The following is a 113547-nucleotide window of genomic DNA, read 5'->3' as shown; positions in this document are numbered from 1 at the left end:
GGCCGGGCCCGATGCGGGACCGGGCGTTCCCGCCGGCCGGGAGACCAGAACTTCGCGCTTGCGCATGGTCATCACCAGCGTCACCGTCTTTTCGTTGAGCGGCGTTTCCGCCTCGACCGCAACCGGGATCGCGCCCGGCGCTCCGGCCTTTGTAAAGACTATCGCCTCCGGCCTCAGCCCGATGACGCAAGATTTGCCGACCACCGCTCCCGGCATGCCGGGCAAGGCAATCCGCACATCCGAAAGCTCGACATAAATGCCGTCGGGGCCTTCCTTCGGCACGACGTCAAGCAGATTGATCGTCGGATCTCCGAACAGGCGGGCGATCTCGATATCGGCCGGCGCGAGGTAGATTTCAGCCGGCGTGCCGATCTGGCGAATGCGGCCCTGCGACATCACGGCGATGCGATCGCCCAGCGCCATCGCCTCCTTGTAGTCCTGCGTCACATAAACCACCGTCGCGCCCTGGGCGGCCAGCAGACGCGGCAGTTCCAGGCGCATCTCGAAGCGCAGCTTGGCATCGACATTGCGCAGGGGGTCGTCGAGCAGGAGCAGCGGCGGTGAGCCGGCAAGTGCGCGGGCAAGCGCCGTCCTCTGCTTCTGGCCGTTGGAAAGCGCCTTGGGATGATGCGACAGCACATGGTCGATCTTCAGGAGCTTTGCCACTTTCTGGACGCCGGCCGCAATCGCGTCCTTCGACGAACGGGTCGCCGTCAGCGGGCTGGCGATGTTGTCGAAGGCGCTCATATGGGGAAACAGGGCGAAGTTCTGGAAGGCCATGCCAATGCCGCGATGTTCGGCATCGACTTCGGCCATGTCCTCGCCGCCGATCAGGATCTGCCCTTCGTCCGGCTCGATGACGCCGGCCACCATGCGCAGCAGGACCGTCTTGCCGGCACCGGACGGCCCGAACAGAACCAGCGTTTCACCATCGGCCACGCTGAGCGAAAGATCGTCCAGGACCGTCTGGCTCTTGTAGCGCTTGACGATGTTTTTCAGTTGAAGCGTTGTCATTGGAAATTATCCCTTCACCGCGCCGAGCGACAGGCCTTCGACCAGATAGCGCTGCGCGTAGAGTGCGATGGCAAGCGTCGGCGTGATCGACAAAACGATGGCGGCGGCGATCTGGCCGTACTGGATGCCGGAGGCAGTCACGAAGGCAAGCGCACCCACCGTCACCGGCTGTTTGTCAGCGGATGCCAGCACCAGCGCGAAGACGAAATTGTTCCAGGCAAAGATGAAGGCCAGCAGGCCGGCTGCCGCAATCCCAGGCCCCGCCAGCGGCAGCGCGATCTTGCGGAAGGTGGCAAACCAGGAATGGCCGGCGATCCGGTAGGCATATTCGACGTCGGCGGAAATATCCTCGAAATAACCGCGCACGATCCACAGGATGAGCGGCAGGCAGATCAGCTGATAGACCCAGATCAGCCCGAAATAGGTATCCGCAAGGCCGAGCCACTGGAAATACTGCGTGAGCGGCAGAAGCACCAGAAGCGGCGGCGCAAAGCGGAAGGACAAGAGCGTGAAGGCGATGTCTTCCGAACCGCGAAACTTGTGGCGGGCAAAGGCGTAGGCTGCGGGAACGCCGAGCACCAGCGCCACGGCCACCGAAGCGACCGACAGGAAGACCGAGTTTCCGAGATTGCGCATGAAGGCGATATCGAGCGTGCCGGCAGCCGAGGTCAGCTTGCCGGTGATCAGCGCCTGATAATTCTCGAAGGTCGGCGTGAAGACGACGGACGGCGGAATGCGCAGGATCGTCTCGTTCGTCTGGAAGGACATCAGGAAGATCCAGAGGATCGGGAACATGAAGAACAGGACGATCAGCAGCAGCGCCGTGCCGCGAAAGATCTTCTCGAAGGTGGATGTGGTTTCCATGGTTCTCCCCTCCCTCTCAGGATTCGCCACGGGCGCGTTCGCGCAGCCGCAACCAGTGTTTGATGAAGACGTTCGACAGGAAGTAGGTGATCGCCCAGAGGATGACCATCAGCGCGGCGGAGCGCCCGACATTGGTCGACTGGAAGAAGTTGAGATAGGCCTCGACCTGGAAGACAGTCAGCGTATCGCCCGGCCCCCCTTGCGTCATCGCGTAGATGATGTCGAACTGCTGGATACTGTCGAGCAGGCGGAACAGCGTCGCCGTCAGGATGTAGGGCGTCAGCATCGGCAGGGTAATGCGGAAGAACACGAAGGTGCGCGGCACCCCGTCCAGCGCGGCCGCTTCGAACGGCTGCGTCGGCAAGGAGCGCAGGCCGGCGAGCAGCAGGATCATGATGAACGGCGTGTAGACCCAGATATCGACGAGCACGACCGTGAACAGCGCCGAACTCGGCGACGAGGCCCAACGGAAATCCTCCAGCCCGATCAGGCTGGCAAAATAGCTGAGAATGCCGAAGCCGGGATTGGTCATCAGCTTCCACATCAGCGCAGCCAGGGCCGGAGCGGTCATCAGCGGCATCAGCAGCATGATCGAGACGAAATTATTGACCGTCGAGCGGCGCTGCAAAAGCAGGGCAATACCGAGACCGAGGATAAGCTCGAGCGTCACCGTCGTCCCGGCATAGATCAGCGAGACTTTCAGCGTGTTCCAGAAACCGGGATCGGTCATGAAGTTGATATAGTTGTCGCCCCAGTTGAACTGGCGCGCCCAGGGCTGGCTCAGCCTGTAGCGCTGGAACGAATAGACCACGGCCGACAGGAACGGCACGAGGATACCGATGCAGACGAGAAGGGCCGGAAGGCTCAGCACATAGGGCAAGGCCTTCCTGCTGATCCTGAAACCGGAGGCGGCTTTGCGCTCCCTTGCTGTTGAAGCCATGGTCAGCTCCGATCCATTTTGTTGAAGAAGCCGCAGGTTGCTGGCGCGACGCCCGCGCAACTGTCCTCGGCATTCAAATTTTGTTCAAGCCTGGAACGGGAAACTCCGAAGGCCATGCGGTAGGGACCCGGCGCCCGTGGCGCCGGGTCCTTTTGTCAGTTTGATCAGCCGAGACCGGCTTCCTTGAGCTGGGTGTCGATGCTCTGGACGAGCATGTCGAGACCTTCATCAACCGGCACTTCCTTGGCGACCATCTTCTGCAGCGTTGAAGCCCATTCGGTGGTGACGTCAAAGAACAGCGGCTGCGGCGTGAACTTGATCGAGGCGCCCGGTGCCGACTTGTCGAACATGTCGACATAGCCCGCATAGCTCTTGTTCAGGCGTTCGCGGAAGATCTCGTCCTTCCAGACCGACTGACGGACCGGATTGACAAAGTCCATCTTGGTGGCGCCGAAGATGGCGTGCTCGGCACCGGAAGCCCACTGCATGAAGTACCAGGTGGCGTCCTTGTCCTTGGAGAAGTTGGACATGGCCAGCGACCAGATCCAGATGTTCGGCGTCGCTGACGTGGCAGCCGGATTGGCGGCAAACGAGGCGAAGGCGAGATTGCCGGCTTCCTTGTTGGTGCCGCCGTTCATGAAGTAGCCGAGAATATCGGCATCAAACATCATGGCGGATGCGCCGGCACCGAGGTCCGTGCCGACCTGATACCAGGTGTAGGTCGACCAGTCCTTCGGGCCGCTTTCCTGGATCATCTGCACCCACTTGGAGTGGAAGGCGCGGGATTCAGCCGTGTTCATCGCGGCCGAAAGCTTTCCGTCGGCCGAAACATTGAGGTCCTTCTGGCCGAAGTTGGCATAGCCGGAGAGGAAGCCCGGATGGATCGTCGCCCAGGAGCGCGAGCCGCGAACGCCGATGCCGTATGGTCCGCCCAGATCCTTGGAGGCCTTGCCGGCTGTCTCGATGAGTTCATCGAGGTTTCCGGGGACCTTGCCGCCGATCTTGTCGAGCATCGTCTTGTTGTAGGTGAGGTCGTTCTGCTCGTAGCCCCACGGAATGCACCACTGCTTGGCATCATCAGAACCCAGCTCGCCGCCAGGCGTTCCGTTCCATGCGCAGGAATTCCGAACCCCCGGCAGGAAGTCATCCCAGGCATAGTTCGGGTTGGTCTTGGCCGGATCCTTGATCCATTCGTTCAGATCGGTAATCCAGCCGGCCGGGCCATAGGTCCAGGTCATGTAGGCACCGGTCATGAAGGCATCATATTCCGTCGAGCCCGACGACAGCGCCGCCGTCACCTTGTCGAAATAGACGTCTTCGGGGAACACGTCATAGCTGACCTCGATACCGGTCAGATCCTTGAACGTCTGCAGGTTGGCGATCATCGCGTCCGCATAGGGATGCTTGTTCAAGAGCAGCTTCAGCGACTTGCCGGAATGCGCCTTCCAGTCGAAATCGGCAGCATGCGCGTTGGTCGCCATCATGTTGAACAGCGTGCCGGCAGCGCCGGCGGTAATCCCCATTGCGCCAAGGCCTTTCAACATGCCACGGCGGTCCACCTCTCCGCGCAGAAACGCACCGATGAGGTCTTTTTCCTTTTCGTACATTGGTTTTCTCCTCCTTCACGGGCAAAACAAGCTCGATTGAGCCGTACCGGCTACCCGACCGGTATTTCCTCCGAAAATGAAACAGGCGGCCACTCCCATGGCCTGCTGCCTGTCCCGCCTCCAATTCCTCCCACAACCGTCAGGCCGCGTCGTTCATCAGCGTCCGCGCGGTGCGCTCGTCGGTGATCAGGCCGCTCAGGAAGCGGCTTTCCAGCACCGAGCGGATCGCCCGCGCCTTCACCTTGCCGCCCGCAACGGCGACAACCCGGCGATTCCTGAGTTCTTCCCGTTTCATCGTAAAGGTCCTGTCCGATAGCGTCGTCTCGATCGGCTGGCCCTTCTCGTCGAAGAAGTGGCCGAGCAGTTCGCCGACACCACCACCATTCTTGATCTCCTCGATCTCGCTCTTTTCGATCATGCCGGTGGCGACAAGCGAGGCTTCGCGCTCCACCGTGCCGATGCCGACGAGAAGCAGATCGGCAGTGCTGGCGAGATCGAACACCTCGCGCACGCCGCGCTGGCTGAACAGCACGTCACGGTCCTCGATCGTGTTGGCAAAGAACGGAACGGGCATGACATAGGCTTCCGCGCCGGTGCGCTCCGCCAACCGATGGATAACGTCGTGCGGATTGGCCGAGAATTTGCGCGTCAGGCCGCCGAGCAGCGAAACGAAGCGCACGTCGTTATTGGTGGTGCGCGGCAGATATTCGACGCAGGCGGCGAGCGTCCGGCCATGCCCCATGCCGATCAGCACGTGGCCTTCCCGCTCGATCTCGCGTTTCAGAAACTGTGCGCCGGAAATGCCGAGCGCCTTCAGAGGAAGGTCCTCCGGATCGAAATCCGGCACGACTTCGCAATAGTCCAAGCCATAGCGCGTCGACAGCTTCTGCTCGAGCTCGACGCATTCGGATACTTCACCGTCGATATAGACCTTCACCAGGCCATCCTGGTTGGCCTTCATGATCAGCCGGTGGGCCTTGAGCGACGAGAGCCCCAGGCGCTTGGCAACCTCGGCCTGCGTCAGTCCGCCGGCATAATGCAGCCACGCCGCACGGGTCGCCATGCTCGACTCGTCGTCCCGCAAGGAGCCTCCACCCGTGATCGCCATATTCTCCACCCAATGGTTTGATATTTTTTTCTCGTTGTGAAAATATTTTCATTCCCTGAAAAATTTGTCAAGCGACGTCGGCGCGAAGGACGTCCGCAAATACCACCGAGCAAACCTGAAAGCCGGGGCTGGCTTTGCGGGGTAGCGTCGATTAGGGAAGGAATTCAGGCTGTTCTTGCAGTGCAAAACGGAACCGCGAAAACCGCGAAAAAAATTCGATTTCTGCCGAAAAATCCGGATACAGGCGCGCAAAAGGCAAAATACATTCCCATTTCAGCCTTCATGCTGTAGCCCAGTGATCAAAGCGCCGAACAGGACGGGACCGGAAATGCTGACTGCCAAAGCGTTGAAACGCCGCATCCGGAAAATCAGAAACAGGCTTGCGAGCCAGTTTTTCGAAAGCCGGTACGGACGCGAACTGCTGGTCAGCGCCCTGCCGTCCCGTCTCCAGACGATGACAACCGACTGCGGCGATCACGTCATGACCTTTTCGCCCCACGACTATATCGGCCGGAAAATCTTCCGGAAGGGCCATTTCGAGCGCGAGCATGTCGACCGGCTGCTGGACATTTTGAAAACGCGTAGCCTCTGGCGCGAAGGGACGGCCCTCGTCGAGCTTGGTGGCAATATCGGCACGCAGACGGTGTATTTCGCATTGAGCGGCGCCTATGAGCGGATCGTCAGCATCGAACCCGATCCGCGCAATTTCGAGCTGTTGCGTATCAACATCGCGCAGAACCGGCTCGAAACAATGGTCACCCTTGTCAATTGCGCGGCGGGGGAGAGCGAGGGCCAGATCGCCTTTTTCCAGCACCAGGCCAATCATGGAAAAAGCAGCGCCTTGCGACAAAGCCCGTCCGACCGGGAAATCTCTGTGCCGGTGCGTCCGGTCAGTGCCATTCTGGCGGATACCGGCATTACGCCGCCATCCGTCGGGCTCATCTGGATGGATATAGAAGGGTATGAGCCGGTCGCCTGCCGCTCCATGGAAGCGCTGATGACGCTGCGCGTGCCGCTCTATATGGAATTCTCACCGGCCTTCTACGGCGCGGAGGCATCGGCTGAATTCGTCCGCTACCTCGCGCGCTTCTACACCGATTGCCTCGTCTTTTCCGAGGACGACGACCCCGTCGCCCTCAAGGTCGCCAAGATGCCGATCGACCGCGTGCAATACGACGTGCTGTTGCTGCCCGTCTGATGATTAGCGCTTGCGATAGATGAAATAGCGCCCTTCGCGCACTGTCGCCGGCAAAGGTTGCGGCTCGAGGTCGGGATGCTCGAGCGGCAGGCCGCTGATGGCAATGCCACCGGGGCGCAAGCTGCCCGCCGCCAGTTGCGGCAGCCAGGTCAGCGTCACCGCATCCTTGTCGGGATAGCCTGTCCCGATATCGGCATGCACCAGTGCAGCGCCCGTTCCGAGATAGGCCTGCGCCGTCTCGCGGATTTCACCGATCACCAGATCCTGTGGCTCCGGCGTCGAGCTGGCATGCGAACCAATTGCCCGATCGAAGGCGATGATCCGGCGGCCGGGAAAATGCTCGCGCAAATGGCTGTAGGTGCGCCCGTTGCCAAGGCCGATTTCGAGCACGGCACCCTCCTGACCGTCCAGCATTGTCGCGCTGATATGGTTGAGAATGTCGCGCTGGGCGGTCAGGCGGCGAATGAAACTGTCAAGGCGGCTCATGGGCGGCGGCAATCCATTTTTGCTTCGTGGTCACGGGGCATAGCACGCGCCCCTCCTTGCGGTCGACCACATCGCGTTCGTGCAGAGGATCAAGATTTTGTCAGCGGAGTTGCGTTGCGCTTGATCGCGTCGCGCCTGCGACTGTGCTAGGTTTCGTCCATGGCAGAGATTTCCAGCGATACATTCTTCAGCACGCTTCCCGTCTTCGTCGAGTTCGAGGGCGTCGCGGACGGCGGCAACTATCAGCCCCTGCCAGACAACTGGGCGCTGGCGACCGCCGATATCGTCGATTCCACCGGCGCAATCGAAGCCGGAAACTACAAGTCCGTGAACATGGCGGGTGCGAGCGTCATCTCGGCCATCCTCAATGCCCTTGGCCAGCACGACCTTCCCTTCGTCTTCGGTGGCGACGGCGCGCTTGTTGCCATTCCGCCATCGGCGCGCGGCAAGGCACAGGAAGCGCTGGCAGCCGTGCAGAGCTGGGTGGCGGAAGAACTGCAGATGACGATGCGTGCCGCCCTTGTTACCGTATCCGATATCAGGGCCGCCGGCGTCGATGTCCGCGTGGCCCGGTTCCAGGTGAGCGAAGGCGTTTCCTACGCCATGTTTGCGGGCGGCGGCGCAAGCTGGGCCGAAGCGCGCATGAAGGAAGGCCTCTACGCCGTCGCCCCTGCCGCGCCCGGGACGCGGCCCGACCTCAGCGGCCTTTCCTGTCGCTGGAACCCGATCAAGTCGCGCCATGGAGAGATCGTTTCGATCATCGCCGTGCCCAGCACGGCCGGCAGCGGCCTTGCATTCCAGAACCTGATCACCGAGGTCGTCACGCTTGCCGCATCGGGCGAACGCGACGGGCATCCGGTCGCCGCCGAAGGCCCGCAACTGGGCCTCTCTCGCACTGGGCTCGACACCGAAGCGCGGGCCGCAGCCCCAAAGGGCCGCAGGCTGCGCCAGAAGATCTTCATCATCGCGCAATATATTCTGACCGTCACGCTGTTCCGCTTCGGGATGACGCTCGGGCGTTTCGATCCCAAGGTCTATCGCAGCGATGTCGCGCAGAACACCGACTTCCGCAAATTCGATGACGGACTGAAGATGACCATCGATGTCAGCGAGATACAGTTGAAGCGCATCGCGGCACGGCTTGAGGAGGCTGCAGTGGCAGGGATCTGTCGCTACGGGCTGCACAGGCAGGATTCAGCGCTGATGACCTGCATCGTGCCAACACCGCTCAGCCGCACGCACATGCACTTCATCGATGGCGCTTCCGGCGGCTACGCGGTGGCCGCCAGCCACCTGAAGGGGCGCCCGGCCGCATTACCGAACGCCTCCGCGGCAAGCGCCTAAGTCCCCCAACCGGCACTCTTATGCCTTGAAGATGCTGTCGCTGTGCAACTGACGGCGGGCAAAGGCATTGCGCGTATCGATGATCAATGGCGCCCAACGGGCGAGCGCTGCGTAATCGACGGCATCGTGATCGGTGGCGATCAGCACCGCGTCGAAGCCCTTGATCGTCTCCTCATCGAGCGACACCGAAGATCGGCCCTTCAACATCATGTATTCGCGCGTCGGCGGAATCTGCGCAATATGCGGATCGTGATAGGCGGTCGTGCCGCCCCGCTCCTCGATCAGTTCGATCAGTTTCAGCGACGGACTCTCCCGAGTATCGGGCACGTTCTTCTTGTAAGCAAGGCCGATGACGAGAACGCGTGACCGGCTCAGCGCCTTGCCGCTGTGGCGATCGAGCGCCTCGGCAAGTTTCCCCACCACATGGCGCGGCATGGCGGAATTGATCTCTCCGGCAAGCTCGATGAACCGGGTCGGCAGCTCGAACTCGCGGGATTTCCAGGTCAGGTAGAACGGATCGATCGGAATGCAGTGTCCACCCAGACCCGGTCCCGGATAAAAAGGCATATAGCCGAACGGCTTGGTCTTCGCAGCGTCGATGACCTCCCAGATATCCACGCCCATGGCGTCGTAGACGACCTTCAACTCGTTCACCAGGGCGATATTGACCGCGCGAAAAATGTTCTCGGTCAGTTTCACGGCTTCCGCTGTTGCATTCGAGGAAACCGGCACCACGGTCTTCACCGCAGCCGAATAGAAGCGCACCATCAGTTCGGCAGCGGCAGGCCCGTCACCGGCAACCACCTTTGGAATGCTCGATGTCTCGAAATCGCGGTTGCCCGGATCCTCGCGCTCCGGCGAGAAGCCGAGGAAGAAATCCTGTCCGGACACCAGCCCGGCCTTCTCCAGGATCGGCTTTACGACTTCATCGGTCGTTCCCGGATAGGTCGTCGATTCGAGCACGACCAACTGGCCGGGCCGCAGCGTCTCTGCAATGTGCGCGCAGGTTTTGACAATGAAGGAGAGATCCGGATCCCGGTGTTTGGTCAGCGGCGTCGGCACGCAGATGATGATGACGTCGCATTCGGCCAGGCGCGAAAAATCGGCCGTTGCCTGGAAGCGGCCAGAGCGCGCGTGTTCGCGCAGAACTGTATCGGAGACCGCCTCGATGTAGGACCTGCCTGCCTCGATCGCGACCATCTTTGACGGATCGATATCGAACCCGGTCACCGGAAAACCGCTGCGCGCGATGGTCATGGCCAAAGGCAGGCCGACATAACCAAGGCCGATGACCCCGGCACGCGCGGTGCGCGCATCGATGCCGGCAAGGAGGTTTTCATGCGGGGAGGAAAAATGGCTCAATATCGTCTTCTCATCTTGTCTGCGGGCGCAAATGGGCGACACTGGAGGTGGGGGTAAATGATACGGCTGTCAAGCGTCGGCCGGTCCGACAGGTTGCGCTTCAAAATGGGTCCAACTTTTGTTACCGGCGAATCTGGTTTTGCAAACACTGCCTCATTATATGGGACCTCGGTGATATCATCCAATGCACCGGTAAAAGAGATTGGATGGGCCGTGCCGGCGGGGCGCAGGGTTGCGGAAGAAAGATCAAGTAAAAGCGATGAACACACACCGGGCGCATGTCTCGACCACTCTCCTCGATCGCGTTTCCCATTGGCTGCAGCAGGCGGCACTGAGCGGCGAGAGCCTCGAAAACCTTGTCCAGGGATTTTGCGAGCGATTGGCCGCATCGGGCCTGCCGCTGAACCGCGTGCATCTGAGCTTTTCCATGCTGCATCCGCTTTATGACGCGCTCGGTTTCACCTGGATGCGCGGCAAGGGCGTGACCGTCGAGGGATACCGCGCCAGCAACAGCCCCAATGACACCAACCGCTTTCTGCATAGCCCCTATTATTATCTCTTGAGCAACAATCTCGATCACATGCGCCGGCAAATCGACCCAGCGACACCGTCGGAATTCCCGGTCTTCGAGGACTTCAAGACCCTGGGTGTCACCGACTACATCGCCTTCGTGCAATCCTTCGGCGAATCGGCCGGCCAGGGCATGATGGGATCCTGGGCCACCGATGCGCCCGATGGGTTCAGCGACAATGTCATCGAAGCCTTGCTGCGCATCCAGAACAGCCTGGCCGTTGCGGCAAAGATGGCGGTTCTCGGCAAGCTCGCCGACAATATGCTGACCACCTATCTCGGCGGCAATGCGGGCAAGCGGGTGTTGTCCGGCCAGATCCGCCGCGGCGATGGCGATACCATCCGCGCAGCCCTTGTCATGGCGGATATGCGCCAGTCGACGATGCTGGCCGAAAAGGAAGGCCGCCAGGTCTATATCGATACGCTGAACCAGTTCTTCGATGCGATCGCCACGCCCTTCAACAAGCAGGGCGGCGAGATCCTGAGTTTCGTCGGCGATGGTTTCCTCGCCGTCTATCCTTGCGGCCGGCACCGGGAGCCGTCGCAGGTGGCAGCACTTGCGGCCATGGGCGCCGTGCGCCAGGCCACCGCCCGCATGGCAGAACTGAACATCGACCGGAAGCGCAAGGGGCTCGGCGAAATCCGCTATGGCATCGGCCTGCATATGGGCAATGTGATGTTCGGCAATGTCGGCTTGAAGGACCGGCTGACCTTCTCCGCCTTCGGCGCCGCGGTCAACGAGGTGGAGAGACTGCAGCGTCTGACCAAGAAATATTCTCAGCCGATCGTGGCGAGCCAGTCCTTTGCAACCTATTGCGGCGGCGACTGGACGTCGCTGGGCGAGGAAAAACTGCGCGGCGTTCGCCAGAAGGTCACCGTGCTTCTGCCGGGCGAGAGCAATATGAAGCTCGACTATGCCGAAGTGGCGCAGAACCAGTCGCAGGACAGCCGCTCGGAAGCCGAGCAGGTCATGCTGCTCTATCGCAACAGCCGCAAGCCGACCGGTTCGGACGCTTGGAACAAACTGCTGCAATAGCACGTTTGGTTTCAGGCTTTTGACGGTGGCAAACTCCAGGACATCAGGCATCCGACATCGGCTCTGGGCACAAAATCGCGGCTGAAAGCATACTGAAGTTTCCCCTTTGCGGGTCATGGACAGGGCAAATCCCGTGGGATAGTCTCGAAATCTAGAGCCGAGCGTTGATCCGGGCGCGGCATGGGCCATCCGGCGACCACATTGCGACAAGGAAGACTGCTGGCATGACCTCAGGCGCAGACCTGCTGCGGATCGAGAGCCTGAATATCTCATTCGCAATGCTGGGCGGGCAGATCGACGCCGTACGCAATGTCAGCCTGCGCGTCAGCCCGGGCAAGGTCACGGCGCTGGTCGGCGAATCCGGTTCCGGCAAGTCGGTCATCAGCCAGGCCGTGATGGGCATCCTGCCGCAGACAGCGTCGGCCAGCGGCCGCATCCTGTTCTGTGATCCCGCCCTGTCGGAGACCCCGTCGGACCTGTTGCAGATGCCGCGCGACGGACGCGAAATCCGCGCAATCCGCGGCAACCGCATGGGCAAGATCTTCCAGGAGCCGATGACATCGCTGTCGCCGCTGCATACGATCGGCAACCAGATCAGCGAAGTCCTGCGCATCCACACAACGGCATCGAAAACGGAATGTCGCGAGCGCAGCGAGGAGATGCTGGGGCTCGTCGGTTTCGCCAAGCCATCCCGCGCCTTCGACATGTATCCGTTCGAGCTTTCAGGCGGCATGCGCCAGCGTGCGATGATCGCCATGGCGCTGATCTGTCGGCCGGCACTGCTGATCGCCGACGAGCCGACGACGGCGCTCGACGTGACCATCCAGGCCCAGATCCTGCAATTGCTGCGCGACCTGCAGACGAAGATGGGCATGGCCATGCTTCTGATCACCCATGATCTCGGCGTGGTCGCCAACGTGGCCGACGAGGTCGTGGTCATCTACCATGGTGAAATCATGGAGGCCGGTCCGGTTGAGACCATCTTCCGCAATCCCTCGCACCCCTACTTGAAGGGGCTGATGGCGGCGGTTCCGCATTTCGACATGAAGCCCGGCGAACGCCTGAAGGCGCTTCGCGAGATACCGGTCAATGCCGGCAACCTGCTTGGCAAGAAGGCAGACGTCGCCACAGGTCCTGACGTCATTCTGTCTGTCCGCAATATCGGCAAGACCTTCACCACACGCAAGTCCGGCTGGTTTGGCAAGGGCGATACCTCTGCCACGCTGGCGGTCGATGATGTCAGCTTCGATATCCGCCGCGGCGAGTGCCTCGGTCTCGTCGGCGAAAGCGGATGCGGCAAGACCACACTCAGCAAAATCCTGATGCGGGCGGTCAAGCCCGATACGGGTTCGATAACCCTGCATGGAGCCGATGGCGATCTCGATGTTCTCGCCGCGGAAGGGGCACGGCTGAAGGCGCTGCGCACGCGCGTCCAGATGGTCTTCCAGGACCCGGTATCTTCGCTGTCACCGCGCATGACCGTCCAGAACATCCTTGCGGAACCGCTGGAAATCCACGATCGCGGCAATGCACAGGCGCGGCAGGAAAAAGTCAGGACACTGATCGATGCGATCGGCCTCGACCAGCGCTTCCTCAACCGTTACCCCCACAGTTTTTCCGGCGGCCAGCGGCAGCGCATCGGCATTGCCCGCGCGCTTGCGCTCGGACCGGACCTTCTGATCTGCGACGAGCCGGTGTCCGCGCTCGACGTGTCGGTTCAGGCGCAGATCCTCAATCTTCTGAAGGACCTGCAAAAAGAACTCGGCCTCACCTATCTGTTCATCTCGCACAACCTTGCCGTGGTCGACTACATGGCCGACCGGATCGCAGTCATGTGCGGCGGGCGCATCGTCGAGATTGCACCGCGCGAAACACTGATGCGGGCGCCAGTGCATCCCTATACGAAATCGCTGCTTGCCGCCGTGCCCTTCCCAGACCTCGACAGGCCGCTGGATTTCGCCGCGCTCAACCCGAGCGGCGCCTCCGACAAGCGCAGCTGGGGCCGCCAGTTTTCCGGCGACGATGGCAACACGCTTTTCCCGGCCGATCTCGGCAATGGCCATTTCGTGCTTGCCAGCCGCAATGCCGATGCAAGGGAGCTCGTTTCGTGATCAAGCGCCGCACCACCCTCGGACTGCTCGCCTCCGCCTTCCTGCCCGGCTTTGCCCGTGCCGGTTTCGTCGAGCCGGATTTCCTGAAGCCGCTCCTGCGCGCCGCCGCCCTGCCGGACCTGGTCGACCGATTGCCAACGACCCCGCGCGTCATCAATCTGGCCGCCATGGGCCGCAAGCCCGGGCGCTATGGTGGCGTCGTGCGCACGCTGATCGGCAGCCAGAAAGACATTCGCATGATGACGATCAACGGCTATGCCCGTCTCGTCGGCTATGACGAAAAGCTCAATCTGCACGCCGACATTCTCGAAAGCTTCGAGCATATCAATGAGAGCGTCTTCACCTTCAAGATCCGCGAAAAGCATCGCTGGTCCGACGGCAGCTATCTGACATCGGAAGACTTTCGCTACACCTGGGAAGACGTGATCCTCAACGAGGATCTGCGGCCGGGCGGGGTCCAGCGCGAACTGCTGGTCGACGGCAAGCCGCCGCGTTTCGAGATTATCGACAAATACACCGTGCGCTACACATGGGATGGCCCGAACCCCGATTTCCTGCCGGGCCTGGCAGCGCCATCGCCGATCACCCTGCTCCTGCCGCATGCCTATATGCGCAGGTTCCACCGCAAATATCAGGACGACATCCGGCTTTCGGCGTTGATGCGCGAATATCGCGTCAAGAAATGGGCCGACCTGCACATTAAGATGTCGCGCCAGTACCGCCCCGAAAACCCGGAGCTCCCGACGCTCGATCCCTGGCGCAACCGCACCACGCCCCCTGCCGAGCAATTCGTCTTCGAACGCAATCCGTTCTTTCACCGCGTTGACGAAAACGGCCTGCAATTGCCCTATGTCGATCAGTTCGTGCTGAATGTCAGCTCGTCGGAAATCATCGCCGCCAAGACCGGCGCCGGTGAAACCGATCTGCAGTTCACAGGCGTCGATTTTACCGACTACGCCTTCCTCAAGGATTCTGAGAAGCGGTACCCGGTCAAGGTCAGTCTCTGGAAGCGCACGCAAGGCTCCCGCGTCACCCTTTTGCCCAACCTCAACTGCAAGGACGAGGTCTGGCGCAAGCTGTTCTGGGATGTCCGCGTGCGCCGGGCGCTTTCGCTGGCCATCGACCGGCACGAAATCAACATGGTCTCCTTCTTCGGCCTCGGCCGGGAAAGCGCCGACACGATTCTCCCGGAAAGCCCGCTCTACAAACCCGAATACGGGGCAGCGTGGAGCATGCATGACCCCGATCAGGCCAATGCCCTTCTGGACGAAGTCGGTCTTGTCGATCGGGACGATGACGGGATCCGTCTTCTCCCCGATGGCCGCACAGCCAAGATCGTCGTCGAAACCGCCGGCGAAAGCACGCTGGAGACGGACATTCTTGAGCTGGTGACCGATCACTGGCGCAAGATCGGAATAGCGCTGTTCATCCGGACCTCGCAGCGCGATGTCTTCCGCTCGCGCACGATGGGTGGCGAGATCATGATGTCGATGTGGTCCGGTCTCGACAATGGCGTGCCGACCGCCGATATGAATCCCGGTCAGCTGGCACCGAGCGCCGATGAACAGATGCAATGGCCCGTCTGGGGCATGCATTATCTTTCGCTCGGCCAATATGGCCATGCACCGGAACTGCCGGAAGCAACACGTCTCGTCGATCTCCTGAAGGCCTGGAAACGGACGACGGAAACTGCGGAGCGCACGCAGATCTGGGGCGAGATGCTCACACTTTTCACAGATCAGGTATTTTCGATCGGCATGGTCAACAGTGTGCATCAGCCTGTCCTGTCATCCTCGCGGCTGAACAATGTGCCGGCCGAAGGTCTTTACGGATTTGAGCCAACCAGCTTTCTCGGCGTCTACATGCCCGATACCTTCTGGTACGGCGACAGCGAGGCGAGCTGACAATGCTGCGTTACATCCTGTGGCGCTGCGCTGCCATGATCCCTACCCTTCTGATCATTTCCGCCCTCGTCTTCACCATCATCGAACTGCCGCCGGGCGACTACTTCGAAAGCTATGTTGCCGAACTGCGCGCCCAGGGCGAAAATATCGACATGGCCGAAATCGAGGAATTGCGCCGTCAATACGGCTTCGATCAGCCACCGGTCCTGCGTTACGTCTACTGGGTCGCCGGCATGCTGCAGGGCGATTTCGGCTATTCCTTCGAGTATCAGCTACCGGTCAACGAGGTTGTCGGAGACCGGCTATGGCTGACGGTGCTTGTGTCGTTTTTCACGATCATCTTTACCTGGATTGTCGCCTTTCCGATCGGCATCTATTCCGCCACGCACCAATACAGCTGGGGTGATTACGGCCTGACGTTTGTCGGCCTGATCGGCATCGCCATCCCGAACTTCATGTTCGCGCTGATCCTGATGTATTTTGCCAATATCTGGTTCGGCACTTCGATCGGCCATCTGATGGACCAGCAATACATGTCGCAATCGATGAGCTGGGCCAAGGCAAAGTCGATCATGGAGCATCTCTGGATCCCCGTGCTGATCATCGGCACGGCCGGCACGGCCGGGATGATCCGCCGCTTGCGCGCCAACCTCCTGGACGAACTGCAGAAGCAATATGTCGTCACCGCCCGGGCCAAGGGACTGCACCCCTTTCGGGCGCTGATCAAATATCCGCTGCGCATGTCGCTCAACTTCTTCATTTCCGACATCGGCTCGATCCTGCCGGCGATCATTTCTGGCGCCGAGATCACCGCCATCGTCCTGTCGCTGGAAACGACGGGCCCGATGCTGATCAAGGCCTTGCAAAGCCAGGACATGTATCTGGCAGGCTCGTTCCTGATGTTTCTTGCCTTCCTCACCGTCATCGGCGTTCTGGTCTCGGATATCGCGCTTGCGTTCCTTGATCCGCGCATCAGGCTGCAAGGCGGGAGCACAAAGTGACATCATCGATCCCGTCGACCGGCACCCCGTTGCCACACTATGTTTCGACCGCGCCGTTCGATCCGCATTCCGTCGAGGTGATGTCGGAAGACCAGGCGCGTGTCTATCAGGCCTCGCAACTCCGGCTGATGTGGTGGAAATTCAAGCGCCACAAGCTGGCGCTTGTGTCCGGCATTTTCCTGATCGTTCTCTACGTGATGATCGCGATCGCCGAGTTCCTGGCGCCGTACAATCTGCACACACGCAATGTCGACTTCATCCATGCGCCGCCGCAGGCCGTGCATCTGTTCAACGACGGAAACTTCGTCGGCCCCTTCGTCTACGGCCGCGACATGCGTCTCGACATGGATACGCTGCGCCGCGTCTACACGGAGGACCGGACGGACATCCAGCCGCTGCGCTTCTTCTGCAGCGGGGACGGGTATCGGTTCTGGGGTCTCTTCGATGCAAGTACCCATCTCGTCTGCCCGGCCGAAGGCGGACAGTTTTTCCTGCTCGGCAGCGACCGGCTCGGCCGTGACGTGCTCTCGCGCATCCTGTACGGCGCCCGTATCTCGCTGACCATCGGCCTGCTCGGCATCACCATGAGTTTCGTTCTCGGCATCGTCATCGGCGGCCTCGCCGGCTATCACGGCGGCGTCTTCGACCTGATCGTCCAGCGCATCATCGAAGTGCTGCAGTCGATCCCCAGCATTCCCCTGTGGATGGCGCTGGCGGCGATCATGCCGGTGACCTGGAGCCCGATCGTCATCTATCTCGGTATTACCGCAATCCTCGGCCTTCTCGACTGGACCGGTCTTGCGCGCGCGGTGCGCTCGAAGCTGCTGGCGCTGCGTGAAGAGGACTATGTCCTGGCGGCACAGCTGATGGGGGCCAAAAGCGGCCGCATCATCGGGCGCCATCTGGTGCCGGGCTTCATGTCGCACCTGATCGCCACCGCAACCCTGTCGATCCCCGGCATGATCCTTGGCGAAACGGCACTGAGTTTCCTCGGGCTTGGCCTGCGTCCGCCGATCACCAGCTGGGGCATCCTCCTGACCGAGGCGCGCAGCGTCAGCGTCATTGCCTTCTATCCCTGGCTGCTGTTTCCGACTATCCCCGTCATTCTCGTGATTCTGGCCTTCAACTTTCTCGGTGATGGCCTGCGCGATGCTGCCGATCCCTATAAGTGAAGTGGAGTAGACCATGTCGAAGAAACGCCATTGGGAAATGGACTTCACGGGGGGAAATGAGGAGCTTGGCTCGTGATGCGCAGGATCGAAGACGCCCGCATTCTGATGTACAGCCACGACACGTTCGGCCTTGGCCATTTGCGTCGCTGCCGGACGATCGCCCATTCTCTGGTCGAGGATTATCGCGGCCTGAACATTCTGATCATATCAGGCGCGACCATTGCCGGTGCCTTCGACTACCGCGCCCGCGTCGATTTCGTGAAGATCCCGAGCGTCATCAAGCTACGCAATGGCGAATACACCTCGATGGACCGGCATATCGACCTGCACGAGACGCTGAAAATGCGCCAGTCGATCATCCGGCACACGGCCGAAACCTTCCAGCCGGACATCTTCATCGTCGACAAGGAGCCTATGGGGCTGGGCGGAGAGGTCGAGGAAACGCTGGCCTTCCTGAAGAAGCAGGGAACAACGCTGGTTCTGGGCCTGCGCGAGGTCATGGACGCACCGCATCTGCTTGATGCCGAATGGAAGCGCAACGATGTCATGCGCAAGATCGGCCAGTTCTACGACAGCGTCTGGGTCTACGGGCCACCGGACTTCTACGATCCGCTGGTCGGGCTGGACGTTCCGTCATCGGTCCGCTCGAAGATGGACTTCGTCGGTTTCCTCCAGCGCAGCACCTCGCCGGACGGCGAACCCGACCACAAGCCCAAGGGCGACTACATCCTGGTGACGACCGGCGGCGGCGGGGATGGCTCCGACCTCATCCACGACGTCATCGACGCCTATCAGGAGGATCCGACCCTCACCCATCGCGCGCTGATCGTTCTCGGCCCCTACATGCCTGCCAAGCAGCGCCACAAGCTCGTGCGCAAGGGGGCAAAGGTCCCCTATGTGGAGGTTATCGAGTTCGACAACCGCATGGAGGAGCTGATTGCCGGTGCCACGGCCGTCGTCGCCATGGGCGGATACAACACCTATTGCGAGATCCTCTCCTTCGACAAGCCGGCGCTGATCGTGCCGCGCGTCATGCCGCGCGAGGAGCAGTTGATCCGCGCCACGCGTGCCTCCGAACTCGGCCTCATCGACATGCTGCTGCCCGAGGAGGCAAAGGACCCGATGCGGCTGGCGGCAGCGCTGAAAGCCTTGCCGATGCGCGACCCGCCGTCGAAAAGCGCTTCAGGCATGACGCTCGAGGGTCTTTCGAACATTTCACAGATCGTCGGCGAATGGCTCGGCCGTCGTGACAGCGAACATCTTTCGGTTGTCAAAGGGTAGTCGCTTGCAGCAGACCCGTAAAATCGTCGTGGTGCTGAAAGGCTATCCGCGCCTATCGGAAACGTTCATCGCACAGGAACTGCTGGGCCTCGAGAGAGCCGGTTTCGAACTTGTTCTGGTCGCCCTCCGCCGGCCGACGGACACGAAGCGTCACCCCGTGCACGACGAGATCCGGGCGCCGGTGCACTATCTTCCGGAATATCTGCACGAAGAGCCGATGCGTTTGGCTCGGGCCGTTCTCGCCTGTCTTCCCAAGCAGGGTTTCTGGCGCGGGCTCGCCGCCATGCTGGGCGATTTTCGCAGGGACCGCAGCCGCAACCGGATCCGCCGCTTCGGCCAGGCGGCCGTGCTCGCCGCCGAATGGCCGCAGGGTGCCGGATGGCTGCATGCGCATTTCATCCACACGCCCGCCTCGGTTGCCGCCTATGCCAGCCTGATCAGCGGCACGCCGTGGACCTGTTCGGCCCATGCCAAGGACATCTGGACCTCCCCGGACTGGGAACTGGCCGGAAAGCTGGCCTCGACGCGCTGGACGGTGACCTGTACACAAACCGGATTCGATCACCTGCGCATCCTCGCAAACGGAAAAAGCCCTGTTCATCTCAGCTATCACGGGCTTGATCTCGCCCGCTTCGCACCATTTTCTGGCGAGCGCCTGCCCAAGGACGGATCCGCCTCGGATCAGCCGGTGACCATTCTGAGCGTCGGACGTGCCGTCGAGAAAAAAGGCTTCGACATCCTGTTGCGCGCGCTCAGCCTCTTGCCGGCGGATCTCAACTGGCGGTTCGAGCATATCGGCGACGGCGGCGAACTGAAAAAACTTCAGGCGCTCGCCACGGAACTGGGCATTGCCGGGAAACTGTCCTGGCGCGGCGCGCTCGACCAAAAGGAAGTTTTGTCGCGCTACCGCGAGGCCGACATCTTTGCCCTGCCCTGCCGCATCACTGCCGATGGCGACCGCGACGGACTGCCGAATGTTCTGGTGGAAGCGTCCAGCCAGCGTCTTGTCTGCATTTCGACCAATATCTCCGGCATACCGGAACTGCTCATCGATGGCGAAAACGGTTTTGTCGTGCCGCCGGAAGATCCGCAGGCCTTTGCCGCAGCGCTGGAAACGGCCATCCGCAATCCGTCCCTCCGGGTGCGGCTGGGCGATGCGGCGGAGCACAGGGTGCGCACCGAATTCGATCACCATGCCAGCATTCGTCAGCTGAAGGACCTTTTCGAAGCGGAATGGCAGGCGACACCATGACGACGATCCCGGGACAACCGCGCGTCTTCTTCTACGTCCAGCACCTGCTCGGCATCGGCCATCTGGCCCGCGCGAGCCGCATTGCTGCGGCGCTTTCAGACGACGGATTCGATGTCACCGTGATCACGGGCGGATCGCCCGTCAAAGGCTTTCCGGGACCGGGCGTGCGCCATATCGCCCTGCCCGCGATCATGGCGGGCGATGCCGGTTTTTCGGGCCTGACGGACGCGCATGGCCAACCGATCGACGAGGCCTTCAAGGACAGGCGTCGCGACCTCTTGCTCGCAGCCTTTCAGGAGTGCCGGCCGGACATCGTTCTGCTGGAAGCCTTTCCCTTCGGCCGCCGGCAGGTCCGCTTCGAACTCCTGCCGCTACTGGATACGATCGCGGCAACCACGCCGAAGCCGCTGGTGATGACCTCCTTGCGCGACATTCTGCAGGAGCGCGCCAAGCCGGGGCGCGATGAAGAGACCGTGGCGCTGATCAAGCAGCATTTCGATCGCATTCTCGTGCATGGCGATCCCGGCTTTGCCAGGCTGGAAGACACGTTTCCGCTGGCTTCGGAAATCATCGACAAGGTCTCCTACACCGGCCTTGTGGCTGCCCCCGTACCACAACAAGCCGTCGAACAGTTCGACGTGGTCGTCTCGGCCGGAGGCGGCGCGGTCGGCATCGACCTGATCCGGGCCTCGCTCGGGGCCGCAATTGCGATCGGCAAGGGTCGATGGTGCCTGATCACCGGCCCCAACCTGCCCCAGGCGGATTTCGACGCGCTTGCGGCCGAAGCGCCGGTCCATGTGGACATCGTGCGCTTCCGCAGCGACTTTGCCAGTCTGTTGACCGGCGCGCGGCTTTCGGTGTCGCAGGCCGGCTACAACACCGTCTGCGATGTCCTGCAGGCCGGCTGCCAGTCCCTGCTCATTCCCTTTACGGCCGGCGGCGAGACGGAGCAGACGACGCGGGCGACCAGGCTGGAAAAGCTTGGACTGGCGCAGGTTCTGACCGAGGACGCCCTGTCGGCACAGAGCATGCAGCAAGCCATCGAGCGGGCGCTCGCACATCCCGCCGAGAGGATCCATGGACTGGATCTGAATGGCGCAAGACACACGGCAGCCATCCTGCGCGCGCTTCTCTGACCCGGCCTAGACCTTACCGATCAGCATGAAGCGCGTATATTTCTTCATCGGCAGCGCGCCTGAATAATCCAGCTGGCTCAATCCCGCCTGGGCAACAAATGCCTCCAGCGAAGGCACGCAGTTGATATGCGTCGGTTCGCTGAAATAGTCGTTGGACTGCAGCAGCACCCGCGTGCCGGCCGGCAGAAGCGAAAGCCAGGCGCGCAGGTTGGCGATGTGCTCGCAGCTGGTATTGATGACAAGATCGGCATGAAGGCCGGCATAGTCCAGCGCATACATATCCTGCGTCAGCGCCTGGAAGCGCGCACCGGCGCAAGCATTCAGCGTTCTGGCAACGTCCGCAACGCTCTCGTCGATATCGACGCTGTCGATCCGCTCGATAGAGAAGCGGGCATCATCAAACAGCATGCCCGCCAGCACGCCATACCAGCCGCCCAGAAGCACGATCCGCCCGAAAGTGCCGCCGAGGCTGTCGAACAGACTGTCACGGGCCCAGACCTTGCAGGCGACCTGCTTGTGATTGAAGGCATTGCCGACGTCGGCCTGCGGATGACGGGCGATTACTTCGGCCAGTCCGGCGATCAGGGAACTGCCCGTATAGGCCGATAATCCGCGCGCCACATCGAACGCGCTCTCGTGCCAATCTGTTGTGTTTGCTTCATCCGTGCGGGTGGTTTTCATCATGGCCGTGTTGTAGTCTGCTGTTTTCGGGAGCGCAAGGAATGCAGGGACATCCAGCGGAGGGCGCCGCAGCAACGCAGGCTGGATCGGCAGGCAACCTGCCGCATCTTGCAGGCGTCGGCTCGACCATGCGTCAGGTCGTGGCCGCGCATTTCCTGCGGGAATGCCCGCATATCCTCGAAATCGGCGGCCATGCACAACCGATTACCGGATACCTGACACACCATCCGCGCTCTGTCCTGTCCATCGATCCGAAAACGCGGGCTTTTGAAGCGGACGCGCTGAACGGGCGACCCTGCTCGGTCCGCCATGTCCCCAGGAAATTCCAGGAAATCGAATATGCCTATGCCCCCGGCAGCTATGGTCTCGTGCTTCTGGGTTACTCGCTGAAGCCGTTCGGAAACAGCGATCCGCTCGGAAAGCTCTTGTTCTCTCTCATCGACAATGCCAAAACGGTGATCATAGACTATGCCCCGGAGCTGGAGCGGGCAGCATCTCAGGTTCCCCATATCGTCAACCGCCCAACGCTTTCCCTGCGCTGCATGTTCGACCTGCGCCTGCATGATGCAGAGATTGCCGGCACGCCCTATGCGGACCGACGCTTCTACGTTCTCGACCCCCACCCCACGGCATCTTGAATTCATCCATGGAAAAACGCCTTACACGCTACATCTGGACCCATACCCGCTCGCAGCAACTCTGGATCCTGCTTGTCGTCGCTGTCTCGATGATCCCCTATTTCCTGTCTTTCGACCTGCCCAAGCAGATCGTCAACGGCCCGATCCAGGGTGCCGGGTTCGAGACACCCGGTGCCACGCAGCTGTTCATGAACCTCAGTTTCGATCTTCCCTGGATCGGCAGTCTGGTTTTGTTTCCCGGCATTGAACTGACACGCATGCAGACGCTGTTTGCGCTCAGCCTGGTGTTCCTGCTGCTGGTGGTGATCAACGGTCTGTTCAAGTTCTATATCAACACCTTCAAGGGCCGACTGGGCGAACGGCTGCTGCGCCGCATCCGCTTCGAACTCGTCGACCGCATCCTTCGTTTTCCGCCGAACCATTTCAAGCGGGTCAAGGGCGCGGAAATTTCCAGCATGGTCAAGGACGAGGTCGAGCCGCTCGGCGGGTTTACGGGTGACGCCTTCGTCTCGCCGGCACTCCTCGGCGGGCAGGCGCTGACGGCCCTGTTCTTCATCTTCATGCAGAACTTCTGGCTCGGCATGATCGCTGCCGCCATGGTCGGCGTACAGGGCGTGATCATTCCCCGCATGCGCCGCCGCCTTTTGGTGCTGGGTCGTGAACGCCAGATTACCGCGCGCGAGCTGGCCGGTCGGGTGAGCGAGATTGTCGAAGGGATCGGCGCCATCCATGCCTATGACACGTCCAACTACGAACGCGCCGACATCGCCCAACGCCTCGGCCGCATCTTCAAGATCCGCTACGATCTCTACCAGTGGAAATTCCTGGTCAAGTTCATCAACAATTTCCTAGCCCAGGTAACACCCTTTCTCTTCTATTGCGTCGGCGGTTACCTCGCCCTGCAGGGTCGCCTCGATATCGGCCAGCTCATTGCGGTCATCAGCGCCTACAAGGATCTGCCCGGTCCGTTGAAGGACCTGATCGACTGGGACCAGACCCGCCAGGACGTCCAGGTCAAATATGTGCAGGTCGTCGAGCAGTTCACCGTCGAGAAGATCATGGAGCCAGCCGTGCAGGTGATGGCGGTCGCAAGCCCGACCGCCCTGAAGGCGCCGCTTGCCGCGGTGAACCTCTCGCTTGCTGACGACAGCGGCGCAAAACTGCTGGAGCGCGTCTCCCTGCAGATCCATCCGGGCGAAACGATCGCCATCGTCGGCGGCGCGGCCGGCGGCGGAGATTCGCTTGCCGAAGCCTTCGCCCGGCTGATCTGGCCCGAGAGCGGCAAGATTGTCGCTGGTGGCGACGACCTGCTGGACCTGCCGGAATCCGTGACCGGCCGCAGCATCTCCTATGCCGCATCCGACAGCTATTTCTTCTACGGAAGCCTGCGCGACAACCTGCTCTACGGGCTGAAGCATGCGCCGCGCAAGGCGGCGGTCTACGAAGGCGCCGGCGCAACCCAGCGCAAGTGGGAAATCTCCGAGGCCAAAATGGCCGGTAATCCGGATTTCGACACCAACAGCGACTGGATCGACTACGAAGCCGCCAGTGCCACGCATGCGGACGACCTGTTTGCGGCAATCCTGCCGGTCCTCGATACCGTGCAGCTTTCGACAGACATCCTCGACCTTGCGCTGCGTTCGACGGTCGACCCCAAAGAACATCCAGAGCTTGCAGCCGGCATTGTCGAAATGCGCCAGGCGCTTCGCCAGCAATTGGAGGAGGAAGATCTTTCGAGCCTCGTCGTCTCCTTCGAACCGGGCGCCTACAATACCGAGGCAACGGTCGGCGAAAACCTGCTGTTCGGAACGGCGACCGGCCCGGAACTGCGCGGCAGGGCAATCTCCAAGAACGCCTATTTCCGCTCGGTTGTCGGCCGGACGGGACTGGACGGGGTGCTGTTCGACATGGGCTACAGCATCGCGGAAAACGCCGTCGAGCTGTTCTCCGACCTGCCGCCGGACCATCCATTCTTCCAGCAACTGACGTTCATGACGGCTGATGACATCCCGCTGTACCAGCAACTGGTACAGAAGCTGAGGGGCAAGAACGTCGATCAGGTGAGCGAGGAGGAAAGGGCCAGCATCATCCGGCTGAGCTTCCTCTACATCGAGCCCCGCCACCGTTTCGGTCTTCTGACCGATGAGCTGATGGCCAAGATCGTCGATGTGCGCCGCGAATTCCACCAAGGGCTGCCTGATGACATGCAGGACGCCTTCGAACGCTACGACCCGGCTCACTACACGGCCTCCGCCAGCCTGATGGACAATGTTCTGTTCGGCCGCATCAGCCACAAACACGCGGATGGCTCCAAGCGCATCCGGGCGATCGTCAGCGCCCTTTTGAATACGCTGGGCCTGCACGAACAGGTTCTCGCGATCGGTCTCGATTTCAATGTCGGCGCGGGCGGCAAGCGCCTGACGTCGTTTCAGCGTCAAAAGCTCAATCTGGCGCGGGCGCTGGTGCGGCGATCGGAATATTACATCTTCAATCGGCCGATGCCCGGCCTCGATCATCGCGTTCAGGACGAGATCGTGCGCGACGTCATCAAGCTGGTACAGCGTGATGGCCGCGATCCGGCTATCGTCTGGGTTCTGTCAAACGCAGGATTGGCGCATCTGTTCGATCGCGTGCTGGTGTTCGACAGGGGAATGCTGGTGGAAGATGGAACACACGCGACACTGGTCGAGAATAACGGTATATTTAAGGAACTGGTGTCATCATAATATGGGACTATCCGCATCGAGCCCGTCGCCAAGACAAGAAACGGGCCGACACGGATAGCTGATTTGCGCAGAGGCGCTGATGGGAATTAGGGGTACAGGCACGACATGCTTCTCAAGGATGAAGTTCAAATGCTGCGGCGGATTCCGCTGTTTTCCGGGGTCGAGCCGGCAAAGCTGAAATTGCTCGCCTTTACATCGGACCGGGTGGGATACCGGGCCGGGGAAGTCCTGTTCCACCAGGGCGATTCCGGCGACGCTGCCTATGTCGTGCTGACGGGCCGTGCAGAGATCCTCGTCGATTCCCCGACGGGCCAGTACAAGATTGCCGAAGTCGAGAACAATGCGATCGTCGGCGAGATCGCCATTCTCTGCGATGTCGCGCGCACGGCAACGGTCCGCGCCGTCACCGCGGTCGAAGCCCTTCGCATCCGCAAGGAGCATTTCATAAAACTGCTGACGGACTTTCCCGAAATTACCATCGAAGTCATGCGCGTGCTTGCCGACCGCCTCAGCCACACGACCAGCGAACTGACCGCAGCCCGCAGCCGAGCACGGCAGGCAGAGTAGCTATCTCCACCGCTGACCTCGCCTCAGTCGATCTCGCAACTTGCGAGATCGATCCGGAAATTGCGCGACGGCAGGCCGGACACGAACTTGCCATACATACGAAACAAGAGAGCAAACCGGGCCTGCACGGCGCTGTCCCCCTCCCACGATCCCTCGCGGAGAAGGTCCGCCACGACAGCATATTGGGCCAGATGATCGGCCTCGATCCAGTCGAGCGCCAGTTCGCTCGCCATGCGCAGGCGGTACCAATCAGCAAGGAAGGTCATCATCGACACCGCCCGCATTGCATCGAGCGCTGCGCTGTCACCCTTGAGCCGTTGCAAGAGGCGGTTTTGTGCCTGCGGGCGGGCGCGAAGCTTCTCCAGCGCTGACACGGCTTCGCGCACCGGCACGGGCTGGCGCTCGATCGCCAGAAACGCAACGTCGGCCAGGGTCAGGACCTGCAGCAGAGAGACAATGTCCCTCGGCCACTCCCGTTTCAGGAAGCGACGGCCGACCAGATGGCCGAGATGCGCATATAAAAACGTGCCGTAATCCTGCGCTTCGAGCATGGTTCCGGTCTTGAGACCGGATCGCACCACCTCGGCCTGATAGAGTGCCTGGAGTGCCGGGTCGATCGGCATTGTCCCGATCCCGACAGTCTCGACATGCAGATGCCCGGGCTCGACCGTCAAGATCTTGTAGCCGCAGGGAAAGGCGACGAGCGAGGGCACGGCAATATTGAGCAGCGCGCCGCCATCCCGCCGGACCCGCGCTGTGTCGTTGACATGCAGGTGGCCGCTGAAATGAATGCCGATGCCGGCATCGATCAATGCCGTTGCAACGTCGGGGGCCGGGATGCGGTCCGAAAAACTGGTCCGGCCCATCAGCGAAAGCTCGTCGGCAAGCGTTTCATTGAGCGGATCGATGGCAGGATAGTGAGAAAACGCCAGCAGGCATTTGCCGAGGCGGCCAGCCCGGTCAGCGACATCCCGCATCCAGTCGAAAAGGAACGGCTTGTGCCGCAGCATCGCATTCCATCCAGCCCCGGTGCTGTCGGCAAGGTCGCCGCTTGTGCCCACTGGAACGCCGGAGACCGGTTCGAACACATTGGCGTCGATCATCAGCAACCACACACCCGGAAACGGTTCGGTCAGATAGGACGCATCGACCAGCCGGCGGACGACGGTTCCGTCCTGAGACCGCACCTCGTAGCGTCGCCCCTCCAGATCGTCGCCCACGCCGAAGGGCGTCTCCCAGTGGAGATCGCCCGGCCGGCGAAAAAACCCGACATCCGGGAGCGCAGCAAGGCCGGCAGGATAGCCTTCGCAGAACATCTTCGGGGTGACATTGACCATCTGCGCATGCACATCGCTGGCCTGCGGATCGCTCGTCACCAGGCGATAGCTGCCGCTTTCGGTCAGGAACCGTTTCGACCGATGCCGGCCCTGCTCGCCAAAGATATCATGGTTGCCGACGGTGGCGTAAAATCGCATTCCGAAACGGCTGGCATAGTCATCGAGCACGCGCTTGACGCCAGCCACGGTCGCAACCTGCCCATCATCGGAATAGTCACCCAGCAGCACGACGTGGCGGATATCGCGGGCGGCAATATCGTCGAGCGTGAAGCACAGCGCCGCGTGGCTTTCGTTGAACACCCGCGTCGAGCGCGCCGTGTCCGCCAGCATCCGCACGGCCATCGATCGTTCGCTATTCGGAATGCCCGGAAAGTCGTAGTCGCCGTAGAGGTCGTGAAAATGCGCATCCGCGACGACGGCGATCCGGGGACGTTTCGAGGGCAGCATTCTTTTTGCGTTTCCGTAAGCGAATTGACAACAGTTCTGGTGTTGTGTCCTTCTGAACCACAGATCGCAAGAAAAAGCGAATTCGACACTCGCCTAAGTCTGGCAGTTTGGCTAACATGGCAAAAATGAGGCGGCACCAGAGGCCGGACGAACGCAAACAAACAAGCTAAATCCCTGAAAGTAAGGGATATCTTGACCAACCGGTAAAAAATCGCCTGGATCAGGCTGGTCAGAGGCAAGCAAGAGAGTGAACAGGAACGTGTTTCGGGTGCGGTTTTGGGGAGTGCGTGGCAGCCTGCCGGTATCAGGCGCCGCCTTCCAGAAATATGGAGGCAATACGATCTGTGTCGAGATGCGCTGCGGTGATCACCGTCTGCTTTTCGATGCGGGATCAGGCCTCATGCCAGCCGGCCAGGTTTTGAAGGCCGAAGGCGTTTCCGACTTCAACGTGTTTTTCACGCATTGCCATTACGACCACATCATCGGTCTTCCCTATTTTCCGGCACTTTTTGATCCGCATGCCTCCGTGGCGCTGTGGTCGGGCCATTTGGCGGGCCGCATGAGCACACGCCAGATGATCGGCGAGTTCATGCGACCGCCCTGGTTTCCGGTCGAGCCGGACATCTGCAGGGCCCGGATCGGCTGCGTCGACTTCCAGTCCGGCGACACGCTGACACCCTATCCGGATGTGGCGATCCGCACCGGCAGTCTCAACCATCCGGGCGGCGCCATCGGCTACAGGGTCGAATGGGGTGGCCAGGCGGCGGCCATGATCACCGACACCGAACACACGGCCGGCATTCTCGATCCAGCCGTGCTCGACCTGATCCAGGATGCCGATCTCTTCATCTATGACTGCACCTATACCGACGATGAAATGCCGCGTTATGTCGGTTACGGCCACTCCACCTGGCAGCACGCGATCCGGCTCGCCAAGGCGGCCGGCGTCAAGCGCATCGCCTTCATCCATCATTCGCCACTTCGCACCGATGCAGAGCTCGACGCGATCGGCGAGGCCGCAGCGCGCGAATTCCCACGTGCCTTTGCCGCCCGCGATGGCCAGGTAATCGATCTCTAGACGCCTCACGCATTCACAAGACATTCCCTCACGGATGCCCAGTTGCACGCCGGGTGGCCGGCAGTAACGGTAAAAAGCCCGTAGAGAAAAGCCCACACGGTCTCGTCATGAACGAGGTGATGCGTCAAGACGCCGACCGTTCCGCCATCCACGAAGATCCGTTGCAATCGCGCCGCTGTCTCCTCGACCAAAACAGCAGGATCACGACCACCGCGCGTGCCGTGCCAGTCCATGACATCGACATGCGTGTTCAGCATCCGGATCGGCCCCGGTTTTTCCGCGCCGTAGACCGAAAGCGCCGTAAAGCCGATATCACCCAGCAATGGCAGGAGGCCGGCATCGATCCGGTTCCACGGCGGCACCAGCAGCGGCACGAAACCCGTGCCGAAAAGTGCGGAGAGACGTCCAAAGCCGACGCCCAGTTCGGCCAGCACGGTTTCCAACGGCCTTGCCGGACCGCCAAGCTCCTGCTTCTTTTTTCCCTCCGGCGCGTGGTTCACATGCGCCCATCCGTGCACGGCAACCGTGGCATGAGAAACGGGCCTGAGACGATCGGCAAGCGCTGCGCCGGTTCCGGCCGGGATGACGGCAAGCGTTACCGGCGCCGAATGGCGGCCTGTCACCGCGAGCAACCGGTCAAGCGCTGCCGTGGGTTCGATGGCGTCGTCATCCCGCAGCCAGAAGGTGGCCGTTTTTCCGGCATCGTGCCAGCGATCGAGCTCGCGGACCAGCGGCGCCCAGATCGTCGCATCAGTCGTCATCGGCCCGTCTCCAGATGGTGGCGCAGAATTCGATCGAGTTGGACGGATGCAGTCGCAAGGTCACGCTCCTCGCCAACAAACCGTCGGGCTTCTTGCGCCATGGCCTGCCGCTCGCTTTCGTCGACCAGCAGTCGGCGGATAGCGCCGGCATAGGCCCCGACATCGCCGGCCGGTGTCAGAAGACCGGTCCGTGCGTGCATCACGACCTCCGGCACGCCGGCAATATGCTGGGCGACCACCGGAAGACCTGCGGCCTGCGCCTCAAGATAGGCAAGCCCGTAAGCCTCGCCGCAGCCGGGCCAGACGTAGAGGGCAGCGCGCGACAAGAGCGCGGCAACGGCAGCCGTCGCCTGCTCGCCATGCCACTCGATCCGATCCTTCGGCATGCCGGCAAACAGCGTCTCGATTTCGGGTCGGCACACGCCGTCACCGATGACGGAAAGCCGCCAGTCGAGGTCGGGCAGGAGATAAAGGGCCGCCGCAAGCATCCGGTAGCTGTCCATCTTGTCGCCGGGGCGCATCATCGCGATGGTGACAAGACGGCCGGGCTCCGGATTCGGTGTGCGGAGACGAAATTCCGACGTCTCGATGAAGGGTGCCAGCATCGCCGTGCGCGCCTGGGGCAGCGCCTCCAGCAACCCAACGCGATCTCGATGGGTAAAGCAGATATTGACCGCCGCCTGGCGGACGGCATCGGCGACTATCTGTTGTGCCGCAGCCCAGGGGCCGGTGTTGCGCCGCGACGAATGCGAGGCCTCGGCGGTCACATAGGGTATGCCGAACCGGCGCGCCAGTTCGGGCCCGAGCAGGTCGGGCGCCTTGTAATAGGGATGGTAGCAGAACCAGACATCCGGTTTGCCGCGCTCCAGCCAGTGCTGTGCAATGCGTGCCCGTTCCGCCTCGGCCGCTTTTTCCATCGCGGCGGCAGAGTCCAGAGACGGTGACTTGCTGAACGTCCGCAATTCCGTGACCACCTCGACCGCGTGACCCGCCTGGCGCAGCGCCGCAATGACGAGACGCGCCATCAGCCTGTCGCCGGAGGGAACGGGATGATGCGGAGACTTCAGCGGCGAATGAAACGCGATCTTCATGGAAGCGCCGTTTTAGGAGGGCACGCCGCTCCCTGTCAATCTTTGGCTATCTGAATCAAAGCCCCGTCTTTTCACGAGGCCTTCAAGGGAGAGACCTGTCGATCTCTGACCGGCTAGAGGTAGAAGTCATACTCGACTGCGCTCGGTGCATGAAACAAAGCCTCGAATTCGCCCATGCGGTTGTCCCGGAAGAGCTGCAGGAACCGTTGCGGAATATACTCCTTCAGCACCGCGCTGCCGGTCATGCGGTCGAGTGCGGCAATCAGGTTGCGCGGCAGGTCGCTGCCATCGCCCTCGGAAACGCCCTCGATCGGCGGCGTCGGCTGCCATTTGCCCTTGATACCGGCATGCATGCCGGCAAGGATGGCGGCGACAACCAGATGCGGACTGGCATCGGCGCCGGCAACCCGGTGTTCGATGCGCCGCGCCTTGTCGGAGCCGGTCGGCACGCGGAAGGCTACCGACCGGTTGTTGTAGCCCCAGCTCGTATCCATCGGCACGAACATCTTTGGCTTCAAGCGTCGGAAACTCGAGAAGTTCGGTGCGTAGAAGGCCATAGTTTCGGCCAGCGTCCGCTGCAGACCGGCAACGGCCGGTTCCAGGAGCGCGTCTTCGCCGGACATGCGGTTCTTGCCGTCCTTGTCGACCAGGCTGACATGCACATGCATGCCGCTGCCGGGCTGCTCGACGAAGGGCTTTGCCATGAACGTGGCATCGTCGCCCCGCGCCCGCGCCACGCCCCGCACGATGCGCCGCAGCAAGACCGCCTGATCGGCCGCCAGCACGGGATCGGGACCATGCTCGAGATTGATCTCGAACTGCGCAATGCCATATTCGGAAATCGCCGTACCCACAGGAACGCCCTGTGCCTCGGACGCGGCGGCAATGTCGGCGATGAAATCGGCATAGTCCTCGACCAGCGAGAGACTGAAATTTTCTTCCGTGCGTGGCGGCGCGCCGGTGCGTGCCAGATTGGCCGGAGCCACGCCGCCATCCGGGTTGCGCTTTGCCGCGGTCAGGTAGAATTCGAGTTCGCAGGCAACAACCGGGTAGAGCCCGTCGGCATTCAGCCGATCGACGACGTCCTGCAGGATCTTGCGCGGATCGTACCAGAAGCGCTCGCCGGTTGCCGCATGGCGAAGATCGAGCAGGCATTGCTGCGTCGGAACCTTGGCCCAGGGAACGGGCACCAGGTCGCCGATCACCCGGGCGCTGGCATCCGGATCGCCATCATAACCCCCAATGCCCTCGGGCGTCGGATTGACGCCGCGCGCATCAAACAGAAGCGCGCAGGCCGACATGTTGAGACCGTCGCGCAAAAGCCGCTCCCGGTCGCGCGCCGGTTCCCGCTTGCCGTAAAGCTGGCCGGAAATGCCGATGGCAAAGGCGTCGATATAGCCCTGTCCCGCAGAGCCTGGGCCCGAACCATTCAGTGTCATGCGAGACCCCGCTCTTTCAGTTCAAGCGCGGTACGATCGAGCACGTCACGGGCTGTTTTCACGATGAAATCGACTTCGTCATGGCTGACGATGAAGGGCGGCGCAAGCAGCATCGTGTCGCGCGTTGCGCGCATGATCAGGCCGCTTGCAAATGAGATGTCCCGGCAGATCATTCCGGCGGAACCGACCTTGGCGAAGGGCGCACGCCGCGCCTTGTCCGGGGAAAGCTCCAGCGCACCGATGAGGCCCACCATGCGCGCCTCACCGACCAGCGGATGATCGCCAAGTTCGGCCCAGCGCGTCTGCAGATAGGGGCCGATATCGTCGCGGATACGCTCGATCAGTTTCTCGTTCTGGATGATGCGGATATTGGCAATCGCGGCGGCACACCCGGCCGGATGCGCCGAATTCGTGTAACCATGGTTGAAATCGTCGCCGATGCTGTCGAGCACGTCGGCCACCTTGTCGGAGACCAGCACGCCGCCGATCGGCTGGTAGCCGGAAGAGACCGCCTTGGCAAAGGCGATGAGATCCGGTTCGAAGCCGAAGGTCTGGCAGCCGAACCAGTTGCCGGTGCGGCCAAACCCGCAGATGACCTCGTCGGCGATCAACAGGATGCCATACTGGTTGCAGATCCGCTGGATTTCCGGCCAGTAGCTCTTCGGTGGAATGATGACGCCGCCGGCACCCTGCACCGGTTCACCGATGAAGGCCGCAACCTTGTCGACGCCGATCTCCAGGATCGCCGTTTCCAGCTGCCGTGCAACGCGAATGCCGAACGCTTCGGGATCCTCGTCGCCGCCTTCACCATACCAGTAGGGCTGGTCGATATGATGAATGCCTGATATCGGCAGGCCGCCCTGCGCGTGCATGTATTTCATCCCGCCAAGGCTTGCGCCGCCAATGGTCGAGCCGTGATAGCCATTCCAGCGGCCAATGATCACCTGGCGCTCGGGCGCGCCCTTCGTCGCCCAATAGGTGCGCACCATGCGGATGATCGTGTCGTTCGCCTCGGAACCGGAGCTTGTATAGAAGACCCGGTTAAACTGCGGCGGCGAAATCTCGGCCAGCAGTTCGGACAACTCGATCGCCGGCATGTGCGAGGTCTTGAAGAAGGTGTTGTAATAGGCCAGCTGGTGCAGCTGCTTGGTGATCGCGTCGATGATCTCCTTGCGATCATAGCCGACGGCGACGTTCCACAGACCCGACATGCCATCGAGGATCCGGTTGCCCTCGATGTCGTAGATATAGACGCCCTCAGCCCTGTCGATGATGCGCGTGCCGATCTGGGCGAGTTCATGATTGTCGGAGAAGGGATGGAAATGATGCCGGGCATCGGTCTGCTGCAGGAGGCTGAGCGCCGGGACTTGAGACATTTTCGCGTTCTGGGCCATTACGTCTGCCTTTGCCTCTCGGGATGGATCACGAAACAGGGCACGAAATGCCTATGGGGCCGCGATTTCGCGCGCCCCACTGTCGAATCTGCCTGACAGGTACACTAGCCCCAGCCGGATATTTTTAGCCAGTGCTTGTTGCGGTAAAGTTTTGCCGCAAACCTGCCTGTGGCATCAAAATCGCAGAGGATAGCCGGAGAAGGATCGTCAGGCTTCCCCCGTCCGGGCAAGCACGAAATCATGGTCGACATCCCAGAAATCGCCGTCGAACCCATAAAGCGCTGACCGATCCGGTGCCTGTGTCCAGCGAAACTCTGTCAGCAGGCTTTCCTTCACGCCGAAGACGGCATCGGAGTTGATATAGGGATCGTCCGGGTCGAAGATATGCGTCACCAGCGCCTCGAAGCCTTCTGCCTTGATGATGTAGTGCAGATGCGCCGGGCGATAGGGGTGACGACCGAGTTGCCCCAGCATCTTTCCGACAGGACCATCATCCGGGATCGGATAATATTTCGGCTTCACCGCCCGGAACCAGTAGCGCCCATCGGCACCGGTGCGGAACACGCCGCGCAGGTTGAAATCCGGCTGGATGCCCTGTTGCTGGACGTCATAGAACCCCTCGTCATTGGCTTGCCAGACGTCGATGACAGCATCCGCGATCGGATGCCCCTTCGTATCGAGAATCCGCCCCTGGATGAACATGTCCTCGCCCTTGGCGTCGAGGCATATGTTGGCGCCCATCTCCAGTTCGGGTGCACCATCGACATGGAAGGGGCCAAGCACCGTGCTCTCCGACGCACCGGACGGCTTGCGGTTGTTGATCGCATCGACCAGCATCGACACACCCAGAACATCCGACAACAGGATGAACTCCTGGCGCCATTCATTGCACATCTGGCCGGTGCGCGTCAGAAACAGGATCGCCTGCATCCATTCGTCCTGTGTCGGTTCGATCTCCTTGACCGCCTCATGCAGCTTGCGGGTGACGACCTCCATGACCTGCTTCAGCCGCGCGTCGCTGGCACCGCTGTTGCGCCCGGTGACGACCTCGACGGAGTTTTCCTCGGTGAAGAAACCCTTTTCATGCGCGTTCATCCTCCTGTCCTCCCTTTCCCAATATCGCGGTCAGCGCCCGGCGCAGCTCTGCGGACGGATCGGCTACCATATTGTCCCGGCGCCACGCCACGTGATGATCGGGCCGGACCAGCAGCACGCCGCTATCGTCGATCTCGCGGATATTCGCCCAGTCGCCGGTAAAATCCTGCCATGGTTGGCGCGGACCGATCATGTGGACGGCGATTTCGATGCCGAAAGCCTTGCCGAGGCTTCTCGCAGCCTCCACCCAGCCCTGCCCGCCAATGCCGGTCAGCACGGTGAATTTGCCATGACCCGCGAGATCGAGCGTCGACACCTTCTCGCCCGTGGCGGAAAATACCCAGGCATGCGGCAAACGGGCACCGGGCCAGCTCGTTTGCTGGCAATGCAGTTCCGGATCCTTGGTGAAGGCCGGCTCAGGCTGACCATCGGCAAGAACGGCATCGGACCGATAGCGCTGGTTCATCTCGACGCCATGGCAATCGAACTCGTAGACCTTGTCGGCGATCGCCTTGCGGATCGCAGCACGCTGCACCTCGGCGGCCGTCGTATCGTTGCAGCGGGCATCCATGTTCTGCTGCATCTTCACGGGATCGATGGAATCGAGCAGGCCGAGCGCCTTGAAGATCGGGCCGAACTCCTCGATCGACTTGTTGGCGCGGGTGACGATCTGCTTGGCGATCGGCGCGCGTTCGGCCTGGTAGCTATCGAGCAGTGTCGGCCCGGCGGTGCCCTTCAGCACATAGGCAAGTTTCCAGGCGAGGTTGAAGGCATCCTGGATCGAGGTGTTCGAGCCAAGTCCGTTGGACGGCGGATGCCGGTGGATCGCGTCGCCCATGCAGAAGACGCGCCCGTTCGAGACGGTGGTGGCGTACATGTTGTTGACCGTCCAGGTCGAGACCGACTTGATGGTCATCTCAAGATCGGGGACGCCGACGAGATCGCGTACCACCTTCTTTGCATGCGCCTCATCGACCGATGGTGCCGGCTGGTTGATGTCGTATCCCCAGACGATGAGCCATTCGTTCCAGGGCCGGACCATGCGCACCAGCCCCATGCCGATGCCGCCGACATCGGCGCCCGGTTGCAGCACCCAGTAAAGCACCGACGGACGATGCGCGACGTAGCGCGACAGGTCGGCCTGGAACAGGATGTTCATCGACCCGGCGACGCCCATCCTGCCCTCGAAGCTCAGCCCGGCATGCTCCGCCACCTTGGAATTGCCGCCATCGGCACCGACGAGGTATTTCGAGCGGACGGTAAACGCTTTGTTCGTCAGCCGGTCGAGGCAGGTGGTGGTGACGCCATCGGCATCCTGTTCATGGCTCAGATATTCGGTCGACATGCGCGCCTGGGTGCCGCGCGAACAGGCGGTGGTGAACAGCAGCGGCTCCATATAGGTCTGCGGCAGATCGTTCATGTGGCAGGGCGAGGACAGAAGATGCTCGGCGCGCGACAAGGGATGCGTGCCCCAGCTCTTCATGCGGCCGATCTCCTCGCCGTCGATCGCCGTGCAGAAGACGTTTTCGCCCATCAGGTCCTGCTCGGTCGCCCGCGTGTAGCCTTCGTCCTCTACATCGCGGCCGAGGTCGCGCAGAACCTCCATGGTGCGCTGGTTGGTGATGTGGGCGCGCGGCGTGCTGGCCAGCCAGCGGTAGCGGTTGATCACCATGTTCTCGATGCCGTAGCTCGACAGCAGCGCTGCCGTGGCCGAGCCGGCCGGTCCGGTGCCAATGATGAGGATGTCGGTGGTAATGTCAGCCATGTGGCCCTCCCTTGATGCTGTGACCGAGCGGCCCGCCCTTCAACCTGCGGCGAACCGGAAAAAGCTGGATGCCGGTGCGGTCGGAGAACAGGCCCCAGAGACCGCGCGGCGCAAAAAGCATGACGACGATGCCGATGAGACCCAGCATCAGCAGATACCAGGAGCCATAGTCGGCCAGGATGGTCTGCAGCAGAAAGAAGAGGATCACACCGAGGATCGGCCCTTCGATTGTGCCGATGCCGCCGATCACGACGATGAAGATCACATAGGCCGTCCAGTCCACGACGGAAAAGGCGGCATCCGGCGAAATCCGCGCCTTCTGCAGATAGATCAGCGCCCCGGCGACGCCGGTGATGAAGGCGGTCGTCAGGTAGACCATGGCCTTCATGCGCCGCGCATCGACACCGACGGCGCGCGCCGCCTGCTCGTTGTCGCGCACGGCCGCAAGGCCAAGCCCTTGTTTTGAGCGCAGCAGCCTGTAGATGAAGCCGATCGTGGCGATCACGAGGATCAGCGCCAGCCAGTAGGTCAGCGCATCGCTCGCCTGTGCGGCCTTCATTCCGAACAGATCGCGCATCAAATCGACACCCATCATGTCGCGGGTGGCTTCGCGCGGCAACGACGTGCCGGTACCGCCGCCCAGAGCCTTCCATTGCGCCAGAAGCAGCCGCACGACCTCTGCCACAACCCAGGTGCCGATGGCAAAATAGGGACCGTAGAGCCGGAAGGTGAAAAAGGCCGTCGGGATGGCCAGCGCCACAGAGAACAGGCCCGCAATCAGGATCGCCGGCAGCGGATCGATACCGAGCAGGCTGACGCAGCCGAACAGCGCGTAGCCGCCGAAGCCGACGAAGACCTGCTGGCCGACGGAGATCAGGCCGGCATAACCGGCCAGAAGGTTCCAGTTCTGCGCCAGCACCAGCATGGTCAGGATGAAGAACAGATCCTGGATGATGCTGCGCGAGACGATGAAGGGAGCGGCAAAAGCGATGACCAGCACAAGGATGGCCGCAATGGCAAACAGCTGCGATGCCCGCGTGCGCGTCTCGACCGTAAAGGGGGGATTTGCCAGGGTCATTTCGCGGCCTCAATCGACGGCGCGCGGGAAAAGGCCGCGCGGCTTGAACAGGAGAACGGCAAGGAAGGCGAGATGGCCAGACAGGATCTGCCATTCCGGATTGATCGCGGCCCCCACCGTCTGGGCGAGCCCGAGAATGATGCCGCCGGCAAGCGTGCCCCAGAGCGAACCGAGGCCGCCGATGATCACCGCCTCGAAGGCATAGATCAGCCGCGACGGACCGGATGTCGGATCGAAATTGGCCCGCGTTCCGAGATAGAGCGCCGCGATCGTCACCACCACCATGGCAAGTCCCGTGGCCAGCGCAAAGATGCGCTGGGGCCGGATGCCCATCAGGCCGGCGGTCACGGGATCGTCGGACGTGGCGCGGAACGCGCGCCCGACCGACGTCCGGTAGATCATCTGGTTGAGGCCGACAATCACGGCGACCGCCGAAAAGAACGTCATCAGCGGCATCACGCCGGCGGTCACAGGCCCGAGATTGACCGACGCACTTTCCAGGCTGCCGGCAACGACGCGGCGGCTGTCGGCAGAAAAGCCCTCGAGCAGGCCGTTCTGGATGACGATCGACAGGCCGAAGGTCACCAAAAGCGGCGGCAGGATATCCTTGCCGAGCGTGCGGTTGAGCAGGAAATATTGCAGACCCCAGCCGATGGCAAACATCAAGGGTGCCGCGACCAGCGCGGCGAGAAACGGGTTGAGGCCGAGCGCCGTCACCAGCACGAGGATCAGGAAGGCCGCAAGCACGATCAGGTCGCCATGGGCGAGATTGACCAGCCGCATGATGCCGAAGACAAGACTGAGCCCCGCCGCAAACAACGCATAGAGGCCACCGAGCAGGACGCCCTGAAGGATCGTATCAAGCCAGTTCATGATGCTCCGCTCCTGGATCAGCCCCGAAATAGGCGGTGTGGATGGCGTCGCGGGTCAGATCCGCAGAGCGGCCGGACAGGGTGACCCGGCCCTCCATCATGCAGTAGACGCGGTCGGCGACCTTCAGGGCCTGAGCGATGTCCTGCTCGACGATGACGATCGAGGCCCCGGTTTCGCGGATGCGCGGGAAGGCCGCGTAAATGTCACGCACGATGACGGGCGCAAGGCCAAGGCTGATCTCGTCGCAGAGCAGCAGTTCGGGATTGGACATCAGCGCCCGGCCGATCGCCACCATCTGCTGTTGCCCGCCCGAAAGCGCCGTCGACGGAGTGTTGCGCCGTTCCTTCAGGACCGGAAACAGGCCATAGACGCTGTCAAGATGCCATGGCCCGTCGGTCCTGCGGCCATAGCGGCCGACCAGCAGGTTTTCCTCCACGGTGAGCGATGGAAACAGCTTTCGCCCCTCCGGCACCATGGCGATCCCCCGGGCGACGATATCCGGCGCCTGCAAAGCCCCGATCGGTTCATCCCGATACAGGATCGAGGCTGCCTGGTTCGAGAGCACGCCGGCAATGGAGCGCATCAAAGTCGTTTTGCCGGCACCATTGGCACCGATAATGGCAATCGTCTCGCCGGCGCCCACCGTGATATCGACGCCGAACAGCGCCTGGAAATCGCCATAGGACGCCGTCAGCCCCCTGGTTTCAAGCAGCGCCATCAGACTTCGATCCCCAGGTAGATTTCACGCACATCCCGCGAGGCCATGATTTCCTCGGGCTTGCCGATACCGATGACCTTGCCGAAATGCAGGACCAGAAGACGCTCGACGACGGAATTCAAGGCATGCAGCACATGCTCGATCCAGATGACGGCGACGCCGCGCGCATGAATGGCGCGAATGGTCGCCACCAGCGACCGGCACTCGCCTTCCGTCAGCCCGCCGGCAATTTCGTCGAGCAGCAGCAGTTTCGGCTCGGTGGCCAGCGCACGGGCCAGTTCCAGCCGCTTGCGTTCCAAAAGGCTGAGGCTGCCGGCCAGAACATTCGCCTTGTCGATCAGCCCGGTGTCAACAAGGATTTCCGCGCAGCGATCCGCGACATCCGCCTCGCCACGCTCCGAGCCGAAGGCACCGGCCACCAGGAGGTTCTCGAACACGGTGAGCTTCTCGAAGGGCTGCGGGATCTGGAATGTGCGGCCCATGCCCGACAGGCACCGCGCCATCGGCGGCGTGCGTGTGACATCGCGGCCCCGGAAACGGATCGCGCCACTGTCGGTCGCGATGTTGCCGGTGATCAGGTTGAACAGCGTCGACTTGCCCGCGCCGTTTGGCCCGATGATCCCGAGCGCTTCGCCTTCGCTGACGGCAAAGCTGATCTGATCGGCGACGGTGAGCGCGCCGAACGTCTTGCAGATGCCGTCGAGTTCGAGAATTTCCAAGCCCGTCCCTCCCAGAACAGGCGGGGCCCTTCGACAGGCCCCGCGTCAAGTGTCAGGCGATCACTTCCATCTTGCCGCCGACCGGAATGTTCGGCGCCGTCTTGTTGTCGGTGATGATGAGATCGTAACCGCCGCCATCCTTCAGCCGCCACTGGCCGCCGACCAAAGGGGTCTTGGCAATGTTCTTAGCCGCAAACGGCGGCACGCCCTTGCCGTCCCAGGCAATCGGGCCGACCAGCGTATCGAGCCTTGTGGCCGCGATCGCCTCGGCGACGCCATCGCCATCGGTCGGGTCACCGGCGCGCTTCATCACGTCCACGGCCAGCTCGAACAGCGCATGGGCAAAACCGATCGGCTGCGTCCATGGCCGGCTGGTCGCCTTGGTAAAGGCATCCGCCACCTGGGCTGAGGTCTCGCCGGTCAGCGACGACTTGAAGGGATGGCTGGGTGTCCACCAGACTTCCGACGACAGGTTATGGCCGGCGGTGCCGAGCGCCTCCACCGTCTGCGGGAACAGCAGCGCCTTGCCGATCGAGGCGACCTTGGGGGCAAACCCCTGCTGCTTGGCCTGGTTCCAGAAGGTGGTGAAGTCCGGTGGGATGACGACGCCGGTGATGATCTCGCACTGGCCTGACTTGAACGCGTTGATCTGCGCCGAGAAATCATCGGTCATGTTCTGGTAGCGCCCGGGATCGGTGAGCGCATAGCCCATTTTTTCCAGCACCGGCGGGAAGCCGACAACCGGGTCGCCCCAGGCATTGCCGTCGCCATCGTTCGGGAACAGGCCCCCGACTTTCTTGTTGGTCTCGATCTGCGCCCACATATTGGTGAAGACGGCGATGACGTCTTCGAGGCCCCAGAAGAAGTGATAGGCGTAGTTGAACGGTTTCCATGAGGCCGGATCGCCGGGATTGCCCTGCTGACCGATAAACCAGGGCTGCCATGGCGCGACTGTGGAAATGCACGGCATTTCCTCCGCCTCGCAGGTGGTCGCCACCGGATTGGTGGTTTCCGGCGTCGAGGCGACGAGCATCAGGTTGACCTCGTCATCGACGATCAGTTCCTTGGCCACTTCCGCCGCCCGGTTGGGGTTGGACTGGCTGTCCTTGACGACGACCTCGTAATTGAGGCCCATCGCCCTGGTGGTCGACAGGAAGCTGTCGATGACGAACTTGTCGGCCTCGCCAAAGGCGGCGAGCGGCCCGGTCTGCGGGCTGACGTAACCGAGCTTGATGGCCACATCCTGCGCCACGGCAGGGGCGGCAAGCCCCGATGTCGCCGCCAGCGCACCGGTGGCCGCCGTGGTCTTCAGAAAATCGCGTCTCGTAAACATGTTTGCTCCTCCCATTGTCCTCTCCTCCCAGAGATTGACGTGTCTGCGTTCAGTCTATGTCGGCCGCCTGCCCTCGAATGCATCCTGCAACAGGGCGCGAATGGATGCCCGGTCGATCGGTCGTGGGTTCCAGTAGGGGTTTTCCGTGGCGATGGCGGCGGCGCGGTCAAGATCGGCTTCGCTCAGTCCCAGATCCTTCAGGGCCATCGGCGCGCCAATCCCCTTGGCGAAATCCCAGAGCCCGCCCCCGACAGAACCGTCGACCGACCCACCGAAGATCTCGGCAACAGGGGCCAGCAGCGCCGGCACGGAGACAGCATTGTAGGCCGCCGTGTGCGGCAGCATGATCGCATGCGTCTCGGCATGCGGCGTGTCGAAGGTTCCACCCAGCGTGTGGCAGATCTTGTGGTGCAGGGCCATGCCGACGGTGCCGAGCACGGTGCCGCAGAGCCAGGCGCCATAGAGCGCATCGGCGCGCAGCGCCATATCGTCCGGCGCGACCATGATCCCCGGCAGGCTGGACTGAAAGGCCCGCAGCCCTTCCACCGCCATCAGCGACGAAATCGGATTGCAGTCCCGCGCATAGAGCGCTTCGACCGCATGCGCCATGGCATTCAGACCGGAGGTGACGCTCATCGCCACCGGAAGCCCCGTCGTCAGTGCCGCATCGTAGATCACCACTTCCGGCAGGATGCTGGCATGCCTGACCGTGGTCTTGCGCCCGCCCTCGGTCTGGCCGAGGATCGGCGTGACTTCGGAGCCGGCATAGGTCGTGGGAATGACGATCTGCGGCAGGTCGGTGCGGTAAGCGATGGCCTTGCCGAGGCCCGTGGTCGACCCACCGCCAAACGACACAACGCAATCGGCCCCACTTTGGCGGACGACTTGCATGGCCGCCTCTGTCACCTCGACCGGCGTGTGCATGACGGCTCCGGCGAAGACCCCGACGCAGAGCGGGCCGAGCCGCAAGGCGAGCGCCTCCGCATCGGCCTTCTGCTGCTGCGTCGACAGGACCAGCGCCTTGCTGCAGGCGAGCGTCTCAACCCATTCGCCAGCGGAGGCGCTGCCGCCTTCACGGAAAACGATACGGGCCGGGCTGCCGGTGTAGAGAAAATCGCGGCTCATGCCTCTGATCCCTTTCTGGCCTCTGATCCCTTTCTGGCCTCTGCTCCCCTTCTGGCCTCGGCTCCTCTTCTGGCAAGAACCATGACGAAGGTGAAATCCAGCCGCCAGCACGGTCCGCCCTTTTCCTGTCTTTCGAAAGCGCACACCAGTTCCGGCTTGACGCCGAAAATTGCGTCCTCGGCCAGATGCGGATCGCTGCCATCATAGAGATGGGTCGTGATCGTCTCGAAGCCCGGCGCCTTGATGAGGAAATGCAGGTGGGCCGGGCGCCGCAGCGGATAACCGGCGCGCCCGAGCAGTCTGCCAACCGGCCCGTCATCGGGAACGCCGTAGCCGGAGGGCCTAATCGTACGATAGCGGAAACGACCATCCGCATCGCTTCGGAAAAGGCCGCGCAGGTTGAATTCCGGCTGCAGGTCAGGCTGCTGGTTCTCGTAGAACCCCTGCGCATTGGCCTGCCACGTGATGATTTCGGCACCCGCAACCGGTCCACCATCGAGGTCGACCACCCGTGCCGAGACTTCGAGCGTTTCGCCGATGCCATCCAGCGATATGTCGCTGCCCGAGGCAAGCTCTGGCACATCGGCCCGGAAAAACGGGCCGCGCACCGTATTCGGCGTGGCCGTCTTCGGGCGGCGGGAATTGATCTCCTCGACCAGAGCCGAAGCGCCGAGCAGATCCGACAGAAGCACCCATTCCTGGCGCCGCTCGTCGCTGGCATGGCCGACATCGGTCAGGAATTCAATGACCTTGCGCCAGTCGGACTGGGTCGGTCGAAATTCGCGGATGACAGCATGCAGATGCGTCACGACAGCTGCCAGTACCTGCGGCAGCGTATCATCGGTCGATTGCGGCAATCGCTGCGCGAAAATCTCGGACGAGTTGGCCTCGCTGAAAGTCAGCGCGATGGGACCCGGCGTCATGCGTCTCCTCCAGGGCATTGGCTGGTGAAGAGAAAGCTAGCCCATCCGGAAACAACCGTTGATGATTTTATTCCCGCTTAATATACCATATCGTTATGAAGATCGATGAACGCCATCTTGTCCAGCTTGCCGCCGTTGTCAAAACCGGCGGCGTCACCGAGGGCGCAGCCCTGCTCGGCCTGTCGCAGCCCGCCATGTCGCGCACGCTTTCAATGCTTGAGGCGCGCATCGGCGAGCCGCTGTTCATCAAGGGCCGGCGCCCGCTGCAGCCCACCCCGCTCGGACGGGCGCTCGCCGATCACGGCCAGACGATGCTGTCTGCATCGCGCAAGGCCTCAGACGTGGTCGAGAGTTTTCGCGTCGGCAAGAGCGGCGTCGTGCGCGTCGGCGGCACGCCCTTTTTCATGGATGCGTTGATTGCCGGCATGATTGCCGAGTTCCAGAACCTCTATCCGGACGTCCGCATCGACCAGACCTACGGCTATTTTCCGGACCTGCGCGCCGCCCTGCACGCGGACCAGATCGATCTGGCCATTTGCCCGATCGACATTCTCGACGAGGGATCCGGTCTCGAGTTCCAGCAGATCCTGCCCGGCCGCAACGTTGTCGCCTGCCGCATGACGCATCCGCTGCTACTGAAGCGGCGGCCGCAGCCGGGGCACCTGCTTGATTTTCCCTGGGTTTCGCCGCCGCCCGGCAGCCCGCTTCTGGCCGATCTGCGCAGCATGCTGCTCTCCTTCGGCGCAACGGAAATCAAGATCCGCTACTCCGGGGGATCGCTGTTGAGCGTCGTGAACTACATGAAAGCTGCCGACGCGCTGACCATCATGCCGCACAGCGTGGTCTTTGCCCTGCGCAATGAAAAGTCGATCACGGCACTTCCAGTGAACATTCCCCACCCCGATCGGGCGCTCGGCCTGCTGAAGCGCGCCGACGCCCCGCGCACGCCCGCCATCGACCACTTCGCCCGGCATGTCCGCAGCAGCTTTGAAACGCTGAAGCACCTCATCAAGCGGCACGAACAGGCTGTCGTCTGGGGAAGCTGACGGCGGTGAGCGGCCAAATCAGAGCGCCATGCCGGACAGGATGATCTCTTCGGCTTCCTCCCTGTCCATTCCGAAAACCGTCTTTCCGATATCGAAGGCAAAGCCGTTGCGGGCGAAGGCGGACAGTTCCTTGATTTTCCGCTTTTCATCGAGTTCGCCGCGCCGGAACGGACCAAAGCCCCGCTTGCGGGCAAAGACGGCGGCAGCGACGAGATCGTTGCTTTCCTCGAGTGCTGCCTGTGCGGTCTCCCGGGCAATGCCCTTGACGGACAGTTTCTGCGCGATTGCCTTTTTCGATTTGCCGCTGCGGACGCCCGACCGCGTGCGGACCTGCGCATAGGTCGTGTCGTTCAATCCACCGATCTCATAGGCAAAGGCCACAGCGGCCGCAGCAAGGGCCTGCACCTGCGCATCGTTGATATCGTCAAACTTCGTGCGTGCCTTTCGAACAATGGCCTCGAACAGTTCCCGCTCGGTCATCATACGCCGACCGAGACGATAGAGTGTCGAATTGCGCGACCAAGACAGCATGCGCTTCGTCGGCACGTCGGAAGGTATCGCTGGATCCGCAGTGTTTGCATCCTCATCCGGAAACATCAGCGGATCTCTCGTTCCGGCATTCTGGGATTCTCCGTTGTGTCTGCGCGGTGATGCGTGTGCCGATGATCCTACGGCATAAGTCTTGAATTCGCATCCGATTTGAGGGGGCGGGGCTGCTCCGGCCTGCTCTCGTCCCGCAATCCGCAGCGTCAAACGAAAAAAGCCTGCCGCGGGAGGAGGTGCGGCAGGCTTTCAATATCGAAGCAGCGACTAGGAGGAGGAGCGCCGCTGCTTGTGCAAGCAGCCCTGGGAGGAGGAGTGGGCTGCAAGCTCTGTCGAAGTTCAGCGGGAGGAGGTGCATCCCTTCGATAAGTATGACTATATTCGATTCTTGCTTATTTCATAGGCATCTCTTTGCAGGGCAGGCGTGCAAAATCCGCATAGCTGAAACGGCATTTTAGCGTCCCGCAACGGCACCTGAACAGCGAAACGCCCGCTGGATGAAAGCGGGCGTCGAAGACATTCAACATGTGTTGGCAGACTTGAAATCAGCCAGCGATCGATGAGCGGGCGACCGAGCGGATGTCGGCGCGGTCGATGCCGAGGTCACGCAGTTCGCGGGTCGACATGCGGTCAAGTTCGTTGACGGTCTGACGGAACTTGCGCCAGTTGTTGAAGGAGCGTGCTACGTTCATGGTGATCCCCTTTCGTGAGGTTCTGTTGACGCCAGCAACCGCACTTGGCTCTGTCGTCGTTTGATGTCTGCAATATAAGCCGATACCCTCCCCTCGAACAGCGCCAAGACCTCAAGGCACCTATGCGCGAAATGCACAGGTTCGGAAAATATCGCCCGTTGACGAGACGCGCACGCATAGGCCGCCGCAGTCAGAAGCCTTGGCCACGCGGTAAAATCGCCTATATGTCGCGACCTTACACAGACCACGGAAGCACACCGTGAAAACGAACGAGGAATTGAACATGGAAACCGTTGCCATCGAGAGCCGCAATGATTTTGCCCTCTGGACCATCCAGCGCGCCCAGGAGATCGTCACATCGCAGGGCGCGGCCTTTGCCATGGCGGCCCGCGACATGAACGACGAAGCCCTGGCGCAGACTGCGGCAGCCCTCGGGACCGCCATCAGCGACGCCATGCTGGAAGTGTTCGACGGTCTGATCGACGATTGAACGACTGTCGCGATGCTGCGGCTTGAATGGGGGGCCATGGAACCCCACATCGGCTGTAACGTTACTTTCTTTTATGAAGGGAAGGTTTGACATGGCATCGCTCAGCGACAATGTAATCGTTCAGGACCCGCGCCACGCCCTGACGCGCACGCAGCAGGACGCGCTCAAGGCGATCGCCTTCTTTCGTCGCCAGCGGAAAACCGGCGGACGATGGCTGGTCGGCGACAAGCGGATTTCACAGAAAATCGTCTCCGATCTCGAAAAGCTCGATCTGGTCGATGAAGGCCGGGTGCGCAGTGAGAGCGTGCTTGTGCTGACGACAGCCGGAAATCTGGCAGTCGATCGCCTTGGTCACTGAACCTCGATCCGGATTCAGGACCGCAAACAGGTCGCCGCACCATCAGCGGCGGCCCTCAGACGATCCCTTGCTGTAGTTCAGGCCGCGCGTTGCAGCGCATCACCCAGCATCGAGACGATCTCGCCGATCTGCGCGGGCTCGATGATCAGCGGCGGCGAGAGCGCGATGATGTCGCCGGTGACGCGGATCAAAAGGCCTTTTTCGAAACAATCGACGAACACATCATAGGCCCTTTTTCCGATCGCGCCGTCGCGCGAGGCAAGCTCGATGCCGGCAATCAGACCGATGGTGCGGATGTCGATGACATTGGGCAAGCCCTTCAGCGCGTGGATGGCGTCTGCCCAGTCAGCCTCGAGCGCGGCTGCCCGGGTCAGGAGACCTTCATCGCGATAGATATCGAGGGTCGCGATGCCGGCAGCGCAGGCGGCCGGGTGTCCGGAATAGGTATAGCCGTGAAACAACTCGATCTGTCCGTCCGGCCCGTGCATCAAGGCATCATGGACCATGCGGCTGCAAAACACCGCTCCCATCGGGATCGCGCCATTGGTGAGGCCCTTTGCGGTGGTGATGATGTCGGGGGTAACGCCAAAATGATCGGTGGCAAAGGACGAACCAAGTCGGCCAAAGCCGGTGATGACCTCGTCGAAGATTAGCAAGATGCCGTGTTTGCTGCAGATTGCCCGCAGCCGTTCGAGATAGCCCTTTGGCGGAACGAGCACGCCTGTCGAACCGGCGACCGGCTCGACGATACAGGCGGCGATGGTCTCGGCACCATGCAGGGCCACCATGCGTTCGAGATCGTCAGCAAGCTCGGCACCATGCTCCGGCTGACCCTTCACATAGGCGTTGCGCGACAAATCATGGGTGTGGCGCAGGTGATCGGCGGGGATCTGCGGGAAGACGCGGCGATTGTTGACGAGACCGCCGACAGAAATGCCGCCGAAGCCGACGCCGTGATAGCCCCGTTCGCGGCCGATCAGGCGGCTGCGGGTTCCCTGCCCGATCGAGCGCTGATAGGCAATGGCGATCTTCAGAGCGGTATCGACCGATTCCGAACCGGAGCCGGTGAAGAAGATACGATCGAGCCTTGCGTCAGCGCCGCCCGGCGCAATTTCGGCGAGACGCTCGGCAAATTCAAAGGCAATCGGATGGCCCATCTGGAAAGAGGGCGCGAAGTCGAGGTCGAGAAGCTGGCGTTCGACAGCAGACGCGATCTGGCGGCGCCCGTGGCCGGCATTGACGCACCAGAGACCGGCGGTACCGTCCAGCACCCTGCGTCCTTCGGTCGTGGTGTAATGCATGCCACTGGCACTCGCCATCATGCGCGGGGCCGCCTTGAACTGGCGGTTGGCGGTGAACGGCATCCAATAGCTGTCCAGGCTCGGGGCGTTCGGTTTCGAATGGGCGTCCATCGACATCTCCTTTTGATGCGCCATAGCCGCCATGATTTGAAGAAGCGAACAAGTCCTTTTCTGTTTCTCGCCAAGCCGTTGAATTTATGCCTATGACATGCGTATGTTTGCGATATTTCGAACAACAGAAACGGATCGAGCATGTCGGTCGATATCGGAAACCGTCTTCGTCACCTGCGCCTGCTGCACAACCTGTCGCAGCGCCAGCTCGCCAAGCGCACGGGCGTCACCAATTCGACCATCTCGCTGATCGAATCGAACGCCTCCAACCCTTCCGTCGGCGCACTGAAGCGCATTCTCGACGGCATCCCGATCGGCCTTGCGGAATTCTTCGCCTTTAAACCGGAAAAACCGCGCAAGGCTTTTTACGCCGCGGAAGACCTGACCGAGATTGGCAAGGGGGCGATTTCCTACCGCCAGGTCGGCGACAATCTGTTCGGCCGCAGCCTGCAGATCCTCAAGGAATGTTACCAGCCCGGCGCCGACACCGGCAAGGTTCCGCTGGTGCATGAGGGCGAGGAAGGCGGCGTGGTGCTGTCCGGGCGACTGGAAGTCACCGTCGACGACGAGCGCCGCATTCTCGGGCCAGGCGATGCCTATTATTTCGAAAGCCGCCGGCCGCATCGCTTTCGCTGCGTTGGCCCGGTTCCCTGCGAAGTCATCAGCGCCTGCACGCCTCCGACCTTCTGATCCGTCAGCCGAAAGAGACGAAGCATTTCATCCCGCTCGCAGGTGTGATTTGATAAAACGAGCCATAAGGAGTTACGCCATGCCGACATCGGTCCGGATCGAAAACCAGTCTCTCGCCGTCGACGTCTCCCCGCTCGGTGCGGAAATGCAGGCGATCACCAGCAGCGATGGCCGGTCCTGGCTCTGGAATGGCGATGTCGCCTATTGGGGCGGGCGGTCTCCCGTCCTTTTCCCGATTGTCGGGAAAGCGCCCGGAGACCTGCTCGGTATCGATGGAAAAGACTATCCCATGGGCCAGCACGGCTTTGCCCGGCGCAATGAATTTGCCCTGGTTTCCTCCACGGCAATGGCCTGCCATCATGAACTCGTCGCTTCAGAGCAAACCAAGGCGATATACCCGTTTGCGTTCCGCCTTGTCGTCGAGCATGCCCTCGATGGCAACCGGTTGACAGTTGCCGCCGAAGTGACGAACGAGGACAGCCGGGACCTGCCCTTTGGAATTGGTTTTCACCCGGCCTTCATGTGGCCGCTGCCCGGCGCGGCAGAAAAACCACATGCGGTAACGCTCGACAATGGCGGCGAGCCGCCGCTGGCGCAGCTGGATGGCGGATTGATCAAACCGGGCCACCTGCCCTCGCCGTTCACGGCTGGACGACTGGTCCTGCAGCCCGAGATGTTCAAAAACGACGCCCTGATCTTTCCGCAAGGGGCCGGAGCCGGCCTGCGCTACGGGGCGGAAGACGGGCCGGCGCTGCACTTCACCTTCGAGAACCTGCCGAACCTCGCCCTCTGGACAAAACCCGGAGCACCGTTCCTGTGCATCGAGCCATGGCACGGCATTGCCGCCGAAACCGGGCGCTCCAACGACATCATGGAGCGACCCTATAGCCAGAGGCTTGCTCCGGGCGGCATGGCACGGTTCTCGTTCACGGTCGAAATCCCTGTGTGAACCGGCGGCCCTAGGCTTTCTCGGAAAAGATCGGGTCCTTCGTGAACATGCCGCCCTGGTAAAGCGCGAGCGGCGATGAGGCCGGCGGACGCCCAACGGTGGCCTCCAGCTCGGCCCGGAATTTCTCGGCATTGTCGCGCGGCTTCCAGCCGAGATAGGCGGCGTGCGAATTGTCCCACCAGCGGCTGTCATTGTTCGAGATGCCCCAGAGCACAGGGCAGCCGAGCATTGGCGCGCGGAAGATGCAATCGATCATCGCCTCGAAATCGTCATGGGACATCCATGTGGAGAGCATGCGGTGATTAAGCGGCCGCTCCATGCAGCTGCCGATCCGCACAAGCGCCGTTTCCTGGCCGAACTTTTCGAAATACATGCGCGCCAGCGCCTCGCCGAAACATTTCGAGACACCGTACAACCCGTCGGGCCGCATCGGCGCGGTGGCATCGATGTGCTCATCCTGTCGGTAGAAGCCCACCGTGTGATTGGAACTGGCAAACAGGATGCGCGGCATGCCATGGGCACGCGCAGCCTCGTAGAGATTGTAGAGGCCCAGCAGATTGGCGTTGAGAATTTTCGAGAACTTGTCTTCGACCGAGATGCCGCCGAGATGCAGGATGCCGTCGCAGCCGTCGACGAGCGCCATCACGGCTTCGGAATTGCCGAGATCGCAGGTGACCAGTTCCTCATGCGCGGCAGCCACGCCCAGATCCGCAATGTCGGAAACCCGGATAATCTCGGCAAACCGTGCCATTCGCGCGCGCATGACACGGCCCAATCCGCCGGCCGCGCCGGTTACCAGAAGTCTCTTCACTCCATTCCTCCCAAACAACTCCTGCATGCCTGTTCGGCACACTTACTGAAACCCATCATACAGGTTGCTGGATTCGCGTCAACAAGTCGGCTATACAGGCAGGATATCTGTCAAAACTTGACAGGCGACAGGCAGCATCCTCTTTTGACGGGATGCTTGCGAGGGAAGGAACAGGGCATGGGGCTTCAGGTGAAGAGCGAGGCAGGACGGGGCACGCTGACGGCACAACTCGGCGACAACCTGCGACGGGCAATCACCACCGGCCAGTTTCCGCCCGGCAGCAAACTGCCGAGCGAAGCGCAACTGAGCGAAGCCCACGGCGTCAGCCGCACTGTCGTTCGCGAAGCGATTGCGACGCTGCGCTCCGACAGGCTTGTCGAAACGCGCCAAGGCGCCGGCGTCTTCGTTCTTGAGGCAAGCATTGCCCTGCCAAGGCCGCTGCTATCCATCCAAAACCTTGATCCCGCTCGTGTTTCCTCGATGATCGAGCTGCTTGAGCTGCGCACGGCCGTTGAAGTCGAAGCCGCGGGATTGGCGGCTCTGCGCCGCTCCCCGGCCCAGGAGGAGGCTATACTCGATCGGCACTATGCCGTGCACGCCTGTCTGGACGCCGGCATTTCCTCTAGCGATGCCGACTTTGCGCTGCATCTCGCCATTGCCGAAGCCACCAACAATCCGCGCTTTCGCGAGTTCCTGTCGATGATCGGCAAGGGTGTCATTCCGCGCGCCGCCCTGCGCAGCGACGAATCGGAAACTGACCAGACCGCCTATATCAAGCTGCTGGACGACGAGCACAACGCCATCGTCATCGCCATATCCAACAGCGACGAGGATGGCGCCCGCGATGCCATGCGCCGGCATCTGCGCGGCAGCCAGTCGCGCTATCGGGTGCTTTTGCGGGAACAGCGCCAACCTGTATGATAACTTCTTGACACTTGTCTGCTGTATATGTACGACGGGTATGCCGGAGGAGGCATCAAGAGGAATTCAAGCATGACACCGCAAGAGATCAAGGTCGCGCTCGGCGCCGGCCTTCTGTCCTTTCCCGTGACGCATTTCGATAACGAGGGAAAGTTTCAGCCGGAAAGCTATCGCCGCCATGTCGAATGGTTGTCGGGCTATGACGCGCCGGTCCTTTTTGCCGCTGGCGGCACCGGCGAGTTCTTCTCGCTGTCGCCGGCCGAAGTTCCCCATATTGTCAGGGCCGCCAAGGAAGCCGCCGGCAAGACCGCCATCGTGTCCGGCTGCGGCTATGGCACGGACATGGCGATCGACCTTGCCCGCTCGGTCGAAAAGGCGGGCGCAGACGGGATCCTTCTCTTGCCGCACTACCTCATCGATGCGCCGCAGGAAGGTCTCTATGTTCATGTCAAACGCATCTGCCAATCCGTCGGCATTGGCGTCATGGTCTACAACAGAGACAATTCGATCCTGACCTGCGAAACGCTGCAGCGGCTCTGCGATGAATGCCCCAATCTCGTCGGCTTCAAGGACGGCACAGGCGATATCGGCCTGATCCGCCAGATCACCGCGACCATGGGCGACCGCCTCACCTATCTCGGCGGCATGCCAACCGCCGAACTGTTTGCCGAGGCTTATCTCGGAGCCGGCTTCACCACATATTCGTCCGCCGTCTTCAATTTCGTACCGGGTCTTGCCGTCGAATTCTACAAAGCGCTGCGGAGCGGCGACCGGACGCGCTGCGAGACTATCCTGAAGGATTTCTTCTACCCGTTCATGGCGATCCGCGCCCGCCGCAAGGGCTATGCGGTCGCTGCCGTCAAGGCCGGCGTGCGCCTGCAGGGTTTCGATGCCGGCAAGGTGCGCGCGCCGCTCGATGATTTGACGCGGGATGAGGAAGAAATGCTCGAAAAGCTCATCGGCCCCTGGAAGCGTTGAGGGAAGCGCCAAGATGAAAATCGTCGCCGTCCGCACCCATCTTCTCGAACACCGCCTGTCGGTGCCTTTTGAAAGCGCCTCGATGCGCTTCGACCGGCGCGCCCATGTGCTGGTGGAAGTGATCTGCGACGACGGCACCATCGGCTGGGGCGAGTGCCTTGGTCCGGCCCGGCCGAATGCCGCCGTGGTCGCCGCCTATACGCCCTGGCTGATCGACGAAAACCCGCTGGAAACCGAAAAGATCTGGGCCCGTCTCTACAACGCCCTGCGCGACCAGGGCCAGCGCGGCCTTGCCGTGACGGCGCTGTCGGGCATCGACATCGCGCTCTGGGACATCAAGGGCAAGCATTTCGGCGTGTCGGTCTCCATGCTCCTCGGTGGACGTTTTCGCGACAGCGTGCGCGCCTATGCCACCGGCAGCTTCAAGCGCGATGGCGTCGACCGGATCGAGGACAATGCCAGCGAAGTCGCCCGCCATCGCGCCGATGGTTTCCATGCCGCAAAGATCAAGATCGGCTTCGGCGTCACCGAGGACCTTGCCGTCATTCGCGCCGTGCGCAACGCTGCCGGTCCCGACATGCGCCTGATGATCGATGCCAATCATGGCTATGACGTGATCGAGGCGGTACGCCTTGGCCGTGCAGCCGCGCGATACGATATCGACTGGTTCGAGGAGCCGGTGGTTCCCGAACAGCTCGGCGCCTATCGCGAGGTCCGCGCCGCGCAGCCGATCCCGGTTGCCGGTGGTGAGACCTGGCACAGCCGCTGGGGCATGCGCGAACCGGTAGAGACCCGCGCCGTCGACATTCTGCAGCCCGATCTTGCCGGGGTCGGCGGTTTCACCGAAGCAAAGCGCGTTGCCGACATGGCGGCGCTGCACGGCATCCGCATCGTTCCGCATGTCTGGGGCACCGCCGTCCATATCGCCGCAGCCCTGCAGTTCATGGCGGCGATGGTCCCCAATCCGGTGCGCGTCAATCCGATCGAGCCGATCCTTGAATTCGACCGCACCGACAATCCCTTTCGCCAGGCCGTCGTCCATTCACCGATCGAGCACGTCAACGGGGTCGTGCAGATCCCCGATGCACCCGGTCTCGGCATCGAGATCAATCGCGATGCGCTCGAACAATTCCGTATGGGAGACGCCTGATGATTGTCCGGCCGCTGACGGGACGCGCCTTGAAGTTTCCGCTGCCGCGCGGCGCTGTCGATACGCAGATGCACATGTACCTGCCCGGATTTCCAGCCCTGCCCGGTGGCCCGCCTTTGCCCGGCGGCGCCCTGCCAGACGCGCACCAGTACCGGCAGTTCATGGCCTGGCTTGGCATCGACAGGGTGATCATCACCCAGGGCAACGCCCACCAGCGCGACAACGCCAATCTCGTGGCCTGCCTTGCCGCAATGGGTGATGTTGCGCGCGGCGTGGCCGTCATTGACGCCGACATGGCGGATGACGAGCTCGATGCCCTGGCGGAAGCCGGTGTCATCGGCGCACGCATCATGGATCTGCCCGGCGGCGCCGTCGGCCTCGATGCGCTGGAAGCGGTGGATGCGCGCGCTGCCGCCCGCGGCTGGATGCTTGCCGTCCAGTTCGACGGCAGCACGATCCTCGATCACGAAACACGGCTCGCCGGGCTCCGGTCCCGCTGGGTTCTGGATCATCACGGCAAATTCTTTTCCGGCATTGCGCCCGACAGTCCGCAGGTTAATGCCCTGAAGCGGCTGATCGACGGAGGGAACTGCTGGTTCAAGTTTGCCGGCGTCTACGAGTCGTCAAAGAGCGGCGCGCCGGATTATGCCGATGTGGCAGCCGTGGCGAAGGTGATTGCCGCCCATGCGCCGGACCGCATCGTCTGGGGCTCGAACTGGCCGCACAATCTGGCAAAGACCACGGAAGAGTATCCGGACGACGCAGCGCTTGGCGACACCGTGTTGGGCTGGCTCCCGGACGAGACGGCCCGCCGCCTGGCGCTGGTTGACAATCCCGAACAGCTTTACGGCCTTGCTCCGTTCCAGGGCCAGGGAGACTAAAACTGCCGGATACGGAGCGAGGAGGCTCCGGTCCTGTTTTCAAGGAGGAGAGAAACATGAAACTTGCAAAAACACTTTGCGCTGCCTTGGGTTTTGCCCTGGCTGCCGGCACCCTGCATGCGCAGGAAATCACCCTGCGATCCGCCGATATCCATCCCGACGGGTATCCGACCGTCGAGGCGGTCAAATACATGGGCGAACTCGTGTCCGAGCGCACCAAAGGCCGTATCAAGATCGAGGTGATGAACAACGCCACGCTCGGCAACGAGAAGGACACGATCGAGCAGACCCGCTTCGGCGTCATCGACATGAACCGCGTCAATGCCGCACCGTTCAACAACCTCGTACCGGAAACAACGGTTCTCGGCCTGCCCTTCATTTTCCGCTCGACAGAGCACATGCACAAGACTGTGGATGGCCCGATCGGTGAGCAGGTTCTCGCCGCCTTCGAACCGCACGGCCTCATCGGCCTTGCCTTCTACGATTCCGGTGCGCGTTCCTTCTATTCGACCAAGAAGCCGATCGAGAAGCTGGAAGACCTGAAGGGCATGAAGATCCGCGTCCAGCAGTCGGACTTGTGGATTGCGATGATGGAGGCCTTCGGCGCCAATCCGACGCCGATGCCGATGGGCGAAGTCTACTCCTCGCTCGAAACCGGCGTGGTCGATGGCGCGGAAAACAACTGGCCGTCCTACGAATCCGCCCGCCACTTCGAAGTGGCCAAGAACTACACGCTGACCGAACATTCGCTCAACCCGGAAATCCTGGTCATCTCCAAGATCGCCTGGGACAAGCTGACACCGGAGGACCAGACGGTCGTGCGCCAGGCCGCCAAGGATTCGGTCGGCAAGATGCGCGAATTGTGGGCTGCCCGCGAAAAGGTCTCCGAGGAAAAGGTTCGCGCCGCCGGCAACACCATCATCAAGGTCAACAAGGAGGAATTCTCCGCCGCGATGAAGCCGGTCTATGACCGCTTCGTCACCGACCCGAAGATGAAGGCGCTGCTCGAACAGGTTCAGGCCGTTCAATAAGAAGACCAAGGCCGGCCCTCAGATGAGAGGCCGGCCTTTCTTTTCCGCAGGCCTGTTGGCGGGCGGGTCATGGGAGGAGTTTCAACAATGCGGCATTTCATGCTGGCCATCCGGCCCGCGCTGACCTGGCTCAGCCGGACGGCACTCTATATTTCAGGCGCAGGGCTGGTCGCCATGACGGCGATCGTCGGCTGGCAGGTCTTTGCCCGCTACGTGCTCAACGACACGCCGAGCTGGGCCGAGCCCATGTCGCTGCAACTCATGTCCTGGTTCATCCTTCTGGGGGCCGCCGTCGGCGTGCGTGAAAGCGTGCATCTCGGTCTCGATTATGTCCGCCACTACGCGCCGGCTCCCGTGCAGCGCACGATGGACCTGCTGAGCCTCGGCCTGATTTTCCTGTTCGGGTTGGCGATGAGTTTTTACGCAACGCTGCTTTCCATCGGCACCTGGACAGCCACCATTCCTGTGCTTGGCTGGCCGGGCGGCGTCGACTTCTTTCCCATGATCGGTGGCGGCGTGCTGATCGCAATTTTTGCCGCTGAACGTTTTCTCGATGTCATGCTCGGCGCCGCCGTTGCAGCCGACGTTCTCGTACAGGAAGCCGCCTGATGGCCTACAGTATTCTCTTTGGTACCTTCGCCCTGCTGATGATGATCGGCATGCCGATCGCGTTCTGCCTCGGCATCGCCTCCGTCGCCACCGTGCTCTATATGGGCCTGCCGCCGATCGTGGTGTTCCAGCAGATGAATTCCGGCATGAACGTCTTTGCGATGATGGCGATCCCGTTCTTCATCTTCGCCGGCGACCTGATGGTGCGCGGCGGCATCGCTGCCCGGCTGATCCGCTTTGCAGCCGGCCTTGTCGGCCACATGCGCGGCGGCCTCGGACAGGTCAACGTCGTCGCCTCCACCCTGTTCGGCGGCATTTCCGGCTCGGCTGTGGCCGACGCCTCGGCCGTTGGCGGCCTGATGATCCCGCAGATGGCCGCGCGCGGCTACGACCGCAGCTACGCCGTCAACATAACCGTCAATGCCGCGATCATCGCCCTGTTGATCCCGCCATCGCACAATATGATTCTCTATTCGATTGCCGCCGGCGGCACCGTCTCGGTCGCCGATCTGTTCACCGCCGGCATTGTTCCCGGCATGCTGCTGGCCGCCGCTTTGATGGTCACCGCCTATATCGTTGCCCGCCGGCGCGGCTATCCCGCCGAACCCTTCCCCGGCCTGCGGCGGCTCGGCTATTTTTTCCTGGCATCGCTGCCCGGCCTCCTGCTGATCGCCATCATCTTCGGCGGCGTGCGCTCCGGCGTCTTCACCGCAACCGAGAGCTCCTGCATCGCCGTCTTCTACGCGCTCATCGTCGCGCTGCTGGTCTACCGCGAGCTCGACTGGCATGGCTTCATCGAAGCGGTCCTCCAAGCAGTGCGCACAACCGCCATGGTCCTGCTCGTCATCGGCACGGCGGCGTCCTTTGGCTGGCTGATGTCCTTCCTGCAGGTGCAGCAATCGATGGTCATCCTGATCAGCGCGATCTCCGACAATCCCATCATCGTGCTATTGATGATCAACATCGCGCTGCTGCTGCTCGGCACCTTCATGGACATGGCACCGCTGGTAATCATCTCGACGCCGGTCCTGCTGCCGGTCGTCAAGGCGTTCGGCATCGATCCCGTACATTTCGGGGTCGTCATGATCCTGAATGCCGGCATTGGTCTCAACACGCCACCGGTCGGCACGGTTCTGTTTGTCGGCTGCGCGGTCGGTGGCATTACCATCCGCGAGGCGATGCGCACGATCTGGCCGTTCTTTGGCGCAAGCGTCGGGGTGCTGCTGCTTGTGACCTATATTCCGGGGCTTTCGCTCTGGCTTCCGGCGCTGTTCAAGTAGCCCGACCGCTCACGGTTTAGTCCATCCGGAGTGCCGCGCATGAAATATCCTGCGCGGCACTCTTCCATCAGACAGCCATTTTGATATGACCGCCTCTTTCGAAGGAGAGAAGATGGCTGCGCGGGATCGATATCCGAGAAAACTGGAATGCGCCCAGTGCGGGCATTCAGGATTTGCGGACGTTTCCGAAGACGACGATCCCAGACGCAAGACGCGCGGCTTCCAGGTCGACGTCATGCCGAAGGGTTTCGACACCGAATTTGCCGCCAGCAATCCGCTCAAGCACATCATGCGCTGCCGCTGCGGCCACAAATTCAAGTTCGAGCAGCAGACAATCTATGCGCCATCCGGCGAACCAAGACGCAGAGGACGGGGCGACCGTGAGAACGACCGCCCCTCTTTCAATTCATCGTCCGATCCTTGGGTGATCGGGACGCAGACCTTATTTGTTGGCCATCAACCACATCTTGCCAGCCATGGTGATGCCGCGCGGATCGTTGGCAACATCGTCTTCCAGATGGGTCCGTTCCAGCAGGCCGAATTCTTCCAACTCATTCAGGGTCGTGGTGGTCAGGAACTTGATTTTCTGTGGACGTTCCTGGAAGCGATCGGTCTTCGCATAGGTGACCGTGGCGTTCTGATGGGTCCACTTCTTCGCCGGCTGCGGGAAAAGATTGCCTTCCTTGGCAAGCTTCAGTCCCCTGATCTGGACCGGCGTGAGTTCAAGCTTAATCATATTGTGTCCTTGGATAGGCTATCGATCTGAAATGGAAAAGGCCGCTACAAGCGGCCGGAGATCTTGAGAAACGAATCTTGCGATGTCCGCAAGGGCGCAGAAAAGAGGCCCCAATCGGCTGGAGCATTGTTCAGTATCAGCAGTCTAGCATACTTCCACGGCAAATTGGCAGAATAGATTCGCATGCCGTGACTCACAGCCAAAGCCAAGCATGCGGGCAACCCCGCGCGTCGGAAGTCGCGGCAAACACCGATTCGACAACCCGTCACGAACAGGCTAGTAACCTGCCTTAGTTCGTTCTATCGCCCATTGCCTATTGTCTTGCCCTTGGCTTTTTCACTTGAATGTGGCGAAGACCGTTCCCAAATAAAGGTTATCGACGAAGCGATTGCCGCCTGAAGAAGGTGCGGCATCCCAAGTTCCGCTTCGCGCTCAACTCCCCCAACCGAATCGGACCGGACGGAAACGTCCCGCTCGTTGTTATTCCGGAGACTAAAATGTCAGCCATCAAACAGAATGCCGCATCGGCCGATCAGCCCTACCAGCCGATTCCCTTTGCCAAGAAGCACCGCATTTCCGTCGAGGACGCCAAGGCCATCCTCGAAAAGCACGGCGCTGACCGCAAGTCCGCCGACAAGGAAGCACGCCGCGTCGCCGTCTGACGCCGGCCTTCCCGTATATGTCACGGTAAACGCCTGAGCACTCAGGCGTTTACCCGCATCCCTCCTGGTCCTCGGCCCCGATGACCTTCAGCCTCCAAGGCGGGCTCTGGGATCCCTGAGCGACAATCTTTCAAGCAGATAATCGACTTCTCCACGGGCAACCGGCGACAGCACGCTTCCCGGCTTGCGCTGCGCATCACAGGCAATCGCCCCGCGTTTCATCATCACATATTTGCGAACGGCAAGACCGATGCCCTGCTGCTGCTCGTAGCGCAGATAGGGCAGATGCGCGTCGAACAGATCATGCGCCTTGTCGCGGTCTCCGCAGGCGGCGAGCTTAACCACATCGACGAGCATGTCCGGAAAGGCATAGCCGGTCATCGCGCCATCGGCACCGCGCGCCATCTCGAAATCCAGGAAAAGCCCACCATTGCCGCAGAGAATGGAGATCGGCCGCATCGATCCGTCGCTCTGAAAGCCGCGAAGCTGGGAGATCTTCTCCAGTCCCGGCCAGTCCTCGTGCTTCAGCATGACGCAGGAGGGGTTTTCGGTGACGATCCGCCGGATGACCTGCGGCGTCATCACGACAGAGAGTGTCAGCGGATAATCCTGCAGCACGAACGGGATATCCCCGCCGATCGCCTCGCAGGCATTCCCGAAATACCCGACGATCTGATCATCGGTGCGCAAGGATGGTGGCGGTGCAATCATCACCGCCTGCGCGCCCGCCTCCATCGAGGCGCGGGCCAGACTGCGCATGGCGGCAAATCCTGGAGCGGAAACGCCGACGATGACCGGCAACCGCGTGCGACCGACAACACGCCGGACCAGGTCCAGCGCCTCCGTCGCATCAAGCTTGGGTGCCTCGCCCATGATGCCGAGGATCGTCATGCCATCGACGCCGCAGGAAGCGTAGAAATCGACCATGCTGTCGACCGATGCCCAGTCCAGCCGGCCGTCAGCCTGAAAAGGCGTCGGTGCTATCGTATAGACACCTTTTGTCTGTGCACCGATCCTCATGTGATTTCCCTCCGCAGCAGACGCTATCTCTACCGCGCGGTTCCGGCAGGCTGCAAGCCGTGCATTCCAGCCCGCAGTCTACACGAAGAAGGCCGATCGTAACCGGCTTGGCGTTACCGGCTCACGGGTAACAGCAGAACAAATGCACAAGGAACTTTCCCCGCACCTGATTTCCAGTACGGGGAAAAATCAGAAAAGCACAGGAAAATCAAAGGCGAAACAGAAAGGTGGTGCCCCATGCCGGAATCGAACCAGCACTCCTTTCGGAACTCGATTTTGAGTCGAGCGCGTCTACCAGTTCCGCCAATGGGGCACGGGGATCGTTGCGGTAGCAAATTGCGTTTACACGAAGGCTTTCGGGCGGGTCAACCGTGATTTTACGGGGACACGGAAGGGAATCACGAATCCGTGCACTTCGCACTTGCAGCAAGACGTTTACAGACCGGCCATTCCTGCCTAAAAGGCTTTGACTTCAATAGGGGCCTGTACATGCTTAGACGCCTTTACGACTGGACCATGTCGCTCGCCGCCCGCAAATCCGCGGAAGTCTGGCTGGGTGTGATCGCCTTCGTCGAAAGCTCGGTATTTCTCGTTCCCGCCGACGTCCTGTTCCTGCCGATGGCGCTTGCCCGGCCGGAAAAAGCCTGGCGCTATGCGCTGATTGCAACCGTAGCCTCGGTGCTTGGCGGTATTGCCGGCTGGTATCTCGGCCACTACGCCTATGAGGCGATTGCCAAGCCTGTGCTGGAATTCTACGGCAAGCTCGAAGCCTTCGAGGCGATGAAGGCGAGTGTCGGCTATGAAATGCTGGTGCTGCTGCTGATCACTTCAGGCCTGACGCATCTGCCGCCGATCAAGGTCGTGACGATTCTGGCCGGCGCGATCAACATCAATCTCGGCCTGTTCATCATCACCGCCATCGTTGCGCGCGGCGCGCGTTTCTTCCTGCTTGCCTGGCTTCTGCGCCGTTATGGCGAAGAGATCCGCGACTTCATCGAAAAACGCCTCGGCATGATTGCCGCTGCCTGCGCCGGCGTCCTGATCCTTTTGTTCATCGCCTACCGCGTTTACATGTGAGCCAACATGCGGAGTTCCCAGTGAGCACCACCACCAGCCAGACCGCCACCGGGCTTTTCCCGTCGCTTGCCGCCACGTTCGGCATGGCCGGCACGGTCGGGGGGGCGCTCGCCTTCGAGCATATCGGCGGCTATATCCCCTGCGCGCTCTGCCTTTTGCAGCGCGATCCCTATTATTACAGCCTGCCGCTCGGCATTCTGGCGATCCTCAGTGTGGTGCTGAAACTGCCAGCATGGACGACACGCCTGCTCCTCGTTCTGATCGGCATCGCCATGCTGATCGGGGCCGGCATCGGTGTCTATCACGCCGGCGTCGAATGGCATTTCTGGGAGGGTCCGTCGACCTGCGCGACATCGGCCCAGGGCGTTTCCTCTGATGTCGGTGATCTCCTAGGCGACCTCGACAGCAAACACGGCCCATCCTGCACCGATGCCGCCTTGCGCGTGCTGGGCCTTTCCTTTGCCGGATGGAACGTCATCGCCAGCCTCGCCCTGGCCGCCATTGCGCTGCGCGGTGCCGCTAAAATCCGGCGCTGAGTGAAGTAGACAGCGCCAAGACAGCTACAGGAACGAGCCTATGGCGCCGCAAGAGCGCCACAGTCTTACGGCTGCAGTTCGACATCCCAGTAGAGATAATCCATCCAGCTTTCATGCAGATAGTTCGGCGGAAACAGCCGGCCGTTATTGTGGAGATCCTGCACCGTCGGGTGATAGGGTTTCTGGTGCGGGAACATGCCGGCCAGACGCGGCAGCTTGCCGCCCTTGCGCAGGTTGCAGGGCGAGCAGGCGGCAACGACGTTTTCCCAGGTCGTCTGGCCGCCGCAGCAGCGCGGAATGACGTGATCGAAGGTCAGGTCGTCGGGCGAACCGCAATACTGGCACTTGAACTGGTCGCGCAGGAACACGTTGAACCGTGTGAAGGCCGGATGGCGCGACGGCTGCACATAGCTTTTCAGACACACGACACTTGGCAGACGCATGGAGAAGCTGGGCGAGGAGACCTGATGATCGTATTCGGCCAGGATATGCACACGGTCAAGGAAAACCGCCTTGATCGCGTCCTGCCAGGACCACAGCGACAAAGGGTAATAACTGAGCGGCCGATAGTCAGCGTTCAAGACGAGCGCTGGTAGGGCCTGCGGTGAGACTGCAATCGTCAAGCCAGTAAACTCCTGCTCGATTCGGCATCTGTACCTTCTATATTAGGCGCGTTGCGTCAGGATTGTGAAGCCAAAAGGAAAAAGGAAACAAAAGATTCGCTTTTTCCTTCAAGGCGTCAGCGGCAATCCGTCGCGGCGCATTTCGCGCGCATAATAGGCCCAGAAAAGCCGGGCCGCGACGCTGCGCCACGGCGCCCAGACCTGGGTGAGAATGTCGAGGTCCCGGGCCGATGGCCGGGCTTCGAGCAGCAGCGCATCACCGACAGCATTCTGCAACGCGACATCGCCCACCGGGAAGACATCCGGGTGGCCGGCACAGAACAGAAGATAGACCTCCGCCGTCCAGCGGCCGACACCCTTGATCGCCGTCAGTTCGCGGATCGCCACAGCCCCGTCCACAGCACAGATCGCGTCCAGATCGAGTTCGCCGGCAGTCACTGTTTCAGCCACCCGCTTGAGCGTCTCGGCCTTGGCGCGCGAAAGCCCGCACACCCGGCAATCCTCCTCGGACATGGCAATGACCGACGATGCCGAAATCGGCCCCAGCAGGTCTTCCATGCGCCGCCAGATTGCTGCCGCGCTGGCCTTGGAAACCATCTGCGAGACGATGATATTGGCCATGCCGCTATAGCCGGGTGCGGTGCGCCGGAGCGGCACCGGTCCGGCCTTGGCGACAACAGGCACGAGGCGCGCATCAAGCATGACCAGCCCTCCAAGGCCGGATGCGATATCCTCATGGGTGCGGATGATCCGCATGCTTTAAACCTCCAGCGAAACCCGGTTGCCGCCTTAAGGGGCAAACAACCGTCCCTCACAAAACAAGTGACCGGCAGGCCGCTTCCATGCCAAGAAGAGACCATGAACACGACTTTGTCAAAACCACCGGTCTTCCGTTTTGCCCCGAGCCCGAATGGCCTGCTGCATCTGGGACATGCCCTGTCCGCTCTGTTGAACCAGGACATGGCGAAGGCCGTGGGTGGCCGGCTGCTGCTGCGGATCGAGGACATCGATCCGGCGCGCAGCACACCGGAATTCGAGGCAGCCATTCTCGAAGACCTTGCCTGGCTTGGCCTCGACTGGGAAAAGCCCGTGCGCCGGCAATCCGACCATCTCGATCTCTACCGCGAGGCACTGGGCAGGCTGGTCAAGATGGGCGTGGTCTATCCGGCATTCCTGACACGCGGCGCCATCAAGACGATGGTCGAAACCTTCGAGCAGCGGGGCAAGGTCTGGCCCCGCGATCCCGAAGGCGCAGCGCTCTATCCGCCCGAGGAGCGCGGCCACTCGCCGGCCCAGCAGCAGCGCATGCTGGCATCCGGCAAGCAGCATGCCTGGCGGCTCGACATGGCAAAGGCACTGGCAATGGTTGGCGAGACACTTTCCTGGCAGGAAACCGGGAGTGGGCCGAAGGGCGAGACCGGCAGCATCGCGGCGGATCCGGCCGCCTGGGGCGACGTCATCCTGTCGCGGGCGGATGCGCCGTCGAGCTATCACCTGTCGGTGGTGGTGGACGACGCGTTGCAGGGCGTTACCCATGTCGTGCGCGGCCAGGACCTGTTTCACGCGACCGCGGTGCACCGGCTGCTGCAGCGGCTTCTCGACCTGCCCGAGCCCGTCTATCATCATCACCGGCTGATCCTCGGGCCGGACGGCCGCAAGCTGTCGAAGAGCAATCGCGACACCGGCATCGCAGCTTTCCGGACTGCGGGCAAGACACCGGAAGACCTGCGCCGGGCAGTTCTATAGGACGGTTTCAACCGGCTGTTTGGCGGGCGGTTCCACATCCCGCGTGCCCCGGAAACTGCGGATGACCATGCGCTTCACCTTGTATTTCATGATCGCGGCATTGATCTCGGCCCCCAGGATGAAGATCACCCCGACGATGTAGAGAAAAACCAGCGCGATCATGATCGAGGCAAGGCCCGCATAGGTCGAGACGTAGTTGGCGAAGGAGGCAAGGTAGGAGGCAAACAGATAGGCACCGACCGACCAGGCCGTCAGCGTCAGCACGATCCCGGGCAGCACGTCCATGATCTTGCGGCGACCATCCGGCAGCCAGAGATGGCTGACGATCAGGCCTGTGGTCAGCATGACGAAGACACCCGCCAGGCTCCAGCTGTCGAGCAGGCTCAAAACATCGTTGAACAGCGGCAGATAGGTTGCGGCATAACGAAGCGCCAGCGGCACCGCAACCAGCAGAATGCTGACAATGGCCAGAACCAGCACGCCCGCCAGCACGAAGGCAAGGCTTGCGATCCGCGTCTTGTACCAGGCGCGGCTTTCCGAAACCCGGTAGGCGCGGTTGAGAGAGACACGCAGGGCCTCGACGCCATTGGAGGCGAAATAGGCCGCCGCCAGCACCGAAATCGTCAGCAGCCCACCGCGCGGGGTGGTCAGCACCTGCACGACCTCGTCGGAAATCGGCTTGGCGATCGATTCCGGCCAGGTGTCGAAGATGAGGTGGACGGCGGTGACCGCAAACTGGTCGGCACCGAGAAAGCTGGCAAGGGCCGTTCCGAAGATCAGGAAGGGAAAGATCGCCAGCAGCGTCGACAGCGCGACATGGCTCGCCATCGCCCAGCCATCATCCTCGCTGAAGTGCCAGACGGCGTCGAAGACGACCTTCCAGGCGATTTGTAAGACGGCCGCCATCCTGTCTCCAATTGTCTCTTGTGCCATTCAAGTGTAACCCACTTCCGAATATGGGAAACCGGGCGCAAATGTCCACGGGAACAGGCCGAATGAACGACAAACCCAGCATAATCGTCACCGGTTGCTCCTCGGGCATCGGCGCTTACTGTGCCCGCGCCCTGAACGCCGACGGCTGGCGGGTCTTTGCCACCGTGCGCCGGCCGGAGGATCTGCCGTCGCTGGAAGCCGATGGCATCGAAGCTTTTCTGATGGACTATACGAAAACAGAGACCATTGCGGCGCTCGTCGACCAGGTCTTTGCAAGGACCGGCGGACAGATCGACGCACTCTTCAACAATGGCGCCTATGGTCAGGCCGGTGCAGTCGAAGACCTGCCGACGGAAGCACTGCGCATTCAGCTGGAAACCAATGTCATTGGCTGGCACGACCTGACGCGACGCGTCATTCCGGCCATGCGGTCGCAGGGGCACGGACGGATCGTGCAATGCTCATCCATTCTCGGCATCGTGCCGTATAGATGGAGAGGCGCCTACAATGCCTCGAAATTTGCGCTGGAAGGTCTTTCGCTGACGATGCGAATGGAACTGGAAGGCAGCGGTATCGAGGTCAGCCTCATCGAACCGGGACCGATCGCTTCGCGCTTCACGGCCAATGCGATCACCCATATTGAACGGCATATCGACCTCAAGGGTTCGGTGCATGCCGCGGACTACGAAAAACAGATGCGCCGGCTTCGCGGAGAAGGCAAACCGGCCAGCGGCAAACTTGGCCCCGACGCGGTCTACGACGTGCTGAAGCACGCGCTGACGGCGAAAAGGCCGAGACCGCACTACATCGTGACCCGGCCTGCCCGGCAAGGTGCCCTGTTGAAGAAGCTCCTGCCCGCTGGCCTGTTTTATCGCATTATCGGCCGGCTCGGCTGATTTGAAAGGCAAAGGTACGTTCGCATGTCCAGTTTTCTTACCGGCCTGACGCTGCTCGTCATGGGCCTTGTCGTCATCGTCCTCATCCGCGGCCTCATGCACATGGCAAAGGGCGGCAGCGGCAGCACCTCCAACAAGCTGATGCAGGCACGTGTCCTGCTCCAGGCCGTTGCCATCGCGCTGATCATGCTGACATTGTGGATTACCGGCGGCGGACGCTGACGGACGGGAACAGTATCATGGTCAAGCTCAACAAGATCTACACCAAGACCGGCGACGACGGCACGACGGGTCTGGCGACCGGTCCGCGTCGCCTGAAATCCGACCTGCGCGTCGATGCCTACGGCACCGTCGACGAGACGAATTCCGTCATCGGTCTGGCCCGGCAATACATGGACGACATGGCCGATCTCGATGCCATGCTGATGCGCATCCAGAACGACCTCTTCGATCTCGGGGCCGATCTCGCGACACCGGAGACCGGCGAGGTGATGGAATACGAACCGCTGCGCATGGTCGAGGCGCAGGTTGCGCGCATCGAAACGGAAATCGATCTTTTGAACGGCGATCTCCAGCCCTTGCGTTCCTTTGTTTTGCCCGGCGGCAGCAAGGCGGCGGCGACGCTGCACATCGCCCGCACGGTAGCCCGCCGCGCCGAGCGGCAGATGGTTGAACTGTCTCGCCTGCCTGGCGAAATCGTCAGCATGGCGGCGCTCGAATACATCAACCGGCTCTCGGACTTCCTGTTCGTTGCGGCGCGCTGGTCCAACGACAAGGGCCGCGCGGATGTGCTTTGGGTTCCTGGAAAAAACAGGTAACGTCACTGAAAATCTGAGCGCCTTCAGGGGACCGCATGTTCATACCGCTGCACGACGCGAATTCCCTGAAACACATCAAGCTGCAATATGTGACGATCAGCCTGATCATCATCAATGTGGTCCTCTGGCTGATCACCGGGCCGGTGCTGGTGCCCGAGGCTTTTTCCAATGCCGCCGTGGTCGGGCTTGGCTATATACCGGCCGTCGCCTTTGACTATGCGTCACTCGAGCCCGGACTGGCGCTGGTGCCTGATGAGGCGACCTACGTGACCTACGCCTTCCTGCATGGCGACTTCTGGCATCTGGCCGCCAACATGCTGTTCCTCTGGGTCTTCGGCGACAATGTCGAGGATGCGCTCGGGCACGTCCGCTTCCTGGTCTTCTATCTGCTCTGCGCTGCCGCCGGCGCCTTCATGCATGGCCTGATCGATGTCGAATCGCAGGCGCCTCTGATCGGTGCGTCCGGTGCGATCTCGGGTGTCGTCGCCGCCTATTTTCTGTTGCATCCGAAAGTCCGCGTCTGGGTGCTGGTCCTGTTCCGCATTCCCCTGCCCCTGCCCGCCATCATTCCGCTGGCATTCTGGATCGGACAGCAATTCTTCATGCTGCTCATCGATCCGTCGGGCGGGGTCTCCTGGGGCGCCCATGTCGGCGGCATCATTGCCGGCGCTCTCCTGGTTGTCATTTTGCGACGCCGTGGCGTGCCCTTGTTCGACCGGACGATCGTCAGTCCGCGGGCTGTCGAACATATACAGGCGACGCCGTCAGACGCAGCCGTGGCGGTCGAGACAAAACCGGACCGTCCCAGCCCCTGGGGCCGACCAACCTGAGGGCGATGCTGTCGACAAAGTAACAACCCCATATTTGCGATGGTCCGAGACCTTCTATTGTGCCGCCCTTGGAGTTGGGATTGTGCAGCGTATTGAATGCGCTAGCCCAGTTTTGCTGCATCTTGTCGGAAACGCGACGCCGGAGCAGACGGTGGTGTTTGATCGAGAAGACCACAAGCCACTGCCGAAGATGCCGCACCGATTCGTCAAATCTTGCATCGGATTTTATTGACGTGCACGTAAAGGTAATTTAATTTACCCGTCAGCATCCCATGCCGCATCCGGGCAAAGATTGTAATTCGGGAAAAAACGCGTATCGATGTCGCCAACCGACAATCAGGCCGCTTCGTTAAAGCGCATTTTCCTGCAAACGCATTGAAGGAAGGATTCCATGAAAGTTCTGGTCACCGTAAAGCGTGTCGTCGACTATAACGTCAAGATCCGCGTCAAGCCGGATGGTTCCGGCGTCGAACTCGCCAATGTGAAGATGTCGATGAACCCGTTCGACGAAATTTCCGTCGAAGAGGCGCTTCGCCTGCGCGAAGCCGGCAAGGCGTCGGAAGTGATCGTCGTCTCCGTGGGTCCGGCCAAGGCCGAAGAGACCCTGCGCACGGCACTCGCCATGGGCGCCGACCGGGCAATCCTCGTTGAGACCGACGATGCCGTTGAGCCGCTGGCCGTCGCCAAGATCATCAAGGGCGTGGCGGAAGCCGAACAGCCGGGCCTCATCATCGTCGGCAAGCAGGCGATCGACGACGATAGCAACCAGACCGGCCAGATGCTGTCGGCGCTTCTCGGCTGGGCGCAGGGCACGTTTGCCTCCAAGATCGAGATCGGCGACGGCAAGGCTGCAGTCACACGCGAAGTCGATGGCGGTCTGCAGACCATCGAGATCAAGCTTCCCGCGGTAGTGACCACGGACTTGCGCCTCAATGAGCCGCGCTATGCTTCGCTTCCGAACATCATGAAGGCGAAGAAGAAGCCGCTCGACAAGAAGACACCGGCCGATTTCGGCGTCGACACGACGGCGCGACTGAAGGTGCTGAAGACCGAGGAGCCCTCGGGCCGCAAGGCCGGCATCAAGGTCAAGTCGGTTGCCGAACTCGTCGAGAAGCTCAAGACCGAAGCCGGCGTGCTCTAATTCCAGAAAAGGGAGACTAACACCATGGCCATTCTTCTTCTGGCTGACCACGACAACGCAACGCTTTCCGACCAGACAGCCAAGGCGCTGACCGCTGCCGTCACGATCGGCGGCGACGTCCACGTCCTCGTTGCCGGCAAGGGTGCGGGCGCCGCAGCCGATGCGGCCGCAAAACTGTCCGGCGTCTCCAAGGTGCTGCTCGCCGAAAGCGACGACCTCGCCAACAATCTTGCCGAACCGCTGGCAGCCCTGATCGTCTCACTGGCCGGGTCCTATGATACGATTCTTGCTGCGGCGACCTCGACCGGCAAGAATGTCGCGCCGCGTGTAGCCGCCCTGCTCGATATCGCCCAGATTTCGGAAATCACCGAAGTCGTTTCGCCCGACACGTTCAAGCGGCCGATCTATGCCGGCAACGCCATCCAGACGGTCCAGTCGAGCGAAGCCAAGAAGGTCATCACCGTCCGCACCGCCTCCTTCGCATCCGCATCGGAAGGCGGCTCGGCGCCGGTTGAGACGATTTCGGCTGTCGCCAATCCGGGTCTATCGACCTTTGTCAACGACGCCCTGTCCTCGTCGGATCGTCCGGAATTGACATCGGCAAAGATCATCATCTCGGGTGGCCGCGCGCTGGGATCATCCGAAAAGTTCGAGGAATTCATCCTGCCGGTGGCCGACAAGCTCGGCGCGGCCGTTGGCGCCTCGCGTGCCGCCGTCGACGCAGGCTACGCCCCGAACGACTGGCAGGTCGGCCAGACCGGCAAGGTCGTCGCGCCGCAGCTCTATATCGCGGTCGGCATTTCCGGTGCCATCCAGCACCTGGCCGGCATGAAGGACTCGAAAGTCATCGTCGCCATCAACAAGGACGAGGAAGCGCCGATCTTCCAGGTGGCCGATTACGGTCTTGTCGGCGACCTGTTCACGATCCTGCCGGAGCTTGAAAAGGCTCTGTAAACAGGCAGACTGCCAGGAATCAGGCGATCCCGCGAAACGCGTGGTCGCCTTTTTTCGTTTCGGCCGCGATTGCCGGCCCGCACGTTTCAAACATGGCGGAGTTGCGGCCAAGCCAGCAATAAAGGCTGGAAAATTAGCCCATATGGCTTTATCACTGGCTCCGGACCGGTGCTGCCGGCCGCACAGTATCTTTGCATAAACGGAAGCCGCAATCGCGCTTTCGTCCTGATGATGGAAAATCGGCTCGATGATCAAGAATGTCGGAATTGTTGGCGCGGGCCAGATGGGCTGTGGCATTGCCCAGGTATCGGCGGTGTCCGGATACAAGGTCCATATCTACGATATCTCCGCCGACCGCATCGAGGCTGGCCTTGCAACGATCAACGGAAATCTCGCCCGCCAGGTCTCCTCCGGCAAGATGACTGACGAAGAACGCAAGAAGGCGCTGTCGCTGATCAAGGGATCGGCCGATCTCAACGACCTGTCGCCGATGGATCTTGTAATCGAGGCCGCCACCGAGGACGAGACCGTCAAGCGCAAGATCTATGGTCAGGTCTGTCCGGTCCTGAAGGCCGACGCGATCCTCGCGACCAACACCTCGTCCCTGTCGATCACCCGCCTGGCCTCGGCCACTGACCGGCCGGAACGCTTCATGGGCATTCATTTCATGAACCCGGTCCCGGTGATGAAGCTGGTTGAGCTGGTGCGCGGCATTGCGACGGAAGAAGGCACCTTCTCGTCCGCCAAGCAGTTCGTGACAGCGCTCGACAAGACGATCACCGTCGCCGAGGATTTTCCGGCCTTCATCGTCAACCGCATTCTCCTGCCGATGATCAACGAGGCGATCTATACGCTCTATGAAGGTGTTGGCTCGGTCGAGGCGATCGATACCGCCATGAAGCTCGGCGCCAACCATCCGATGGGACCGCTGCAGCTGGCAGATTTCATCGGCCTCGACACCTGCCTCTCGATCATGCAGGTGCTGCATGACGGCCTGGCGGATTCGAAGTACCGCCCCTGCCCGCTGCTCGTCAAATATGTCGAGGCCGGCTGGCTCGGCCGCAAGTCCGGTCGCGGCTTCTACGATTACCGCGGCGAAGTTCCGGTCCCGACGCGGTAGAGCCACCAAGCACCACATCAACCCTTGCTTGCGCACGGGGATGGACGGCAGCCTTCATTGGACAAGGATGCTAGCGGGCGAACTTTCGTGCCCCGGCGACACACAGGATGACGCCGACTGTTACGGCAAGCATTTGCCAGGTGACGGGTTCGCGCAACAGGGTCGCCGCAAGCGCCAGTCCGAAGAATGGCTGCAGCAACTGCAACTGGCCGACCGCGGCAATCCCGCCCTGTGCAAGGCCACGATACCAGAACACGAAGCCGATCAGCATGCTAAAGATCGAGACATAGGCCAGACTGACGAACGCCGGAACGGCAATGCCGGAGAAGGTCGCAGGCCTGAAAAGGATCGCAGCTGCGAGCATGACCGGCAGCGACAGAACCAGCGCCCAGGAAATCACCTGCCATCCGCCAAGGGTTCGCGAAAGCCGCGCACCCTCGGCATAACCGAGCCCGCAGACGATGATCGCCGCCAGCATCAGCGCGTCCCCAACCGGCGACACCGTCAGCCCTTGCGCCAATGCGAAACCGGCAACCAATGCACTTCCGAGGAGCGAAAACAGCCAGAAGGCCGGTTTTGGCCGTTCACCACCCAGAAGGACGCCAAAGATGGCGGTTGAAAGCGGCAAGAGGCCGACGAACACGATGGAGTGAGCCGACGTCACATGCCTGAGCGCCAGGGCCGTCAGCAAGGGAAAACCGACGACCACGCCGAGCGCTATGACGAAGAGGGAGACGATTTCGCGACGAGAAGGACGCTTCGCCTTGAACAGGAGCAGCAGCCCGAGCGCCAGCACGCCGGCAATCGTTGCCCGCGCGACGGTGAGGAAGAGCGGATCGAAATGCATCACCGCCACGCGCGTGGCCGGCAGCGATCCACTGAAGATCAACACGCCGATAAAGCCATTGATCCACCCGCTCGCCATGCGATCCATCTGTCACCCCATCTTCGCCGCGCGTCTTATGCAAAACGCGCTGGCGCTTCATCATCTTGAAATTCAGCATGATTTTTCTCTTGAACCGACCTTGGCCCCGGAAAAATGCATTCCGACGCGCTCCTTATCGTTCCGCACCCTTGGCTTTGCCAGAGACACTCTGGTACAGTTACGACAAACTGTTATGGTAACAATGGCAATACGGATGAGCGGAGAAACAGCAGGACGGACCACGCGTGTGGCCATGGTCATGGAGACGATCAGGCAGCGTATCGCCGGACGCGGCCTGACGCCCGGCGCAAAACTGCCGTCGGTTCGACGCCTGGCAACGACGCTGAACGTGTCGACCTCGACGGTCGTCGATGCCTATGAGAGATTGGTCGGGGAAGGTGCCATCTTGTCGCGGCCGGGGTCCGGTTTCTACGTGGCAAACCAGGCGGCACCGTTCTCGCTGTCGCAGGCAGCCCCAAAGCTCGATCGCGCTATTGATCCTTTCTGGATCTCCCGCCAGTCGCTGGAAGCCGATGATGGAGACCACAAGCCGGGCTGCGGCTGGCTGCCGGCGTCCTGGCTTGCCGAAGACGGCGTGCGCCGCGCGCTGAGAACCCTGTCGCGCGCCGACGGAGTAGCCCTGGCAGGTTATGGATCTCCCTTGGGCTCATCGCCGCTTCGAACGCTCATCACCAGGCGCATGGCCGAACACGGGATCGAGGCCAATCCCGACCAGATCATGCTGACGGAGTCCGGCACCCAGGCCATCGACCTGCTCTGCCGGTTCCTGATCGAACCTGGTGACACCGTCCTGGTCGACGATCCCTGCTATTTCAATTTTCACGCCCTGCTGCGGGCCCATCGCGCCCGGATCGTCAGCGTGCCCTATACGCCGTCCGGCCCGGATATCGAGGCTTTCGCGCACACGCTCGCGGAAAATCGTCCACGCCTCTACATAACCAATTCGGCGATCCACAACCCCACCGGCGCCACGCTCTCGCCTGTGATCGCCCACAAGATCCTGAAGCTTGCCGAGCAGTTCGACCTCACCATCATCGAGGACGACATCTTTGCCGATTTCGAACACGCGCCGGCGCCGCGCCTGGCTGCGTTCGACGGACTCGACCGGGTCATCCATATCGGTAGCTTCTCCAAGACCTTGTCCGCTGCAGCCCGTTGCGGCTTCGTCGCCGCGAAACCGGAGTGGATCGAAGCGCTGACCGATCTGAAGATCGCGACATCCTTCGGTGGCGGCCGGTTGACGGCGGATCTGGTGCTGCAGGTGTTGAGCGACGGCAATTACCGCAAACACGTCGAGAGCCTGAAGGTCCGTCTCTCGCGGGCGATGACCGACGTATCCGCCAGACTGCGCAATCTGGGCATCGTTCCGTGGCTGGAGCCGCGCGCCGGGATGTTTCTGTGGTGCCGGCTTCCGGACGATCTGGACGCCGCCGACGTCGCACGCGCGGCACTTGAAAGCCGCATCGTCCTTGCGCCCGGCAATGTGTTCAGCCTGTCACAAAGCGCAACCGGCTTCATGCGCTTCAACGTCTCGCAGACGCTCGACCCCCGCGTCCTCGACGTGCTCAAGGACGCAATCCTGCGGCCGAAAGCAAAGGCTGGAACGCAGGCCTCCGGAGCCGGCTGAGGCCTTACGATCCCACAGCCGCCTTCACAAGCGCCTTTGCGTCATCACTGTCCCACACCGCCGGGCCGTTCATCGCGGAGATCAGGCAGCCCTTGTCGTCGATCAGAAGCGTTACCGGCAGGCCGAAAGCGAGGCCTTCCTTTTTCAGCGTATTGAAGACGCCCATCGACGAATCCCGGTAGAAGCCGAGGTCGTGGACCTTGGTCTCCTCGAGAAAGGCTTTCGGCTTTTCTTCGTCGCCAATATCGATATTCACGGCAACGACCTCGAACCGGTCGCTCCCCGCAGCCTTCTCCAGCGCATTCAGGGCCGGCATTTCCTCGCGGCACGGCACGCACCAAGTGGCCCAGAGATTGAGAAGGACAGCCTTGCCCCCGAAATCGGCGAGCGTCAGGTCACGGCCGTCCGCGCCCTTGAAGTTCAGACCAGCCAGCGGTCGCGGTTCGGCGACCGGCGCCATGGCGGCGACCTGCCCCTTGAGAAACGGGGTGATCGCGGCGACCTTGTCCTTTGAAGCCTCGCAGCGCCCGGCATCAGCGGTTTCAGCGAGTGTATCCTTGCCAGACCGGGTTTCGATCACGTATACCCCAGCCGCACCGGCGATAAGCCCGGCAATGGCGGCGAATGCCACCAGCCTGGCGGCCGAAAAACGTTTCTTCGGGTCTGTCGTTTGATTTTCCAAGACGGATCATTCTCCAAGGCGGGCATTGTTCATGGCTGACGGCAACTCTGAGACCAAATCCTCCAACCAGATGTGGGGTGGACGTTTCGCCTCGGGGCCGGATGCGATCATGGAGGAGATAAATGCCTCGATCGACTTCGACAAGAAGCTTTTCGCGCAGGATATCCGCGGCTCAATAGCGCATGCGACCATGCTGGCGCATCAGGGCATTATTTCGACAGAGGATAAAGACAAGATCGTTCACGGTCTCGACACGATCCTGTCAGAGATCGAAAGCGGCCAGTTCGAATTCTCGCGCCGGCTCGAAGACATCCACATGAACATCGAGGCGAGGCTTGCCACGCTGATCGGCCCTGCCGCGGGACGCCTGCACACCGCCCGTTCGCGCAACGACCAGGTGGCGCTCGATTTTCGCCTGTGGGTGAAGGAAGAACTGCAGAAATGCGAAAGCATGCTGACAGGCCTGATTGCCGCGTTTCTGGATCGTGCCGAAGAGCATGCCGACACCGTCATGCCCGGCTTCACCCATCTGCAGACGGCCCAGCCGGTCACCTTCGGCCATCACTGCATGGCCTATGTCGAAATGTTCGGCCGCGACCGCGCCCGCGTCCGCCATGCCATCGAGCACATGGATGAAAGCCCGATCGGCGCCGCGGCACTGGCCGGCACCGGCTTTCCGATCGATCGCCACATGACGGCCAAGGCGCTCGGTTTCAGCGGCCCGACGCGCAATTCGATCGACACGGTCTCGGATCGCGATTTTGCGCTTGAATTCCTGGCGCTTGCCTCGATCTGCGCCGTGCACCTGTCGCGTCTGGCTGAAGAAATCGTCATCTGGTCGACGCCGCAATTCGGCTTCATCCGGCTGTCGGATGCCTTCTCGACGGGCTCGTCGATCATGCCGCAGAAGAAGAACCCGGACGCCGCCGAACTGGTGCGGGCCAAGACCGGCCGCATCAACGGATCGCTGATTGCGCTTCTGACCGTGATGAAGGGCCTGCCGCTCGCCTATTCCAAGGACATGCAGGAAGACAAGGAACAGGTCTTCGATTCGGCCGAAAGCCTGGAACTGGCGATTGCCGCCATGACCGGCATGGTCCGCGACATGACCATCCGCACCGACCGCATGAAAGCCGCCGCTGGCTCCGGCTATTCGACGGCGACCGACCTTGCCGACTGGCTGGTGCGGGAAGCGGGCCTGCCCTTCCGCGACGCCCATCATGTCACCGGCCATGCGGTGGCGCTTGCCGAAAAGAACGGCTGCGAACTGGCAGAGCTTTCGCTGGAAGACCTGCAGGCGCTCAATCCGGCGATCACCGACAAGGTTTTCGGCGTGCTCACCGTCGAGGCTTCGGTCGCCAGCCGCACCTCCTTTGGCGGCACCGCGCCGAGCGAAGTCCGCAAGCAGATCGCCTGGTGGCGCACGCGCAACTGACGAACACGATTCAGGGTGCACAACATCCTGAAAACTGGTTATGAGTCCTGACGAATTGTAGGAATGCCCGATCGGCCGGGCCGGGAAAGAGTTCCATGCTTCTGCGAAACACAGTCTATCTCCTCGTCGCCCTGGCCGCGGCCGGCGTCGCGCTTTCCGGCTGCGGCCGCAAGGGCGAACTCGACCGACCGGGCGTAAGCGGGCCGCTAAACACCAAGACGCCATCAGGCACGGCTGAGAAGAAACAGGACGCCGAAGACCGTCCATTCCTTCTCGATCCCCTCCTCTAGTCAGGCCAGTCCCTTGAACCACTTCGAACATCGCAACGGCGTTCTCCATGCGGAAGACGTGCCCGTTACCGACATCGCCAAGGCCGTCGGCACGCCCTTCTACTGCTATTCGACAGCCACGCTGGAGCGCCACTACGCTGTGTTTTCCAAGGCATTTTCGGATGTCGATGCCATGGTCTGCTATGCGATGAAGGCCAATTCCAACCAGGCGGTGCTGAAGACGCTGGGTCGTCTCGGGGCGGGCGTCGATGTCGTCTCGGGCGGTGAACTGCGCCGGGCGCTGGCTGCCGGCATTCCTGCCTCGCGCATCATGTTTTCGGGCGTCGGCAAGACCATTGCCGAAATGGACCTGGCGCTCGATGCCGGCATCTATTGCTTCAACGTCGAATCCGAACCGGAACTGGAAGTGCTGAACGCCCGCGCCGTGCGCGAGGGCAAGAAGGCGCATGTCTCCTTCCGTATCAATCCGGATGTCGATGCCAAGACCCATGCGAAGATCTCGACGGGCAAGAAGGAAAACAAGTTCGGCATTTCCTATGAGCGCGCACGGGCTGTCTATGCCTATGCCGCGACCCTGCCGGGCATCAAGGTAACCGGCATCGACATGCATATCGGCAGCCAGATCACCGATCTGCAGCCCTTTGAGGAAGCCTTCCGGCTGTTGCGGGAACTGGTCGACACGCTGCGGGCCGACGGCCACGCGATCGACCATGTCGATGTCGGCGGCGGCCTTGGCATTCCCTACAAGGAAGACAACAATCCGCCGCCCTTGCCCGACGCCTATGCCGAGATCGTCAAGAACGAGTTGCGCGGACTGGACTGCAAGATCGTCATGGAGCCGGGCCGGCTGATCGTCGGCAATGCCGGTATCCTGGTGACCGAGGTCATCTATGTGAAGGATGGCGGCTCGAAGACCTTCGTCATCGTCGACGGCGCCATGAACGACCTGATCCGCCCGACGCTCTACGAGGCCTATCATGAGATCCGGCCTGTCCGGATTTCCGCCGCCAATGCGCCGCGCATCAAGGCCGACATCGTCGGCCCGGTCTGCGAAACCGGCGACTATCTGGCGCTCGACCGGGAAATGGCCATGCCGAAGCCCGGTGACCTGATCGCGGTCGGCTCCGCCGGTGCCTATGGTGCCGTGCAGGCGGGGACCTACAACACCCGGCTTCTGGTTCCAGAGGTTCTGGTCAGCGGCAACCGCTTCCATGTGATTCGCCCGCGAACCAGCTATGAAGACCTGATCGGTCTCGATTCGGTTCCGGACTGGCTCGACTGAACGGACAGCCGACACAATCCCCGTGACATCTGTCGATAGCAGACGGCGACGGCAGCGCTTTTCGATCACGATTGCGTTGTCGCCCTCGTCTTCGCCACAAAGAGTGTTATCCTTGAACCGGCAGTCGACAGAGACACCGCCGCCCTCGGCGTGCGTGAAAGGACATGGAAACGGATGACGGAAATCCGGCGGGATGCACCTGAAAAAGCCTCGGGAAAATCGATGCGGCTCGCCCGATTGCTCGGCGCGAAACGATGGCTGGCAAGCCTCGTGCTGTTTTCGGAACAGGTCGTGCCAAGAGCCGTGCCGCCGCTGATTGTCATCCTGCTGTTTCTCTCTACCGCCTGGTTCGGTTTTTTCCGCAGCGTGCCGGCGTGGCTGCATGGCCTGACACTCATCGCCTTTGCCGCAGCCTTCATCGCTCTTCTCGTTCCGCTCGCCCGGATCCGCTGGCCGAAGGTTGCGGACGCCGATCGCATGCTGGAAGAGCGCAACGCCCTGCCGCATCAGGCTATCCGCGTCCAGGATGACCAGCCGGCGACCGATGGCGCCTTCGGCCTCGCCCTCTGGCAGGAGCACCAGAAGCGCATGGCACGCATGATCGGCGCGCTTGAGGCCGGACTGCCGCGCCCCGACATTGCCCGCCACGACCCGCTCGGCCTGCGCGCCGTACCGGTGCTTCTCGTCTGCATCGCCTTTGCCTATTCCTACTCCAACCGGGCCGGCCTGCTGTCGGATGTCGTGCATCTGCCGCAACCCGTCGTGTCGAAACCAGACGTTCGCATCGATGCCTGGGTAACGCCGCCGGCCTATACCGGCCGCGCGCCGATTTTCCTGACCGGCAGCCAGGCCGGCCAGCAGGCGACTGCCGAGGCCCTGCGCATCCCACAATTCAGCGACGTCACGGTGCGCATCACCAGTGCTGCGGGCTCGACCCCGGTGACCTATCTCGAGAAGGACGCCACCGCGCCGATCGTCATCGCCGCCGAAGAGGCCAAGGCATCGACCGAGCCGACGGGAAAACCGGTCGAGACTGCAGCGGTCGCCCCTGTCCAGGGCGAAACGCACCTCTACAAGATCACCCGCGATGGGGCGCTTGATGTCGGCGGACGGCAATGGGCTTTCACGGTCATTCCGGACAGCGTGCCCGAGATCGCTTTTGACGGACTGCCGCGCGGCACGGTCAACGCCGCGCTGGAAATCGGTTTTCTTGCCAAGGACGACTACGGACTGCAGCAGGCCTGGGCGGAAATCAAGCCGCTGGAAACACTGGCTGCAGACGCCCGCCCGCTCTATCCGCTCCCGGAATATCGTCTCGACCTGCCGCGTCGCAACGGGCGCGAGGCAAAGGGACTGACAAGCCGCAATCTCAGCGAACATCCGCTGTCGGGAAAACGCGTCCGCATCACGCTTGTCGCCCGCGACGCCGCCGGTCAGGAAGGCCGCAGCGTTCCACAGGACATGGTCCTGCCCGGCCGCGCTTTCTTCGAGCCGCTGGCCGGCGCCGTTGCGGAACAGCGACAGGTCTTTGCGCTGGATGCCAAGGCACTGCCCCGGGCGCTCGACCTCAATGACGCCGTGATGATCCGTCCGGACGAGAACATTCCCAACCTGACGCACTACCTGCTCTTGCAATCGGGCCGCAGCCGCATGGAAGTCGCCTATAATGACGACATGCTGCGCGATGCCGCCGATCACCTCTGGGAGATCGCGCTCGGCATCGAGGATGGCGACCTGTCGCTTGCCGACCGCCGCCTGCGCGATGCGCAGCAGGCGCTGTCCGACGCGCTGGAAAAGGGCGCATCGGATGAGGAAATCGCCGCGCTGATGCAGGAACTGCGCGATGCCATGCAGGAATATATGAAAGCGCTGGCCCAGCAGGCGATGAAAAACCCGCAAATGGCGGCCCGGCCGGAGCAGAACAATTCACTGCGCCAGCAGGATCTGGAAAAGATGATGGACCAGATCGAAAATCTGGCGAAATCCGGCGCCAAGGATCAGGCCCGACAGATGCTATCCGAAATGCAGCGCATGATGAACAATCTGCAGGCCGGCCGGCCGCAACAGCAGCAGGGCCAGGAAAACAGCGAGATGCGCCAGCAGATGGACAAGCTCGGCGAGTTGATGCAGCAGCAACAGCAACTGATGGACGAGACGTTCAAGTTCGATCAGGCCCTGCGCGACCGCATGCAGCGCGGCGATCCGCTGCAGGGAGAGGATAGCGAACTGTTCGGCCAGCAGATGCCGCAGGATCCGGGCCAGAGCCCGCAGGACCAGCAGCAAAGCGGCGAGCAAAACCCGACCGACGAGATGACCGCCGAACAGCTGAAGGAAGCCCTGAAGCAGCTACGGGCCCAGCAGGAAGCGCTTGGCAAGCAGCTGGGCGAGATCCAGAAGGGCCTCGAAGGCATGGGCATCAAGCCCGGCAAGGGCTTTGGCGAGGCCGGGCGCGAGATGCAGGGTGCCGCCGGCGCACTTGGCGAAGGCCAGGGCGAACAGGCCGTCGGCAGCCAGGGACGCGCGCTCCAAGCCTTGCGCGATGGCGCGCAGGACATGATGCAGCAGATGCAGGGCCAGGGCCAAGGTCCCGGACAGGGACAGGGCGTGCCGCAATACGGCCAGAACGGCCGCGACCCGCTCGGCCGCCGCCAGCAGAATGCCGGCCCGGATTTCGGCGATCAGGTGAAGGTGCCGGACGAGATCGACACCCAGCGCGCGCGCGAAATCCTGGAAGAAATCCGCCGGCGTCTGGGCACGAATTCATCGCCGGAGACGGAGCGGCTATATCTGGAGCGGTTGCTGGATATCAGGTGAGAGTTGATGTCCGAGCCTGATAGCGGCAGCCGTCCACCGTAAATGGGCGTGCAGCCTAGTAATCGATGACGCGCAAATATATTAGCGGTTGCCGGTCTCGGACCAAGGCAATGCCTTCATGTCCATATAGGACACCTATTTTCAAGCTTCGGCATAACCACAATTTGTCCCCAGGCTGTAGTTCGTCCAGCAGGGGTGCGAGTAGGACTTCAGGCTTATTAAGCAGGTCAACAAAGACTTGAGGAAGTTGATCGAGCCCGCCGAACCGGTGAATGAACCAGTCGCGGAAACCCGACAAGGTTGTCTCCTGTACCAACTCGACACCGACAGGATTGCGAATCAGTTTCGACATCGCCAGAGCGCTCCCGTCGCCGGCATAAAGGCAACTTCCAAAACAAAGCTCCCAATCCCTCAAGCCGCCAAAGCCACCGCAACCGCCTTGCGAATATCTGGCAAGGTAAACGGCTTCGAGACCACATCGATCACCTTGCCATTGAGGTTGTCAGCCCGTTCGCGCTGTTCGGCATAGCCGGTCATCAAAAGGATTTTCAGGGCTGGAAAAGCTGATGATGCCTGGTGGGCGAGTTCGATGCCATCCATGACGGGCATGCGGATATCGGAGAGCAGAAGATCGAAACTCTGGTCGTGGAGCTGCGCCAGACCATCGGCGCCATCGGCCGCCTCAAAGGTTTCATGGCCGTCCAGTTGCAGCGCGCGGGCAACGAAACGACGCAGGCTATCTTCATCTTCGGTAATCAGGATCTTGGCCATCATGGCTCCCGTCATAAATGCGCGCCAGATGGCGTCACGTCCTGCGGCCAAGAAACCAGTTCTTCCTTTGCTTTTCGTAAACAGCAAGCGCCATGATCTGGCAGCGCTGTGATCTGAAAGCACACGCAGTCGTCAGGTAGCGTCGCCGGTGACGATGCCGACGAAGGGCAGTTCGCGGAAGGCATAGGCGACATCCATGCCGTAGCCGACGACGAAATAATCAGGGCATTCGAAACCGACATAATCCGCCTCGAGATCGGTGCTGCGCTTGACCTTCTTGTCGAGCAGGACGGCGATGGTCACCGATTTTGCGCCACGCTCGAGCATCAGCTCCTTGGCGAAACGCAGGGTGCGGCCCGATTCCAGGATATCGTCGATCAGAAGCACGTCGCGATCGTGCACATCGCTGTCGATGTCCTTGATGATCCTGACGCCCTGCGAGACCGTGCCGGTGCCATAGCTCGACAGCGTGATGAACTCGACCTCGGGTGCAAGGCCGGTCGTGTGCATGGCGCGGATCAGGTCGGCTGCGAAAATGAACGAGCCCTTGAGGACGGCGATGACAAGCAGATCGTTGTTCGGTCCCTTGGCGATCTGCTGCGCCATTTCGATATTGCGGACCGCAATCATCTCGGCGGTGTAGAGCGGATCGATGTTTTTACCACGAACGACGGGCATAAGGACTTCTCCGGAAACTGAACTGTGGAGAGGCGCTTAGCACAGTCAGGGCGCGGACGCACCCGGCTTGCCGAAGGAAACGGAAACGTCCGGCAGTTTTCCACCCGTGTGCAGGAGGCGCGTGGAGAAGGGTCGGCTTTCGCCGGCAGCCAGCGTGTCGGTGGCCGCCAGCACGCGGCTTGCCGTCACCCTTTTGCCGTTGGCGATCACGTCCACCAGAATGGTTGGCACCGCCTTCGGCGCATCGGACCGGTTCTCGACCGTGCCATAGACCGAAAGCACCTTCATGCCGTTCGCCTCGTTGACGGAGGTCTTGACGCCGGCCAGCACCAGGGGCGGCGTGGCAACAGCTGCGGCTCCGCCCGGCAGGCCGACGAGAAACACGAAGGTCGAGGCGCAGATACCGGCCACCAGCGCCGCGAATGTCTTGGGAGAGGCCCGCTGCAGCAGGGTTTCCAGGCGCAGAAGCATCTTTACCGGCAGCGATACCGTGGCAACCTCGATCGCCGGGCTGCGTCGCGCGTGCTCTGCGTCCGACACGCGGCTGTTGTCGTTGAAAACCGGATAGGGGCCGCGCCGTGCGACAGTCGACACCGTCTCGAACTCGACATCGACGATATCAAGGGGCCGGGACAGGCCGGCTTTTGTCGCCGGCCGGGGCGTGCGCTCCGGTGGCAACAGATCGACGCAGGACCGGGAACCCTTGCTGTTGAAACGGAAAGCGTGCATCGCCTCTCCTTCCGCAACGGGCCAAACCCGCGCGATGCGCCCGCAGTCCGGATAGCCAGAATCGGGGCATTGAAACAAATCTTTCTGAGACGTAAACCTAAAGGGTTAATGCTTCGGAAAGAGCGCCCTTAAAGCGACGTGTTTTCATGGAAAATTAACGCCTGTTTAACCATGTTGGAACGGCATCCGCCCAAGAGCGGCAAGCCGGCCGGAATGGCCGTATAAGAAAATCGACAAAGAGAAACCGGGCTGGCCCATTGATTCATTTTGAAAATGTCGGATTGCGCTATGGCATGGGACCGGAAATTCTCCGCGACCTGACGTTCGATATCCCGCGCAAGTCGTTCCAGTTCCTGACTGGCCCGTCTGGTGCCGGCAAGACGACGCTGCTCAAGCTTCTGTTCCTGTCGCTGCAGCCGACCCGCGGCCTCATTCGCATGTTCGATCGCAATATCTCGGTTATCCCGCGGGAGGAATTTCCGATGCTGCGGCGGCGTGTCGGCATTGTCTTCCAGGATTTCCGGCTGCTCGATCACCTGACCACCTATGAAAATGTCGCACTTCCCCTGCGGGTGCGCGGCAAGGAAGAGCATACCTATCGCTCGGACGTGCTCGAACTATTGAACTGGGTTGGGCTCGGCGAGCGCATCAACGTCCTGCCGCCGGTGCTGTCTGGCGGCGAAAAGCAGCGCGCCGCCATTGCCCGGGCGCTGATCGATCGGCCAGAGATCCTGCTTGCCGACGAACCGACCGGCAATGTCGATCCGCCGATGGCGCGCCGCCTGCTGAACCTCTTCATGGAACTGAACCGGCTCGGCACCGCCGTCGTCATCGCCACCCATGATCTGTCGCTGATGGATCAGGTCGAGGCCCGCCGCATGATCCTGTCGCAGGGGCGGCTCGATATCTATGAGTAAGGCCCCTTCCAGCAAAAAACAGGCGTCCGAACCGGCAGACCCTGCCCGCAAGGCGGCGATGCGGGTTCGCCCGACCGCGCCGATCGTTCCGTCGACCAATGTCTCCGGCCATGCCCTGATGCTGGTGATCGCCATCATGTCCTTTCTCGCCTGCCTGACGCTCGGTGCCGTCAGCATGGTCCGGGCAACAGCCGAAAGCTGGCAGAGCCAGATTTCGCGAGAGATCACCGTGCAGATCAAGCCCGACGAAACGCTGGACATGGACAAGGCGCTCGCCGATGCCCGCGATTTGGCGCTGACCTTCGATGGCACGACGGCGGGCAACATCGTCGACAAGGAAGCAACCGCCAGGCTGCTCGAGCCCTGGCTCGGCGAAGGCCTCGACCTCGATGAACTGCCCGTGCCGCGCCTCGTCATCATCACCATCGACGAACGCAATCCGCCGGACTTTGCCGCCATGCGCAAGGCGCTGACCGAAACGATCCCGCAGGCCTATCTCGATGATCACAGGACCTGGGTGGACCGGCTGGTGGCCATGGCGCACACGACCGCGCTGATCGGCACCGGCGTTCTGGTGCTGGTGTTCTCCGCCATGGTGCTGACTGTGATCTTCGCGACTCGGGGCACGCTGTCCGGAAACCGCCATATCGTCGAGGTGCTGCATTTCGTCGGTGCGGAAGCGGGGTTCGTCGCCTCCGAATTCCAGAAGCATTTCCTGAAGATCAGCCTGAAGGGCGCCGGCGCCGGCGGGCTTCTGGCAGCCGCGTGTTTTGCGGCGGCCAGCTTCTGGCAGGCAAGAGCGCTCGCCACCCCGCAGAGCGACCAGGCGACCGCGCTGTTCGGCACCTTTGCGATCGGCTGGATGGGCTATCTCGGCATCGCCGCGATCATGATCGTCATTGCGCTTTTGACCACGCTGACCGCGCGCTACACAGTCATGCGGACAATCTATGAAATCGACCTGATCCGATCCGATCCGGCACGAACAGATACGAATCAGAATTAGCCGCCATGCTGGAATTCGCCACGATGATCGTCCAGACCCGAATCAGGCTATTGCCCCAGTCACCTTCTACGGCTTTGTCGTCACGGCTTGCTGAGCGCATGGAAACGGAATGACGGAAGAACGTGAGACCATCGGTATCGTCCGCAGGCGCAGGGGTCCTGTGCGCCGGTTCGTGCGGCTGACCTTCTATGTGCTGCTTGTCTGCGCCGGGATTGCGGCTGCCGGCTTCCTCTCCTTCGCCGACCAGGTGGCTTCGTTGCAGCCCCCGGACGCCCCGACCGCCGACGCGATCGTCGTCCTGACCGGCGGCTTCCAGCGCATCGACCAGGCGGTCGATCTGCTGAAAGCCGGCGCGGGAAAACGCCTTCTGATCTCCGGCGTGCATCCGACAACGACCAGCACGCAGATCCGGCGCAACACCCAGAGCTCGGCCGACCTGTTCAGGTGCTGCGTCGACATCGGCCATGATGCGATCGATACGATCGGTAATGCCAACGAGACTGCGAACTGGATCCGCGACAATGGCTACGAGAGCATCCTCGTTGTCACCAACAATTACCACATGCCGCGCAGCCTGCTCGAATTGCGCCGCGCCAATCCGCATATCCGCTTCATCGCCTATCCGGTCGTCAATTCCGACTTGAAAAGTCAGAACTGGCTGCGCAACCCAACGACGCTACGAACCATCCTGTCGGAATATGCGAAATACTCGGTCGCCTATGTCCGCGACTGGATTGGCGCGCGGACGCCAAGCGGCCTGCGGACCGAACAGGGCAATATCGTCCCGGCCGCCGATTAAGCCCCGGGATCGATGATCGACAAGATCCCGGCAGGCGGGCCTGTCGGGCCCGTGATAAGCTGCACAAACACAGGAACCGCCGGCCAGACGGTTTTCCTTGCCGGAATATTCGTGTAGGCAGCCTTCGTCCCTGTTCTGCGAAAGCCATCGCTCATGATCATCCTGCGTTCCGTGCTGTTTAATATCGTCTTCTACGCCAATCTGATCCTGCAGATGGTCGTGTTGACGCCGTTCTATTTCCTGGTGTCGCGCAAGACCGCGCTGATCGTCCCGAAGAACTGGGCGCGCAGCAATCACTGGCTCCTGGAAAAGATGGTCGGCACCACCTTCGAGATCGAGGGCCTCGAGAACATTCCCGAGGGCGGCTACATCTTCGCGCCAAAACATCAGTCCTTCTGGGACGTCTTTGCGCTCTTGCCCTGGCTCAGCGACTTCTTTTTCATCCTCAAGCGGGAACTAATGTGGATTCCGCTGTTCGGCTGGTATGTGCAGAAACAACGCATGGTGCCTGTCGATCGCGGCGCCCGCGGCAGGGTGATGACGGCCGTGATGAACCGCGCCAAGGAAGAGATGGCCGCTGGTCGTCAGTTGATTATTTATCCCGAGGGCACCCGCCGCCCGCCGGGCGCGCAGCCGGACTACAAATACGGCATCGCCCGGCTCTATCGCGATCTCGACGTACCTGTCGTGCCGGTCGCCATGCACCCCGGCCTGTTCTGGCCGCGCCGCAAATTCCTGCGTTATCCCGGCCATTTCAAGGTGCGCATCCTGCCGGCCATTCCTGCGGGCCTTGATCCGGACGTGTTTCTCAAAACCCTCCTCGATGTGACGGAAGCGGCGAGCGACCAGTTGCTGATCGAGACGGTCCGCAACAACCCGCACCTGCCGCTGCCGCCAACGGCGGTGCAGCGGCTGAAGGAACTCGGCTTTCAACGCTGAACAGCAGCCTGCGGCAGAAGCCGCGCCACCTCTTCAAGCCAGTGATCGCGGATCCCCATGTCCTTTAGATGCGACAGCGTGTTGAGGACATAATCCGGATTGGCACCTGATTTGCCAACGGCCCCAGCGACGATTTCGGCCGCCGCCTCGACCGAAAGTGCCCCGGCATACTGGACATGGGCCCGGTCGATCACATAGGTCAGCGCCGATGTCCGGCGCCCATCTGCCAGTTTCACCGGCATGGTGCGTTCCTTGTAGACATGGGTGACCAGTTCCCGCTCGCGCAAATAGTCGATAACCGCATCTTTTTGCGACGCCTCGATGCGGAACGCCATGCCGAGGCACGAACCGCCATGATCAAGTCCGAGCACAAGACCGGGCTTTTCCTGCGTCCCGCGATGCACCCAGGAGCGGACGCAGAGCGAGCGCCGGTAGCCAAAAGCCCGCGCCGTCATTTTCTCTTGAAATTCAAAGCCGGGGTTCCACATCAGGGAGCCATAGCCAAAGACCCAAAAATCGTCCATATCCACTGCCATTCACATAAAGGCCACGCCATTGCGCGATACAGCAAGCCGCCTTCCTGGGTCCGCCGACCAGAAACCGCCAATCCGGGAGAATCGCCCGATGCGGCGGGGATGCGCGAAGAAAGACCTTATGCGATTTGTCCGCGCCTGCGAAAGCGCTGCGACACGCAAAACACTTGGAGAACCCCATGACAGCCACTGAGACCGCCGCGTCGCCGGCAAGCCGGAAAATCTGGCAGCTGGCCATCGGCATCGTGGTCTTCATCGCGCTTTATACCGGTGCCTGGTTCTTTGCGGCCGACCAGATCAAAACACGCATCTCGGCCTTTCTGGAAAGCGGTGTTGCACCGGGTCTCTCGGGCGAATGCGACAGCATGGACGTGCGCGGTTTTCCGTTCCGCATCGGCCTGTTCTGCGACACGGTGCGGATCGACGACACGCGCCGAGCAACCTCGGGCGTGTTTGGTGCCTTGCGCTCCGCAGCCCAGGTCTACCAGCCGGGCCATGCGATCGTCGAACTCGACGGTCCGGCCGAAATCCGGGTGTCGCCCGGACTGTCGATGTCGGCTGACTGGGCGTTGATGCACGCCAGCCTTCAGGCGAACTGGCAGGGCCTCGACCGAACATCGATTGCCTCCGACAAACTGGCCGGGACGGTGCTGATGACGGGCACGGGCGAAAGCTTCGGCTTTGCTGCCGAACACAGCGAAATCCATATGCGGCGCAACGGCCCCGACCTGGATGCCGCCTATTCCGTGACCGGCCTGAAGATCAGCCCGGCGGCAAGCCAGGACCTCTTTCCGCTGATCACTGCCAGTCTCGATCTGACCGTGGTCGATCGGGCCAATCTGCTGGATACCGGCAGCCGGCAGCCGGATGCGCTCTACAACAACAAGGGTGAAGTGCGCAACCTGACGCTCGATCTTGGAAACGACCAGGTCGGAACGATCACCGGCCCGTTCAGCGTCGATGGCGAAGGCTTCATCTCCGGCGAATTCAGCGTCACGCTGAAGAACATCGAAGGCTGGCGCCAGAACCTGACCAAGGCCTTTCCGGACGAGGATACCACCATCCTCGTCAACAACATCGCCAACATGCTGACAGCGCTCGCCGACGGCAAGAACGAATCGACCGTCAAGCTCAACGTCCGCGACGGCACAGCCTTCCTCGCCTTTATCCCGATCGGGGTGTTGCCGCAGTTGTGATGAGAGGTTACGTCTTCTGATCCATCGCATGTCTCCCGAAGTCGGCCATGTCGGTGTCCTGTCCGGCCTGGACGATCGAGCGGCGGATAGTGCGGGTGCGAGTGAACAGGTCGAACAGTTTTTCGCCGTCGCCCCAGCGGATCGCCCGCTGCAGATAGGCGAGATCCTCGGAAAAGCGCGCCAGCATTTCCAGAATGGCCTCCTTGTTGTGCAGGCAGACATCGCGCCACATGGTGGGGTCTGATGCAGCAAGGCGCGTGAAATCGCGAAAGCCGGAGGCGGAATATTTGATGACTTCCGATTCCGTCACCGTTTCCAGATCGTCGGCCGTGCCGACGATGTTGTAGGCGATGATGTGCGGCAGATGCGAGACGATCGCCAGCACCTTGTCGTGATGCTCCGGGTCCATTTCGTCGACCATCGAGCCGAGCGCTTCCCAGAACATCCGCAGCTTCGCCTTGGCGGCCTCGTCCGTGCCCGGTGGCGGCGTCAGGATGCACCAGCGGCCCTGGAACAGGCCGATGAAACCGGCATCGGGGCCAGAATATTCGGTTCCGGCAATCGGGTGGCCGGGAATGAAATGCACGCTGTCCGGGAGATGCGGCTTCATCTGCGCAATGACCGAGGCCTTGGTCGAACCGACATCGGTGACGATGGCGCCCGGCTTCAGATGCGCGGCAATCTCGGCAGCAACGCTGCCCGATGCCCCGACCGGCACCGAGACGATGACAAGATCGGCATCCTTCACGGCCTCGGCGCTCGATGTTGTGTAGAGATCACCGAGACCCAGTTCCTGCGCCCGTGTCAGCGTCGCCTGGCTGCGGGTCGAGACGATGATTTTGCCGGCCAGGCCCTTGTGGCGGATGTCGCGGGCGATCGACGATCCGATCAGGCCGATACCGATCAGCGCAACGGTTTCAAACTGCTGCGTCATCACGGGCGTCCCATGAATTCGGTCAGCGCTGCAATCGCCCCTTCATTCGCTTCGGCCGAACCGATCGTCATGCGCAGGGCATTGGGAAAACCATAGCCGCGAACGGCCCGCAGGATGAAGCCGCGGCTTGTCAGGAAATCATCGGCCTCGGCGGCGCGCTTTCCAGCGGTTTCGGGAAAATGGATCAGCACGAAATTGGTGACGGACGGGGTGACCGTCAGGCCGATCGAGGACAGCGCGCCGGTGACCTTGCCGAGCCAGAGCAGGTTGTGATCGACGGCGGCGGCTGAGAACGCCTGGTCACAGATGGCGGCGGCACCGGCGGCGATCGCCGGACCATTCATGTTGAACGGCCCGCGTACCCGGTTCAGCGCATCGATGATCGGCAAAGGCGCATACATCCAGCCGATTCGCAGCGACGCAAGGCCGTGAATTTTCGAGAAGGTCCGGGTCATCACGACGTTCTGGTTGGAAGACACCAGTTCCAGGCCGGCCTCATAGTCGTTGCGACGGACATATTCGGCATAGGCAGCGTCGAGGACCAGGATGACATTCTTCGGCAGGCCGGCCTGCAGGCGGCGGATCTCGCTGACCGGTACATAGGTGCCTGTCGGATTGGCCGGATTGGCCAGAAAAACGATCTTCGTGCGCGGCGTAACGGCAGCAAGGATTGCGTCGACATCGACATGGCAATCCTTTTCCTTGACGACAACTGGCGTGGCGCCGGCGCCCATGATCTGGATCTTGTAGACGAGAAAGCCGTGTTCGGTGATGATGCCTTCATCGCCATAGCCCAGATAGACATGGCAGAGCAGGCCGAGAAGCTCGTCCGAACCATTGCCGCACATCAGATTGGCGGTGTTCAAGCCAAACACCGAACCGATCGCCTCGCGCAGTTCCATCGCCTGGCCATCCGGATAGGTTTCAAGCTTCGTTCCTGCCTTCTGGAAGGCCGCGATTGCCATGGGGCTCGCGCCCAGCGGTGTCTCGTTCGACGACAGCTTGTAGACCTTCTCAACGCCCGGCGCATGCTCCTTGCCCGGAACATAGGCGGCGATATCGAGTATACCGGGACGCGGGAGCGGCGTGAGATTTTCGGTGTTCATGGCATCGGCTTTCAAGGACAAGGAAAACACTGGAAACAGGCCCCAGCCAATAACGAGGAACACGGATTTTGTCGAGTGCGAGGCTCTGGCAAACGACGATCAGCGCAGCTTGTCCGGAGCCGTCTCGCGCGTCGTCGGCACGCCACGCGGCGCCAGGACCGGAACGAAGACACGGCGCGACGCCCGTGCCGCGACAGGAAGGCCCTGATAGAGCCGCTTCTGCGCCTCAACGATGATCACGCCGGAAAACATCGGCCAGAGCGATCGTCCGATTCGCTCGAAGCCGCGCCTAAGTTTCAGCACCGTCTTCAGCTTCGAGGGCGGAAAGAAAAGCGCATCCGCAGACGCACCCGGCGTGAAATTCGTCTCGCGCAACAGCGCCGTCAACTGCCCGCGCGAATAGGGCCGGCCCGAGCCGAACGGCGTATGCTCCATGCGCGCCCAGACGCCGCGTCTATTTGGCACGACGATCACCAGCCGCCCGCCGGGAGCCAGAACACGCCAGAGTTCCTTCATCGTCTCGCGCGGGTTCTCGGCAAATTCCAGCGCATGCACCATCAGCACCCGGTCAATCGAAGCGTCCGGCAGCGGCAGTTCCTCATCGAAGATCAGCGCCGTGGACGACAGTTCGGCCACCGGCCAGTTCACGGCCCCCTGCCCTGCCGGCATGAAGGCGAAGGTGCGTTCCGTATCGGCGCGAAAGCGCTCCAGATAGGGCACGGCATAGCCGAGCCCGACCAGCCGCTCCTCCGGCAGCTTCGCCCAGAGCGACGACAGCGCCATGGTGATCGACTGCTCGGCGAAACGACCAAGGCGGGAATGATAGAACTGGCGAAGATCGACGATATCGGCGTGCATGGTCCCAATGTTAGACCGGAACGGCTAGACTTCAAGGCGCGTGCGACTACATTCACCGCAACGAACCGTATTACCCCCGTGCTTTTGCAGGCCCGTGTTTTCCAGGAATAACCATGGCAGTGCTCGATCTCGACCTTTTTCCATGCCGAACAGACAATTTCGGGGTGCTGATCCACGATCCCGTGACGGGAGAGACGGCGTCGATCGACGCGCCCGAGGAAGCGCCGATCCTGGATGCGCTGGAACGACGCGGCTGGACACTGACGCAGATTTTCACGACGCATCACCATCAGGACCATGTGGCGGCCAATCTGGCGCTCAAGGACCGGTTCGGCGCACAAATCACCGGCCCCGTGCACGAAGCCGATAAAATCCCGGGACTGGACCGCAAGGTCGGCGACGGTGACCAGTTCGATTTTGCCGGTCATCCCGTCAATGTCTTCGAAACGCCGGGCCACACCGCCGGGCACATCTGTTTCCACTTGCCGGAAGACAAGCTGCTGTTTGCCGCCGACACGCTGTTTGCACTGGGCTGCGGGCGTCTCTTCGAGGGCACGCCGGCCGACATGTGGACTTCGCTACAGAAGTTGATGGCGCTCCCCGACGATACGAACGTCTATTTCGGCCACGAATACACACTCACCAACGCCCGTTTTTCGCGCACCATTGATCCCGACAATGCGGCCTTGACGGATCGCGTGACGGCAATCGAGGCCCTGCGTGAGGCGGGCCGCTTTACAGCACCGACGACGATCGGCCTCGAGAAGCAGACCAACCCCTTCCTTCGGCCACACGATGCCGGCATCAGGGCGCATCTCGGAATGCAGGCGGCAACGGATGCCGAGGTCTTTGCCGAAATCCGCAAACGCAAGGATCAGTACTGATGGACGTCCAACTGCCCCTGTCGGCCCGCGCGATCATAGAAACGCTGAAGATGGAGCGACATCCCGAGGGAGGCTGGTACATCCAGACCTTCAAGGATCCAGCCGGCGGCCCGAGAGGCCATTCGACCGCGATCTACTATCTGCTGGAGCGCGGCGAACGATCGCACTGGCATAGGGTAAAGGATGCCGCCGAGGTCTGGCACTTTTATGCCGGTTCGCCGCTCGACCTGAAGATTGCGGAAGACGGAAAGCCGGAGCAGGCCTTCAAGCTCGGATCGAACATTCTGCTCGGCGAAACACCACAGATCGTCGTGCCGGCCGGCTGGTGGCAATCGGCAAGCTCGCGCGGCGCCTGGACGCTGGTCGGCTGCACCGTTTCGCCGGGCTTCGATTTTTCCGTTTTCGAGATGGCCCCGCCGGATTGGCAGCCGCCGAAGGAATGAAGGCTACTCGACCGGGTTTGCGTCTCGCGGGCGGCGACCAAAGATCATGTCGCGTGCCGCCAGCACCGCCCCGCCGGTGACCAACAGGCAGGCCAGTGCGATGCGAAACGACGGTTCGGCAAAACCGAACAGGATCAACACCAGCGTCGACAGGACGGGGGCAGCATAGCTGGCGACGCCAAGGATCTGGATATCACCGTTCTTGACCCCGTAATCCCAGGCGTAGAACGCAGCACCCACAGGCAGCAGGCCAAGACCGGCAATGGCAACCCATTCGGTTGCCGATTGCGGCCAGACGGTCGTCTCGAGCCCGAGATGGCACAGGAAAGACAAGGCGGCGGTTGCCAGGCAAAAGCCGGTGACGACATCGGTCGAGACAGCCTCGAAGCGCCGCGTCAGAAGCGAATAGCCCGACCATGTGAAAGCGCAGGCCAGCGCCGCGCCATATCCGATCGTGTAGGCATCATCAAATTCGACACCATTGCGCGCGACGATCAGCACAGTGCCCAGCAAACCGCAGACAGCCCCCGCCACGTGGTACCAGCGCAGTTTCTCGCCCGGCAAAAGAGCCGAGCCGACAACGATCAAAAGCGGCCAGAGATAGGCAATCAACCCGGCCTCAACCGCCGGCGCATTGCGAAGCGCCGTGAAATACAGGAAATGATAGCCGAAAAGCCCTGTGATCCCGACGATCCAGACCTTTGCCGGTTGCTTCAGAAACGCCAGCCGCTCCGGCCGCAATGCGAGCACGATCAATCCTGGCAGGCTGCCGATGGAAAAGCAGATCGCTGAAAGCTGGAACGGCGGCATTGTCCCGGACGCTGCGGTGAACAGTGCCAGAAGCGACCACATGAGGATCGCCGAAAAGCCGATCAGCGTCGCCTTGAGTTTCATGGTGCCGTCCCCCGGTCACGCCGGAGGTCGGCGCCAGTTTCGATCGATCAGCCGCCGAAACGCGTGGCGGAAACCGTGACCGGGCCGAGCCGTGTCGGGATCCGGACATAGACCGGAGCATATACATTCACCGCATCTGCCTTGGCAAACCAGATTTCCATGGAGGCCAGACGGCGCAGATATTCGACGTCATCGCGGCCCTTGCGGAAGCCGGATTTCGGCACGAACTGCACGCCGCAGACGATCACATCGCCTTCGAAACCCTGCGTCTTGAAAGACCGCGTCCCCTTTGCCGAAAGCTTCAGGTCGACACGCGATTCGCCATCGAAGATCGGCAACGTCTTCGGGCAGACCTTGGCGTCGGCCGGGAAGATCAGGCCGGACAGGGGATCGAGCACATTGCGCATGTCGCCCGGCTTGACCGGCACCCAGTTTTTTGGGATCCGCCGCTTCGGCGTCATCGTTGCCGACGTGACATCGCCATCGCGGAACTGCACATCGATATCCCTGCCGCGTTTCCCGGTCTTGTAGGATACCGAATATTCCGACGCCCGCAGCTTGTCGCGCTGCACCACGCCCGAAACACGGGTGCGCCCGGACGTGCTGCTCAGCACATCGGCAAGCCCGGCGGAATTCAGCGTTCCGGAAATCGTATAGCGATCATCGGTGAGAATGGTTTGGAAGGATGCCCGCGCAATCGGCAGCCCGGACAGCGCGATGCTGTAGTCCGTATTGTGCTCGACATTGTCGGCAAGCGCCGTGCCTGTGGAAAACGCCACCGCAGTCAGAAAGAGAAACGCAACAGACCCATTTCGCACGTTCATTCTGATTCCCATCCCGTTCGGCAGCGCTTGTGTTGAATTGTGTTGAATAGAGCGGGTTTGCGGCGATTCTGCGCCCTCCCGCTGCCTCTGCTTTAGCCTATGGCGCATCGAAGTGGAATTGGGTAAAAGAAGCCCAAGCACGCCGAGAATCGTTGTTTTAGTGTGTATTTAAGCCGGAAATACCGGCATTTCCGCCAAGAGTTTTCCCTGGCAGTGAAGGTTTGGCTTGACGCGCCGCCCGTCTCTGACTATAGAACCGCAACTTTCCAATCATGGCCAACGGAATGCGGCCTGGGCCAGACGGCCCGCCAACGCATTGACCGGAAGCGAAAAGAAAATAGGTGCATCATGTCCCGTAGTTGCGAATTGACCGGCAAGGGCGTCCAGTCGGGCAACAATGTGAGCCACGCAAACAACAAGACCAAGCGCAAGTTCCTTCCGAACCTGTGCCAGGTCACGTTGATTTCCGACGCGCTCGGCCAGCGTTACCGTCTGCGCGTTTCCGCAGCAGCCCTGCGCTCTGTCGAGCATCGCGGTGGCCTCGACGCCTTCCTCGTCAAGGCTGACGAAGCAGAACTGTCGCAGCGCGCACGCCTGCTGCGCCGCCAGATCGTCAAGAAGACGGCTGAAGCGGTCGCTGCCTAAGGGCACGCGCTGATAACGATTGAAAGGGCTTGCCTGGCAACCGGCGAGCCTTTTTCTCGTATTGTTTTCTACCAAATCGATTGCAGCCATTGCCGGAGAAAAATTCGGTGTGATTGCGACCACATGTCCCTCCAACTGGTGGCATCACCCAGGATAAAAAAATGCTGACGAACCGCACGTTCTTTCTCTATGTCGCAATGATGACCGTTGTGGTCGTCGCCTCCAACTTTCTCGTCCAGTACCCGCTGCCGGGCAGCATTGCCGGCATGCAATTGGGCGACCTGTTGACCTGGGGCGCTTTCAGCTATCCCATCGCGTTTCTCGTGACCGATCTCACCAACCGGCAATTCGGTCCGCAGATTGCCCGCAAGGTCGTTGTCATCGGCTTTGCCGTTGCCGTGGTGCTGTCGATTTTCGTCGCCTCGCCGCGCATTGCGATCGCCTCGGGCTCCGCCTTCCTGCTGGGCCAGTTCCTCGATATCTCGCTGTTCAACAGGCTGCGCACCCAGAGCTGGTGGCGCGCGCCGCTGGTCGGCTCTCTGTTCGGGTCCCTGCTCGATACGGCGATCTTCTTCTCCCTTGCCTTTGCCGCCTTCTTCGTGTTCCTCGGGCCGAATGATGGTTTTGCCTTGGAGAATGCGCCCTTGCTTGGATTGCTGAGCACGGAAGCCCCGCGCTGGATCTCCTGGGCGCTCGGCGACCTGATCGTCAAGATCCTCGTCGGCATTGCCCTGCTACTGCCCTACGGCGCGCTGATGAGCGTCGTCAAGCCGATGCCGGGCGTCAAGACATCCGGCTAAGGCATATGTCTCGAAACGAAAAAGGCGGCATCCGCGAGGATTGCCGCCTTTGTCATTTCTGAGACGACCGCTTTTCAGGCGCGCTCTTCCCAAACCTTCGCAAGCTCCACCAAAGTCTTGACGGCGCTTTCCATGTCCTGGCGGCTGACCCATTCCAGCGGCGAATGGAAGGCATGGCCACCGGCGAAGATATTGGGGCATGGCAAGCCCATGAACGACAAACGCGAGCCATCCGTGCCGCCGCGGATGCTGCCGCGCACGGGCTGGAGGCCCGCCCTGCGCACCGCCTCGATGGCATTGTCCATGATCTCCGGATGCCGGTCGAGCACGACCTTCATGTTGCGATACTGCTGCTTCACGGTGAATGTGTAGGTCGAACCGGGAAAGCCCGACATCACGTCCTTGATCACCGCCTCGAGCATGGCCTCCTTGTCGGCAAGACCTGCATCGCCGAAGTCACGGATGATGAAGCCGAGGCTGGCCTTTTCCATCGAACCGCTGACGCCGACCGGATGGACAAAACCCTGCTTGCCCTCCGTGGTCTCCGGCGCGATGTCCTTCGGCAGGCGGTCAATGATGGCGGCGGCAATCTTGATGGCATTTTCCATCCGGTCCTTGGCAAAACCGGGATGAATCGCCACGCCCTGGATCGTGATCTCGACGCCATCGGCCGAGAAGGTCTCATCCTCGATATGACCCGCCGTTTCCCCGTCGACCGTATAGGCAAAGTGCGCGCCAAGCTTTTCCAGATCGACCTTGTCGACGCCCCGGCCGATTTCCTCGTCGACCGTGAAGAGCAACCGGATCGGACCGTGGCGGATATCGGGATGGTCGATGAGGAACTGCGCGGCCGTCATGATCTCCGCCACACCGGCCTTGTCATCGGCGCCCAAGAGCGTCGTTCCGTCGGTTGTCACGATGTCGTTGCCGATCTGCTGCAGCAGCACCGGGTGTTCGCTGACGCGGATGACCTGTTGTGGGTCTCCGGCAAGCTGGATGTCACCGCCCTGGTAGTTGCGGATGATCTGCGGCTTGACATTGGTCCCGGTGAAGTCCGGTGCCGTATCCACATGCGAGCAGAAGCAGATGACCGGCACCGGCTTGTCCGCAGTCGACGGGATCGTCGCATATACATAACCGTGCGGGTCGAGATGGGCGTCCGACAGTCCCATGGCGAGCAGTTCCGCCACCAGCAACCGGCTGAGGTCCTTCTGCTTCTCCGTCGAGGGCTGTGTGCTGGAGGCCGCATCCGATTGCGTATCGATGACGACATAACGCAGGAAACGGTCGAGTACGGTATCTCTCATGGCATGGCTCCTGCCTTGTCCTGTGGTAGGCGCTCACGGGATGAGCCGAAACTCCAGCATCAGGTTGCGCTCGAGAATCGAATGATTGTCGTCTGAAACCACGATGACGCGAATTTCGCCATCCGGAAGCACAACGACGTCAAGGCCTTCCATGTTGTCGATCTGGTAGCCCATGTCGGCCGAAAGAATGACCGTTCCATCGACAACCGCGCCGGCCTTGATCGTATCGCCGGCGATTCGCCTGATCTGCATGCCGATGCCTTCGGCAAAGCTGAACCGGCGCTCCAGAAGCAGGAGATCGCCATTGGGCAGAAAGGCGCCGTCAGTGATGGCGAAAGGATCCTTCTGGACCACGGCGAAGACGCCCTTGCGCGGTCCGTCCAGAACGGCGGCATACAAATGGTCCGCCTTGTCGACGCTGAGTTCGGAAACGATGACGGTGGCTCCGGCGAGCGGGCTGCCGGCCGGCGAAACGACAACCGTCTCAAGCCCGCGATTGCCACGCAGCGCCGATTTCGGAATGAGGATCGGCAGGCTGGCCACCGGCCGCGCCTGCGCAAAGCCCGGATCCGGATAGACATCGACCCGGTGCTGCTGCTCGAAGCTCACCAGCGCCTGCCCATTGCGAAAGGCAAGCCCCTCCGAGTCCATCATTTGCTTGACCCGTTCCGAGCGTCCCTGACGATCCATCATCGACGTCACCGTGACATCGGCGAGCCCGGATAGCCGCCCCTGGGGATCGCGCGTCACCGATCCCTGCAGCCAGTGCCCGGTATCGAGCACCGAAAGGAACGACGTCGTATCGACCCGGAAACGGATCGCCGACATTGCCCCGAAGAGGGCATTGGACGACGACATTTCGAGACCGCCGACAAATTCCAGCGCGCCAAACCTTTTCTGGTCCGAGCCGATCTTGAAATTGGTGATCTGCCGGCTGCTGACCGGCACCGTCTCGCTCGGCGGTGGCGATGCCAGACCGGAGACCGGCAGCGCGAGCCAGGAACAGAACAGTACAGCGAGAACGGACTGGATCTTCAAAATATTGGTCTTTCTATCACGGCCAGTGCAACAGTCCGCACAGGCCGCCCCGCTGGCAGACAGGCACGCAGCCGGTGTCGCACACAGATGCGCCTGCCGCCGAAGGTGGTTCGTCACAGGGCTCAGGCGCGGCTGCGCGCCTGCGGCTTGCGGCGACGGCTTTCGTCCTCGAACAGCGACGCCAGCTGGTCCGTCATCGCTCCCGCCAGTTCATCGGCATCGACGATCGTCACGGCCTTGCGGTAATAGCGCGTCACGTCGTGTCCGATACCGATCGCCAGCAGTTCCACCGGCGACCGCGTCTCGATCTGTTCGATGACAGCGCGCAGATGCCGTTCGAGATAATTGCCCGGATTGACCGAAAGCGTCGAATCATCGACCGGCGCACCATCGGAGATCATCATCAGGATGCGGCGCTGCTCTGGACGGGCCAGAAGCCGGTTGTGCGCCCAGATCAGTGCTTCGCCGTCGATGTTTTCCTTGAGCAGGCCTTCGCGCATCATCAGGCCGAGATTGCGGCGCGCCCGCCGCCAGGGCGCATCGGCCGACTTGTAGATGATGTGGCGCAGGTCGTTGAGCCGGCCCGGCGTCTGGGGCTTGCCGCTGGCCAGCCATTGCTCGCGCGCCTGCCCGCCCTTCCAGGCCTTGGTGGTAAAACCGAGGATCTCGACCTTGACACCACAACGCTCCAGCGTCCGGGCCAGGATGTCGGCGCAGGTCGCCGCAACGGTGATCGGCCGGCCGCGCATCGATCCGGAATTGTCGATCAGCAGCGTCACAACCGTATCGCGGAAATTCGTATCCTTCTCGCGCTTGAACGAGAGCGGCTGCATCGGATCGATGATCATCCGCGTCAGGCGCGCCGAATCGAGATAGCCCTCTTCGAGATCGAATTCCCAGGAGCGGTTCTGCTGCGCCATCAGCCGCCGCTGCATGCGGTTGGCCAGCCGCCCGACGGCACCCTGAAGATGCGCCAGCTGCTTGTCGAGGAAGGCGCGCAGCCGCTCGAGCTCGGCCTCGTCGCAGAGTTCCTCCGAGGTGATGATCTCGTCGAAGGCCTCGGTGAAAACCGAATAGTCGACCTTCTCGTTGAAATCGGAAAACGGGCTGTTGGGACGCTTGGCTTCGCCCGGCGTCTCGCTGTCGTCTTCGCCCTCGTCCTGCAGGTCGTCGTCGGAAATCTCCGCGCCGTCCATCTCGCCTTCGTCCATCTGTTCGTCGGCGGATTCGTTTTCGTCGGCCGGGGCGGCATCCGAACCGGCATCCTCTTCGGAGCTGTTTTCGTTCTCCTCCTGGCTGCGCGGCTGGTCTTCGTCGGTCTGGCTGTCCTGGTCGTCCGGCTCGACATCGTCGTCGCCGTATTTTTCGGCCACGTCCATCGAAGACAACATGTTGCGTACGACCTTGGCAAACGCCTGCTGGTCGTTGATCGTCGCCGACAGATTGCTCATGTCGCCGGCGGCCTTGTCCTCGATGAAGTCGCGCCAGAGGTCAAGAACGCGCCCGGCCGATGCCGGCGGTTTCTGGCCCGTCAGCTTTTCGCGAACAATCAGCGCCACGGCCTCTTCCAGAGGTGCATCGGCCTGCCGGTCGATGGCCGAGAAATTGGCCCGGGCATATTTGTCATCGAGCATGGTCGTCAGATTGTCGGCAACGCCGCTCATCCGGATCGAGCCGATCGCCTCGACACGCGCCTGCTCGACAGCATCGAATATGGCGCGAGCGTCTGCGCCCTGCGGCGACATGGTGGCATGCACGCGCATGTCGTGACACGCCTTGCGCAGCGCCATCGAATCGCCGAGCCCGCGCGTGACCGACAATTCCTGCCGCGTCGGCCGCTTGGAAAGCTCCGGCAAGCGAACCCGCTCGCCGGCAAGCCCTGGACGTTCATTGGCAAACACGACCTCGACGTCGGAATCGCCGGCGATCGAGCGAATGCAGCCGGTCAAAGCCCGGCGGAACGGCTCCACGTCGACGGTTCCGCCGGGTCTCGGTTTCGAATTGTCGCCGCGTCCAGCCATGACTTAAGCCGTCGCTTCAAGCACGATATTGGCCGCACTTTCCTTCAGTTCGACACCGAAGGCGCGCTGGTAGTGTTCGGCAACCAGCGTCCGCTCGAGTTCGTCGCACTTGTTGAGGAAAGTGACGCGGAAGGCGAACGCGATATCACCGAAGATATGCGCATTCTCGGCCCAGGTGATGACGGTGCGCGGGCTCATGACGGTCGACAGATCGCCATTGACGAAGGCGGCACGGGTGAGGTCGGCGACGCGGACCATCTTGGAGACGGTGTCGCGGCCCTTGTCCTTGGTGAAGCCCTTGACCTTGGCAGCGACGATGTCGACTTCATTGTCGTGCGGCAGGTAGTTCAGCGTTGTGACGATCGACCAGCGGTCCATCTGCGCCTGGTTGATCTGCTGCGTGCCATGATAGAGGCCGGTTGTATCACCCAGACCCACCGTGTTGGCGGTCGCAAACAGGCGGAAGGCGGGATGCGGGCGTATGACACGGCTCTGGTCGAGCAGCGTCAGGCGGCCGGAGGATTCGAGCACGCGCTGGATAACGAACATCACGTCCGGACGACCGGCGTCATATTCGTCGAAGACCAGCGCGACATTGTGCTGATAGGCCCAGGGTAAGATGCCGTCCTTGAATTCGGTGATCTGCATGCCGTCCTTGACGACGATCGCATCCTTGCCGACGAGATCGATGCGGCTGACATGGCTGTCGAGGTTGACGCGCACGCAGGGCCAGTTCAGACGCGCTGCGACCTGTTCGATGTGCGTCGATTTGCCGGTGCCGTGATAACCGGACACCATGACGCGGCGGTTGTGGGCAAAACCGGCGAGAATGGCGAGTGTCGTCTCGCGGTCGAACAGGTAGTCCGGGTCGAAATCCGGGACATAGGCGTCGCCCTTGGAATAGGCGGGCACGCGAATATCGGAATCGATGCCGAAAACCTCGCGAACGGACACAGTCGTATCGGGAAGGTTGGAAATATCGAGGTCTACCTTGCTCATCATGTCTCCAGCGCGGGAACCATACTGCTCCCGTAAATCGTCTTTGAAAGCGTTGAACGTTCAAGTCGGTCCGCTTGAACGCGGCTCGCTTAAGGGGAAGGTTATTAAAGTGCGTTACTAGCAGAAGCCAGCCTGTTTTAACAATTGATATGCCTGGATCACGGCGCGAAAACGATCTTCCGATCCCCTGTCTCCGCCATTTGCATCCGGGTGATGCTTTTTTACAAGCTCCTTGTAGGCCGTCTTGACGTCCGCGGGCGTGGCGTTGCCATGCAGGCCGAGCGTTTCGAAAGCATTTGCCTCCAGGGCCTTCAGCTTGCGCGCCCTTGGCTCCTGACGCGGCGCGCGGGCGCGGGCCTGCTCGACGAAACCGAAAGGATCGCGCATCCGCGCCTGCGCGCCGGCGCTCCCGGAGCGCTGCTGCGACTGCGTGGGGGCGTTCTTCGCATTCTTGTTGACACCGACCGTCCAGGTGGGGCGATGGCCGGTGACGGCCTCCTTCTGGTAACGGGCGATCTCGTTGTCGGACAGGCCGGAGAAATAGTTGTACCCCTTGTTGTACTCCTTCACATGTTCGAAGCAGAACATGAAATACTGGTTTTCCGCATTGCGCCCGACCGGCGCACGATGAACAGCATTTTCCTGGCATCCGTCCCACTGGCATTGGGGCGCGATCGGCTCCGGTTTCTGGTTCACCCTTCGCTTGGTGCGGATACCATCGAAGTATTTTGAATCAAGTTTCATGGCGCTAATTATGGAGTGTGGCGAGGGCCACAACAAGAATTGACAAACCGGAATGTTGCAGGCTTTGTGAGACTATTTTGCGCCGCGCAAAACGCCGCCCGAAACGGCCACTCCGGTCAACGCACGCCTGTCCGGACAAGCCAGAGAAACAGGACCAAAACATGTCTCTCCAGACCAGAATAGAAGCTAAATTGACGCAGGCCTTTTCACCGGATCGCCTGGTCGTGCTGAATGAGAGCCATCTGCATGCCGGACATCATCCCGACATCGACGGCACGGGTGAAACACACATGCGCGTGCGCATCGTCTCGAACGCCTTTTCCGGCATGAGCCGGATCGCCCGCCACCGCGCCATCAACGAGGTCTTGAAGACGGAAATCGATGCCGGATTGCACGCATTGGCGCTGGAACCGGCCGTTCCCGGGGAAACAACCCGCTGGTAGCGGATCGGTCTGCAACAGCGTCAGGAGCCGCGAGCATACGCAGGGCGCCTGGCGCAGACCGCGGCACGCCCCCGGGCTGCTCAGTCGGCCCTGCCCCCGCTAGACAGCCCTGCCTGCTAGACAGCCCTGCCCCCTAGACAGCCATGTCCGCGGCACTGGCCGCAAGATCGTCGGCCGGACGGATGCGCAGGCGCGTAATCCTGTTCTTGACACGCTTCATCACCAGGAACCGTTTGCCGTAGAAGGTGAAAGCCTGTCGCTCTTCGGGGATTGTCCGCGATTCATGGATGACCAGGCCGGCAATCGTTGTTGCTTCGTCATCCGGCAGGTTCCAGTCGAGCGCGCGGTTCAGGTCTCGGATCGGCACATTGCCGTCGACCACGATGGAACCGTCCGCTTCCTGACGGACACCCTGGATTTCGATGTCATGTTCGTCGGAGATATCACCGACGATTTCCTCGAGAATATCCTCGAGCGTGACGAGCCCCTGCACCTCGCCATACTCGTCGACCACGATGGCGAAATGTGCCTTGCGGCGCAGGAAGGCATTTAGCTGATCCTTGAGATTGGTGGTGTCCGGCACGAACCAGGGCTTCTGGGTGATGCGAACGATGTCGAGATTTTGAGGCTCGACCTCCGGCTCGGCCAGCGCCCGCAAAAGATCCTTGGCATGCACGACACCGATGATGTTGTCGACCGAACCGCGCCAGACAGGCATGCGGGTATAGGGACTTTCCAGAACCGCACGGACGGCAACCTCCGGCGGATCATCGGCATTGATGGCGCGCATCGACGTGCGGTGAACCATGATGTCGGAGACTTCCAGTTCTCCCAGATCGAGCACGCCGCCCAAACGGTCGCGGTCGGCCTTGATCACCGAGCCTTCGCGATGCAGGAAATCCACCGCGCCGCGCAATTCTTCATGCGCTGTCAGCATCGACGTTTCCGTCGACAGGCTGACGCCGAAAAGCGCAAGCATGCGCCGGACGAGACCATTGACGAGACTGGAAAGTGGCCCGACGACGACAACGAAGGGGCGAACAATGGGCGCGACAACAAGAGCAAAACGGTCTGGCGCGGCAATCGCCCAGCTTTTCGGCAATACCTCGGAGAAAATTACCAGCAGAACCGTCATTGCCAGGGTCGCGATGGCGACCCCGGAATTGCCGAAAAGACCGAGAAACAGGCTGGTGGTCAGCGACGAGGCCAGGATATTGACGAGATTGTTGCCGATCAAAAGCGCACCGATCAACCTGTCGCGCCGGGTTATCAACGCCGTCACGATGGTGGCCCGGCTGTCGCCGTTGCTTTCAAGCGTGTGCATTCGCGCACGCGAGGCTGCCGTCAGCGCCGTTTCCGACCCGGAAAAGAATGCGGAACAAAACAACAGAGCCATGACGGTCAACATCGTCATCCCGTATTCGGCGAAGAAGGCAAGTATGGTTTCAACTGTCATCGCGGATGCATTTCCTCCAGGAACCGAATTACTTCCGACGCCGGCACGTCGTCGGCCACAAAGGACCGGCCGATGCCGCGCGTCAGGATGAAGGTGAGCTGCCCGCCCTTGACTTTCTTGTCCTGGGCAATCGCGTCCATCAGCGTTCCAACAGGCGGTAACGCGCCCGGAATATCACCCATCCGCGTCGGCAGGCCAACATCTTTCAGATGCGCTTCCACCCGCGCCGCGTCATCCGGGCTTGCCAGGTTCATGCGCGCGGAAAACCGATGCGCCAGCACCATGCCGATTGCAACACCCTCGCCGTGAACCAGACGACTGCCATCATACTGTGTCGCCGCCTCGAGCGCGTGTCCGAAGGTATGTCCGAGATTGAGCAAAGCCCGACGGCCATTTTCGCGCTCGTCAGCCGCGACCACGTCGGCCTTGGCCTGGCAGCTGGTGGCGATGGCCTCAATGCGGGCATCACCGCCGGCAAACACAGCGCGCCAGTTCGCCTCCAGCCAATCGAAGAAATCCGGTTTGTCGATCAACCCGTATTTTGCCACCTCGGCATAACCGGCACGGAACTCGCGCGGGCTTAACGTATCCAGCACGTCTGTGTCGGCCAGCACAAGATCGGGCTGGTGGAACACGCCGATCAGGTTTTTGCCATGCGGCGAGTTGATGCCCGTCTTGCCGCCGACCGAACTGTCGACCTGCGCCAGCAGCGAGGTCGGGATCTGGATGAAGCGCGACCCGCGACGCGCAATGCCGGCAGCAAAGCCGGTGAGGTCGCCGATCACGCCGCCGCCAAGGGCGATCACCGCATCATTGCGCTCGATCCGCGCACCAAGGATGGTCTCGCAGACGGGAATCAGATGCTCGAAGCTCTTGGTCTTTTCGCCGGCCGGCAGAACCAAGGATACCGCATCGATACCGCTTGCCGCCAGACTGTCCATCAACGGTGCCAGGTAGCGCGCGCCGACATTCTCGTCCGTGATGACGGCCATGCGCCTGCCCTTGAGCCGCGATGCGATCTCATTCGCGGCCGACGCGATCAGACCCGGACCGATCAGGATGTCATAGGACCGGTCGGCCAGCTCGACGCGAACGGTGCGTTTGGGTTTTACGATGGCACGGCTATTCATAATGTCACTTCTTCGGCATGGCGGCGATGGCGGCGAGGACCTCGTCCACCATGACCTCTTTCTTCACATCGCGCGAGACGACGGTCAGGTCCGCCTCGGCATAAACAGGGTAGCGTGCGTTCATCAGGTTTTCGAGCGTCTGTTTCGGGTTTTCGGTCTTCAGCAGCGGACGGGTATCGCGCTTGTTGACCCGCTGCCACAGCACGTCGAGATCAGCACTCAGCCAGACGGAGAGCCCGTTCTTCTTGATATGCCGGCGCGTCCGCTCGTTGATATAGGCCCCGCCACCGGTGGAAACCACCCGCGGGCCCGAATGCAGCAGCCGCTTGATCACGCGCCCCTCCAGCGACCGGAACTCCTCTTCGCCATAGGCTGCGAAAAGTTCGCTGATGGTCATTCGGGAAACGCGTTCGATCTCATGGTCGGAATCGACAAACGGGATATTGAGCAGCGTCGCGGTCATGCGACCGATCGCCGACTTGCCGGCACCCATCAGGCCGACGAAGACAAGGTTTCTCCGGCCGAGGACCGTCTTTGCCCGCTCCACCAGCGTTTCCGAAACAGGCTCGATGACGTCATTCATGCCGTTTGTTATTCCCCGTTTCGCAACGGTATCGACAAAACAGCAGGAAGCGTCAAGACGGACGGCCCGCAAAGGCATGGAAACACGACGCTTCTTGCACTTGGTGGCCGCCATGGTCATATAGTTGGCTTGCCCGAGGAGTTTGAAATGCCGACCCTGTTCCGCTTCCTGTTCATCTGCGCGCTGATCGCCGGGAGCATCTATGGAACCATGCTGGCACTGGTGACCTTCGTCGACCCCGTCGAACGCGATGTGACGATCCGCATCCCCTCGGAACGGATCAACGAGACGCCATGATGGATCTTTCCGCCGCCCATCTCGAATCCTTCCTCGAAATGATGAGCGCCGAACGCGGCGCCGCCAACAATACGCTTGTCTCTTACGAACACGACCTTGAGGACGTGCATTCCTTCCTGAAAGCGCGCAAGGTGCGGCTCAACGAAGCCGGCAGCGACGACCTGCGCGCCTATCTCAGCCACTTGGCCGGACAGGGCTTCAAGGCATCGTCCCAGGCCCGAAAGCTGTCGGCGCTGCGGCAGTTCTACAAGTTTCTCTATGCAGAGGGTCTGCGCACCGACGATCCGACCGGCGTGCTCGATGCGCCCAAGAAGGCCCGGTCGCTGCCCAAGGTGCTGAGCATCGACGACGTGTCGCGGCTCATCGGCCAGGCGGAAACCGAAGCCGAACAGGTCGGCGGCGATACACTCGCCAAAATGCGGATGCATGCGCTGATCGCGCTTCTCTACGCGACCGGCATGCGGGTCAGCGAACTCGTCTCGTTACCAGCCTCCGTCCTGTCGCAGAACGGGCGGTTCCTCGTCGTTCGTGGCAAGGGCAACAAGGAACGGATGGTGCCGCTGTCGCACAGCGCCATCCGGGCCATGCAGGCCTATGGACAGGCTTTGTCGCGCGATGTGGCCGAGCAGGCCGCCAGGGACAAGGCTGGGGATAAGGAAAGCCGGAAGGACCCGCAGCCCGACAGCCCCTGGCTGTTTCCATCGTCAGGCAAGGCCGGTTACCTGCCGCGTCAGGTTTTTGCCCGTGACCTGAAGGATCTGGCGGCGCGGGCCGGCATCCGGGTCGCCGCCATATCACCGCATGTGCTGCGCCATGCGTTTGCGAGCCACCTTCTTGCCAATGGCGCAGATCTTCGCGCCGTGCAGGAACTGCTTGGCCATTCGGACATTTCAACGACACAAATCTATACCCATGTGCTTGAAGAACGGCTGCATCAGCTGGTTCAAAACCATCACCCTCTTGCCAAACAGGCAAAAAAACAGGATTAGGGGCGCCATAACCCTTGGCCAGGAACACTGGGATCACAGAGCAAGCGGCCATTGGCGCTACAGGATCGGAAACGCAGACCATGCATCATTATCTCGATTTCGAAAAACCAATCTCCGATCTCGAAGGCAAGATTCACGAGTTGAAGAAGATTGCCAGCGAGGACGAGAGCATCGACACCGCTGACGAAATCGAACGGCTGGAGGTGCGGTCGCGCGATGCGATGGCCGATATCTACTCCAAGCTGAACCCCTGGCAGAAGACGCAGGTCGCGCGGCATCCGCAGCGCCCGCACTTCACGGATTATGCATCCGCCCTGTTCACAGAATTCACGCCGCTCGCCGGCGACCGCAAGTTCGGCAATGACGAGGCGATCCAGACCGGCTTTGCCCGCTTCCGCGGCACGCCCGTTGCCATCATCGGCCAGGAAAAGGGCAACGACACCAAGTCGCGCATCAAGCACAATTTCGGCAGCGCCCGGCCCGAGGGCTACCGCAAGGCAATCCGCGTCATGGAAATGGCCGACCGCTTCGGCCTGCCGCTGATTACGCTGATCGATACGGCCGGCGCCTATCCGGGCATCGGCGCGGAAGAGCGTGGCCAGGCGGAAGCCATCGCGCGCTCGACCGAAATGTGCCTGAACGTGCGCGTCCCGATCATCTCCGTGGTGCTTGGCGAAGGCGGCTCGGGGGGCGCGATCGCCATTGCCACCGGCAACCGCGTCTACATGCTCGAACACGCGATCTACAGCGTCATCTCGCCGGAAGGTGCAGCCTCGATCCTCTGGCGCGATTCCACGCGCGCCAAGGAAGCGGCGACAAACATGAAGATCACCGCCGAGGACCTGAAATCGCTCGGCGTCATCGACGGCATCATTCCGGAGCCGGTCGGCGGCGCTCATCGCGATCCGCAGGGCGTTATCGACCGTACAGGAACGATCATCGCCGATACGCTGAAGGAACTGTCGGCGCGCACCGGAGACCAGTTGCGCTCCGACCGCCGCCAGAAATATCTGAGCATCGGCCGCCAGCTCTAGCATTTGGCGGCAACGGCAACGAACGACAGAGCGCGAAATGCGCCGACGGCCAAACCTTGGCCATATTCCTGCGCTCTGGAAACGGCTTGGGGTAAGGCTGGGGTGCCAGGGTAGAGGGTGCCACGGTAAGTTTTTGTGAAGTATAAGCACGGTAATGATTCCACGGCCAACCCTTTGCGGGCACCCGCCGTATCCGAACGTTCTGCATGATGGGCTATTGCTGATGCGCTTGACACATCTCTTCGCCGTTTCGATCGTGGCTGCCGGCCTTGCCGGCTGCACGGCCAATGAAGCCCTCGACACCGTGGACGTCGATCTCACCAAGGTCTCCAGCAAGGTCGATTACCAGCTCTCCGGAAAGATCGTGCAGAAGATGCAGGCCATGAGCATGGCCAAGACCTCGCCGATCATGCTGCGCATCTTCAAGGAAGAAGGCGTTCTGGAAGTCTGGAAGGCCAATACGGCCAACCGCTTCGAAATGCTGCGCCAGTACAAGATCTGCGCCTGGTCGGGCAAGCTCGGGCCGAAGCTGAAGGAAGGCGATCGACAGGCGCCGGAAGGGTTCTATCCGATTTCACCCGGACAGATGAACCCGAATTCGAGCTATTATCTCGCTATCAACACCGGTTATCCCAATCGCTACGACCAGTCGAACGGCCGGCATGGCTCCAACCTGATGATCCACGGCGCCTGCTCGTCATCCGGTTGCTATTCGATGACCGACGAGCAGATGCAGGAAATCTTTGCCTTGGCACGGGATGCCTACAAGGGCGGGCAGCAGGCCATCCAGCTGCAGTCCCTACCCTTCCGCATGACGGCGGAAAACATGGCGCGTCACCGCAACAGCCCGCATATCCAGTTCTGGAACATGCTGAAGCCCGGCTACGACCAGTTCGAAATTTCCAAGCGCCCGCCGGAAGTCAATGTCTGCGAGAAGAAATACATCTTCAACCAGCAGACCGACGGCAAGTTTTCGCCCACCGGCCAGTGCCCGGCAATGTCGACGCCGGCGGCCATGCAGTCGGCTCTTGCCGCCTACAACAAGAAGTATGATGCCGACTACGCCAAGGCGATGTCGAAATACGAGGGCATGGTCTGGTACGAGCCGTCCGAGGCCGAGCGCAAGGCGATCGTCGCGAAGCAGCGCGTCGGCAAGGAACTGGCCTATGCGCCAACCGGATCGTCGCTCGACGCCGGCAAGCTGATGAAGGTCGCTGACCTCGAAAAACAGATGGCCCGCCGCGCCGAACTGGAAGAAGCCAAGAAGGCGATCGAACTCCAGAAGGCCGAACTCGAAAAGACCACACGCAACGGCAAGTCCGTGCCTGTGCCGCAGGAAAACCCGATGGCGCGGCCTGTCGAGCAAGCGGCCATCGATCAGGGCGCAGCGCAGGGATCGTCCAGAAAGGGTTTCTTCGGCAGTCTGTTTTCGCGCAAGGCAGCGCAAGAACCGCAGGCAGCGGCCCAGGCCCCGATCGATGCCGCGCCCGCCGAATCTTCAGCGTCGACGGTCGGTACCGCAAAACCAGACCAACAGCCGGAAGCCACAACCAAGACTAGCAGACCCGTGACGGCGCAGCCGGTGGTCGGCGACCAAAGTGTCGCGACGGCGGCAAACGGCGAAGCGGCGACAGCCGGTCCGCCCGTTGAACAGGCGGCAACGGAAGAGGCGCCGAAGAAAAAGCCGTTCTGGAAAATATGGGGCAATTGATGCCCGACACTACAGTCGCGACCTACGATCTCAAGGGGCTGAAATGCCCCCTGCCCGTGCTGAAGACCCGCAAGCGCATGCAGTCGCTTGCACCCGGCAGCCTCATTGCTGTAGAAACAACCGATCCGCTGGCGGTGATCGACATCCCGCATTTCTGCCACGAGGACGGCCATGCGATGGAGCGATCGGAAGCGATCGACGGCGGGCACAGGTTTCTGATCAGAAAGGCCTAAACGGCGCGCGCCGGTTTGACGGCGCGAATGGCGTATCGGTGCTGCGACTTGCGGACCATGCCCTTCAGCATGTTCCAGTTCCTGGCCTGCGTCCGGTGGATATCGCCGAGGCGTGTATCGATTGTGATGCCCTCGAAGCCCGAGCCAGCCAGCAGATCAGAGACCGCGTCGGCGCGCGCGCCATCCCGAAAATAGACCCTCGACAGGATGCTGCGGTGGATATCCATCATCTCTTGCGGCAGGCTGGCTGTATCGCGTTTCAGCCAGCCAAGTTGCTGTCCCCATCCCGCCAACCGCGACAGGATGCGCTCGCGAAGCGTGGTCGCGACAAAATCGCCATCAATGATCAAAAGGATGCCACCGGGCTTCAGCACGCGCAACCACTCCGCAAACGCACCGGCCGGATCAACGAGCGTCCAGACAAGATGGCGATTGACGACAACATCATAGTGATCGTCCGGCTCCATGGTGTTTTCCGCATCCCCCATGCGGAAGGATATGGCGCGCGCCCGTGCTGTGGCCTTGGCTCTTGCCAGCGCCAGCATCGGCTCGGACCAGTCGAGGCCAGTGACCTTGAAACCCAGATCGTCCATCAGATGCGAGATCACTCCGGTGCCGCTGGCAAGGTCGAGCGCCTTTCGCCCGTCGCCTTCACCGAGATGCTGGGTGAACAGGCGATGCCAGGCGGCACGTTCCTCCTCTGAGAAGATCTCGTGCCCCGGCGACAGGTCGAAGGTGGCGGCGCGCTCGGACCAATAGGCCTTGATCTCGTCGCGCAGGCGGTAATTTTGGACTTCGGATACATCACTCATTCAGGACTGCCTGGGTAAATTCGACCAGCTTCAATGTAGAAGCCTTCTAAAAGATAAAACTTGACTGTCAAGATCAAGAAATTTAGAAACCGCCCAGTTTCTGAGACGGAGTTCAAAACCATGACGATAGTTTACAAGGCGGCCCTGGCCGCCCTGGGTTTCTGCGCGCTTTTTTCCACGCCTGTACTGGCCGGTGAGAAGGTCATCATCAAGGACGTGACCGGTCGCGATGTCGAAGTCAGCGTCCCCGTCGAACATGTGATCCTGGGCGAAGGCCGGCAGATCTATTTCGTCGCGGCTCTGGATCGTGACGAACCGTTCAAGCGGATCGTCGGCTGGCGGGACGACCTGCCCAAGGCCGATCCGGAAAGCTATGCGGCCTATCTCGCGAAATATCCCGATATCGCCACGCTGCCGACATTCGGCGGCATGAAGGACGGCACGTTCGACGTCGAACAGGCCGTTGCCCTGAAGCCCGATGTCATCATCATGAACCTCGACGCCAAGACGGCGACCGAGGAAGCCGGCTTTATCGAAAAGCTCGGCAAGGTCGGCATTCCGCTCGTCTATATCGACTTCCGCGAAAAGCCGATGGAAAACACCGAGGCCAGCATGCGCATCATGGGCAAGCTTCTCGGAGAGGAAGAAAAGGCCGAGGACTTCATCACGTTCCGCGCCGACAGCATCGCCAAGGTGACCTCCGTTCTGGCCGCGAAAAAGCCGGTCGAGCCGCTTGTCTTCGTCGAACGCGCCGGCGGCTATTCCGCCGATTGCTGCATGTCCTTCGGCAACGAGAATTTCGGCAAGATGGTCGAGATCGCCGGTGGCAGGAACATGGCCAAGGACATTATTCCGGGCACGTTCGGCGCGGTCAATCCGGAGCAGATCATCGCCGCCAATCCTGATCAGGTCATTATCACTGGCGGCAACTGGCAGGGTTATGTGCCCGGTGGCAACTGGGTCGGTGTCGGCTATGGCGCCGACCTCACGGAAGCTCGTCGCAAGCTCGACAACCTGACGAAGCGCCCGGCCTTTACCGGCATCAAGGCGGTGAAGGACGGCAATATCCACGCCATCTGGCATCAGTTTTACAACAATCCCTACCAGTTCGTGGCCATTCAGGAGATCGCGAAATGGCTGCATCCGGACCTGTTTGCGGATCTGGATCCGGAAGCCACCTTCAAGGAACTGCATGCGCGTTTCCTGCCGCTCGACTACAAGCCCGGCTATTTCGTCTCGTTGAAGGACGAATAACCGATGGCTGTCGCCACTGAAACCATCGAGACGATGTCGGGGCGCGGTCAATACCGCGCCCTGGCTTTCCGCCGCATCATGCTCATCGGCGTGCTTTTGCTCGCCCTGTTTTTCAGCCTCGCCATCGACATGGCGCTCGGCCCGGCAAACTACACCTTGAGCGAAGTGCTGACATCGCTGTTCCATGCCGAAACGGTCGGCGACCAGTTGCGCGTCGTCATATGGGATATCCGCATGCCGATCGCCCTGATGGCCATCACCGTCGGCGCGTCGCTTTCGCTGGCCGGCGCGCAGATGCAGACGATTCTTGCCAATCCGCTGGCCAGTCCCTTTACGCTCGGCATATCCGCAGCGGCAGGCTTTGGCGCAGCCCTCGGTCTCGTTGGCGGCGTTGCGATCTTCCCGGGCGCCGTCCAGTACATGATCCCGATCAACGCCTTCCTGATGGCCATGGCAGCCGCGCTGTTCATCCACTTTGCATCGACCATGCGTGGCGTCACGGTCGAGACCATCGTGCTGCTCGGCATCGCGCTGGTCTTCACATTCAATGCGCTTCTGTCACTGCTCGAATATCTCGCCTCGGAACAGGCGCTGGCCGCCGTCGTCTTCTGGACCATGGGCAGCCTGACAAAGGCAACCTGGCCAAAGGTCTGGATCACCGGTGCTGTCCTGATTTTTGCGATACCGCTGTTTGCCCGACAGGCCTGGGCCTTGACGGCGCTGCGCCTGGGCGAAGACAAGGCTGCAAGCCTGGGGATCAACGTGCGCCGGTTGCGCCTGCAAACCATGCTCACGGTCAGCCTTCTGGCCGCTATCCCCGTATCCTTCGTCGGTACGATCGGTTTTGTCGGACTGGTCGGCCCCCACATCGCCCGCATGCTGGTCGGCGAGGACCAGCGTTTCTTCCTTCCGGCATCCGTCCTCTGCGGTGCGCTTCTCCTGTCGTCGACCTCGGTCGTCTCGAAGGTGCTGATACCGGGTGCGATCCTGCCGATCGGGGTGATCACCGCACTCGTCGGCGTGCCGTTCTTCTTCGTGCTGATCTTCACCAACAGGAGGCGCGCATGGTAGCCCTGACACTCAAGGGCGTCGGCGCGAAATATGGCCGGGTGACCGTGCTGTCGGATGTTGACACAGACATCCTGACCGGCGGCAGCATGACGGCGGTGATCGGTCCGAATGCCGCCGGGAAATCGACGCTGTTCAAGCGCATCGCCGGCCTCTCCCCGGGCCCGGGCACCGTCATCCTCTCCGATACGCTGAAAGGCCCGGAGACGATTTGCTACATGCCGCAGGATACCGACGCCAATGCCGTTCTCACGGTCTACGAATCGGTGCTGCTCGCCTCCAAACAAGGATCAGGCTGGCGGGTCAGCGATAGCGAGCTGCACGAGATCGACCGGACGCTGAAGGCGCTACGGATCGAGGACCTCGCCTTTCGCGGACTGGGCGAACTGTCCGGCGGACAACGCCAGCTGGTCTCGATCGCGCAGGCCCTCATCCGCAAGCCGGAAGTCCTCTTGATGGACGAACCGACGTCAGCGCTCGACCTGTTTCGCCAGATCGAGGTGCTCGGCTTCATGAAGGCGCTGGCGGCCGAAAGCGGCATGTCGGTGCTGATCGCGCTGCACGATCTCAACCATGCGCTCCGCTATTGCGAAAACACGATCGTCATTGCCAACGGGTCAATGGCGGCAAGCGGCCCGACCAGCACGGTCGTCACCGCGGCCATGCTGCGCGATGTCTACCGCGTCGAGGCGCGGGTGGAGACCTGTTCGCTCGGCAAGGCGATCGTCATCGTCGATCACTCGATCGTCTGATTTCACACAGCCGGCAAACCGTCAGATCTTCAGGCCCGGCACCGCAAGCGGATTATCAAACAGCGCTTTCGCGTCCGGGCGGTCGACGGCCGGACGGCCGGTAAAGGCATCGAACAGATCGCGCACGAAGGCTTCAGGCAGGTCCTTCGTGATCAGCACCATGCGGGTGCGGCGATCGGCCGGATCCGGCCAGGCGGCCAGCCGTTGCGGCGCATGAAAAACGCTTTGCACACCATGCAGGATCAGCGGCCGGTCCGGATTGTCGGACATCGAGACAACCGCCTTCATCCGCAAAAGCTTTTCGCCATGCGCTGAGCGCAGGAGATCGATAAACATCTCGAGCGCCATCGGGTCGATCGGCCGATCATGGACGATCGAGAAAGAGCGGATATCCGCGCCGTGCCGGTTTGCGTCATGATGATGGTGATGATCATGGTCGCAATGCGCATGATCGTGCGCGTCGCCATGATCGTGATGATCGTCATGGCCGTGACTGGCTGCGGTCTCGTCCTGCAACCAGCGATCGACATCGGCGATCTTGGTCGCGGGATCGTAGAGGCCGCAATGGAAGAGTTCGGCCTTGCCGGCCTCGGGCAGATCGCCATCGATCATTTCCGCACGCGGGTTGAGCTGCCGCAGGCGCGCCTTCAGCGCTTCGACCACACCGGAGGCGGCCAGCGTCGATTTGCTGATGACAAGCCGATCGGCGACAGCGACCTGTTTTGCGGCTTCCTCGTGATTGCCCAGCGTCGCCAGCCCGTTGACCGCATCGACGACCGTAACGACGCCGTCCAGCCGATAGCTCTGCGCAATCACCGGATTGCCCATGACCGACTGCAAGACCGGTGCAGGATCGGCAAGCCCCGTCGTTTCGATGATGACGCGCTTCAGCGGTTTGATCTTTCCGGTCTGCATCCGGTCCATAAGGTCGGCCAGCGTATCGACCAGTTCGCCGCGCACCGTGCAGCAGAGGCATCCGTCGGACAGTTCGATCACACCGTCGCTGGAGGCCTCGACCAGGAGATGATCGATCGACACGTCGCCGAACTCGTTGATGATCACCGCCGTATCGCTCAGGTCCGGATCCTTCAGGAGCCGGTTGAGCAAGGTCGTCTTGCCCGCGCCGAGAAATCCGGTGAGGATGGAGACCGGAACGGCCGAAGATGTCAGGCTCATGATGCTATCCGATGAAGACGTTGCCGAGGAATGCGGAGCGCCGGTCAGTATGCCGGGCGTGGAACAGGGATCGGTACATTGGCGACGTCGCCTTGTGCGGCTGCGGATTGCGCCTGTGCGCCTTTCGCTGACTGGGTTTCTGCCCCCGGGATGAGACCGGCATAGACCAGCTTCAGCGGCCGGTTGATCTCGTGAATATAGGGAGACAGAAGCTTCTGGCGCCCAACCTCATCACGACCTTCGCTGCGGATTTTGGCGGCCGCCTTCGAGCAGATCTGCTTGCTGATATCGGTCACGCTGTCGCGGGTTGGGCCATAGGGCGCAATCTTGCCAAGCCCGGGGCTGCCGGCTCCGCTGCTGG

The 113547-nt window shown here is 61.5% G+C and carries 113 protein-coding genes and 1 tRNA gene (2 of these 114 only partly in view); 60 read left to right on the top strand and 54 right to left on the bottom strand.

The window, feature by feature from the left end:
• The 5 genes from AX760_RS21405 to AX760_RS21385 form a co-directional block, all read right to left on the bottom strand.
• Window positions 1–1014, bottom strand: the 5' portion of a protein-coding gene (locus AX760_RS21405) for an ABC transporter ATP-binding protein (protein WP_071835037.1). 105 nt of this gene lie to the left of the window's left edge; only the first 1014 of its 1119 coding nucleotides appear in the window; it begins with the start codon at window positions 1012–1014; the stop codon falls past the left edge of the window.
• 6 nt (window positions 1015–1020) lie between these two features.
• A complete protein-coding gene (locus AX760_RS21400) occupies window positions 1021–1878 on the bottom strand; it encodes a carbohydrate ABC transporter permease (RefSeq protein ID WP_071835036.1) in 858 nt (285 codons plus the stop codon).
• 16 nt (window positions 1879–1894) lie between these two features.
• A complete protein-coding gene (locus AX760_RS21395; protein ID WP_071835077.1) occupies window positions 1895–2818 on the bottom strand; it encodes a carbohydrate ABC transporter permease in 924 nt (307 codons plus the stop codon).
• Window positions 2819–2982: 164 nt separating this feature from the next.
• Entirely contained in the window at window positions 2983–4425 is a 1443-nt protein-coding gene (locus AX760_RS21390; RefSeq protein ID WP_071835035.1) for an extracellular solute-binding protein, read from the bottom strand.
• A 139-nt stretch (window positions 4426–4564) separates the two neighbouring features.
• Window positions 4565–5533, bottom strand: coding sequence for a sugar-binding transcriptional regulator (locus AX760_RS21385; protein WP_071835034.1), 969 nt, complete (start codon window positions 5531–5533; stop codon window positions 4565–4567).
• 328 nt (window positions 5534–5861) lie between these two features.
• On the opposite strand from AX760_RS21385, the gene AX760_RS21380 reads away from it, so the two are divergent.
• Complete coding sequence (locus tag AX760_RS21380) at window positions 5862–6731, top strand: FkbM family methyltransferase (RefSeq protein ID WP_071835076.1); 870 nt, start codon at window positions 5862–5864, stop codon at window positions 6729–6731.
• A 3-nt stretch (window positions 6732–6734) separates the two neighbouring features.
• On the opposite strand, the gene AX760_RS21375 is transcribed toward AX760_RS21380, so the two are convergent.
• On the bottom strand, window positions 6735–7217 hold the full coding sequence (locus AX760_RS21375; protein WP_071835033.1) for a class I SAM-dependent methyltransferase: 483 nt from the start codon (window positions 7215–7217) through the stop codon (window positions 6735–6737).
• Window positions 7218–7376: 159 nt separating this feature from the next.
• Between AX760_RS21375 and AX760_RS21370 the strand changes: the two genes are divergently transcribed.
• Window positions 7377–8561: a DUF3095 domain-containing protein gene (locus AX760_RS21370; protein WP_071835032.1), complete on the top strand. Its 1185-nt coding sequence runs from the start codon at window positions 7377–7379 to the stop codon at window positions 8559–8561.
• A gap of 18 nt (window positions 8562–8579) precedes the next feature.
• Here the strand turns inward: AX760_RS21370 and AX760_RS21365 are convergent, their stop codons facing one another.
• Window positions 8580–9923 (bottom strand): nucleotide sugar dehydrogenase, encoded by a 1344-nt coding sequence (locus AX760_RS21365; protein WP_083531271.1) that lies wholly within the window; start codon window positions 9921–9923, stop codon window positions 8580–8582.
• Between the two features lie 259 nt (window positions 9924–10182).
• Here AX760_RS21365 and AX760_RS21360 point away from each other — a divergent pair, with 259 nt between their 5' ends.
• From AX760_RS21360 to AX760_RS21325, 8 genes are all read left to right on the top strand, one after another.
• A complete protein-coding gene (locus AX760_RS21360) occupies window positions 10183–11529 on the top strand; it encodes an adenylate/guanylate cyclase domain-containing protein (protein WP_071835030.1) in 1347 nt (448 codons plus the stop codon).
• A 224-nt stretch (window positions 11530–11753) separates the two neighbouring features.
• Window positions 11754–13640, top strand: coding sequence for an ABC transporter ATP-binding protein (locus AX760_RS21355; RefSeq protein WP_071835029.1), 1887 nt, complete (start codon window positions 11754–11756; stop codon window positions 13638–13640).
• Window positions 13637–15544 carry an ABC transporter substrate-binding protein gene (locus tag AX760_RS21350; protein ID WP_071835028.1) on the top strand — a complete coding sequence of 636 codons (1908 nt, stop codon included), beginning with the start codon at window positions 13637–13639 and terminating at the stop codon, window positions 15542–15544. The genes AX760_RS21355 and AX760_RS21350 overlap by 4 nt, the downstream gene beginning before the upstream one ends.
• A gap of 2 nt (window positions 15545–15546) precedes the next feature.
• Window positions 15547–16545 (top strand): ABC transporter permease, encoded by a 999-nt coding sequence (locus AX760_RS21345; RefSeq protein WP_071835027.1) that lies wholly within the window; start codon window positions 15547–15549, stop codon window positions 16543–16545.
• Window positions 16542–17717 carry an ABC transporter permease gene (locus AX760_RS21340; protein ID WP_071835026.1) on the top strand — a complete coding sequence of 392 codons (1176 nt, stop codon included), beginning with the start codon at window positions 16542–16544 and terminating at the stop codon, window positions 17715–17717. The genes AX760_RS21345 and AX760_RS21340 overlap by 4 nt, the downstream gene beginning before the upstream one ends.
• A 72-nt stretch (window positions 17718–17789) precedes the next feature.
• Window positions 17790–18998, top strand: coding sequence for a glycosyltransferase family protein (locus AX760_RS21335; protein WP_071835025.1), 1209 nt, complete (start codon window positions 17790–17792; stop codon window positions 18996–18998).
• Window positions 18999–19002: 4 nt separating this feature from the next.
• Window positions 19003–20250 carry a glycosyltransferase family 4 protein gene (locus tag AX760_RS21330; RefSeq protein WP_071835024.1) on the top strand — a complete coding sequence of 416 codons (1248 nt, stop codon included), beginning with the start codon at window positions 19003–19005 and terminating at the stop codon, window positions 20248–20250.
• The gene (locus AX760_RS21325) at window positions 20247–21386 is read left to right on the top strand and encodes a glycosyltransferase family protein (RefSeq protein WP_071835075.1); all 1140 of its coding nucleotides are present in this window, start codon (window positions 20247–20249) and stop codon (window positions 21384–21386) included. The genes AX760_RS21330 and AX760_RS21325 overlap by 4 nt, the downstream gene beginning before the upstream one ends.
• 6 nt (window positions 21387–21392) lie before the next feature.
• Here AX760_RS21325 and AX760_RS21320 read toward each other — a convergent pair whose 3' ends face one another.
• Window positions 21393–22070 carry a class I SAM-dependent methyltransferase gene (locus tag AX760_RS21320; protein ID WP_071835023.1) on the bottom strand — a complete coding sequence of 226 codons (678 nt, stop codon included), beginning with the start codon at window positions 22068–22070 and terminating at the stop codon, window positions 21393–21395.
• A 38-nt stretch (window positions 22071–22108) separates the two neighbouring features.
• On the opposite strand from AX760_RS21320, the gene AX760_RS21315 reads away from it, so the two are divergent.
• The 3 genes from AX760_RS21315 to AX760_RS21305 all read left to right on the top strand — a co-directional run bounded on the left by AX760_RS21315 (window position 22109) and on the right by AX760_RS21305 (window position 25998).
• A complete protein-coding gene (locus AX760_RS21315) occupies window positions 22109–22705 on the top strand; it encodes a hypothetical protein (protein ID WP_071835022.1) in 597 nt (198 codons plus the stop codon).
• Window positions 22706–22713: 8 nt separating this feature from the next.
• On the top strand, window positions 22714–25431 hold the full coding sequence (locus AX760_RS21310; RefSeq protein ID WP_071835021.1) for an ABC transporter ATP-binding protein: 2718 nt from the start codon (window positions 22714–22716) through the stop codon (window positions 25429–25431).
• 105 nt (window positions 25432–25536) lie between these two features.
• The gene (locus tag AX760_RS21305; protein WP_071835020.1) at window positions 25537–25998 is read left to right on the top strand and encodes a cyclic nucleotide-binding domain-containing protein; all 462 of its coding nucleotides are present in this window, start codon (window positions 25537–25539) and stop codon (window positions 25996–25998) included.
• Between the two features lie 23 nt (window positions 25999–26021).
• On the opposite strand, the gene AX760_RS21300 is transcribed toward AX760_RS21305, so the two are convergent.
• A complete protein-coding gene (locus AX760_RS21300; RefSeq protein ID WP_071835019.1) occupies window positions 26022–27782 on the bottom strand; it encodes a metallophosphoesterase family protein in 1761 nt (586 codons plus the stop codon).
• Window positions 27783–28029: 247 nt separating this feature from the next.
• Between AX760_RS21300 and AX760_RS21295 the strand changes: the two genes are divergently transcribed.
• Window positions 28030–28860 (top strand): MBL fold metallo-hydrolase, encoded by an 831-nt coding sequence (locus tag AX760_RS21295; protein WP_071835018.1) that lies wholly within the window; start codon window positions 28030–28032, stop codon window positions 28858–28860.
• 5 nt (window positions 28861–28865) lie between these two features.
• On the opposite strand, the gene AX760_RS21290 is transcribed toward AX760_RS21295, so the two are convergent.
• From AX760_RS21290 to AX760_RS21230, 13 genes are all read right to left on the bottom strand, one after another.
• Window positions 28866–29621: a polysaccharide deacetylase family protein gene (locus tag AX760_RS21290; protein WP_071835017.1), complete on the bottom strand. Its 756-nt coding sequence runs from the start codon at window positions 29619–29621 to the stop codon at window positions 28866–28868.
• The gene (locus tag AX760_RS21285) at window positions 29618–30712 is read right to left on the bottom strand and encodes a glycosyltransferase family 4 protein (RefSeq protein WP_071835016.1); all 1095 of its coding nucleotides are present in this window, start codon (window positions 30710–30712) and stop codon (window positions 29618–29620) included. Before AX760_RS21285 ends, AX760_RS21290 begins: the two co-directional genes overlap by 4 nt.
• A gap of 113 nt (window positions 30713–30825) precedes the next feature.
• Window positions 30826–32151, bottom strand: coding sequence for a glutamine synthetase family protein (locus AX760_RS21280; RefSeq protein ID WP_071835015.1), 1326 nt, complete (start codon window positions 32149–32151; stop codon window positions 30826–30828).
• On the bottom strand, window positions 32148–33527 hold the full coding sequence (locus AX760_RS21275) for an aspartate aminotransferase family protein (protein ID WP_071835074.1): 1380 nt from the start codon (window positions 33525–33527) through the stop codon (window positions 32148–32150). Before AX760_RS21275 ends, AX760_RS21280 begins: the two co-directional genes overlap by 4 nt.
• A gap of 225 nt (window positions 33528–33752) precedes the next feature.
• Window positions 33753–34640 carry an intradiol ring-cleavage dioxygenase gene (locus AX760_RS21270; protein ID WP_071835014.1) on the bottom strand — a complete coding sequence of 296 codons (888 nt, stop codon included), beginning with the start codon at window positions 34638–34640 and terminating at the stop codon, window positions 33753–33755.
• Entirely contained in the window at window positions 34627–36405 is a 1779-nt protein-coding gene (locus AX760_RS21265; protein WP_071835013.1) for an FAD-dependent oxidoreductase, read from the bottom strand. Before AX760_RS21265 ends, AX760_RS21270 begins: the two co-directional genes overlap by 14 nt.
• On the bottom strand, window positions 36398–37483 hold the full coding sequence (locus AX760_RS21260; protein ID WP_071835012.1) for a branched-chain amino acid ABC transporter permease: 1086 nt from the start codon (window positions 37481–37483) through the stop codon (window positions 36398–36400). Before AX760_RS21260 ends, AX760_RS21265 begins: the two co-directional genes overlap by 8 nt.
• 9 nt (window positions 37484–37492) lie before the next feature.
• Complete coding sequence (locus AX760_RS21255) at window positions 37493–38356, bottom strand: branched-chain amino acid ABC transporter permease (RefSeq protein WP_071835011.1); 864 nt, start codon at window positions 38354–38356, stop codon at window positions 37493–37495.
• Window positions 38343–39074: an ABC transporter ATP-binding protein gene (locus AX760_RS21250; RefSeq protein ID WP_071835010.1), complete on the bottom strand. Its 732-nt coding sequence runs from the start codon at window positions 39072–39074 to the stop codon at window positions 38343–38345. Before AX760_RS21250 ends, AX760_RS21255 begins: the two co-directional genes overlap by 14 nt.
• Window positions 39074–39793, bottom strand: coding sequence for an ABC transporter ATP-binding protein (locus tag AX760_RS21245; protein ID WP_071835009.1), 720 nt, complete (start codon window positions 39791–39793; stop codon window positions 39074–39076). The genes AX760_RS21250 and AX760_RS21245 overlap by 1 nt, the downstream gene beginning before the upstream one ends.
• A gap of 52 nt (window positions 39794–39845) precedes the next feature.
• Window positions 39846–41126, bottom strand: coding sequence for an ABC transporter substrate-binding protein (locus AX760_RS21240; RefSeq protein ID WP_071835008.1), 1281 nt, complete (start codon window positions 41124–41126; stop codon window positions 39846–39848).
• A gap of 54 nt (window positions 41127–41180) precedes the next feature.
• On the bottom strand, window positions 41181–42251 hold the full coding sequence (locus AX760_RS21235; protein WP_071835007.1) for a maleylacetate reductase: 1071 nt from the start codon (window positions 42249–42251) through the stop codon (window positions 41181–41183).
• Window positions 42248–43174, bottom strand: coding sequence for a dioxygenase family protein (locus AX760_RS21230; RefSeq protein ID WP_071835006.1), 927 nt, complete (start codon window positions 43172–43174; stop codon window positions 42248–42250). Before AX760_RS21230 ends, AX760_RS21235 begins: the two co-directional genes overlap by 4 nt.
• Window positions 43175–43269: 95 nt before the next feature.
• On the opposite strand from AX760_RS21230, the gene AX760_RS21225 reads away from it, so the two are divergent.
• On the top strand, window positions 43270–44220 hold the full coding sequence (locus tag AX760_RS21225; RefSeq protein WP_071835005.1) for a LysR family transcriptional regulator: 951 nt from the start codon (window positions 43270–43272) through the stop codon (window positions 44218–44220).
• Window positions 44221–44238: 18 nt separating this feature from the next.
• On the opposite strand, the gene recX is transcribed toward AX760_RS21225, so the two are convergent.
• Window positions 44239–44817 (bottom strand): recombination regulator RecX, encoded by a 579-nt coding sequence (recX, locus tag AX760_RS21220; RefSeq protein WP_071835004.1) that lies wholly within the window; start codon window positions 44815–44817, stop codon window positions 44239–44241.
• Window positions 44818–45308: 491 nt separating this feature from the next.
• Window positions 45309–45455 (bottom strand): DUF1127 domain-containing protein, encoded by a 147-nt coding sequence (locus AX760_RS21215; RefSeq protein ID WP_071835003.1) that lies wholly within the window; start codon window positions 45453–45455, stop codon window positions 45309–45311.
• A 283-nt stretch (window positions 45456–45738) separates the two neighbouring features.
• On the opposite strand from AX760_RS21215, the gene AX760_RS21210 reads away from it, so the two are divergent.
• A complete protein-coding gene (locus AX760_RS21210; protein WP_071835002.1) occupies window positions 45739–45945 on the top strand; it encodes a hypothetical protein in 207 nt (68 codons plus the stop codon).
• 91 nt (window positions 45946–46036) lie between these two features.
• Window positions 46037–46303: a hypothetical protein gene (locus tag AX760_RS21205; RefSeq protein WP_071835001.1), complete on the top strand. Its 267-nt coding sequence runs from the start codon at window positions 46037–46039 to the stop codon at window positions 46301–46303.
• A 77-nt stretch (window positions 46304–46380) separates the two neighbouring features.
• On the opposite strand, the gene aptA is transcribed toward AX760_RS21205, so the two are convergent.
• On the bottom strand, window positions 46381–47715 hold the full coding sequence (gene aptA, locus AX760_RS21200; protein ID WP_071835073.1) for an omega-aminotransferase AptA: 1335 nt from the start codon (window positions 47713–47715) through the stop codon (window positions 46381–46383).
• Window positions 47716–47856: 141 nt separating this feature from the next.
• Between aptA and AX760_RS21195 the strand changes: the two genes are divergently transcribed.
• Together AX760_RS21195 and AX760_RS21190 are read left to right on the top strand one after the other, a co-directional pair.
• Entirely contained in the window at window positions 47857–48405 is a 549-nt protein-coding gene (locus AX760_RS21195) for a cupin domain-containing protein (RefSeq protein ID WP_071835000.1), read from the top strand.
• 79 nt (window positions 48406–48484) lie between these two features.
• On the top strand, window positions 48485–49354 hold the full coding sequence (locus AX760_RS21190) for an aldose 1-epimerase family protein (RefSeq protein WP_071834999.1): 870 nt from the start codon (window positions 48485–48487) through the stop codon (window positions 49352–49354).
• A 10-nt stretch (window positions 49355–49364) separates the two neighbouring features.
• Here the strand turns inward: AX760_RS21190 and AX760_RS21185 are convergent, their stop codons facing one another.
• Window positions 49365–50165 (bottom strand): NAD-dependent epimerase/dehydratase family protein, encoded by an 801-nt coding sequence (locus AX760_RS21185; protein WP_071834998.1) that lies wholly within the window; start codon window positions 50163–50165, stop codon window positions 49365–49367.
• 177 nt (window positions 50166–50342) lie between these two features.
• Between AX760_RS21185 and AX760_RS21180 the strand changes: the two genes are divergently transcribed.
• From AX760_RS21180 to AX760_RS21150, 7 genes are all read left to right on the top strand, one after another.
• Window positions 50343–51086, top strand: a complete 744-nt coding sequence (locus AX760_RS21180; protein ID WP_071834997.1) for a FadR/GntR family transcriptional regulator — start codon at window positions 50343–50345, stop codon at window positions 51084–51086.
• Window positions 51087–51158: 72 nt separating this feature from the next.
• On the top strand, window positions 51159–52064 hold the full coding sequence (kdgD, locus tag AX760_RS21175; RefSeq protein ID WP_071834996.1) for a 5-dehydro-4-deoxyglucarate dehydratase: 906 nt from the start codon (window positions 51159–51161) through the stop codon (window positions 52062–52064).
• A gap of 13 nt (window positions 52065–52077) precedes the next feature.
• On the top strand, window positions 52078–53214 hold the full coding sequence (locus AX760_RS21170) for a mandelate racemase/muconate lactonizing enzyme family protein (RefSeq protein ID WP_071834995.1): 1137 nt from the start codon (window positions 52078–52080) through the stop codon (window positions 53212–53214).
• Window positions 53214–54095: an amidohydrolase family protein gene (locus AX760_RS21165; RefSeq protein WP_071834994.1), complete on the top strand. Its 882-nt coding sequence runs from the start codon at window positions 53214–53216 to the stop codon at window positions 54093–54095. The genes AX760_RS21170 and AX760_RS21165 overlap by 1 nt, the downstream gene beginning before the upstream one ends.
• 56 nt (window positions 54096–54151) lie before the next feature.
• Entirely contained in the window at window positions 54152–55126 is a 975-nt protein-coding gene (locus tag AX760_RS21160) for a TRAP transporter substrate-binding protein (protein WP_071834993.1), read from the top strand.
• An 87-nt stretch (window positions 55127–55213) separates the two neighbouring features.
• Window positions 55214–55735 (top strand): TRAP transporter small permease, encoded by a 522-nt coding sequence (locus AX760_RS21155; protein WP_071834992.1) that lies wholly within the window; start codon window positions 55214–55216, stop codon window positions 55733–55735.
• The gene (locus tag AX760_RS21150) at window positions 55735–57015 is read left to right on the top strand and encodes a TRAP transporter large permease (protein WP_071834990.1); all 1281 of its coding nucleotides are present in this window, start codon (window positions 55735–55737) and stop codon (window positions 57013–57015) included. Before AX760_RS21155 ends, AX760_RS21150 begins: the two co-directional genes overlap by 1 nt.
• Before the next feature lie 442 nt (window positions 57016–57457).
• Here the strand turns inward: AX760_RS21150 and AX760_RS27805 are convergent, their stop codons facing one another.
• Window positions 57458–57751, bottom strand: a complete 294-nt coding sequence (locus AX760_RS27805; RefSeq protein ID WP_071834988.1) for a hypothetical protein — start codon at window positions 57749–57751, stop codon at window positions 57458–57460.
• 497 nt (window positions 57752–58248) lie between these two features.
• On the opposite strand from AX760_RS27805, the gene AX760_RS27310 reads away from it, so the two are divergent.
• Complete coding sequence (locus AX760_RS27310) at window positions 58249–58413, top strand: hypothetical protein (protein WP_175552111.1); 165 nt, start codon at window positions 58249–58251, stop codon at window positions 58411–58413.
• An 87-nt stretch (window positions 58414–58500) separates the two neighbouring features.
• On the opposite strand, the gene AX760_RS21140 is transcribed toward AX760_RS27310, so the two are convergent.
• Both AX760_RS21140 and AX760_RS21135 read right to left on the bottom strand, forming a co-directional pair.
• Complete coding sequence (locus AX760_RS21140) at window positions 58501–59433, bottom strand: dihydrodipicolinate synthase family protein (RefSeq protein ID WP_071834987.1); 933 nt, start codon at window positions 59431–59433, stop codon at window positions 58501–58503.
• A 228-nt stretch (window positions 59434–59661) separates the two neighbouring features.
• Window positions 59662–59746 (bottom strand) — tRNA-Leu (locus tag AX760_RS21135).
• Between the two features lie 176 nt (window positions 59747–59922).
• On the opposite strand from AX760_RS21135, the gene AX760_RS21130 reads away from it, so the two are divergent.
• Both AX760_RS21130 and AX760_RS21125 read left to right on the top strand, forming a co-directional pair.
• Window positions 59923–60510 (top strand): YqaA family protein, encoded by a 588-nt coding sequence (locus AX760_RS21130; protein ID WP_071834985.1) that lies wholly within the window; start codon window positions 59923–59925, stop codon window positions 60508–60510.
• A 20-nt stretch (window positions 60511–60530) separates the two neighbouring features.
• Window positions 60531–61046, top strand: coding sequence for a disulfide bond formation protein B (locus AX760_RS21125; RefSeq protein ID WP_071834984.1), 516 nt, complete (start codon window positions 60531–60533; stop codon window positions 61044–61046).
• Between the two features lie 65 nt (window positions 61047–61111).
• Here the strand turns inward: AX760_RS21125 and AX760_RS21120 are convergent, their stop codons facing one another.
• Entirely contained in the window at window positions 61112–61669 is a 558-nt protein-coding gene (locus AX760_RS21120) for an HNH endonuclease (RefSeq protein ID WP_071834982.1), read from the bottom strand.
• 108 nt (window positions 61670–61777) lie between these two features.
• Window positions 61778–62425, bottom strand: a complete 648-nt coding sequence (locus tag AX760_RS21115) for a DNA-3-methyladenine glycosylase family protein (RefSeq protein WP_071834980.1) — start codon at window positions 62423–62425, stop codon at window positions 61778–61780.
• A 102-nt stretch (window positions 62426–62527) separates the two neighbouring features.
• On the opposite strand from AX760_RS21115, the gene gluQRS reads away from it, so the two are divergent.
• Window positions 62528–63415, top strand: a complete 888-nt coding sequence (gene gluQRS / locus AX760_RS21110; protein WP_071834979.1) for a tRNA glutamyl-Q(34) synthetase GluQRS — start codon at window positions 62528–62530, stop codon at window positions 63413–63415.
• On the opposite strand, the gene AX760_RS21105 is transcribed toward gluQRS, so the two are convergent.
• Complete coding sequence (locus AX760_RS21105; RefSeq protein WP_071834978.1) at window positions 63410–64321, bottom strand: YihY/virulence factor BrkB family protein; 912 nt, start codon at window positions 64319–64321, stop codon at window positions 63410–63412. The two genes, gluQRS and AX760_RS21105, sit on opposite strands and share 6 nt — an antisense overlap.
• A gap of 89 nt (window positions 64322–64410) precedes the next feature.
• Here AX760_RS21105 and AX760_RS21100 point away from each other — a divergent pair, with 89 nt between their 5' ends.
• From AX760_RS21100 to AX760_RS21070, 7 genes are all read left to right on the top strand, one after another.
• Window positions 64411–65244, top strand: a complete 834-nt coding sequence (locus tag AX760_RS21100; protein ID WP_071834975.1) for an SDR family oxidoreductase — start codon at window positions 64411–64413, stop codon at window positions 65242–65244.
• Window positions 65245–65268: 24 nt separating this feature from the next.
• Window positions 65269–65466, top strand: a complete 198-nt coding sequence (locus tag AX760_RS21095; protein WP_071834974.1) for a twin transmembrane helix small protein — start codon at window positions 65269–65271, stop codon at window positions 65464–65466.
• Between the two features lie 17 nt (window positions 65467–65483).
• Window positions 65484–66062 carry a cob(I)yrinic acid a,c-diamide adenosyltransferase gene (locus AX760_RS21090; protein WP_071834973.1) on the top strand — a complete coding sequence of 193 codons (579 nt, stop codon included), beginning with the start codon at window positions 65484–65486 and terminating at the stop codon, window positions 66060–66062.
• Window positions 66063–66097: 35 nt separating this feature from the next.
• Complete coding sequence (locus AX760_RS21085) at window positions 66098–66892, top strand: rhomboid family intramembrane serine protease (RefSeq protein ID WP_071834972.1); 795 nt, start codon at window positions 66098–66100, stop codon at window positions 66890–66892.
• 391 nt (window positions 66893–67283) lie between these two features.
• Window positions 67284–68033, top strand: coding sequence for an electron transfer flavoprotein subunit beta/FixA family protein (locus AX760_RS21080; RefSeq protein WP_071834971.1), 750 nt, complete (start codon window positions 67284–67286; stop codon window positions 68031–68033).
• 24 nt (window positions 68034–68057) lie between these two features.
• Complete coding sequence (locus AX760_RS21075) at window positions 68058–68987, top strand: electron transfer flavoprotein subunit alpha/FixB family protein (protein ID WP_071834970.1); 930 nt, start codon at window positions 68058–68060, stop codon at window positions 68985–68987.
• A gap of 247 nt (window positions 68988–69234) precedes the next feature.
• Window positions 69235–70107: a 3-hydroxybutyryl-CoA dehydrogenase gene (locus tag AX760_RS21070; RefSeq protein WP_071834969.1), complete on the top strand. Its 873-nt coding sequence runs from the start codon at window positions 69235–69237 to the stop codon at window positions 70105–70107.
• A 70-nt stretch (window positions 70108–70177) separates the two neighbouring features.
• On the opposite strand, the gene AX760_RS21065 is transcribed toward AX760_RS21070, so the two are convergent.
• Complete coding sequence (locus tag AX760_RS21065; RefSeq protein ID WP_071834968.1) at window positions 70178–71041, bottom strand: DMT family transporter; 864 nt, start codon at window positions 71039–71041, stop codon at window positions 70178–70180.
• Between the two features lie 184 nt (window positions 71042–71225).
• Here AX760_RS21065 and AX760_RS21060 point away from each other — a divergent pair, with 184 nt between their 5' ends.
• Complete coding sequence (locus AX760_RS21060) at window positions 71226–72680, top strand: aminotransferase-like domain-containing protein (RefSeq protein WP_071834966.1); 1455 nt, start codon at window positions 71226–71228, stop codon at window positions 72678–72680.
• A 4-nt stretch (window positions 72681–72684) separates the two neighbouring features.
• Here the strand turns inward: AX760_RS21060 and tlpA are convergent, their stop codons facing one another.
• Entirely contained in the window at window positions 72685–73362 is a 678-nt protein-coding gene (gene tlpA / locus AX760_RS21055) for a thiol:disulfide interchange protein TlpA (protein ID WP_071834964.1), read from the bottom strand.
• A 31-nt stretch (window positions 73363–73393) separates the two neighbouring features.
• On the opposite strand from tlpA, the gene argH reads away from it, so the two are divergent.
• From argH to AX760_RS21035, 4 genes are all read left to right on the top strand, one after another.
• Entirely contained in the window at window positions 73394–74797 is a 1404-nt protein-coding gene (gene argH, locus AX760_RS21050) for an argininosuccinate lyase (RefSeq protein ID WP_071834962.1), read from the top strand.
• 95 nt (window positions 74798–74892) lie between these two features.
• A complete protein-coding gene (gene lptM, locus AX760_RS21045; RefSeq protein ID WP_071834960.1) occupies window positions 74893–75087 on the top strand; it encodes an LPS translocon maturation chaperone LptM in 195 nt (64 codons plus the stop codon).
• A 13-nt stretch (window positions 75088–75100) separates the two neighbouring features.
• Window positions 75101–76369, top strand: a complete 1269-nt coding sequence (gene lysA, locus AX760_RS21040) for a diaminopimelate decarboxylase (protein ID WP_071834958.1) — start codon at window positions 75101–75103, stop codon at window positions 76367–76369.
• A 174-nt stretch (window positions 76370–76543) separates the two neighbouring features.
• Window positions 76544–79183 (top strand): TIGR02302 family protein, encoded by a 2640-nt coding sequence (locus AX760_RS21035; RefSeq protein WP_071834956.1) that lies wholly within the window; start codon window positions 76544–76546, stop codon window positions 79181–79183.
• Between the two features lie 411 nt (window positions 79184–79594).
• On the opposite strand, the gene AX760_RS21025 is transcribed toward AX760_RS21035, so the two are convergent.
• The 3 genes from AX760_RS21025 to AX760_RS21015 all read right to left on the bottom strand — a co-directional run bounded on the left by AX760_RS21025 (window position 79595) and on the right by AX760_RS21015 (window position 81361).
• A complete protein-coding gene (locus tag AX760_RS21025; RefSeq protein WP_071835072.1) occupies window positions 79595–79954 on the bottom strand; it encodes a response regulator in 360 nt (119 codons plus the stop codon).
• Window positions 79955–80086: 132 nt separating this feature from the next.
• A complete protein-coding gene (gene hpt / locus AX760_RS21020; RefSeq protein ID WP_071834954.1) occupies window positions 80087–80632 on the bottom strand; it encodes a hypoxanthine phosphoribosyltransferase in 546 nt (181 codons plus the stop codon).
• A gap of 45 nt (window positions 80633–80677) precedes the next feature.
• A complete protein-coding gene (locus tag AX760_RS21015; protein ID WP_071834953.1) occupies window positions 80678–81361 on the bottom strand; it encodes an FxLYD domain-containing protein in 684 nt (227 codons plus the stop codon).
• A gap of 257 nt (window positions 81362–81618) precedes the next feature.
• Here AX760_RS21015 and ftsE point away from each other — a divergent pair, with 257 nt between their 5' ends.
• The 4 genes from ftsE (at window position 81619) to AX760_RS20995 (ending at window position 85022) form a co-directional block, all read left to right on the top strand.
• Complete coding sequence (ftsE, locus tag AX760_RS21010) at window positions 81619–82278, top strand: cell division ATP-binding protein FtsE (RefSeq protein ID WP_071834952.1); 660 nt, start codon at window positions 81619–81621, stop codon at window positions 82276–82278.
• The gene (locus AX760_RS21005) at window positions 82271–83284 is read left to right on the top strand and encodes a cell division protein FtsX (protein WP_083531270.1); all 1014 of its coding nucleotides are present in this window, start codon (window positions 82271–82273) and stop codon (window positions 83282–83284) included. The genes ftsE and AX760_RS21005 overlap by 8 nt, the downstream gene beginning before the upstream one ends.
• Before the next feature lie 109 nt (window positions 83285–83393).
• Entirely contained in the window at window positions 83394–84083 is a 690-nt protein-coding gene (locus tag AX760_RS21000; RefSeq protein WP_071834950.1) for a YdcF family protein, read from the top strand.
• A gap of 153 nt (window positions 84084–84236) precedes the next feature.
• Window positions 84237–85022 (top strand): lysophospholipid acyltransferase family protein, encoded by a 786-nt coding sequence (locus tag AX760_RS20995; RefSeq protein WP_071834949.1) that lies wholly within the window; start codon window positions 84237–84239, stop codon window positions 85020–85022.
• Here the strand turns inward: AX760_RS20995 and AX760_RS20990 are convergent.
• A complete protein-coding gene (locus AX760_RS20990; protein WP_071834948.1) occupies window positions 85013–85558 on the bottom strand; it encodes a gamma-glutamylcyclotransferase in 546 nt (181 codons plus the stop codon). The two genes, AX760_RS20995 and AX760_RS20990, sit on opposite strands and share 10 nt — an antisense overlap.
• Before the next feature lie 176 nt (window positions 85559–85734).
• Here AX760_RS20990 and AX760_RS20985 point away from each other — a divergent pair, with 176 nt between their 5' ends.
• Window positions 85735–86751 (top strand): DUF2125 domain-containing protein, encoded by a 1017-nt coding sequence (locus AX760_RS20985; RefSeq protein ID WP_071834947.1) that lies wholly within the window; start codon window positions 85735–85737, stop codon window positions 86749–86751.
• 7 nt (window positions 86752–86758) lie between these two features.
• Here the strand turns inward: AX760_RS20985 and AX760_RS20980 are convergent, their stop codons facing one another.
• The 3 genes from AX760_RS20980 to AX760_RS20970 form a co-directional block, all read right to left on the bottom strand.
• On the bottom strand, window positions 86759–87685 hold the full coding sequence (locus tag AX760_RS20980) for a prephenate/arogenate dehydrogenase family protein (RefSeq protein WP_071834946.1): 927 nt from the start codon (window positions 87683–87685) through the stop codon (window positions 86759–86761).
• Window positions 87685–88791 carry a pyridoxal phosphate-dependent aminotransferase gene (locus AX760_RS20975; protein WP_071834945.1) on the bottom strand — a complete coding sequence of 369 codons (1107 nt, stop codon included), beginning with the start codon at window positions 88789–88791 and terminating at the stop codon, window positions 87685–87687. The genes AX760_RS20980 and AX760_RS20975 overlap by 1 nt, the downstream gene beginning before the upstream one ends.
• A 99-nt stretch (window positions 88792–88890) precedes the next feature.
• Complete coding sequence (locus AX760_RS20970) at window positions 88891–89649, bottom strand: class I SAM-dependent methyltransferase (RefSeq protein WP_071834944.1); 759 nt, start codon at window positions 89647–89649, stop codon at window positions 88891–88893.
• 113 nt (window positions 89650–89762) lie between these two features.
• On the opposite strand from AX760_RS20970, the gene gloB reads away from it, so the two are divergent.
• Both gloB and AX760_RS20960 read left to right on the top strand, forming a co-directional pair.
• Window positions 89763–90533: a hydroxyacylglutathione hydrolase gene (gene gloB, locus AX760_RS20965; RefSeq protein WP_071834943.1), complete on the top strand. Its 771-nt coding sequence runs from the start codon at window positions 89763–89765 to the stop codon at window positions 90531–90533.
• Window positions 90533–90976: a cupin domain-containing protein gene (locus AX760_RS20960; protein WP_071834942.1), complete on the top strand. Its 444-nt coding sequence runs from the start codon at window positions 90533–90535 to the stop codon at window positions 90974–90976. Before gloB ends, AX760_RS20960 begins: the two co-directional genes overlap by 1 nt.
• A 3-nt stretch (window positions 90977–90979) precedes the next feature.
• On the opposite strand, the gene yddG is transcribed toward AX760_RS20960, so the two are convergent.
• Window positions 90980–91870, bottom strand: coding sequence for an aromatic amino acid exporter YddG (gene yddG / locus AX760_RS20955; protein ID WP_071834941.1), 891 nt, complete (start codon window positions 91868–91870; stop codon window positions 90980–90982).
• A 47-nt stretch (window positions 91871–91917) separates the two neighbouring features.
• Complete coding sequence (locus AX760_RS20950) at window positions 91918–92694, bottom strand: DUF3108 domain-containing protein (RefSeq protein ID WP_425348880.1); 777 nt, start codon at window positions 92692–92694, stop codon at window positions 91918–91920.
• A gap of 348 nt (window positions 92695–93042) precedes the next feature.
• On the opposite strand from AX760_RS20950, the gene rpmB reads away from it, so the two are divergent.
• Together rpmB and AX760_RS20940 are read left to right on the top strand one after the other, a co-directional pair.
• Window positions 93043–93339, top strand: coding sequence for a 50S ribosomal protein L28 (gene rpmB, locus AX760_RS20945; protein ID WP_071834939.1), 297 nt, complete (start codon window positions 93043–93045; stop codon window positions 93337–93339).
• 161 nt (window positions 93340–93500) lie between these two features.
• A complete protein-coding gene (locus tag AX760_RS20940; protein ID WP_071834938.1) occupies window positions 93501–94139 on the top strand; it encodes a queuosine precursor transporter in 639 nt (212 codons plus the stop codon).
• Window positions 94140–94213: 74 nt separating this feature from the next.
• Here the strand turns inward: AX760_RS20940 and pepT are convergent, their stop codons facing one another.
• The 5 genes from pepT to AX760_RS20915 all read right to left on the bottom strand — a co-directional run bounded on the left by pepT (window position 94214) and on the right by AX760_RS20915 (window position 100257).
• The gene (gene pepT, locus AX760_RS20935; RefSeq protein ID WP_071834937.1) at window positions 94214–95446 is read right to left on the bottom strand and encodes a peptidase T; all 1233 of its coding nucleotides are present in this window, start codon (window positions 95444–95446) and stop codon (window positions 94214–94216) included.
• Window positions 95447–95479: 33 nt separating this feature from the next.
• Window positions 95480–96478 (bottom strand): esterase-like activity of phytase family protein, encoded by a 999-nt coding sequence (locus tag AX760_RS20930; RefSeq protein WP_083531273.1) that lies wholly within the window; start codon window positions 96476–96478, stop codon window positions 95480–95482.
• Window positions 96479–96606: 128 nt separating this feature from the next.
• Window positions 96607–98505 (bottom strand): cobaltochelatase subunit CobT, encoded by a 1899-nt coding sequence (cobT, locus tag AX760_RS20925; protein ID WP_071834936.1) that lies wholly within the window; start codon window positions 98503–98505, stop codon window positions 96607–96609.
• Window positions 98506–98508: 3 nt separating this feature from the next.
• Window positions 98509–99504: a cobaltochelatase subunit CobS gene (cobS, locus tag AX760_RS20920; protein WP_071834935.1), complete on the bottom strand. Its 996-nt coding sequence runs from the start codon at window positions 99502–99504 to the stop codon at window positions 98509–98511.
• A gap of 117 nt (window positions 99505–99621) precedes the next feature.
• The gene (locus tag AX760_RS20915; protein WP_087149328.1) at window positions 99622–100257 is read right to left on the bottom strand and encodes a J domain-containing protein; all 636 of its coding nucleotides are present in this window, start codon (window positions 100255–100257) and stop codon (window positions 99622–99624) included.
• 152 nt (window positions 100258–100409) lie between these two features.
• On the opposite strand from AX760_RS20915, the gene AX760_RS20910 reads away from it, so the two are divergent.
• Complete coding sequence (locus AX760_RS20910; protein ID WP_071834933.1) at window positions 100410–100691, top strand: BolA family protein; 282 nt, start codon at window positions 100410–100412, stop codon at window positions 100689–100691.
• Window positions 100692–100824: 133 nt separating this feature from the next.
• Here AX760_RS20910 and AX760_RS20905 read toward each other — a convergent pair whose 3' ends face one another.
• The 3 genes from AX760_RS20905 to AX760_RS20895 are packed head-to-tail and all read right to left on the bottom strand — an operon-like array spanning window position 100825 to window position 103860.
• The gene (locus AX760_RS20905; protein WP_071834932.1) at window positions 100825–102147 is read right to left on the bottom strand and encodes an HlyC/CorC family transporter; all 1323 of its coding nucleotides are present in this window, start codon (window positions 102145–102147) and stop codon (window positions 100825–100827) included.
• Entirely contained in the window at window positions 102144–103277 is a 1134-nt protein-coding gene (gene aroB, locus AX760_RS20900) for a 3-dehydroquinate synthase (RefSeq protein WP_071834931.1), read from the bottom strand. The genes AX760_RS20905 and aroB overlap by 4 nt, the downstream gene beginning before the upstream one ends.
• Before the next feature lie 4 nt (window positions 103278–103281).
• Entirely contained in the window at window positions 103282–103860 is a 579-nt protein-coding gene (locus AX760_RS20895; protein ID WP_071834930.1) for a shikimate kinase, read from the bottom strand.
• A gap of 147 nt (window positions 103861–104007) precedes the next feature.
• Here AX760_RS20895 and AX760_RS26525 point away from each other — a divergent pair, with 147 nt between their 5' ends.
• The 5 genes from AX760_RS26525 (at window position 104008) to AX760_RS20875 (ending at window position 108124) form a co-directional block, all read left to right on the top strand.
• Entirely contained in the window at window positions 104008–104157 is a 150-nt protein-coding gene (locus tag AX760_RS26525) for a hypothetical protein (protein ID WP_087149320.1), read from the top strand.
• Window positions 104154–105146, top strand: coding sequence for a site-specific tyrosine recombinase XerD (locus AX760_RS20890; protein ID WP_071834929.1), 993 nt, complete (start codon window positions 104154–104156; stop codon window positions 105144–105146). Before AX760_RS26525 ends, AX760_RS20890 begins: the two co-directional genes overlap by 4 nt.
• An 80-nt stretch (window positions 105147–105226) precedes the next feature.
• Entirely contained in the window at window positions 105227–106180 is a 954-nt protein-coding gene (locus AX760_RS20885; RefSeq protein WP_071834928.1) for an acetyl-CoA carboxylase carboxyltransferase subunit alpha, read from the top strand.
• A 223-nt stretch (window positions 106181–106403) separates the two neighbouring features.
• A complete protein-coding gene (locus AX760_RS20880; RefSeq protein WP_071835070.1) occupies window positions 106404–107891 on the top strand; it encodes a L,D-transpeptidase family protein in 1488 nt (495 codons plus the stop codon).
• Window positions 107891–108124: a sulfurtransferase TusA family protein gene (locus AX760_RS20875; protein ID WP_071834927.1), complete on the top strand. Its 234-nt coding sequence runs from the start codon at window positions 107891–107893 to the stop codon at window positions 108122–108124. The genes AX760_RS20880 and AX760_RS20875 overlap by 1 nt, the downstream gene beginning before the upstream one ends.
• On the opposite strand, the gene AX760_RS20870 is transcribed toward AX760_RS20875, so the two are convergent.
• Window positions 108121–108936 (bottom strand): class I SAM-dependent methyltransferase, encoded by an 816-nt coding sequence (locus AX760_RS20870; protein ID WP_071834926.1) that lies wholly within the window; start codon window positions 108934–108936, stop codon window positions 108121–108123. The genes AX760_RS20875 and AX760_RS20870 overlap by 4 nt on opposite strands.
• Window positions 108937–109056: 120 nt before the next feature.
• Here AX760_RS20870 and AX760_RS20865 point away from each other — a divergent pair, with 120 nt between their 5' ends.
• Genes AX760_RS20865 through AX760_RS20855 form a run of 3 tightly spaced genes read left to right on the top strand, consistent with a single transcriptional unit; the run spans window position 109057 to window position 112010 of the window.
• Complete coding sequence (locus tag AX760_RS20865; RefSeq protein ID WP_071834925.1) at window positions 109057–110190, top strand: ABC transporter substrate-binding protein; 1134 nt, start codon at window positions 109057–109059, stop codon at window positions 110188–110190.
• 3 nt (window positions 110191–110193) lie between these two features.
• Window positions 110194–111261 carry a FecCD family ABC transporter permease gene (locus AX760_RS20860; protein WP_071834924.1) on the top strand — a complete coding sequence of 356 codons (1068 nt, stop codon included), beginning with the start codon at window positions 110194–110196 and terminating at the stop codon, window positions 111259–111261.
• On the top strand, window positions 111255–112010 hold the full coding sequence (locus tag AX760_RS20855; RefSeq protein ID WP_071834923.1) for an ABC transporter ATP-binding protein: 756 nt from the start codon (window positions 111255–111257) through the stop codon (window positions 112008–112010). The genes AX760_RS20860 and AX760_RS20855 overlap by 7 nt, the downstream gene beginning before the upstream one ends.
• A gap of 21 nt (window positions 112011–112031) precedes the next feature.
• On the opposite strand, the gene AX760_RS20850 is transcribed toward AX760_RS20855, so the two are convergent.
• Window positions 112032–113186 (bottom strand): CobW family GTP-binding protein, encoded by a 1155-nt coding sequence (locus tag AX760_RS20850; RefSeq protein ID WP_071834922.1) that lies wholly within the window; start codon window positions 113184–113186, stop codon window positions 112032–112034.
• Window positions 113187–113230: 44 nt separating this feature from the next.
• Window positions 113231–113547, bottom strand: partial view of a D-alanyl-D-alanine carboxypeptidase family protein gene (locus AX760_RS20845; protein WP_071834921.1) — the final stretch only. It continues 790 nt past the right edge of the window; the window shows 317 of its 1107 coding nt (coding positions 791–1107); the start codon falls outside the window, past its right edge — the gene reads right to left on this strand; it ends in the stop codon at window positions 113231–113233.

Origin of the sequence: Pararhizobium antarcticum, from assembly GCF_001885585.1 — a bacterium.
Lineage (GTDB): Bacteria > Pseudomonadota > Alphaproteobacteria > Rhizobiales > Rhizobiaceae > Pararhizobium > Pararhizobium antarcticum.
Note: the sequence above shows the minus strand (reverse complement) of the source record. Positions and strands in the feature narration are given on the sequence as shown.

Coding starts and splice junctions, on each gene's coding strand:
- AX760_RS21285 (WP_071835016.1), bottom strand. CDS start 30,712: ATGAAGATCGCGTTTCATTCGCCGCTGAAGTCTCCGCATCATCCCGTT.
- AX760_RS21150 (WP_071834990.1), top strand. CDS start 55,735: ATGGCCTACAGTATTCTCTTTGGTACCTTCGCCCTGCTGATGATGATC.
- AX760_RS20875 (WP_071834927.1), top strand. CDS start 107,891: ATGCCCGACACTACAGTCGCGACCTACGATCTCAAGGGGCTGAAATGC.
- AX760_RS20905 (WP_071834932.1), bottom strand. CDS start 102,147: ATGACAGTTGAAACCATACTTGCCTTCTTCGCCGAATACGGGATGACG.
- AX760_RS21160 (WP_071834993.1), top strand. CDS start 54,152: ATGAAACTTGCAAAAACACTTTGCGCTGCCTTGGGTTTTGCCCTGGCT.
- AX760_RS21280 (WP_071835015.1), bottom strand. CDS start 32,151: ATGACACTGAATGGTTCGGGCCCAGGCTCTGCGGGACAGGGCTATATC.
- AX760_RS21260 (WP_071835012.1), bottom strand. CDS start 37,483: ATGACCCTGGCAAATCCCCCCTTTACGGTCGAGACGCGCACGCGGGCA.
- AX760_RS21090 (WP_071834973.1), top strand. CDS start 65,484: ATGGTCAAGCTCAACAAGATCTACACCAAGACCGGCGACGACGGCACG.
- AX760_RS20980 (WP_071834946.1), bottom strand. CDS start 87,685: ATGACGCAGCAGTTTGAAACCGTTGCGCTGATCGGTATCGGCCTGATC.
- AX760_RS21300 (WP_071835019.1), bottom strand. CDS start 27,782: ATGCTGCCCTCGAAACGTCCCCGGATCGCCGTCGTCGCGGATGCGCAT.
- AX760_RS21380 (WP_071835076.1), top strand. CDS start 5,862: ATGCTGACTGCCAAAGCGTTGAAACGCCGCATCCGGAAAATCAGAAAC.
- pepT (WP_071834937.1), bottom strand. CDS start 95,446: ATGAGAGATACCGTACTCGACCGTTTCCTGCGTTATGTCGTCATCGAT.
- AX760_RS21215 (WP_071835003.1), bottom strand. CDS start 45,455: ATGAACGTAGCACGCTCCTTCAACAACTGGCGCAAGTTCCGTCAGACC.
- AX760_RS20940 (WP_071834938.1), top strand. CDS start 93,501: ATGCTGACGAACCGCACGTTCTTTCTCTATGTCGCAATGATGACCGTT.
- AX760_RS21130 (WP_071834985.1), top strand. CDS start 59,923: ATGCTTAGACGCCTTTACGACTGGACCATGTCGCTCGCCGCCCGCAAA.
- AX760_RS21095 (WP_071834974.1), top strand. CDS start 65,269: ATGTCCAGTTTTCTTACCGGCCTGACGCTGCTCGTCATGGGCCTTGTC.
- rpmB (WP_071834939.1), top strand. CDS start 93,043: ATGTCCCGTAGTTGCGAATTGACCGGCAAGGGCGTCCAGTCGGGCAAC.
- AX760_RS21315 (WP_071835022.1), top strand. CDS start 22,109: ATGCAGGGACATCCAGCGGAGGGCGCCGCAGCAACGCAGGCTGGATCG.
- AX760_RS21190 (WP_071834999.1), top strand. CDS start 48,485: ATGCCGACATCGGTCCGGATCGAAAACCAGTCTCTCGCCGTCGACGTC.
- AX760_RS21355 (WP_071835029.1), top strand. CDS start 11,754: ATGACCTCAGGCGCAGACCTGCTGCGGATCGAGAGCCTGAATATCTCA.
- AX760_RS21390 (WP_071835035.1), bottom strand. CDS start 4,425: ATGTACGAAAAGGAAAAAGACCTCATCGGTGCGTTTCTGCGCGGAGAG.
- AX760_RS20860 (WP_071834924.1), top strand. CDS start 110,194: ATGGCTGTCGCCACTGAAACCATCGAGACGATGTCGGGGCGCGGTCAA.
- AX760_RS20855 (WP_071834923.1), top strand. CDS start 111,255: ATGGTAGCCCTGACACTCAAGGGCGTCGGCGCGAAATATGGCCGGGTG.
- AX760_RS21205 (WP_071835001.1), top strand. CDS start 46,037: ATGGCATCGCTCAGCGACAATGTAATCGTTCAGGACCCGCGCCACGCC.
- AX760_RS21000 (WP_071834950.1), top strand. CDS start 83,394: ATGACGGAAGAACGTGAGACCATCGGTATCGTCCGCAGGCGCAGGGGT.
- AX760_RS21395 (WP_071835077.1), bottom strand. CDS start 2,818: ATGGCTTCAACAGCAAGGGAGCGCAAAGCCGCCTCCGGTTTCAGGATC.
- argH (WP_071834962.1), top strand. CDS start 73,394: ATGGCTGACGGCAACTCTGAGACCAAATCCTCCAACCAGATGTGGGGT.
- AX760_RS21195 (WP_071835000.1), top strand. CDS start 47,857: ATGTCGGTCGATATCGGAAACCGTCTTCGTCACCTGCGCCTGCTGCAC.
- AX760_RS20865 (WP_071834925.1), top strand. CDS start 109,057: ATGACGATAGTTTACAAGGCGGCCCTGGCCGCCCTGGGTTTCTGCGCG.
- AX760_RS21075 (WP_071834970.1), top strand. CDS start 68,058: ATGGCCATTCTTCTTCTGGCTGACCACGACAACGCAACGCTTTCCGAC.
- gluQRS (WP_071834979.1), top strand. CDS start 62,528: ATGAACACGACTTTGTCAAAACCACCGGTCTTCCGTTTTGCCCCGAGC.
- AX760_RS21360 (WP_071835030.1), top strand. CDS start 10,183: ATGAACACACACCGGGCGCATGTCTCGACCACTCTCCTCGATCGCGTT.
- AX760_RS21370 (WP_071835032.1), top strand. CDS start 7,377: ATGGCAGAGATTTCCAGCGATACATTCTTCAGCACGCTTCCCGTCTTC.
- AX760_RS20910 (WP_071834933.1), top strand. CDS start 100,410: ATGTCTCTCCAGACCAGAATAGAAGCTAAATTGACGCAGGCCTTTTCA.
- AX760_RS21060 (WP_071834966.1), top strand. CDS start 71,226: ATGGTAACAATGGCAATACGGATGAGCGGAGAAACAGCAGGACGGACC.
- AX760_RS21225 (WP_071835005.1), top strand. CDS start 43,270: ATGAAGATCGATGAACGCCATCTTGTCCAGCTTGCCGCCGTTGTCAAA.
- AX760_RS27805 (WP_071834988.1), bottom strand. CDS start 57,751: ATGATTAAGCTTGAACTCACGCCGGTCCAGATCAGGGGACTGAAGCTT.
- AX760_RS21105 (WP_071834978.1), bottom strand. CDS start 64,321: ATGGCGGCCGTCTTACAAATCGCCTGGAAGGTCGTCTTCGACGCCGTC.
- AX760_RS21140 (WP_071834987.1), bottom strand. CDS start 59,433: ATGAGGATCGGTGCACAGACAAAAGGTGTCTATACGATAGCACCGACG.
- AX760_RS21375 (WP_071835033.1), bottom strand. CDS start 7,217: ATGAGCCGCCTTGACAGTTTCATTCGCCGCCTGACCGCCCAGCGCGAC.
- AX760_RS21005 (WP_083531270.1), top strand. CDS start 82,271: ATGAGTAAGGCCCCTTCCAGCAAAAAACAGGCGTCCGAACCGGCAGAC.
- AX760_RS21250 (WP_071835010.1), bottom strand. CDS start 39,074: ATGGCGCTGCTTGAAACCAGGGGGCTGACGGCGTCCTATGGCGATTTC.
- AX760_RS20890 (WP_071834929.1), top strand. CDS start 104,154: ATGATGGATCTTTCCGCCGCCCATCTCGAATCCTTCCTCGAAATGATG.
- AX760_RS20970 (WP_071834944.1), bottom strand. CDS start 89,649: ATGCACGCCGATATCGTCGATCTTCGCCAGTTCTATCATTCCCGCCTT.
- AX760_RS21155 (WP_071834992.1), top strand. CDS start 55,214: ATGCGGCATTTCATGCTGGCCATCCGGCCCGCGCTGACCTGGCTCAGC.
- AX760_RS20975 (WP_071834945.1), bottom strand. CDS start 88,791: ATGAACACCGAAAATCTCACGCCGCTCCCGCGTCCCGGTATACTCGAT.
- AX760_RS21210 (WP_071835002.1), top strand. CDS start 45,739: ATGGAAACCGTTGCCATCGAGAGCCGCAATGATTTTGCCCTCTGGACC.
- cobT (WP_071834936.1), bottom strand. CDS start 98,505: ATGGCTGGACGCGGCGACAATTCGAAACCGAGACCCGGCGGAACCGTC.
- AX760_RS21115 (WP_071834980.1), bottom strand. CDS start 62,425: ATGCGGATCATCCGCACCCATGAGGATATCGCATCCGGCCTTGGAGGG.
- AX760_RS21025 (WP_071835072.1), bottom strand. CDS start 79,954: ATGGCCAAGATCCTGATTACCGAAGATGAAGATAGCCTGCGTCGTTTC.
- AX760_RS26525 (WP_087149320.1), top strand. CDS start 104,008: ATGCCGACCCTGTTCCGCTTCCTGTTCATCTGCGCGCTGATCGCCGGG.
- AX760_RS21240 (WP_071835008.1), bottom strand. CDS start 41,126: ATGTTTACGAGACGCGATTTTCTGAAGACCACGGCGGCCACCGGTGCG.
- kdgD (WP_071834996.1), top strand. CDS start 51,159: ATGACACCGCAAGAGATCAAGGTCGCGCTCGGCGCCGGCCTTCTGTCC.
- AX760_RS21165 (WP_071834994.1), top strand. CDS start 53,214: ATGATTGTCCGGCCGCTGACGGGACGCGCCTTGAAGTTTCCGCTGCCG.
- gloB (WP_071834943.1), top strand. CDS start 89,763: ATGGCAGTGCTCGATCTCGACCTTTTTCCATGCCGAACAGACAATTTC.
- AX760_RS20895 (WP_071834930.1), bottom strand. CDS start 103,860: ATGAATGACGTCATCGAGCCTGTTTCGGAAACGCTGGTGGAGCGGGCA.
- AX760_RS20985 (WP_071834947.1), top strand. CDS start 85,735: ATGACAGCCACTGAGACCGCCGCGTCGCCGGCAAGCCGGAAAATCTGG.
- AX760_RS21270 (WP_071835014.1), bottom strand. CDS start 34,640: ATGAACGCGCATGAAAAGGGTTTCTTCACCGAGGAAAACTCCGTCGAG.
- AX760_RS21230 (WP_071835006.1), bottom strand. CDS start 43,174: ATGACGCCGGGTCCCATCGCGCTGACTTTCAGCGAGGCCAACTCGTCC.
- AX760_RS21035 (WP_071834956.1), top strand. CDS start 76,544: ATGACGGAAATCCGGCGGGATGCACCTGAAAAAGCCTCGGGAAAATCG.
- AX760_RS21015 (WP_071834953.1), bottom strand. CDS start 81,361: ATGCACGCTTTCCGTTTCAACAGCAAGGGTTCCCGGTCCTGCGTCGAT.
- AX760_RS21170 (WP_071834995.1), top strand. CDS start 52,078: ATGAAAATCGTCGCCGTCCGCACCCATCTTCTCGAACACCGCCTGTCG.
- AX760_RS21265 (WP_071835013.1), bottom strand. CDS start 36,405: ATGGCTGACATTACCACCGACATCCTCATCATTGGCACCGGACCGGCC.
- AX760_RS21400 (WP_071835036.1), bottom strand. CDS start 1,878: ATGGAAACCACATCCACCTTCGAGAAGATCTTTCGCGGCACGGCGCTG.
- AX760_RS27310 (WP_175552111.1), top strand. CDS start 58,249: ATGTCAGCCATCAAACAGAATGCCGCATCGGCCGATCAGCCCTACCAG.
- AX760_RS21070 (WP_071834969.1), top strand. CDS start 69,235: ATGATCAAGAATGTCGGAATTGTTGGCGCGGGCCAGATGGGCTGTGGC.
- AX760_RS20960 (WP_071834942.1), top strand. CDS start 90,533: ATGGACGTCCAACTGCCCCTGTCGGCCCGCGCGATCATAGAAACGCTG.
- AX760_RS21320 (WP_071835023.1), bottom strand. CDS start 22,070: ATGATGAAAACCACCCGCACGGATGAAGCAAACACAACAGATTGGCAC.
- AX760_RS21310 (WP_071835021.1), top strand. CDS start 22,714: ATGGAAAAACGCCTTACACGCTACATCTGGACCCATACCCGCTCGCAG.
- AX760_RS20990 (WP_071834948.1), bottom strand. CDS start 85,558: ATGGCAGTGGATATGGACGATTTTTGGGTCTTTGGCTATGGCTCCCTG.
- hpt (WP_071834954.1), bottom strand. CDS start 80,632: ATGCCCGTCGTTCGTGGTAAAAACATCGATCCGCTCTACACCGCCGAG.
- AX760_RS21325 (WP_071835075.1), top strand. CDS start 20,247: ATGACGACGATCCCGGGACAACCGCGCGTCTTCTTCTACGTCCAGCAC.
- aptA (WP_071835073.1), bottom strand. CDS start 47,715: ATGGACGCCCATTCGAAACCGAACGCCCCGAGCCTGGACAGCTATTGG.
- AX760_RS21255 (WP_071835011.1), bottom strand. CDS start 38,356: ATGAACTGGCTTGATACGATCCTTCAGGGCGTCCTGCTCGGTGGCCTC.
- AX760_RS20850 (WP_071834922.1), bottom strand. CDS start 113,186: ATGAGCCTGACATCTTCGGCCGTTCCGGTCTCCATCCTCACCGGATTT.
- AX760_RS21085 (WP_071834972.1), top strand. CDS start 66,098: ATGTTCATACCGCTGCACGACGCGAATTCCCTGAAACACATCAAGCTG.
- aroB (WP_071834931.1), bottom strand. CDS start 103,277: ATGAATAGCCGTGCCATCGTAAAACCCAAACGCACCGTTCGCGTCGAG.
- AX760_RS21275 (WP_071835074.1), bottom strand. CDS start 33,527: ATGTCTCAAGTCCCGGCGCTCAGCCTCCTGCAGCAGACCGATGCCCGG.
- AX760_RS21065 (WP_071834968.1), bottom strand. CDS start 71,041: ATGGATCGCATGGCGAGCGGGTGGATCAATGGCTTTATCGGCGTGTTG.
- AX760_RS21345 (WP_071835027.1), top strand. CDS start 15,547: ATGCTGCGTTACATCCTGTGGCGCTGCGCTGCCATGATCCCTACCCTT.
- AX760_RS21080 (WP_071834971.1), top strand. CDS start 67,284: ATGAAAGTTCTGGTCACCGTAAAGCGTGTCGTCGACTATAACGTCAAG.
- AX760_RS21385 (WP_071835034.1), bottom strand. CDS start 5,533: ATGGCGATCACGGGTGGAGGCTCCTTGCGGGACGACGAGTCGAGCATG.
- yddG (WP_071834941.1), bottom strand. CDS start 91,870: ATGAAACTCAAGGCGACGCTGATCGGCTTTTCGGCGATCCTCATGTGG.
- AX760_RS20950 (WP_425348880.1), bottom strand. CDS start 92,694: ATGAACGTGCGAAATGGGTCTGTTGCGTTTCTCTTTCTGACTGCGGTG.
- AX760_RS21290 (WP_071835017.1), bottom strand. CDS start 29,621: ATGACGACTGATGCGACGATCTGGGCGCCGCTGGTCCGCGAGCTCGAT.
- AX760_RS20880 (WP_071835070.1), top strand. CDS start 106,404: ATGCGCTTGACACATCTCTTCGCCGTTTCGATCGTGGCTGCCGGCCTT.
- lptM (WP_071834960.1), top strand. CDS start 74,893: ATGCTTCTGCGAAACACAGTCTATCTCCTCGTCGCCCTGGCCGCGGCC.
- cobS (WP_071834935.1), bottom strand. CDS start 99,504: ATGAGCAAGGTAGACCTCGATATTTCCAACCTTCCCGATACGACTGTG.
- AX760_RS20870 (WP_071834926.1), bottom strand. CDS start 108,936: ATGAGTGATGTATCCGAAGTCCAAAATTACCGCCTGCGCGACGAGATC.
- AX760_RS20995 (WP_071834949.1), top strand. CDS start 84,237: ATGATCATCCTGCGTTCCGTGCTGTTTAATATCGTCTTCTACGCCAAT.
- AX760_RS21235 (WP_071835007.1), bottom strand. CDS start 42,251: ATGAGCCGCGATTTTCTCTACACCGGCAGCCCGGCCCGTATCGTTTTC.
- AX760_RS21100 (WP_071834975.1), top strand. CDS start 64,411: ATGAACGACAAACCCAGCATAATCGTCACCGGTTGCTCCTCGGGCATC.
- AX760_RS21180 (WP_071834997.1), top strand. CDS start 50,343: ATGGGGCTTCAGGTGAAGAGCGAGGCAGGACGGGGCACGCTGACGGCA.
- recX (WP_071835004.1), bottom strand. CDS start 44,817: ATGTTTCCGGATGAGGATGCAAACACTGCGGATCCAGCGATACCTTCC.
- AX760_RS20885 (WP_071834928.1), top strand. CDS start 105,227: ATGCATCATTATCTCGATTTCGAAAAACCAATCTCCGATCTCGAAGGC.
- AX760_RS21305 (WP_071835020.1), top strand. CDS start 25,537: ATGCTTCTCAAGGATGAAGTTCAAATGCTGCGGCGGATTCCGCTGTTT.